The organism is Pseudarthrobacter sp. P1, from assembly GCF_050156935.1.
In the GTDB taxonomy this organism is placed as follows: Bacteria; Actinomycetota; Actinomycetes; order Actinomycetales; family Micrococcaceae; genus Specibacter.
Window position 1 is genome coordinate 1477469 of the sequence record NZ_CP189584.1, and the last position, 115343, is coordinate 1592811.

The following is a 115343-nucleotide window of genomic DNA, read 5'->3' on the forward strand; positions in this document are numbered from 1 at the left end:
CATGATGGACGGGCCCAGCAGGGCGCCCTCCTCGCCACCGGAGACGCCGATGCCCACGAAGTGCAGGTCCTTGGCGGCCAGGGCGGCCTCGCGGCGGCGGGTGTCCTCGTAGTGCGAGTTGCCGGCGTCGATGACGATGTCGCCCGGCTCCAGCAGGGGTTCCAGCTGCTCAATGACGGAGTCCACGGGGGCTCCGGCCTTGACCATGATCAGCACGCGGCGGGGCTTCTCCAGCGAGCCGACCAGTTCCGCCAGGGTTTCCGTACGGACGAAGCTGCCTTCGTGTCCGTAGTTTTCCAGCAGGGAATCGGTTTTGGCGGCCGAGCGGTTGTGCAGGGCCACGGTGAAGCCATTGCGGGCCAGGTTGCGGGCCAGGTTTGCACCCATGACGGCCAAGCCGGTTACGCCGATTTGCGCGGACATACTACCTCCATAGTTGATTCAATCGGTTGCCACCAGCTTATCGGCGGCACACACCCATCCCCCAGCCGAGTCCACCCAATGGGACTAAAGTGACGTAACACGCCTTGTCACTTTGGTCCGGGGCTGGCCGGCGGAATAATACCCGAACAATCGTTCAGAAATCCTGTCAGCGGTCCTATGATGGGACTTGTTATGAGCTGCTATACCTCGGCAACGGAGCTGTTCAGCATCGGAATCGGCCCCTCAAGTTCGCATACCGTGGGTCCGATGCGGGCTGGCCGCGCCTTTGCGGGCGAGCTCGCGGACAAGGGACTGTTGGGGTCGACGGCGTCCATCACCGTCCACCTCTACGGCTCCCTGGGCGCCACGGGCATGGGCCACGGCACGCCGTCGGCCATTCTGGCCGGTCTGGCCGGCCACGAGCCCGAGACGGTGGACCCCGCCGTTCCCGGCGAGTTGGCGGCACAGATTTCCGCCGAGGGGCGGCTGACCCTGCTGGGTGGACGCTCCGTGGCCATGGCCCCGGCCAGCATCATCTTTTCCCCGCGCACGGTGCTGCCGCGGCACACCAACGGCATGACGATCGTTGCCACCTCCGCAGCCGGCGCGACGGTGCACCAGGAGACGTACTACTCCATCGGCGGCGGCTTCGTGGAGACCGAGTCCGCCCTGGCCGCCGATGCCGGGGAGGACGTAACGCCGTCGGCCCCCGCCGCCGCGCTCCCCTACCCGTACCAGTACTCCGTTGAGCTGATGAAGATCTGCGCCGCGGAGAACCTCTCCGTCTCCGACGTGGCCTGGGCCAACGAGTGCGCGCTGCGCCCGGCGGCGGAGGTGGAGGCAAAACTCGATGCCATCTGGGCCGCCATGCACGCCTCCATCGAGGCGGGGCTGGGAGCCGGCGGCATCCTGCCCGGCGTGCTGCATGCACGCCGCCGGGCCGCAGCCATTGCCGCCCGCCTGGAGCTGGACAGCGCCGAGCGGGAGACCTCGCACGAATGGATGCAGGCCTTCGCCATTGCCGTCAATGAGGAAAATGCCGCCGGCGGCCGCGTGGTCACGGCACCCACCAACGGCGCCGCGGGCATCATCCCCTCGGTGATGGAGTACTTCCTGCGGTTCATTCCCCATGACCCGGCACAGGAGCGCAGCATCATCCACCGCTACCTGCTGGTGGCAGCGGCCATCGGTTCCCTCTACAAGGGCAATGCCTCCATCTCCGGCGCGGAGGCGGGCTGCCAGGGCGAGGTGGGATCCGCCTGTTCGATGGCGGCCGGGGCCGTGTGCGAGATCCTCGGCGGCACGCCGGAGCAGGTGGAGAACGCCGCGGAGATCGGCATGGAACACAACCTTGGGCTGACCTGCGACCCCGTGGCCGGGCTGGTCCAGCTGCCCTGCATCGAGCGCAACGCCATTGCCGCGGGCAAGGCCGTGGCCTCGGCCCGGATGGCCCTCTACGGCGACGGCAAGCACATCGTGTCCCTGGACACCGTGATCGAGACCATGCGCCAGACCGGCCGGGACATGTCCAGCAAGTACAAGGAAACCTCCGAGGGCGGCCTGGCCGTCAACGTGATCGAATGCTAGGCGCGGCCTCGGCCGCGCCGGAAAGCGGCGGCGGCGAGGGAGCCCCGCCGCCGCCCGTTGCTGCCCACCCCGCGCTGAGGCACCGGCACCTTTCCTAGGAGGGCGCTGAACAAGGGGCAATTCGGGGCCGCGGGTTTGGCTGTCGCACCTTTCCGGGGCCTTTGGCGGCCCGCTGGGGGTCTCCTTTCTGATCGCCGGAGATCTGGTTCGTGATTTTTGCGGGCCTTGTACCTCCGTTCGTGGCTCCCCGCGGCTGGGATTTGGCCCAGGACCGGGGTGGGGGCCCTTTCCGGGTCTTATCCCAGGGCCCAGGCCCCGTTGTGGCGGGTGAGGCCCAGTTTCAGGAGTCGCCGGAGGTTCAGCGCGGCGGTGCGGACCTGCAGCCAGGCGTTGTTCTTTTCAACTCCCCGGTATCTCAGGGCCCGGTTGCCTCCGGCGACCAGCCAGCCGATGGACCGTTCCACCAGGGGCCGGTGGGCCCGGTAGTCGTGCCGGAACCCGGGCTCGAGGGCGGCGGCCCGGTGGGCGCGCTGGCGGGCGTGGTGGACGGTGATGACGACCTTGCGCCCGCCCTTGGCCGTGGTGCATTTCTCCCGCAGCGGGCAGGCCTTGCAGGCGGTGCCGAAGTTCACGTTGCCTCTGGCGCTGATGGTGCGCACCTCACCTTTGGGGCAGGTGAGCGTGTTCTTTGCTTCGTCGTGGGTGAAGTCGTCCAGGTCGTAGCCGCCGGGCACTGCCGGGCGCAGCGGCCTGGGCTTGACCAGCCCCTGGTGCCCGGCCCCGTCGAGGTGTTCGAGCATGGGCCCGGAGCCGTAGGCCGAATCGCCAAGCATTTGGTAGTCAACCTCCGTATCCTTCATGGTCGGATCGGCGGCGGCCAGCCCGATTCCGGCCTCCGCGTCGCTGGAACCGGGGCCGGCGGCCCGGGTCATCACGGCGCTGGTGTAGAGCCCGGTTTCCGGTTCGGCAATGATGTGTCCCTTGAACCCGTCCATCATCACCGAGCGGGACTTGTGCGCGTGCCTGGCCTCGGGATCCACGATGGAGACCATCCGGTCCCGGGCGACCTTCCGGGCGATCCGCCACCGCCCGTCGGTGCCGTCGGAACCCTCGGCCGGCTCCACGTCCTGGCCCGAAACCAACGCCAGCAGCACGTAGGCCTGCGCCTGCGGCGAGTCTTCTTCCAGGGTGTCGGGATCCACCGCGCCAAGCAGGGCCAGGGCGTCGGTGACCAGCCCCGAGACCAGGGCGTCCTTCGCTTCCTTGTCGTCCCAGGCGATGTCCGGCTTGCCCACGTGCGAGTAATCGTAGGAGGTGGCATGGACCGCCATGAGCGTGGCCCCGTGCTCCATGGCCCTGCCGAAACGGCGGATCACGGCAATCAGCTGGGTGATGTGTCCTGCCGGGCCACCGCATCGGCGAACACGGTCGAATCCACCGCCCGGCGGTGCCGGCCGGTGAGGACACCGGTCGCGGTGATGACCTGGGCGACGGCTTCGGTGATGCGGTGCGGGTTGCTGCTGCCGCGCAGGCGGTTGCGCCAATGCACCAGCGCCGTGGGATGGAACGCGGTCTCGGTCAGCCCGTACCCGCAGGCGGCCTTCCACCGCAGGTCAAAGGTCAAGGCTTCGGCGGCGGCCCGGTCCGAGAGACCCTCCAGGGCCTGCAGGACCAGGACGGTGCCGATGACCGCGGCCGGGATCGAGGGCCTGCCCCGGGTGGAGGGAAACAGGTCCTCCATCATCGAGTCCGGGAAAAGCTCCGAGCGGTGCCCGGCCAGAAACGCGTAGGCACTCCCCGGGGCCAACAGCTCCCCGGCCAGCGCCTCCACATCCAAATACCCGCGCTGGGCCTCTTCAATTCCTTGCATGCATCCAGTCTTAAGGACCAGGACCCGAAGTCCAGCAGGCGCGCCTTAAACCACCCAAATTGTTCAGCACAGTCCTAGGGCGTGTCTCCCAATGCGGCGCTCCAGATGACGACGGCGTGCAGGACGGCCGCTGAGCGGTAGGTGAGGGCCAGTTTGTCGTAGCGGGTGGCCAGGGACCGCCATTGCTTGAGGGTGTTGAAGCTGCGCTCGACCACATTGCGCCGTTTGTAGGCGTCCCTGTCGTATCTGACGGGGCGTCCCCCGGCGGAGCCCTTGCGTTTCCGGTTGGCCTTCTGGTCGTCCTTTTCCGGGATAACGCACTCGATGCCCCGCCCGCGCAGGTACGCCCGGATTGCTTTGGAGGAATAGGCCTTGTCGGCCATGGCCCGGTCCGGGCGGGTGCGGGCCCGGCCGGGACCGGGCCTTTCTACCTTCAGGGCCTCCATGAGGTTCTCAAACATCGGCGAGTCCCCGCCCTGGCCCGGCCCCAGCAGCAGGACCAGGGGACGCATGTTGCCATCCACCAGGGCGTGGATCTTGGTGGTCAGCCCGCCGCGGGACCGGCCGATGGCATGGTCCTCAGGCTCGTCGAGCAGATTCCTGTAATTCGACAGGTCCCCCTGTGTGGCGGGGCAGGTTCGTGCCGTGCTGGTGGGCACGGTTGACCGTGGAGTCGATCGAGACCTCCCAGTTGATCAGCCCGGCCGTGTCCGCGCGGGTCAGCAACGCCGCCAGGACCTTGTCCCAGGTCCCGTTGGCGGCGTTGCGGCGGTGGTGCTTCCACACGGTCTTCCACGACCCGAAATAGGCAGGGAGATCACGCCATGGGATCCCTGCCCGGTAGCGGTAGATGATGCCCTCGGTCATCAGCCGGTGGTCGTTGAAGGGTCGGCCCGGTTTCCCCGACGAATCGGGCATCAACGGGGCAATGGACTCCCACTGGGCATCGGACAACACGGAATAGCGAGAAGGCACCCATCAATCATGCCAAACCGCAAAACCACTGATTAGGAGACACACCCTAGGGGGCAAAGCTGAGCAGCACCTTCCCCGACAGCGCGGAATTCTTGGCCACGTCAAAGGCCTCCAGCGCCTGGGCCAGCGGGAATTCGTGCGTCACCACGGGGTCGGCGTAGAGCGAGCCGTCGGCCAGGGCCGCGATGACGTCGTCGATCTCGTCATTGAAGCGGAACGATCCCACCAGCTCCAGTTCGCGGGTGATGGCCAGCGAGATGGCAACCGGCTGCGGTCCGGACGGCAACAGGCCCACCATGACCACGCGGCCGCCACGCACCGCCCCGGTGATGGCCGAGGCCAGGCCAAAGTGGTTGCCGGAGGATTCGATCACGATGTCGGCCTCGACGGCGGCAATGGCCTCGGTGTCGGTGGCCTTGAGCACCGCGTCCGCACCCACGGCCGTGGCAATCTCCAGCGGTTTCTCGTGCATGTCCACGGCCGTGATGTATGCCGCTCCGGCTCGCTTCAGCACGGCAACGGCCAGCGCCCCGATCGGACCGCAGCCCACCACGAGGGCGCTCTTGCCGCGGGCATCGCCGGCCCGGCCGACGGCATGCCAGGCCACGCTGGCGGGTTCCACCAGTGCCGCCCGCCGCAGCGGCAGGCTGTCCGGAAGAGGGCGCAGCATCCGGCTGGGCAGGTTTGCGTAGCGGATGAACGCGCCGTCGGTGTGCGGGAAGCGGGCAGCGCTGCCCAGGTACGTGCAGCCCGGGGACAGGTTGGGCCGGTCGAGGGGATACTTGGCGGCACCGGGGGCCGGGCTGGCCGGGTGGACCGCCACCCGGGTTCCCGCGGCCGGGCCGGTCCCGTCTGCCGCGGCCTGGGACACCACCCCCACCACCTCGTGGCCAAGCACCATCGGCGCCTTGAGGATTGACTCCCCCGCGGCCCCGTGGAGCCAATAGTGCAGATCGGAGCCGCAGATGCCGCCGTACTCGATCTCCACGATGGATTCATGCGGCGCCGGTGGCACCAACGGCACCTGGTCGATGCGCAGGTCATCGGCGGCGTGCGCCACCACGGCGGCGGCGTTGATTGGCAGGGCCATCGCTAGACCACCACCGTCATGCCGCCATCGATGAAGATGGTCTGGCCATTGACAAAGTTGGAGGCATCCGAGGCCAACCAGACCGCCGGCCCGACCAAATCCTCAACGGTTCCCCACCGGTTGGCCGGCGTCCTGCCTAGGATCCAGGAATTGAATTTCTCGTCATCCACCAGGTTCTGGGTCAGCTCCGTGTGGATGTAGCCGGGGGCAAGACCGTTGATCTGCAGGCCGCTGGCCGCCCACTCGGCGGTCATGGCGCGGGTGAGGTTCCGCAACCCACCCTTGGCCGCAACGTACGGGGCAATCGTGGGGCGGGCCAGATCCGTCTGCACCGAGCAGATGTTGATGATCTTGCCGCGGCCCCGCTCGATCATGCCGCGTGCGGCCTCGCGGCCCACCAGGAAGGCGCTGGTCAGGTCCGTGCTGATGACCCGGTCCCAGTCCTTGACATCCAGGTCCAGCATGGGCACCCGGTGCTGGATGCCGGCGTTGTTGACCAGGATGTCCAGCGGTCCCACATTCGCCTCGATCCAGGCCACGCTCTGCGCGGCGGCGTCGGCATCCGTGACATCGAAGGCGCGGGAGCGGATCCGGCCCGCCGGGAACTCGGCGGCCAGCGCCGCTTCGGCGGCGGCCAGGCGATCCTCGCTGATGCCGTTGAGCACCACCGTGGCACCGGCCTGGGTGAGGCCGCGGGCCAGCGCGTTGCCGATGCCCCGGCTGGATCCCGTCACCAGGGCTATCCGCCCGGTCAGGTCAAAGAGAGAGTTCATGGATCCTTCTTTCGTAGTAGGCGCCGTGGTGACTTCGGGCCGTTGCGGCATGGACGTCACGGGGCAGCGGGGATGTGGCCGAGGCGGGAAATGGTCTCCCGGACCACTGTCAGGTCCTTCTCGCCCAGGCCCTGGTCGATGAGCGTTTGGTAGATTTCACGGGCCGCCGTCGCCAGCGGTGCAGCACTGCCGGCGCGCTCGGCCGATTCCAGGACAAAGGAAAGATCCTTGGCCATGAATTTTGCGGGCCCGGTGGGTGTGTAGTCCTTGGCCACCAGCCTCGGTCCCGCCACGTCCAGGACGCGGCTGCCGGCCAGTCCGCCGGCCAGGACCTCAAACAGCGCCCCGGCGTCCATGCCGGAGCGCTCGGCGAGCTCGGCCGCCTCGGCCAGCGCCGCCGTCGTCGTGCCGACGATCAGCTGGTTGCAGGCCTTGGCCAGCGATCCGGCACCAAGTGCGCCCATCCGGCGCACGGTGGTACCCATCGCCTCGAAGAGCGGCAGCAGCCGGCCAAAGGCCTCGGGCTCCGCGCCCACCATGATGGCCAGCGTGCCCGCTTCGGCTCCCACCGTGCCACCGCTGACGGGCGCGTCGACGACGACGGCGTTGCCGCCGCTTGCCTCGGCCACGCGCTGGCCAAAGCCGCGGATGCGCTCGGGTGAGACGCTGCTCATCACCACGACGGCCGTGCCGGGGGCAGGCGGGGTGGTCCGCCAGGCGTCCAGCAAGGGCTGGGCGGCGGTCTCGATATAGCCAAGGTCCGGCAGCATGAAGACAATGGTGGGCTCATCGCGCAGCTCTGCAACTGTGGCTGCGCGCGTGGCACCGGCGTGGACCAGAGAGTCCAGGGCGGCGGTGGAGCGGTTCCATGCCGTGACCTGCCACCCGGCGCGTAGCAGGTTTGCCGCCATCGGGGCGCCCATCAGCCCCAGTCCGACAAACCCGGCCCTCGGCGCAGCAGCGGTGGTCGTATCGGATACGGCGTTGGTCACGGGCACTCCTGGCGTCATTGGCATAATTGGAACCTTTGGCATCACATGTGGCGATTCGCGGCGGAAAGCAGCGTCATTTCCGCCGGCACTGTTCAGTATTCTAACCACAATTCAGTATGATGGACACCATGACTCTTGAGAATCCCATCGTTGCGATTGCCGTCCCGCTTGAATCCGAGCATGTCGACTCGCTCCGCGCCGCCAATCCCACCGTCAGCTTTCTTTACGAAGCCGAGCTGCTGCCGCCCGAGCGCTTCCCCGCCGACCACACCGGAGATCCGGCGTTTGTCCGGACCGCGGAGCAGGAGGAACGCTACTGGGCGATGTTGAAGTCCGCGGACATCCTCTACGGCCTGCCCAACGAAAACCCCGCCGGGCTGGCCCGGATTGCCCGCGAAAACCCGCGGTTGCAGTGGATCCACGCCATGGCCGCCGGCGCCGGCGGAGCCGTCAAGGCCGCCGGGCTGGACACCGAGACCCTGCAGCGGCTCAAGGTCACCACCTCCGCCGGCGTCCATTCCCTGCCGCTGGCCGAATTTGCCGTGATGGGCATCCTCAACGGCTTCAAGCGCACCGCCGAGCTGGCCCAGGACCAGGCTGGCAAGGTGTGGCCGGAACTGCGCACGCCCACCCGCCTGGTGAACGGCTCCCACGTGGTGGTCACGGGCCTGGGCGAGATTGGCATGGAAACGGCACGCCTGGCCCGCGCCCTGGGCATGAAGGTCAGCGGCACCAAGCGCACGGTTGAGCAGCTCGAGGGCATCGAGCGGGTCACGGACACCGACGGGCTGCCTGAACTGCTGGCCGGCGCCGACGCCGTCGTGAACACCTTGCCGGGAACCCCCTACACCGAGAAGATGTTCAACCGCGAGTTGTTCGCAGCCATGAAGCCCGGCACCGTGTTCGTCAACGTTGGCCGCGGCACAGTGGTGGACGAGGACGCCCTGCTGGAGGCATTGGAGAACGGCCGCGTCTCCTACGCCTGCCTGGACGTGTTCGCCGTCGAGCCCCTCCCGGCAGAGAGCCCCCTCTGGAACCACCCCAGGGTCATGGTCTCCCCGCACACCTCCGCACTCAGTGCGGCCGAGAACCGGCTCATCGCCGAGCGCTTCGCAGACAATCTGGCGCTGTTCCTCGCCGGCGAGCCGATGCCACACGTGGTTGATCCGGTGCACTTCTACTAGGAGCGTGGGTCAGTAGTCGATTTTGCCGATTTTTTGTGTTGAGAACCCACAAGAAATGCGGCTTATTTGGCGCAAAATGGCCTCAGGTTTGGAGCATTCATCAACGAGTCTCCATTACTGACCCACGCTCCTAGGGCACCCGGAAAAGGGGAGCATCCAGTGTGGATGCTCCCCTTTTTGCGTGCGTCCTCGTTCCGGCCAGCGAACGGTGCCACGGCCAGGTGGGCAGGCCGACTGACGGACCCGGCTGACGGACCGACACCGGTTCGGGCCGGCACAAGCCCGGGCACGAGGCCGGCTCCGGATGCGCAGAAACCGGGCTCGCAGGTTTCGGGCATCCAGCGCTCGGGAATATGGCAGGCCTGCACACAGCAAATGGCCCCTGGAACTTTGGTTCCAGGGGCCATTTGCTTGCTGGAAAGCCTATGGGTTAGGCGTTCTCGATGCTCATCAGGTCACGTCCTGCGGTTTCCGGCGTGAAGAACGTTGCGATGAAGGAAATGGTGGCCAGCACCAGGGAGTAGATCCCCAGCACCAGCCAGGAGTTTCCGGTCATGCCCAGCAGCAGGGCGCCAACAAACGGTGCGATGCCACCGGCCATCACCGCGGAGAGTTCCCGGCTCATGGCCACACCGGTGAACCGGTGGCTGGAGCCGAAGAGCTCCGGCAGCAAGGCGCACTGCGGGCCAAGCATGGACTGGACACCGAGGGCGATGCCGATGGACATGACCACCCATACCAGCGTGACATTGCCCAGCGTCACCAGGTAGAACGCCGGCAGGGCAAAGAGCGCCTGGAACAAGGCGCCGTAGCGGTAGACCTTGACGCGGCCGATCCGGTCCGAGAGGGCGCCGAATGTCACCACCATGACGGCGGAGAAGCCCGCAGCGATCAGCAGGCCCGTCGGGCCGATGAACTTGTTCCCCTCAAAGACTCCCCCGGCGCTGGCCAGGAAGCCGACCAACAAGGTGGAGTAGATGGTCGAGTTGCCGTTCTCGCCCATGCGCAGGCCGATGCCGATCAGCACGTTCTTCTTGGAGGTCTTCCACAGGTGCCCGATCGGGTTGCGGGTGACGTTCTTGTGCTTCTCCAGCTCCTGGAAGACGGGGGTCTCCTTCAACCGCAAGCGGATGAAGATGGCGACGCCGATGAGCACAAAGCTGGCCAGGAAGGGAACACGCCAGAGCCATCCTTCCAGGACGTCCTTGTTGGCCAGTGCGATCAGCGCGAAGGTGCCGGCACCTAGCAAGGTGCCGATCTGGATGCCCACAAACGGCAGGGCGGCGAAGAAGCCGCGGCGCCGCGGCGGTGCAACCTCGGAGATCAGCGTGGTGGCACCCGCCTGCTCGGCACCGGCACCCAGGCCCTGGATGATGCGCAGGACCACCAACAAGATGGCGCCCAGCATGCCCGCCTGGGAGTACGTGGGCAGCAGGCCAATGGCAAAGCTTGCCGCACCCATCATGCTGATGGTGAGCAGGAGGACCGACTTCCGGCCAAACTTGTCGCCGATGTAGCCGAAGATCAATCCGCCGAACGGCCGGGCCGCAAAACCCACACCGTAGGTGGCGAAGGCGGCAATCAGTCCACCGGTCGGGCCAAGCGGCGAAAAGAACAGCGGGCTGAAGATCAGCGCCGATGCCAGTCCGTAGATGTAGAAATCGTAGTATTCCAGTGCAGAACCCACGGAGCTGGCCAGCGTTGCGCGGCGCAGCTGGTCCGGATCAACGACGGCGTCCGCGGCAGGGTTGGGCGCTACCGTACGGCGCTTGAGATGCTGAGAAATCACTTGCTCTCCCTTAGAACTCCCCAGACCCCCGTTGGCCTGGAAGCATAGCGGCAACATCTGAGATGTTGATCACTATGGTGAACAGCGTACAACATGTTGGACTCTTCGCCAATACTGTTGACCACATCACATTCCAGGGCCCCGTGGGCGATGGCCCGGGGGAACGCTTCTAGCCCATGGGATTGCCGATCGAGCGGGCCAGTTCCTTCAGTTCACCCACCATGGCGTCCCGCTGGGCATCGGAAAAGGTGGCCTTCAGCGCAGTGACCGACACACCCAGACTGGCGCCGTGGGCGCCGCGGGTGGGCACGGCGACGCCGAGGCAGACCACACCGGTGGTGGACTCCTCGTCCTCAAAGGCATAGCCCCGCTCGCGGACCTGCGCCATCTGGGCCTTCAGCTCCGCCCCCGTCCGCAGGGACCTGGGCGTCATGACCGGCAGCTGCGCATCGTCGGGGAACATTTGAGCCAGATCATGGTCATGCAGGCGCGCAATCAGGGCCTTGCCGACGGCGCAGAGCGAGACGGGCATCTTGTCGCCGATGTTGGACGTCAGGCGGACCGCGGGGTGCCCCTCATAGCGGGCAAGGTAGATGACGTGGTCCCCGTCCAGCATGGCGATCCGCACCGTCTCCCCCACCAGGGTGGGGGCCGACTCGCAGAACCTGTAGAACTCCCGCACCTCGTCCCGGCGGCTCAGGTACGCCGCACCCAGCTCCACCAGCTTTACCCCCAGCGCAAAGTCGGCACCTTGGCGGCTGATCAACTCGGCATCCTCGAGGGCCTGCAGAAGATTGGACGTGGAAGATTTGGGAATGCCCAGCTCGCGCGCCAGATCACTGAGGGTCAGCCGCCCGGACGCGGAGGCGGCCAACACGTCCAGCACAGCGGCCGCCCGTGTCACTGCAGGCGCCGGGGACGCGCTACCCAGATTTTCACTGGTTCGGACTGCGCGGGAATCGACCATTGATTGTCCTCCATTGAAAGTTCATTGCACTGAACAGCAACCATCATACTGGCCTTATATCCGCCGAATCCTTGCCCAAGGAGCCCTAATTCACCGCTGGCACAGGAGGTAGAACATCCTCTCTTGTGCGTGCGGCAAACCATGTGTATATTTATTGCAAGCCTTCCACTGCGGCGTCCCCCAATAGTCGCAGTGGAAGGCCTTCCACGTTAACAAGCGCCCTGCCTCGGGCCGTGGGCCGCCGGACATGTGTGCGACACGCCGAATTCACTCCCCGTTTGCACAGCGCCCCCGGACAGGATATATTTTTCTTACTGGCTCCCCACCGTTGCATCCCCCAATAGCAACGGCGGGGAGCCTTCCATTTAACGCCCGTTTCGGGGCAGCCTTGAGGCTGCCACACGCAGCGTCCACCCCCCGCCCAGCTGGTCCCGGAGCAGATCCATCGTGACCAGCTCGCTGCCGGGGTTCCGGCCCAATCTGGTCTGCACCCGCCACACCTCAACGTCAACCCGGCCGTTCCCCCTGGGCATGCGGGCGCCGCCCTCCCACCAATTGATGCGCTCGTACCAGCGCAGTGGCTCGGCACCGACCAACCATTCCCGGCCACCGTGTTCAACGGCCAGCGGCGCCCCTGCCGGCGTGGTGCGCACCAGTACGTGTTCCATGGCTGCACGCTACGGGCCGGCACCGACACCGGCGCGGAATGCAAAAATCCCCGCCGCTGCGAGGCACAAGGCCTGCAGCGACGGGGATCGCGTGGTGGGTCCTACCGGGATCGAACCGATGACATCCACGGTGTAAACGTGGCGCTCTACCAGCTGAGCTAAAGACCCAAACAGTTGTTTTTTGCACCGAACCCGGGGGCTTGGCGCTCCAACCAACGAGAAACAACTGTACCCGATGCACCCGCGATTGTGCCAATCGGCCGTGGCAGGCGCTAGCCCAGGGCCCGCGCCAGGTACTGCAGCGCCATGCTGGTGCCGGCGTCCAGCTTCACCGCCGCCAAGAGGTCCCCGCGGGTGGCACCGCGGTTGATGACCACCACGGGCTTGCCGGCCTTGGCCGCGTGCCGGACAAAGCGCAGCCCGCTCATGACCGTCAGGGAGGATCCGGCCACCAGCAGGGCGCCGGCGCCGTCGACCATGGCGTAGGCTCGCTCCACCCGGGTTTTGGGGACGTTCTCCCCGAAAAAGACGACGTCGGGCTTGAGCACACCGCCGCAGACCGCACAGGGTGCCACCCGGAAGGCCTCGATCAGATGTTCAGTCTCCAGCGCGGCGTCGGCGTCGGGCGCGGCGGCGGCACCGCCGTGGGCCGCCACCCGGTCCACAAAGCCGGGATTGAGTGCGTCCAGTACACCGGCAAGGTCGGCCCTGCTGCTCACCTCGCCACATTTGAGGCAGATGACCTGGTCGAAACGCCCGTGCAGATCCACCACATCCACAGCCCCGGCCCGCTGGTGCAGACGGTCCACGTTCTGGGTGATGATGCCACTGGTGCGACCGGCTCGTTCGAGCGCGGCTACGGCGAGGTGCCCGGCGTTGGGGGCGGCCTGGCGCACGGTGCGCCAGCCGAGGTGGTTGCGGGCCCAGTATCGTTGGCGCAGGGCGGCGCTGCCGGTGAACTCCTGGTAGGTCATGGGCTTGCGGGGCACCGAGTCCGGCCCCCGGTAGTCCGGGATGCCGGAATCGGTGCTCAGCCCGGCCCCCGTGAGCACCGCCAGCCGCAATCCGGCCAGCAGCTCACGGATGGACTCCAGTGCCGCCAGTTCGCCGCCGCTGGGCGCGGGCACCTGGTCCACGGCCCGATCGCGGGCGAACCCGGTGAAACCTACCCCCACGGGTGCCGCATCCGCCATGGCCGTTGTCCGCTAGAGCCCGGCCAGCGCCCGGCGGTACTCCGCCAGCGGCCGTGCCTGGCCCGACGGGCTGGAGAACTGCGCCCGCAGGATGCCCGCGGCATCGATGATGAACGTGCCCCGCTCGGCCCTGCCGCGGACCTCGTCGAACACACCGTAGCGGCGTGCCACCTCACCATGAGGCCAGAAATCGGCCAGCAGATCAAACTCCAGCCCCTCCGCGGCCGCATAGGCCCGCAGCGAGTACTTGCTGTCCACGGAGATGGCCAGCACCTTCGCGTCGGCCGTGGCAAACTCGCCCAGGTTGTCCCGGAGCTCGCACATCTCCCCCGTGCAGATGCTGGAGAAGGCAAACGGGTAGAAGACCACAACGACGGCGTGCCCACGCAGTGCGGCGAGCGAAACCGGCTCGCCAAACTGGTTGGACAGTTCAAAATCCGGCGCGGGCGCCCCGATCGCCGGCAGCTGGCCGACGGCCACCGACGCGATCACTGCTTCTTGCGGGGCACCAGACGGGTGGCGGCCCAATCGGCGGAGACGCCCGCCGTCGTCGTCAAATGCAGCCCAGCGGTCGGAGCCGCTTCCTGGATCTCTGCCGGCGGCACATAGCCGTTGCGGCCGGACTTCGGGGTGAGGATCCACACCACGCCACCCTCGTCCAGGGTGGTCAGCGCATCCACCAAGGCATCCACCAGGTCGCCGTCCTCCGAACGCCACCACAGGATGACGGCATCCGCCACCTCGTGGTCGTCCTCGTCAAGGAGGCCCGAACCCACCAGATCCTCAATGCTGTCCCGCAGATCGAAATCAACGTCCTCGTCGTACCCGAGTTCCTGGACTAGATCGCCATCCTTGAAACCCAATTTGCCTGCCACAAAAACTACCGTGCCGGCGTCGGCGTCGCTCACGTTGTTCCTCCTGCGTTCAGCGCTTTCGCACCGTTGAAATGGTCAATGTGCACTTTCGTGCACCCGGCAACACTACTGAAGCCAGCTCCTGTCCTGACCAACATTGCCAGTTGCGCGGCTCCGGGTCTACTACCGGGTCATTTGAACTACCCAATTACCCCGAAACCAGCCGCCAACCTTGGCTCAACAGGCCCGGACGGAGCGTGATCTCCATTACTACAAGCCAACACCCAAATCACGCGCGCTTCAAGCCAAGCGCTCTGCAGCCCGATGAACTGGCGCATTTCAGGGGCGGAACGGCGCGTGGACGGCACACGGCGGCGCCCCGGGGCGGCGCCGCCGAACATTATTTACCCGAGGCTTAACGCAATCGGCCCGGCTACGCGGTGGCTGCTGGCGAGGTCTAGAGTGTTGGGTACGCGCCCAAAGCCACAGCTGTGGGCCAAATTCACTGCTTTTAAGAGAGGTTGGACGTGGCCGCAGTAGACGATACTTCCCATATCCTGAGCGGGTTGACGAACCAGCTGCCTGACAGGGATCCCGAAGAGACCACCGAATGGCTTGAGTCCCTGGATGCGTTGATCCAGGAACGCGGCACCGAGCGTGCCCAATTCATCATGCGCTCGCTGCTCCAGCGCGCCGGGGCCCAGTCGGTGGGCGTTCCGATGGTCACCACCACGGACTACGTCAACACGATCCCGGCCGACCAGGAACCCCAGTTCCCCGGCAACGAGGAAATCGAACGCAAGTACCGGACCTGGCTGCGCTGGAACGCCGCGGTCATGGTCCACCGCGCCCAGGCCCCCGGCATCGGGGTCGGCGGCCACATCTCCACCTACGCCGGGGCCGCGACCCTGTACGAGGTCGGCTTCAACCACTTCTTCCGCGGCAAGGACCACCCCGGCGGCGGGGACCAGGTCTTCTTCCAGGGCCACGCGTCCCCGGGCATGTACGCCCGCGCGTTCATGGAGGGCCGCCTGTCCGAGGAGGACCTGGACGGGTTCCGGCAGGAAAAGTCGAAGGCCGGCCACGCGCTCTCCTCCTACCCGCACCCGCGCCTGATGCCCACGTTCTGGGAATTCCCGACCGTGTCGATGGGCATCGGCCCGATGAACGCGATCTACCAGGCCCAGTCCAACCGGTACCTGCACCACCGCGGCATCAAGGACACCTCCGACCAGCAGGTCTGGGCGTTTTTGGGCGACGGGGAAATGGACGAGCCCGAATCCCGCGGCCTGCTCCAGCTCGCCGCGAACGACAAGCTCGACAACCTGAACTTCGTGATCAACTGCAACCTCCAGCGCCTGGACGGGCCGGTGCGCGGCAACGGCAAGATCGTCCAGGAACTGGAGGCCTTCTTCCGCGGCGCCGGCTGGAACGTCATCAAGGTCCTCTGGGGCCGCGAATGGGACGCGCTGCTCGCCAAGGACGAGGACGGGTCGCTGGTGAAGGTCATGAACACCACCGTCGACGGGGACTACCAGACCTACAAGGCCGAGTCCGGCGGGTTCGTCCGCGAGCACTTCTTCGGCCAGACCCCGGCGACCAAGGACCTCGTCGCGGATTTGTCCGATGACCAGATCTGGAATTTGAAGCGCGGCGGGCACGACTACAACAAGGTCTACGCCGCCTACAAGGCCGCGACCGAGTTCAAGGGCAAGCCCACCGTGATCCTGGCCCACACGGTCAAGGGCTACGGCCTGGGCACCCACTTCGAGGCCCGCAACGCCACGCACCAGATGAAGAAGCTCACCTTGCAGGATTTGAAGGACTTCCGCGACCTGCTGCGCCTGCCGATCTCCGACGAGGTCCTGGAAAAGGACCCGTACCGGCCCCCGTACTACCACCCCGGCATGGACGCCCCGGAGATCAAGTACCTGATGGAGCGCCGGGCGGCGCTGGGCGGGTTCGTGCCCGAACGCCGCTCCACCCACGCCCCGGTCACGCTGCCGGCGGAGAAGTCCTACGAGATGGCCAACCGCGGCTCGGCAAGCAGCAGGCCGCCACGACCATGGCGTTCGTGCGCCTGCTCAAGGACCTGATGCGCGACAAGGACTTCGGCAACCGGATCGTGCCGATCATCCCGGACGAGGCGCGCACCTTCGGCATCGACGCGTTCTTCCCGACCGCGAAGATCTACAACCCGAACGGGCAGAACTACCTCTCCGTGGACCGGGACCTGGTCCTGGCCTACAAGGAATCCATCTCGGGGCAGATCGTGCACGCCGGCATCAACGAGGCCGGCTCGGTGGCCGCGTTCACCGCCGCGGGCACCGCCTACGCCACGCACGGGCAGCCGCTGATCCCGATCTACGTGTTCTACTCGATGTTCGGCTTCCAGCGCACCGGGGACTCGTTCTGGGCCGCCGCGGACCAGATGACCCGCGGGTTCATCATCGGCGCGACCGCCGGCCGGACCACCCTGACCGGGGAGGGGCTCCAGCACGCGGACGGGCACTCCCCGATCCTGGCCGCGACGAACCCGGCCGTGGTCTCCTACGACCCGGCGTACGGGTACGAGATCGGGGTCATCATGAAGGCCGGCCTGGAGCGCATGTACGGGCCCGACTCCACGGACCCGAACGTGATGTACTACCTCACCGTGTACAACGAGCCCATCACCCAGCCGGCCGCGCCGGCCGAGATCGACGTCGAGGGCATCACCCGCGGCATCTACCTGCTCGCCCCGGCCACGGTCGACGGGCCGCGCACCCAGCTGCTCGCCTCGGGCGTGTCGGTGCCGTGGGCGCTGGAGGCCCAGCGGATCCTGGCCGCCGACTGGGGCGTGTCCGCGGACGTGTGGTCGGTGACGTCCTGGACGGAACTGCGCCGCGACGGCCTGGCCGCCGAGGAGGACGCGTTCCTGAACCCGGGCGCCCCGGCACGGGTCCCGTACATCACCGCAAAGCTCGCCGGCGCGACCGGGCCCGTGGTCGCGGTGACCGACTACATGAAGGCCGTCCCGGACCAGGTCCGCCAGTTCGTGCCAACGAGTTCGCGACCCTGGGCGCTGACGGGTTCGGGTTCTCCGACACCCGCCAGGCCGCACGCCGGTTTTTCAAGATCGACACGCACTCCATCGTGGTCCGGGCCCTGGAAATGCTCGCCCGCCGCGGCGAGGTCGACGCGGGCGCACCCGCGGCGGCGATCGAGAAGTACCGCCTGCACGACGTGAACGCCGGCACCACCGGCTCCGCCGGCGGCGACAGCTAGCAGCCCTATGGTGCAGCAAGGACGGCGGCGGAACCACGGTTCCGCCGCCGTCCTTGCGTTTAACCGGGTTCCCCCGGGGGTTGAACGGAGCTACGAGAGGCAGCAGGGTTCCCTGGCCGAGCGAAGCGAGGCTAGGGCTGGCGAACGGGAGCCGAAACCCGGTGCGACGGGCGTGTCCCCGGCCCCCACCGCCGGGCGCGGGAGGTCCCGGCGATCGTCCCCAGCCGCTCCCACGGGCCGCCTGCGGCCGCGCGGAGATCGGCCCGACGCGCCCGCCCGGCTCTCCGCGCGCCCGTTCCTCGCTCGGTCGACCACCGAAAACCGCCGGTTGGGCCCGACGCAACCCGGGCGGTGATCGCGTCCTGCTTTTTGTGGCGAACCCACAAAATGGGTGCAGCGGGGCAAGTGGTCCTATGCTCGGTCTATGGCACTTTCCTCCACCGCCGCCGGCGCCCCCGCCGCGGGCGGATCCCCGGCCGAGGCCCAGGCCCTGACCCTGGACCGATTGCGGGCCAATGTGGGCAAGCTGTCCACCACCACGTTGAAGGAACTGGAGAACTCGCTTCCCTGGTACCGGCGGCTGAGCGCCGACGAGCGTTCAGCACTGGGGATGGTGGCCCAGAACGGCATCGCCGCGTTCGTCCAGTGGTACCAGCGCCCGTCCTCCCCGCAGTGGGTCCTCTCCGATGTGTTCGGCACCGCCCCCACCGAGCTCACCCGTTCCATCAGCCTCCAGCGCGCCCTCCAGCTGATCCGGATCGTGGTGCAGGTGGTGGAGGACCAGGTCCCCGATCTGGCGCCCAAGGCCGAGCAGGGCGCCCTGCGCGAGGCCGTGCTGCGCTACTCCCGCGAGGTGGCCTTCGCCGCCGCCGACGTCTACGCCCGCGCCGCGGAATCGCGCGGCTCCTGGGACACCCGGCTGGAGGCGCTGGTGGTGGACGGCATCCTGCGCGGGGAAAACTCCGACGCCCTGCAGTCCCGCATCGCCGCCCTGGGCTGGAAATCGCAGAGCCGGTTCACCGTCATGGTGGGCAAGTCCCCCTCCGAAACCAATGCCACCTTTGTCTCCGAACTGCGCCGCGCCGCCGGCCGCTTCGCCGAGGACGCGCTGGTGGGCATCCAGGGCGACAGGCTGATTCTGGTGCTCGGCGGCGTGGCCGACCTGGAGCTGGCCTACCTGCGCCTGAGCGAGCTCTTTGCCCCCGGCCCCGTGGTCTACGGGCCCCTCGCCGACACGCTGGCTGACACCACGCTGTCGGCCCAGGCCGCCTTTTCCGGGATGGCCGTGGCCAAGGCCTGGCCCGGCGCGCCGCGCCCCGTCTCGGCCGATGACCTCTGGCCCGAGCGGGTGATTTCCGGCGACGATTCCGCCCGGCGGGCCCTGCTGAAGAACATCTACCGCCCGCTGCTGGCCGCCTCGAACGGGTTGGCCGAAACCCTGGGCAGCTACCTCCAATTGGGCCACTCGCTGGAGGCAACGGCGCGGGAGCTTTTTGTCCATGCCAACACAGTGCGGTACCGCCTGCGCCGCGTGTGCGACGTCACCGGGTGGGATCCCCTGGTGCCCCGGGAGGCCTTCGTGCTCCAGACGGCCCTAGTGGTGGGGCGGTTGGCGACGCCGGCAAAACCCGCCGCGGACCGCCCTCCGGGCCGCCCGGCCTGATTCCGGGCAACCGCCCGATGGTGGCGGATATTGTAGACTTCCTACAAATCGACTCCGTGAGCTTGGTGTGCGCAAACACCGGTAAAACACGGTCCTCTTTGGAAAGCTGGATAGCGTGCTCGCAATAGTCTGCCCAGGTCAGGGCTCACAGACCCCCGGATTCCTCTCGCCTTGGTTGGAGCTGCCCGCAGTCGCCGGCCAGTTGGCCGCCCTCAGCGAGGTGGCGGGCATCGACCTGATCGCCCACGGCACCACCTCCGATGCCGACACCATCAAGGACACCGCCGTCGCGCAGCCGCTGATTGTGGCCGCCGGGCTGGTGGCAGCCAGCGCCCTGCTGGACGCCCCGCTGGACGCCCCGCTGGACTCCCTGGCCGTCGTCGTCGCCGGCCACTCGGTGGGCGAGATCACCGCCGCGGCACTGGCCGGAACGCTGAGCCACGAGGACGCCATGCGCTTTGTGCGTGAGCGGGCCACCACGATGGCCGCCGCCGCCGCAGCCACCCCCACCGGCATGAGCGCCGTGGTGGGCGGCGATCCCGAGGAGGTGCTGGCCGCCATTGCCGCCGCCGGCCTCACCCCTGCCAACATGAACAGCAAGGGCCAGACCGTGGCCGCCGGAACCCTGGAGCAACTGGCCGAGCTGGCCGCCAATCCCCCGGCCAAGGCCCGTGTCATCCCGCTCGCCGTCGCCGGCGCGTTCCACACCCAGCACATGGCCCCGGCCGTCAGCGCCCTGCAGGCCCTGCGCCCGTCGTTGACCGCCCACAACCCGTCGGTGCCGCTGCTCTCCAACTTCGACGGCGCCGTTGTCGCCTCCGGCGAGGACGCCCTGTCCAGCCTGATCGCCCAGGTCTCCCGCCCGGTGCGCTGGGACCTGTGCATGGACACCATGACCGCCATGGGCGTCACGGGCCTGATCGAGCTGGCCCCGGCCGGAACGCTGACCGGCCTGGCCAAGCGCGGCATGAGCGGTGTTGCTACCGTTGCAGTGAAGACTCCTGACGATCTCGCGTCAGCCAAGGAACTGCTGGCGGCCCAGACCGCCATGCGGGAAGAAGGAATGCAGTGAGCACCCCCACGCTTAAGCAGCGCCCTACGCACGAGTTCTCGCGGATCCTGGGCATTGGCGCCTACCGTCCCGAAGTCATCGTCACCAACGACGACGTCTGCCAGTGGATTGATTCCTCCGACGAGTGGATCCGCCAGCGCACGGGCATCGTGACCCGCCACCGCGCACCCAAGGACATCAGCGTCATCGATATGGCGGTCGGAGCCGGCCGCGAGGCCCTGGCCCACGCCGGCATCGACGCCTCCGAGCTGGGCGCCGTCATCGTCTCCACCGTGACGCACCCTTACGCCACGCCGTCGGCCGCCGCGCTCGTCACCGAGATGCTCGGCGCCACCCCGGCCCCGGCCTACGACATCTCCGCCGCCTGCGCGGGCTACTGCTACGGCGTGGCCCAGGGCGATGCCCTGGTCCGTTCCGGTGCGGCCAAGTACGTGCTGGTGATCGGTGCCGAGAAGCTTTCGGACGTCATCAACAACCACGAACGCACCATCTCCTTCCTGCTCGGCGACGGCGCCGGCGCCGTGGTGATCGGCCCGGCCGACGAGCCCGGGGTGGGGCCCTCGGTGTGGGGTTCGGACGGCAGCAAGTGGGATGCCATCGGCATGACCCACTCCATGCTGGACGTCCGCGATTTCAGCGAGAGCGCCATGAAGAGCGAGTCCGTGCTGGACGCTGCCGCCGCCGGCGAGATGCAGGCCTCCCTCTGGCCCACCCTGCGCCAGGACGGCCAGACCGTCTTCCGCTGGGCCGTCTGGGAAATGGCCAAGGTGGCCAAGCAGGCCCTCGAGGCCGCGGGCATCGAGGCGGCCGATCTGGGCGCCTTCGTCCCGCACCAGGCCAACATGCGCATCATCGACGAGATGGCCAAGCAGCTCAAGCTGCCCGAGTCCGTCATCGTGGGCCGCGACATCGCCGACGCCGGCAACACCTCCGCGGCGTCCATCCCGCTGGCCACGCACCGCCTGCTGCAGGAAAACCCCGAGCTCAGCGGCAAGTACTCGCTGCAGATCGGCTTCGGCGCCGGTCTGGTGTTCGGCGCGCAGGTGGTCCGCCTCCCGTAAGCCAAATAGCGACTCAACCCACAACCGTGGTTTGATCAACACTGCCTCATACGATCACCGATCGAAGCAGAAACACAGTAGAAAAGGAGCCATCCCATGGCGAGCAACGAAGAAATCCTGGCCGGCCTGGCAGAAATCGTCAACGAAGAGACCGGCCTGGCCCCCGAGGCCGTCGAGCTGGACAAGTCCTTCACGGACGACCTGGACATCGACTCCATCTCGATGATGACCATCGTGGTCAACGCCGAGGAGAAGTTCGGCGTGCGCATTCCGGACGAAGAGGTCAAGAACCTCAAGACCGTTGGCGACGCAGTCTCCTTCATCGCCGGCGCACAGGCCTAGCCACCAGCGCACGCCCTACCGCCTGCGCGGTACAGGGCACCGCGGATGGCCGGCGCACACCGCCGGCCATCCGCGCAGCACTTTTGTCCTGCACCCCTGAATTTTTTTCTAGAGAGATGAACCATGGCCCGCAAAGTTGTCATCACCGGACTCGGAGCGACCACGCCCATTGGCGGTGACGTTCCCACCATGTGGAAGAACGCCCTCAAGGGTGTCTCCGGCACCCACACCTTGACCGAGGAATGGGTGGCCAAGTACGAGCTTCCCGTCCACTTTGCCGCGCATGTGACAGTTCCCGCCAGCGAGGTCCTCACCCGCGTCGAGGCCAAGCGCCTGGACCCCTCCAGCCAGTTTGCCGTCATCGCCGCCCGCGAGGCCTGGAAGGACTCAGGCCTTGGGGAGATCGACAACGACCGCTTCGCCGTTGCCTTCGCCACCGGCATCGGCGGCGTCTGGACCCTGCTGGACGCCTGGGACACCCTGCGCGAAAAGGGCCCCCGCCGCGTCCTGCCGATGACGGTGCCGATGCTGATGCCCAACGGCGCCGCAGCGGCCGTGAGCCTGGACCTCGGCGCCCGCGCCGGTGCCCACACGCCCGTCTCCGCCTGCGCCTCCGGCACCGAGGCCCTGCACCAGGGCCTCGAGCTGATCCGCTCCGGCAAGGCCGACATCGTGATGTGCGGTGGCGCCGAGGCTGCCATCCACCCGCTGCCGATCGCCGCGTTCTCCTCCATGCAGGCGCTCTCGCGCCGCAACGACGACCCCGAGCACGCCTCGCGCCCCTACGACATCAGCCGCGACGGCTTTGTCATGGGTGAAGGCGCCGGTGCCCTGGTGCTGGAGGCCGAGGAGCACGCCCTGGCCCGCGGCGCCCGCATCTACGGCGAACTCGCCGGCACCTCCGTCACGGCGGATGCGTACCACATCACCGCCCCGGACCCCGAAGGTCTGGGCGCCACCCGCGCGCTCAAGGCCGCACTGTTCGACGCGCGCGCCCAGCTGGAGGACGTGGTGCATGTGAACGCGCACGCCACCTCCACCCCCGTCGGCGACCGCCCGGAGTACACCGCCCTGCGCGCCACCTTCGGTGACCACGTGGACAACCTGGCAGTCTCGGCCACCAAGTCCCAGACGGGCCACCTGCTGGGTGCCTCCGGCGCCGTCGAGGCTGTCATGACGGTGCTCGCCGTCTACGAACGCAAGGCCCCGGTGACCATCAACCTGGAAAACCAGGACCCGGAGATCCCGTTGGACGTTGTCCAGGGCACCCCCCGCCTGCTGCCCGCCGGCGACATCGTGGCGCTGAGCAACTCGTTCGGCTTCGGCGGCCACAACGCCGTCGTCGTGGTCCGCAACCACTAGGACCGTCGGCTTAAAGCGAATGGCCGGCTCCCTCTAAGGGAGCCGGCCATTCGCTTTAAGGCTCTGGAACCGGTGGGGGCGTGTGCCCTAGCCGACGCGGTGCAGCCAGCGCACGGGGGCACCCTCGGCGGCGTGCCGGAAGGGCTCCAGCTCCTCGTCCCAGGCCTCGCCCAGGGCGAGCGAGAGCTCATGGTAGACGGCGGCGGGGTCCCCGGCACCGGACTCATAGGCGTAGCGGATGCGGTCCTCGGAGACCATGATGTTCCCGTGCGCGTCGGTCACGGCATGGAAGATCCCCAGATCGGGCGTGTGGGACCAGCGGCCGCCGTCGACGCCGGGGCTGGGCTCCTCGGTGACCTCGTAGCGCAGATGGACCCAGCCACGGAGCACAGAGGCCAGGGCCGCACCGGTGCCCTGCTTGCCGGTCCAGGCGAGTTCGGCACGCACCATGGAGGGCGCCGCGGGCTGCTCGATCCACTGCAGGTCCGTGCGCCGGTCCACGACCGAGCCAATGGCCCACTCGATATGAGGGCATAGCGCAGTAGGGGCTGAGTGCACAAACAAAACACCGCGCGTCATCACAACGTCCATTCCATCCTCCATAGCTGTAGGTGCGTCTTCCCCAACGACCTTCAGGCAATGCTGTGGGTGTGTCCGTTTCTGGCGCGGGTGCTGCTGGTGGCAGTCCCGTTCTTGGTGGAATGGCCGGGAATTATTCATTCCGGGAGCCATTCCCCTCACATTGTGCCGTAGCCGCGCACGAAATGCCAGTGCCGCCCGGACAACGGCGGCGCTGGGGCTTCACCGTCCGCACGGCACCGTGGTTGGCGGCCCGGGAGGGCGGGTTCCGGACGAGGTGCGGGCCCGTCCCAGGCACGTTTCAGGCCCGTTTCAAGCCCTTTTCAGGCCCGCGGGTGGGCCTGGCTGTAGCTTTGGCGCAGCCGCTCCACCGAGACGTGCGTGTAGATCTGGGTGGTCGCCAGCGAACTGTGGCCCAGGATTTCCTGCACCGCGCGCAGGTCCGCTCCCCCGTCCAGCAGGTGGGTTGCGGCGCTGTGCCGCAGCGCGTGCGGGCTGGTGGCAGCGGTGTCGCCCAGCGCCTTGAGCAGGTCCCCCACGACGGCGCGCACCTGCCGCTGGTCCAGCCGGTGGCCGCGCCGGCCCAGGAACAGGGCCGGGCCGCTGCCTCCCTGCACCAGGAGGGGACGGCCGGCGCGCAGCCAGGCCTCAACGGCGCGTGCCGCGGGCAACCCGTACGGCACGGTGCGCTCCTTGTTGCCCTTGCCGAGCACCGTCAACGTGCGGCGCTCCGGGAACAGATCGTCGATGTCCAGGGCCGCGAGCTCCCCCACGCGCACCCCCGTCGCATAGAGCAGCTCCACCATGGCCAGGTTCCGCAGCGCCACCGGGTCCCCGCTGGCGGCGGCCTCCACCAGGGAATCCAGCACGCGGGTGACCTGGTTTTGGGCCAGTACGCCGGGGAGCGTCTTGTCCTTCTTGGGGGCCTTGAGCCGCAGGGCCGGATCCGTCTCCAGCAGCTCCTCCCGGGTGGCCCAGGCCGTGAAGCTGCGGGCCGTGGCCGACCGCCGGGCCAGCGTGGACCGGCCCAGTCCGGCCGCGCTCTGCTCGCCGAGCCAGCGGCGCAGGGTTCCGAGTTCCAGACCCGCCAACGTCGTGGTCCCCTCCACCACGGCAAAAATCAGCAGGCTGTCCAGATCACCCATGTAGGCCCTGACGGTGTGGGCGGACCGGGCCTTTTCGGCCACGAGGTAGCGCTCGAATGCGGCCGCCGCACTCGCGAGTTCCTGGGGCAATTGGGCACGTTCGCTCTGGTCCACTCCTCCACTCTGGGGCCTCGCCCGCCGCCGGGCAAGCTGCCCCGCCGCGGGCGGGGCATTCCCCAAGCGGATGGGCCGCCCCGCCAGCTGCAGCGCGAGCCGGCGGCGCAATGGGTGGGTGGGCAGCACATCCCTAGTGCTTGCCCGGAATGACGAACTGGGAGTGGAACTGCGTGGTGAAGCGTGGCGCGTCCGCGAGCGCGACGAGTCCTTCAACCTCGACAATCGAGCCGGGAAGAATGGATTCCACAATGGCGCACGTTTCCGCAACGCTGGAAATGGACGTGTTCTGCAGCTTGGTGAGCAGCATTCCGACTTCGATCCCTGCATTGCTGGCCCCTGCGCCGGGGGTGACGGCCTTGACGTAGAGACCGCTCTCGATGCCCTTGTGGTAGAGCTCCAGGTCGCGTGCCAGGCCCTTTTTGCTGTCCAGGTCCGCAAAGAATCCCGGGTAGTACTCCTCCACCACCCATCCCATGTCGTTTTGCGACTCGCCCTTGAGCAGCTTGTCGACGAGCTCACGCTTGGCCGAGTCGATCGCGATGGAATAGAACTGGCCCTGCGCCGGCTGGTCCGCCGAGCCGGGGTTGACCAAGGTGTTGATGCCCACTACACGGCCGTGGTCGTCGAGCAACGGGCCGCCTGAATTCCCATGGTTGATGGTTGCCGCGTGCTGGATCGTGTCATTGAACTCGGGCAGCCCGGGCGGCTGTGCAACCACCTTGGTCGCGCTGACGAGGCCGGAAGTGATGAGCAGCTTCTGCTCAGACGCGTCATGGGTCAGGGTCAGCGGGTAGCCGAGCACGGTGACCGAGTCTCCCGGACTGACCTGGCCCGAGTTGCCGATGATGAGGGACTGGGTCGAGTCCGGCAGCGCAGAGGAGAAGTGGACCACTGCAAGATCGGTGCAGGGGTCCCATGCAAGCACGTGAAGGGCCACCTTTTCGCCGCTGTTGAAGCGGCCCGTGATCGCTGCGAGGCCCGCGACGACGTGCGCATTGGTGACTCCCATCCCCCGTCCTTGTCCACGATAAAGCCCGTGCCAAAACCCGTGAAGTCGTCGGAACGGCGCCCCTGGATCGAGAACACGGACTTCTCGGCCAACGTGTGCACCTGTCGCGGCGTTATGTCGGCCGGATGCTCATCACCATGGGGCAGGTCGTCAGCCAAGCTGAGGCCGCTATCTATGTGGTGGGGAATCTCGGTGGAACCCATTGAGGGGGTGGGTGAGTCTGTTCGGATGGATGAAGTGGTTGACTGGCACCCAGTGACGAAGAGCGCCGTGACAGCAAACGCAGCAACGTATCTACGTCGCGATCGGCCGTACCTGCATGTTTCCATGGTTTCCTCCTGGCGGCCGCCAATTAGCGGTGATTCACTATCACGTATGGAGGTTGGTCCGCAATATAGCTGCGCGTGGAAATGCCAATCTATTTGGATGCCACCCAGATGCCCCTATGCGGACGGAATTTAATTAAATGGGTTCCCAATATTCAGCAGAATGAAGAATGACCATTTCTGCACATGTCCCTGCACAGAATTTCGTCGATTTCCGCGGCCAACAGGGGCCTATGCCGTGCGGTTGCGGAAGGCCTGCTCCATGTCCGCGCTGAAGGCGACGAGGAGAACCGTTGCGGGGCCGGCCGGACTGGCGCCGTCCGCCGCTGCCGCCGCGAGCGCCTCGGCCGCGGACCGTGCCACGTCCTCCGCGGACCAGCCGTACACCCCGCCGCCGATCGCTGGGAACGCGATCGATGCGGCGCCCAGCCCCCGGGCCACCTCGTAGCTGCGGGCAAAGCACGAGCGCAGGATGGCTCTGTCCGTTTGGCCCGCGTACCGGTTCGGTCCCACCGTGTGGATGACCCAGCGCGCGTGCAGTTTGCCTGCGCCGGTGGCCACGGCGTCGCCAGCGGGCAGCCCGTCGGGGTAGCGCGCCCGGCGCAGCTCACGGCACTCGGCCAGCAGGGCCGGCCCGGCTGCGGCGTGGATGGCTCCGTCGACGCCCCCACCGCCAAGCAGGGACGAATTGGCTGCATTCACGATGGCGTCGACGTCGAGTGCCGTGATGTCGCCCCGCACCACCCTGACGTCCATGCCCAGACCTCCCAGGTCCACTGTGCCGTTTGCCCACATCCTAGTCCGCCGTCGGGATCCGGGCACCGGACTACCGGCGGCGCTTCCACAAACCATTGCCACGCTGGGCCAGGGCCATGAGTTCCAGCCGGCCCAGCCCCGCCAGGACGGCGGCGGGCGCCAACCCCGCCACCGTGCTGAGCTTCTCCACGGTGGTGCCGGCGGCCAGCGGCAGGGCGTCAAAGAGCAGCAGGTCCTCCACGCTGAGCCCATCGTGGATGGCGGCCGGCTGCTCCGGCTCGGGCACCAGCGCGGTGCCGCTTGCCCCGGTAAGCTCCGCCACGTCCCCGGCATCGGTGACGCAGACGGCAGCGCCCTCGCGGAGCAGCCGGTGGCAGCCGGCGGAGTTGGCGGAGAAGACCGAGCCGGGCACGGCCGCGACCACCCGGCCCAGCGCCTCGGCATGGTGGGCGGTGTTCAGTGCACCCGAGCGCCAGCGGGCCTCGACCACCACCGTTGCCGCCGACAGGGCCGCGATAAGCCTGTTGCGTTGCAGGAACCTGTACCGGGTGGAACTGGTGCCCGGCGGCACCTCCGCCACCAGCGCCCCCTGGTGGGCAATGGCCCGCAGCAGCTCCTCGTTCCCGGCCGGGTAGTACCTGTCCAGCCCGCCGGCCATCACGGCGATGGTGGGCAGTGTCCCGGGCTCGGCACTCATCAGCGCCGCGCGGTGCGCCTGCGCGTCGATGCCAAACGCTCCCCCACTGACGATGGTGATGCCACGCTGGGCCAGCGCATAGGCCATTTCGGCGGTGACGGTGGCACCGTAGCTGGTGGAATCGCGGGAACCGACGATGGCGACGCAGCTCGCCAACGGCGGCAGCGAGGCCGTGGCACTGCGGACCCACAGGGCGATGGGCTCGGCCAGGTCCAGATCCGCCAGCGCCGGCGGCCATTGCGGATGTTCGGGGAAGAGCAGCCCACCACCGAGCGTGGCAATGACCGCCAGATCCCGCTCCGGGGCAAGGTCCTTCAGCCGCGGCCGCCACCGGCCCAGGGCGTCGGCCAGGCCCGGCCAGCCGCTGCCGGCCGCACCGGCGTCGACCATGATCCCTGTGATGGTGCGTTCAAGCCCCTTCGGCACCCCAATGTCCGCCCGGACAATGCCCAGCGCATCCACCGGGCCAACGGCCCTGATCAGGGCCAAGCCGGCCAGATCGGAGGGCTCCATCAGCCGGGTCAGGGCGGCCCGGGCCACCCTGAGCTGTTCCAGCGCCGGATCCTGGGCCCCTCCGGTGCCCGTGCCGGTGTTCTCTGCGCTCATGATCCCATTCCCCTCTGCCTCATGGTCAGGGCCAGCCCGACGTCGTCCCGGGTGGGGCGGTCGTGGCCGCCCAGATCGGCAACCGTCCACGCCAGCCGCAGCACGCGGTCATAGCCGCGGGCGGTCAGGGCCCCGATGTCCAGCGCCCTGTCCAGCAGGGCCGTGTCCGCCGCGGCGAGCCTGAAGGCCCCGCGCAGCAGCCGCCCGCTCACCTCGGCATTGTTCGACATGCCGTGGCCCGCCAGCCGGTCGAGCTGGCGCGCCCTGGCCTGCGCCACCCGGACGGCCACCTGCGCCGTGGACTCCCGCACGCCCGTCCCGGAAAGTTCGGCCAGCGACACCCGGTTGACATGCAATTGGATGTCAACCCGGTCCAGCAGCGGGCCCGACAGTCTGCCAAAGTAGCGGCGCCGGGCCATGGCCGTGCAGGTGCACTCCGTGCCCTTGCCGGCTGACTTCCCGCACGGGCAGGGGTTGGCCGCCAGCACCAATTGGAACCGGGCTGGATAGGACGCCGTGCCGGCGGAGCGGTGCAGCACCAGTTCACCGCTTTCCAGCGGCTGGCGCAGGGCGTCGAGCACCCGGCGGTCGTACTCCGGCGCCTCGTCCAGGAACAGCACGCCGCGGTGGGCGCGCGACGCGGCGCCGGGACGGGGAATGCCGCTGCCGCCGCCGATGATCGAGACGGCGCTGGCCGAGTGGTGGGGCCGTTCGTACGGCGGGCGCCGGATGAGTCCGCCGACGGCGGTGGCCCCGCCGTCGAGGGAATGGATGGCCGTGACCTCCATGGCCTCGGCATCGCCCAGGTCCGGCAGCAGCCCCGGCAGCCGCTCCGCCAGCATGGTCTTGCCGGCCCCCGGCGGGCCCACCATCATCAGGTGGTGGCCGCCGGCAGCCGCGATCTCCAGGGCGAGCCGGGCCTCCGGCTGGCCGGCGACATCGGCCAGGTCCGGCGGCGGGGCCCCAGGACCCGGTGGACCCGGATCGGGCGGGGCCGCGTCCCGGTCCGGGAGGTCGAGCACCAGCTCGTGCGGATCGGCGTCGAAGTCCACCGCCACCTCGGCGAGCGAGGCGTAGCCGCGCACCTTGGCACCCGGGACCAGCGTGGCCTCCCGGGCATTCGCGGCCGCCACCACAAACTCCTCGAAGCCCGCCCTGACACCGGCCATCACGGCCGGCAGCACGCCCCGGACCGGGCGCAGCCGCCCGTCCAGGCCCAACTCGGCAATGAACACCGTCCGGCCCGTGCGCCGGACATCGCCGGCCGCCTCCAGGGCGGCCATGACAATTGCGAGGTCAAACGCCGAGCCGCGTTTGGGCAGCGAGGCGGGCACCAGGTTGACGGTGATCTTGCGCCGGCTCAGCGGGATGCCGGAGTTCTGCGCGGCGGCCTTGATGCGCTCCGTGGCCTCCTTCAGCGAGGCATCGGGCAGGCCCAGGAGCACAAAGTTGGGCAGCGTCTGGCCGATGTCGGCCTCCACCTCCACGATGTGGCCGTTCAGCCCCACCATCGCCACGGCCAGCGCCCGGCCCATGCCCACTCAGCCCACCCCCTTGAGGTGTTCCACGGTGGGTTCGCGGCGGCCGGAGTCGATCACGGCCAGGGCGTCGATGCGCAGGGCCGGCAGGAACAGCGCATGCTCCCGCGACCAGAGCACGGCCAGGGTGCGCAGCCGGGCCATCTTGGCGGGCGTGATGGACTCGAACGGGTGGCCGTAGCGCAGGGACCGGCGGGTCTTCACCTCGGCGATGACCAAGGTGTCCCCGTCCACCGCCACGAGGTCGATCTCGCCGTTGCGGCAGCGCCAATTGTGGTCGATGACGCGGATGCCGCGGTCTTCCAAGTAGTCCGCCGCCAGGATTTCGCCCCGGCGGCCCAACACATCCTTCGCTTTCATGGCTACCTCCACCCCCAGCATCCCGGCGGCGGGTGCCGGCCGGGAGGGCGGTGGCAGGGAATGTGGGCCAAGGGGCCGCAACACCCGCCTGTGCAGGGCGCCGCGGCAGGGAATTCGGCGGCGGAAGGGTGTTAGCCCAGCGGCCCGAGCGGCCCGTCCTTGGGCAGCTGGAGGTCGTCGTTCTTGACCAGTTCCTCGACGTTGACATCCTTGAACGTGATGACGCGGACGTTCTTCACAAACCGGGCGGAGCGGTAGACATCCCAGACCCAGGCGTCCTGCAGCGTGAGGTCGAAATAGACCTCGCCGTCGGCGGAACGGGCCTGCAGATCCACGTGGTTGGCCAGATAGAAGCGCCGCTCGGTTTCGACCACATAGCTGAACAGGTTCACCACATCGCGGTACTCGCGGTAGAGCTGCAGCTCCATGTCGGTCTCGTAATTTTCAAGATCCTCGGCACTCATATGTCCATCATCCCTTACGTTGCCCCGGCGTGCTTACGCCGTAAGCCGCCAGCTCTTGCGGTGGTAGTCGGTAGGCCCATGCGCAGCAATGGCGGCGCGGTGCGCACCTGTGGCATACCCCTTGTTGAGGCCCCAGCCAAACTGCGGGTTCTCGGCGTCCAGGGCGGCCATGATGCCGTCGCGCTCCACCTTGGCCAGCACGGAGGCCGCGGCCACGCTCAGGCAGGTCATGTCGGCCTTGATCTTCGTGACCACGGGCATGGCCGCGCCAAAAGCCGGTACGGCATCCCCGCCAAAGCCGTCGAAGCCGTCGAAGAGCAGCGCGGGCTGGGTCGGGATGGAGAGCCAGTCGTGGTTGCCGTCCAGCACCACCAGCGACGGCGCCATGCCGGCCGCGGCAATGGTGTCCAGCGCCCGCGACCCGGCCAGCCGGAGCGCCTCCATCAGCCCGACGGCGTCGATCTCCGTGGCGGAGGCGTGGCCGACGGCGCTGGCCAGGGCCCAGTCGGTGATCTGGGGAACCAGCTCCTGGCGCACGGCCTCGCTGAGCAGTTTGCTGTCGCGCACACGCGCCAGCAGCGGGGCCGAGGCGGGGTCGATGACCACGATGCCGACGCTGACGGGCCCCGCCAGGGCCCCGCGCCCCACCTCGTCGCAGCCTGCCACCAGGAGGTGGCCCCGCTGCGCAAAGGTCTGCTCGAAGTCCAGCGTGGGTGGCGTGCTTGCCGCCACTACTGTCCGGCCGGGACGGCCGACGGCGAGGGGGCGGGCTTTGCCGTCGGGTCCGGGACGTTCCGGAACACATCGGGGTAGTTGCCCAGGATGGTGAAGCGGTTCAGCGGCCAGGCGATCACCGTGGCGCGGCCCTCGACGTCGTCGATGTTGATGAATCCACCACCGGGCTCGTTCATGTGCATGCGTGAATCCGAGGAGTCGTCGCGGTGGTCGCCCATGACCCACAGCTTGCCCGCGGGAACGGTGACGGTAAAAGTCTTGTCCGAGGGACTGGCCCCCGGGTACAGATAGGGCTCGTCCAGCGGTGCGCCGTTCACCGTGACGCGGCCGCTGGCATCGCAGCACGCCACCGTGTCACCGGGCAGGCCGATCACGCGCTTGACCAGGTGCTGCTGGGACTCGTCGGGCACCAGTCCGATGAAGATCATGGCATCCTTGGCCCAGGAGAAGGGGCCGTTCTTGGCCACAGGTGCCGGGCCAAGCCAGTTCTGCGTGTCCTTGAAGACCACCACGTCCCCGCGCTCCAATGCGAAGGGCTTGGGGACCAGCAGGTTGACGAAGATGCGGTCGTCCAACTCGAGGGTGTTCTCCATGGAGCCGGAGGGAATGTAGTAGGCCCGGAACAGGAACGTCTTGATCAGGAAGGAGAGCACCAGCGCGATGGCGATGATGGTGCCGACTTCCTTGGCGAAGGACAGAATGCCGCCGCGCAGGCGATCCCCCGGGCCGGCATGGTCCTCGCCGTCGGCCGGGTCGTCCGGAAACGCCTCGGCCGGGATCTGGTCCTGGTGCTCGGCATCGCCGGGGGTTCCGGGCGTGTTCTGCGGCATCTAGTGTGCGTCCTTCGGGGTAGGGATGGCGGTGGGGGCCGCCGTAGACAGCGGGCCAAACCTGTCAAAGGGCCACAGAACGATGATGGGGCGGCCGATGACCTTGTCCGTGGACACCATTCCGCCCCCGGGGGCGCCCAGCAGCGACCGCGAATCCAAGGACACGGAACGGTGGTCGCCCATGAGCCACAACCTACCCGCTGGAACGACGGCATCGAAAGGCCCCGCGCTGGGCAGGTCACCGGGATGGAGGTAGCTCTCGGCCACCGGCTTCCCGTTGATCTCCAACGCTCCATTGGCGCTGCAGCAGCGTATATGGTCCCCGGCCACGCCAATGACACGCTTGACGTACACGGTGTCCGACCCCGCCACGCCCAGCCACTCGCCCACCGTCTGGGCGGCGTCGGCCAGGGCACCCTTGCCGCTGTGCAGCGGGGCAAAGGATCCGCGCCCGTCAAAGACCACCACGTCGCCGCGCTGGATGGGCGTGGCGGCAAAATCGGTCCGGGACACCAGCACACGGTCGCCCGTGAGCAGATAGGGCTCCATGGAGGCGGAGGGGATGTAGAAAACATCCAACCAGGTGCCACGGACCACCGCTGAGACGGCGACCATGGCCACGATGGCCAGAACAACAAAACGCCAGCCCAGTTTCCCGGGCCGGCGTTTCGAGTGGAGCAAAGTGCGGAACCCTTACTTAGAAGGCAGGGCGTCGCGCTTTTCCTTGATCTTTGCAGCCTTGCCGCGCAGGTCGCGCATGTAGTACAGCTTGGCGCGGCGGACGTCACCCTTGGTCACGACCTCGATCTTTTCGATGACCGGGGAGTGCACCGGGAAGGTACGCTCCACGCCAACACCGAAGGAGACCTTGCGGATCGTGAACGTCTCGCGGATGCCATCGCCCTGGCGGCCAAGGACGAAGCCCTTGAACACCTGGACACGGGAGCGGCTGCCTTCAATGATGTTCACGTGAACGTTGAGGGTGTCGCCGGCGCGGAACGCGGGGATGTCGGAACGCAGGCTGGCTGCGTCGACAGAATCGAGAAGATGCATTTTCTCACTCCTGGTAAACGCCACAGGTCATTTACTTTCGGTCACGGCAGTCCAGCTCCCGGCCGGTGAAGGCTGGCGGGCATGGCTGCCGAAGTGTGGTTGACCGGCCGTTCCGCTGATGGATGGCCGGTGCGCCCCTCTGTTGACTCCGCTCCCCCTGTGGCAGGCGCGGGTCCAGTAGACACAATTACCCATTTTGCCACACCTGTGGCGCGGGGCGCCAATCCCCGGCCCAACGCGGCGACTTAGTGGGGGTCAGTCGGTGCGCTTGGCCACCTTGCCGTCGACGACGGCGTAGCCCAGCTCCCAGAGCGTGTTGCGTTCGGCCTTGCTCAGCGTCGCGCCGTCGAGCGCGGCAATCAGGTCCGGGCGGCGGGCCGCGGTGCGGCGCAGCTGCTCGTCGCGGCGGAACTTGGCGATCTTGGCGTGGTTGCCGCTGAGCAGCACCTCCGGGATGTCCCGTTCGCGCCAGCTCGAGGGCTTGGTGTAGACGGGGTATTCCAGCAGCCCGTCGGAGTGCGATTCCTCAATGAGGGACTCCGGATTGCCGACGACGCCGGGCACCAGGCGGCCGATGGCCTCCACCATGGCCAGCACGGCCACCTCGCCGCCGTTGAGCACGTAGTCGCCCAGGCTGACCGGGCGCACCGTGTAGTGCTCCTCGGCCCATTCGAGCACCCGCTCGTCGATGCCCTCGTAGCGGCCGCAGGCGAAGACCAGATGATCCTCCTCCGCGAGCTCGTAGGCCAGCTTCTGGTTGAAGACCTCCCCGGCCGGGGACGGCACGATCAGCACGGGGCGCTTGGCCGCCGGCGCCTCGGTGTCCAGCATGGCCGCCAGCGCGGTGGCCCACGGCTCGGGCTTCATCACCATGCCGGCGCCGCCGCCGTAGGGGGTGTCGTCCACGGTGCGGTGCTTGTCCGTGGTGAAGTCGCGCAGGTCGTGCACGCCCACTTGGAGCAGGCCGTCCTGGCGGGCCTTGCCGATCAGGCTCAGCTCCAGCGCGGCCAGGTACTCGGGGAAGATGCTGACGACGTCGAAACGCATTTAGGCATCTCCGCCATCGGCGTTGCCAGCCTCCGCGGCAGCCTCACCCGGGCCGGCGGCGTCGTCATTGTTGATGTCAAACAGGCCCGGCGGCGGGGTCAGCAGGATGTAGCCGCCCTCGATGTTGACCTCGGGGACGATCTCCTCGACGAACGGAACCAGGATCTCCTCGCCGTCGGCGTTTTCAATGATGAGCAGGTCCTGGACGGGCATGGTCCGCAATGCTGCCACCTTGCCCACCACCTCGGTGCCAACGCGGGCGGCCAGGCCGACGAGCTCGTGCTCGTACCAGGCATCGTCGCCGTCGTCCTCGACGTCGTCGGACTCCACGAACAAGGTAGCGCCGCGCAGGGTCTCGGCCTCGTTGCGGGTGCTGAACCGTTCAAAGCCCAGCAGCAGGATGTCTTTGTTCCAGCGGGCGCTGCGCACCGTGAGCGGACCGAGCGTGGCCGGCTTGACCACGAGCTCGACGCCGGGCACAAAACGGTCCTCGGGTGCATCCGTCAGCACCTGGACGGTCACTTCGCCGCGGATTCCGTGCGGCTTGCCAATCCGGGCAATCTGAACCTGCATGAAAACTCCTCCTGCTGCGGGGCAGCATGTTGTGCCGGCGCACCTGCGCCTGGCCTTGTGGAACTAAGCCGTAAAACAAAATTGGCCCCGGCACCATTATGGTGCCGGGGCCAATTCCTAAGCTATCTGGTGCTGAAATGCTGTGCCGTTCAAACCGTTCCCGAGGGAGGGTTCTAGCGGCGGCGGTCCGTGTCCACTACATCCACGCGGACCGGCTCACCGTTTGCCAGAGCGGCAATGACGGTGCGCAGCGCGCGGGCGGTACGTCCCTGGCGGCCAATGACCCGGCCAAGATCATCCTGATGAACGCGCACTTCGAGGGATTCCCCGCGGCGGTTGTTCTTCACACTGACCTTGACGTCCTCGGGAGAGTCAACAATCCCGCGGACCAGGTGCTCCAGCGCCTCAGCCAGCAACCTACTCAGCCTCGGTGGTCTCTGCGGACTCGGTTGCCTCTTCAGCCTTCTTGGCCTTGGGCGTGATGGCTTCCTTGACGATGACCGAAGCGGTCTCCGGAGCAACGAAAGCTGCCTTCGGAGCCTTGGTCTTCAGGGTGCCCTCGGCGCCCGGGAGACCCTTGAACTTCTGCCAGTCACCGGTGATCTTCAGGATGGCGGCAACCTGCTCGGTCGGCTGGGCGCCAACGGAGAGCCAGTGCTGCGCGCGGTCGGTGTCGACCTCGATGAACGAGGGCTCTTCCGTCGGGTGGTACTTGCCGATCTCTTCGATCGCACGGCCATCGCGCTTGGCGCGGGAGTCCATGACGACGATGCGGTAGTACGGGGCGCGCATCTTGCCGAAGCGCTTCAGGCGAATCTTAACGGCCACTTTTGTGGTCACTCCTTGTTTTGTACGAGGGCGAATCCCTTGTCACGCTCCCGTGGGGCGGGCCGATCATTGGGATTCTACAGACACGATCATCACACGGAGAGAGGGGCCACGCGGATCGAGTACCTGTCCATTATGCCAGATCATCCAGCATCCGCGCGACGCATGCTCCCCGCGTGTCACGGACGGGGTTAGGCGGCCGAGTAGAAGTACAGATGCGTGCGGGCGCCCTCGTCCACGGTCCCGGCCAGGGCGGCCAGGGCGCGCACCAGCGGCTCGGTGACCTCCGGCGTGGACTCCATTTCCTCGGCCGCGGCCCAGGCGGCGGCCAGCTCGGGCAGCTCCTCCGGATCCTCAAGGTCCACCAGCTCGGCGAAGATCTCGGCCAGTGCCTCGGGCACCACAAAGAGGGAATCGAGCTCGATGTCCACCATGCCCAGCTCCGCGCTGATGCCGGTGGCGTGCACCGTCTTGGCGGCCAGCTCCCCCAGCACCTCGATCTCAAAGTCGGACAGGCCCGGGACAGGCAGCACCGGCACGTCCGCCGACGGCGCCTTGCCGGCATCCAGGGACTTGGCGCGGGCCACCGCGGTGTGGTGGTCGGTGACAAAGAATTCCGAGAAAGCGGTCAAGACCGTAGCCTCCAGTGTTGTGCGAAATATGGCTGCCGCCGGCACATCCCTACGATGCTGCCGGTGCGCTCTCAACACTAACGCGAATCCGGTTCTTCCACGGGTCCGCGAAGACAAGTTCCGCGCCGCTGTTAGCGACGGCAATCTTGTGGTGGGCCAGGCGCTCGGCCAGCGCCCCGGCGTCGTCGGCCGCGGGCAGCTTGATCAGCACCTCGCCCAGGCCCAGCGTGTCCTTGCGGGGGCCGGCGCCGCGGCTGTTCCAGACGTTCATGGCCATGTGGTGGTGGTAGCCGCCGGCGGAGACGAACAGTGCCTGGCCGTGCCAGCCGGCCGTGCGCTCAAAGCCGAGCGTGTCCACGTAGAAGTCCTGGGCCGTGGCGACGTCGCCCACCTGCAGGTGGACGTGCCCGATGGCCGCGGCCGCCTGGCGCTGGCCACTGACGGCGGCCTCGGTCAGGTGGCTGCCGAGGTACTGCTGCGGCGGCAAGGACAGGGAGTCCATGACCACAGTGCTCCCGTCCCACTGCCACTGGGTGCGCGGGCGGTCCCAGTAGAGCTCGATGCCATTTCCCTCGGGGTCGGTGAAGTAGAAGGCCTCGCTCACCAGGTGGTCCGCGCTGCCGGCGAAGGCTTTCGGCTCGTACTGGGCGGCGGAGGCCACCGTGGCGGCGAGGGCGGCCTGGTCGTCAAAGAGCAGGGCGGTGTGGAAGAGCCCGGCCTCGCCGCGGCCGGGCACGTGCAGCCCGGGGGCGGGCGCCAGGTGCACCAGCGCCGTCGTGCCGCGGCCCAGGTAGAGGCCGCCGTCGGCCTCGGTGACGATGTCCATGCCGAGGGCATGCTGGTAGTAGTGGCTCATGGCGGCCATGTCCCCCACCTTGAGCATCACGGTGCCCATGGCGAGGTCGGCGGACAGCAGGTCCTGGCTGGCGGGGGTGGTCACGGTGCGCTCCTTGGTGCTTGGCTGGGTGGTGCTGGGCATTTCGCCCTTACACACCATATCAATTGATTGAAGCTTCAATTTATTCCAGCCGTCCGCCGGGATGGCATGCGTCCATCCCGGCGGCGGACCAGCACTAGCGGCCGGCGCCTCGGACGAGCGCCGCGGGTCAGCGCCGGCGGAAGGGGTCCGCCGGGTACACGCCCATGATGCGGACCTCGGTGGTGAAGAAGCGCAGCTCCTCGAAGGCGTGCACCATCGGTGCCTCCTCCGGGTGGCCTTCAACGTCCACCATGAACATGGTGGCGGCGAATTCCCCACCCACCATGTAGCTCTCCAGCCGGGTCATGTTGATGCCGTTGGTGGCAAAGCCGCCCAGGGCCTTGTAGAGCGCGGAGGGCACGTTCCGGACCCGGAAGACGAAGCTGGTGACGGCGTCGCCGGCCAGTTCGTCACGGGAGCGCAGCGGTGCCTTGTCCGCCAGGATCACAAAGCGCGTGGTGTTGGTGGGATCGTCCTCGACGTCCACGGCGAGGGTGTCCAGGCCGTAGAGCTCAGCCGCGCCGGGAGGGGCCAGCGAGACCTTGGTGGGATCGTTCCAGCGGGCGACGTCGCGGGCCGACCCGGCGGTGTCCCCGGCGATGACGGGCTTGAGCCCGAATTCGCGGATCAGCTTGCGGCACTGGCCGAGCGCATGGACGTGGCTGTGGACCTCGGTGGCCTGCTCGATGGTGCCGCCGGGGATGGCCAGCAGGTTGAAGCGGATGCGCAGGTAGTGCTCGCCGATGATCTGCAGGGAGGTCTCCGGCAGCAGCGTGTGGATGTCCGCCACGCGGCCGGCCAGGGTGTTTTCGATCGGGATCATGGCCAGCTGCGCGCGGCCGCTGGTCACCTCGGCAAACGCATCCTCAAAGCTGGCACACGGGATGGACTCAAAGTCCGGGTATTTCTCGGCGCAGGCGAGATGGGAATTGGAACCGGGTTCACCCTGGTATGCGATTGCGTTAGCCATACCTTGGATTTTCCCATGGTTGCGGAGCAGTTGTGTCCAGGCCCCGTTGCCCTCAGGCTCCGTTGAGGTCCAGACCCATGGCCACGCGCGGGCCCAGGGCATCGAGCCCCAGCCGCTGTTCCGCCGCCCGGACCTCGGCGAGCTCCGGGCCCAGCTCCGCCAGCACGGTGAACCCGCAGCTGCGGTAGAACGGCACGTTGAAGGCAATCTCGCCGAAGGTGGTCAGCGTCATCGTGTGGTAGCCCGATTCCCGCGCCCAGGCCTTGGCCGCCTCCACCAACGCGCGGCCGATCCCCTGCCCCGACCACTCGGGCAGCACGGCGAGCTGCTCCAGGTGCGCGGCGCCGTCGAGCTCTTCCAGCCGGGCAAAGCCCACCGGCGGCCGGCCGGCCACCATGATGTGCAGGGCCTGGGCGAATTCGGCAACCGTTGCCGCCGGCGGCAGGTCCGCGGCACAAATGCCCGTGCTGCCGGGGCCGAAAGCGGCGTCGGCCCCGGCCTCGATGGCCGGCAGCTGCGAGAGCTCGCTCAGTGCCGCGGGGCGGATTTCCAACATGGCTTGATCCTATGGGTTGGCACCGACACCCGTTGACAGTGTATGTTCGAGAACGACCACACGGGAGCCCCATTGCAGGGGCTGAGAAAAGGGCTGATGCAGCCTGCGACCGTTGAACCTGTCCGGGTAATGCCGGCGAAGGAAGTGAGTAACACCTGTGGACATTTCACAGCAAAGCCCTGCCCATTCTCTGCACCACCTCCACGACCCGGCCACGGGGCTGCGGATTCCCGTGACGCGGATCCAGCTGGAGGCGTCCCCCTCCGGGGAGGCCAATCCGCCGTTTGATGTCTACCGGACGGCGGGTCCGGGCAGCGATCCGGTGCACGGTCTGGCGCCGTTGCGGGAGCAATGGATTGCCGGGCGCGGCGACACGGAAATCTACGCGGGCCGGCGGCGCGAGCTGCTCGACGACGGGCGCAGCGCCGCCCGCCGGGGCGCAGCCTCGGCCGAATGGCGCGGGGCCCAGCGGCCGCCGCTCCGGTCCCTGGACGGGCGGACGGTGACCCAGATGCACTACGCCCGGGCCGGCGTCGTGACCCAGGAGATGCGCTATGTGGCGCTGCGCGAATCCTGCGATGTGGAGCTGGTGCGCTCCGAGCTGGCCGCCGGCCGGGCCATCATCCCGGCCAACATCAACCACCCCGAATCCGAGCCGATGATCATCGGCAAGGCGTTCCTGGTGAAGATCAACGCCAACATCGGCAATTCCGCCGTCACCAGCTCCATTGCCGAGGAGGTGGACAAGCTGCAGTGGGCCACGCTGTGGGGTGCGGACACCGTCATGGACCTCTCCACCGGGGACGACATCCACACCACCCGGGAATGGCTCATCCGCAACTCCCCCGTCCCGATTGGCACAGTGCCGATCTACCAGGCGCTGGAAAAGGTCAATGGCGAGGCCGACAAGCTCACCTGGGAGATCTTCCGCGACACGGTGATCGAGCAGTGCGAGCAGGGCGTGGACTACATGACCATCCACGCCGGCGTGCTGCTGCGCTACGTGCCGCTGACGGCGGACCGGGTGACGGGCATTGTCTCCCGCGGCGGGTCCATCATGGCCGGCTGGTGCCTGGCCCACCACCAGGAGAACTTCCTCTACACGCATTTCGATGAGCTATGCGAGATCTTTGCCCGCTACGATGTGTCGTTCTCCCTGGGCGACGGGCTGCGCCCGGGCTCGACGGCGGACGCCAACGACGCCGCCCAGTTTGCCGAGCTGGACACGTTGGCCGAGCTGACCAAGCGCGCCTGGCAGTATGACGTCCAGGTGATGGTGGAGGGGCCCGGACACGTGCCGTTCCACCTGGTGCGCGAGAACGTCGAACGCCAGCAGGAGCTCTGCGACGGCGCCCCGTTCTACACGCTGGGGCCGCTGGTGACGGACATTGCGCCGGGCTACGACCACATCACGAGTGCGATCGGCGCGACGGAGATCGCCCGCTACGGCACGGCCATGCTCTGCTACGTCACGCCTAAGGAGCACCTGGGCCTGCCGGACAAGGACGACGTCAAGACGGGCGTCATCACCTACAAGATCGCCGCCCATGCCGCGGACCTGGCCAAGGGACATCCGGGCGCCCACGAACGCGACGACGCCCTGTCCAAGGCACGCTTCGAGTTCCGCTGGCGGGACCAGTTTGCGCTCTCGCTGGACCCGGCGACGGCGCAGGCGTTCCACGATGAGACGCTGCCGGCGGAACCGGCCAAGACGGCGCACTTCTGTTCCATGTGCGGGCCCAAGTTCTGCTCCATGCGGATCAGCGCCGACATCCGGGCCGAGTTTGGCTCGGCGGCCAACCAGAAGCTGATCGTGGCGGGCATGGACGCCAAGAGCGCCGAGTTCCGCGCGTCGGGCTCCAAGGTGTACCTGCCCGAACCCGTCATGCCCGTGGGCTAATGCCTAATCTGTGCGACAGTAGTTGTCGCTCTGGGGCCCCAGAGCGACAACTACTGTCGCACAGTTGCAGGGTTTTAGCCCGAGTGGGCCTCGATGAACTCCCGGATGAGCGCGGCACCCTCGGCGGTGTCCTGCGGGCGGTGGCCTCCCGCCGTCGTCCGGTGGACGGCGCCGGTGCCCACCAGATAGCCGGCGATCTCCTCATACAGCGGCTCCCAGCCGCCGGTGAGCACCAGTGTGGGGACGCCGGGCACGATGTGCAGCGGCGCCTCCCACGGCGGGGCCTGCAGCCGCAGGCGGCGCGCGGCACGGGCGGCCGACTCATTGTTCAACGCGCCGGGCGCCATCACACCCGGGCCGGTCTGGACCTCGCCGCTGGCCGAGGCCATCCGGGCATACGCGACGGCGAATTCGACGTCGGCCATCTCGGCGCGCCGGGCGTAGAGCGGTTCCAGCAGCTCGCGGTAGGCATGGGTGGCGGGCAGCTCCGCCGTCAGGGAGAGGCAGGCCGGCTCCACGAGGGTGAGCGAGCGGACCAGGGAGCCCTGCTCCACGGCTGCCATCATCGCCGCGATGGCACCCTGGGCATGCGCCACCAGGTGTGCTCCGCTCTCTAGATGGCCCAGCACGATCTCAGCGTCCACCGCGAAATCGGAGACCAGCGGATCGGCGGACACGTCAAAGCCGTGCCGCTTGATGAACAGGGCATCGTAGTCCCTGGCCAGGGGATGCTGGGCGGGCCAGGCCGCGGCGCCAAAGGCACCGGCTCCGTGGATGAAGACAATCCGTTCGCCGCTCACAATGCACCTCTCAGAAAAACAACAGACAAAAATCGCGCCCGCTCATATCTTTCACGCCGGATCATCCGGCGTGAAAGATATGAGCGGGCGCGATTTTGGCACAACTGGCTGGCTACTTGCCCAGGAACTTGTCGAAGCCCTTGGGCAGGTTCAGCGCGGAGGGATCGAAGCCGTCCATGTCCTGGCCGCCGAACGCGTTGCCGCTGGGCAGCGCCTTGGCGGCGTTCGCCCGCCGCTCCTCGGCCTCGCGCAGCTCCTGTGCCGCCTTGGCCGGGTTGCCGGAGCGGGCCTTCTTCTTCGGTGCGGTCTTGCCCTTGCGGGAGCCGCCCATCCCGGGCATGCCCGGCATGCCGGGGATGCCGCCACCCTGGGCCATCTTCTTCATCATCTTCTGGGCCTGGCCAAAGCGCTCGAGCAGGCCGTTGACCTCCGAGACGGTGACGCCCGAACCCTTGGCGATGCGGGCGCGGCGGGAGCCGTTGATGATCTTCGGGGCCACGCGCTCGTGCGGCGTCATGGAGCGCACAATGGCCTCCACGCGGTCGATCTCGCGCTCGTCGAAGTTCTCCAGCTGCTGGCGGATGTTCTGCGCACCCGGCATCATCATGAGCATCTTCTTCATGGAGCCCATGTTGCGGATCTGCTGCATCTGGGACAGGAAGTCGTCCAGGGTGAAGTCTTCCTGGTCGGCGAACTTCTTCGCCATCCGGGCCGCTTCATCCTTGTCCCAGCTCTTCTCCGCCTGCTCGATCAGCGTGAGGATGTCGCCCATGTCCAAGATGCGGCTGGCCATGCGGTCCGGGTGGAAGAGCTCGAAGTCCTCCAGGCCCTCGCCCGTGGAAGCGAACATGACGGGCTTGCCCGTCACGGAGGCCACGGACAGCGCCGCACCACCGCGGGCATCGCCGTCGAGCTTGGTCAGCACGACGCCGGTGAAGTTGACGCCGTCGTTGAAGGCCTGGGCCGTGTTGACGGCATCCTGGCCGATCATGGCGTCGATGACGAAGAGGACCTCGTCGGGGTTGATGGCGGCGCGGATGTTGGCGGCCTGCGCCATCATCTCCGCATCAATGCCCAAGCGTCCGGCGGTGTCGACGATGACGACGTCGTGCAGCTTGGCGCGGGCCTCGGCCACACCGGCCTGGGCCACGGCCACGGGATCGCCGGTGGCGTGCTCAAACTCGCTGCTGACGCCCGGGTGCGGGGCAAACACGGGCACGCCGGCGCGCTCACCGTTGATCTGGAGCTGCTTGACAGCATTGGGGCGCTGAAGGTCGGCGGCCACCAGCAGCGGGCTGTGGCCCTGGCTCTTGAGCCACTTGGACAGCTTTCCGGCCAGGGTGGTCTTGCCGGCACCCTGCAGACCGGCCAGCATGATAACCGTCGGCGGGTTCTTGGCCAGGCGGATCCGGCGGGTCTCCCCGCCAAGAATGGTCACGAGTTCCTCGTTGACGATCTTGACGATCTGCTGCGCCGGGTTCAGTGCGCCGTTGACCTCGGCGCCGAGCGCCCGCTCGCGGACCTTGGCGGTGAACTCGCGCACCACGGGGACGGCAACATCCGCGTCCAGCAGGGCGCGGCGGATCTCCCGCACGGTGGCGTCGACGTCGGCCTCGGACAGCCGGCCCTTGCCACGAAGATTCTTGAAGGTTGCTGTCAGCCGGTCAGATAGGGAGTTGAACACGCGCCGTCTACTTCTTTCGTCAGGATGGGTTCGTAGGTGTCCGCACTCATTGCGCGGATTCCCGGGGACTCAACTACCAAGGGTACCAAGTTGCACGGCCCCCGGTCCGCTCTGGCCGCTGCGCCGGACGCCCGGGCGTGGCATGCTGGCGGTGTGAGCGAGACCATAAAGACTCCAGTACAGGCCGACGACGGCGCCGGCACCGAAGCGGGACGGATCGGGACACTGTTGATCCTGGGCGCCTCCGGGGACCTGACCGGGCGGCTGCTGCTGCCCGGGGTGGCCGGATTGGTTGCCCGCGGCCGCGCCCCGGGATTGGCCCTGGTGGGGGCCGGCAGCGACGATTGGACGCCGGAGCAATGGTCCGAACGCCTCAAGACCTCCTTTGCCAAGGCCCGCTCCACCGCCGATGCCGCCGGCGCGGCCGCACTGGACGCCGTCGCTGCGGGCAGCTCCTACCACCAGGTGGACGTCACGGCCCCGGGGGCGCTGGCCGCCCTGCTCAAGGAGGTGGCGGGGCCGGTGGCCGTCTACTTCGCACTCCCGCCGGCCGTCAGCCAAAAGGCCTGCGAGGTGCTCACCGCGGACCAGCTCCCCGCGGGCACCCGTCTGGTGATGGAAAAGCCGTTCGGCTCCTCGGCCGCGAGCGCGCACTCGCTCAACCTGACCCTGGCCGCGCTGGTTCCCGAGGACCACATCCACCGAGTGGACCATTTCCTGGGCAAATCCACCGTGTTCAACATTTTGGGGCTGCGCTTCGCCAACCGGCTGCTGGAACCGCTGTGGAACAGCGACCACATCGAAAAGGTGGAGATCGTCTTTGACGAGGACCTGGCATTGGAGAACCGGGCCCGGTACTACGACACCGCCGGCGCCGCCCGGGACATGATCCAGAGCCACCTGCTGCAGATCATGGCCATCATCGCCATGGAGGCGCCTGCCACGTTGGGCGAACGCGACGTGCGCGATGGCATCGCCACCGTGCTGCGCGCCAGCTCGATCTCGACCGACTACCCCCGGAGCACCCGCCGGGCCCGGTACACGGCAGGGAGCATCGGCGGCCGCAGCATCCCGGACTACACGGCGGAGGCTGGCGTGGATCCGGCGCACGGGACGGAGACGCTCGCCGAGGTGGCGGTGCGGATCAACAACTGGCGCTGGGCCAATGTCCCGTTCATCCTGCGCTCGGGGAAGGCCCTGGGGACGGCCCGCAAGGAGGCTGTCATCACCTACCGGCCGGTCCCCCACCTGCCCACCGGATTCCGCGGCGTGGACAGCCCCACCCGCCTGCACATCGGTTTCGGCCCGGATTCCCTCGAGCTGGATCTGGACGTCAACGGCCCCGGGGACCTGTTCACGCTCAACCGGGTGAAATTGGAGACGCTGCTCTCCTCCGATCCGCTGCTGCCCTACGGCGAGGTCCTGGACGGCGTGCTCAACGCCGATCCCCTGCTCTCCGTCCGGGACGACACGGCCGAGGAATGCTGGCGCATCGTCGAGGGGACACTGGCTGCCTGGGCCGCCGGTGGGGTGCCGCTTGAGGAATATCCGGCCGGGTCCAACGGCCCGGCGCACTGGGCCACCTCGCAGCGATAGGCAGCCGCCGCCGCCGTCCATCCCCGGGCGGGCACTGGCCACGGTTGCATGCGGAAAGCGCGGGCCCCCCAGGGACCCGCGCTTTCCGTGCCTCCACCCCCGTCTAGACGGCGGCCGCTCCGCGTTCGCCGGTGCGGACGCGGACCGCTTCGTAGACCTCCACGGTCCAGACCTTGCCGTCGCCGGCCTGTCCGGTGTTGGAGGTGGAGATGATGACGTCGACAATGTCATCCACCTGCTCATCCGTGGCAAGGACCTCGATGCGGATCTTGGGGTGCAGGTCCACCGTGTACTCCGCCCCCCGGTAGACCTCGGTGTGGCCGCGCTGGCGGCCGTAGCCGTGGGCCCCGCTGACCGTCAGGCCCTGGACGCCGTAGCTCTCCAGGCCGCCGCGGACATCGTCGAGCTTGTCCGGGCGAATGATTGCCGTAATGAGTTTCATGCTTCCACCTTGGTCTTGGAGCCGGAGTTGCTGGACACGTCCTCGCCGTCCGATGCGCGGACCAGTTCGGGCATCGGCTGGAAGCTGCCTCCCACCCGTCCCCCGAAATCGTACGCGGACTCGGCGTGGACGCTGACGTCGACGCCCTCGGCCTCGTGCTCCTCGGAGACCCGGAAGCCCATGGTCTTGTTGATGACCCAGCCGATGATGAAGGCGACGATGAAGGAGTAGAGCAGGACCGCCACCGAACCGATGGCCTGCTTGCCCAGCAGTTCCAGGCCGCCGCCGTAGAAGAGGCCGGTGCCGGCCGCCGGGGACTCCGGGTTGGCGGCGAGGCCGATGAAGAGGGTGCCGAAGAGGCCACCGACCAGGTGCACACCCACCACGTCCAGGGAATCGTCGTAGCCCAGCTTGTACTTCAGGCCCACGGCCATGGCGCAGACGACACCGGCCAACAGGCCCAGGGCCAGTGACCACATGGGGGTCAGCGCGGAACAGGCGGGGGTGATGGCGACCAGGCCGGCCACGGCACCGGAGGCGGCACCGAGGGAGGTGGCGTGTCCATCGCGCAGCTTCTCCACGATCAGCCAGCCCAGGGTTGCGGCGGCCGGAGCGGCCAGGGTGTTGATCCAGGCGTAGCCGGCGACGGCGTTGGCGCCCAAGGCGGAACCGGCGTTGAAGCCGAACCAGCCGAACCAGAGCAGACCGGCGCCAAGCATCACGAACGGGAGGTTGTGCGGGCGGTGGCTCGGATCCTTGCCGAAGCCCTTCCGCTTGCCCAGCACCAGGGCCAGGGCCAGGGCCGCGGCACCGGCGTTGACGTGCACGGCGGTGCCACCGGCGAAGTCAATGACGCCCAGCCCCTGGCCGATCCAACCGCCGATCGGGTTGCCGTTGGCATCCTTGTTGAAGTCAAAGACCCAGTGCGCGACCGGGAAGTACACCAGGGTGACCCAGACGGCCGCAAAAACCATCCATGCGCCGAACTTGGCACGGTCCGCGATGGACCCGGAGATCAGCGCCACGGTGATGATGGCAAAGACCGCCTGGAAGCCGACAAAGGCGATCTCCGGGATGGTCCCCACCAGCGGCATGTTCTCGCCGGTGGCGAGCACGCCCTCAAGGCCAAACTTTTGGAACGGGTTGCCCAGCAGCCCGCCGCCGATGTCGGTGCCGAAGGTGGCCGAGTAGCCGAAGAGCACCCAGATTACTCCGACCACCGCAATGGCACCGAAGCTCATCATCATCATGTTCAGCACGCCCTTGGCCCGGGTCATGCCGCCATAGAAAAACGCCAGTCCGGGGGTCATCAAGAGGACCAGAGCGGCGGAGGTGAGGACCCACGCTGTGTCGCCAGTGTTCATGGTCTCCATACCTTTCTGTCTAGAAGAGAGGGGGCTCGGTGCCGCCACCGCCCGGTGACTGCCCTGAGTTCTCTTCTAGATTGCCGAGCGCGTGTTTCCGCTGATCCGAGACTTCATTGCCGCCCGGTTACAGAAATGCGCCGCAGGTAAAGACTGCGTGGCAGGAATGTTTCGGCCATGTTTCGCGGGTCTGGCGGCCACGGCCACACGTGCCGGAAAGATCGGATATCTGCGGCCCCCACCACCCCGAACAATGGCCAATGGCATGGCCAACATCGCCATTTTGGTTGACTTCCGTCCGCCAGACGTCGGACAATGGCCACGGATCCGGCGGAATCATTGCGATGACCGTGCGGGTCCATTCCACAAGGGGGATGTGGACGTGGCCCGACGGCCTCCGCTCCGCTTCCATCAGACAGGCGTCAGGACCGGAGACAGGCCACGGCACCGTGGCACGGAGCCGGAACGGCCGCCGGAAATGCGAGCAACCAGCACCATGAAACCACTCACGCGCAACCTCTGGGCGGGGGCAGCCGCCGTCGCCCTCCTGGCCGGCACGGCCGCCCTCCCCGCCACCGCCGCACCCGGCGACCCGACAGCCACGACTTCGGCGACAGCCACGGCTTCGGCGACAGCCACGGCTTCGGCCGCAGCCACGGTTTCTGCCGCAGCCGCCACCACGGCATCGGCTACGGCGTCGGCGTCGGCTTCGGCTTCGGCCAGCGCCACAGCCACGGCCACGGCCACCACCACGCCGAGCCCCACCGCCACCACGCCCGAACCAACCAGCACCACGGCCCTGGACGGCGCGTACCGCCCGGTCTTGGAGACCACCACGCCGACAGTTGCACAGGGCGGAGTGGCCAAGCTGAGCGGAACAGGATTCGCGCCCGGCGAATCCGTCACGCTGGCCCTGTACCCGGCGGTGGCCTTCGACGGAGGCAACTCGTCAGTGATCATTGACGGCAGCCGGTATCCGAGCTCGACCGTGACCATCAGGGCGACGGCGGCGGGCACCCTCAGTGCCGATCTCGCCATCCCCGGAAGCTACCCGGTGGGTGCGGTGGTGATCGCCGCCCTGGGTGGCGTCTCCAAGCTGACGGCCACGGCAAGGGCCACAGTGGTGGCACCGGCCATCACCGTGGATCCGGCCGAGTTGGCCGCCACCGGCACCGATGGCACCCTGCCCGTGGCCCTGGCGGGCCTCGCGGCCCTGCTGCTCGGAACCGGCGCCCTGGCCGTGCGCCGGAAATGCGAGCAGCCAGCACCATGAGAGCATTCACGCGCAACCTCTGGGCGGGGGCCGCCGCCGTCATCCTGGCCGGCGCGGCCGTCCTCCCCGCCACCGCCGCACCCGAAGACCCGACAGCCACGGCTTCGGCCACCGCTTCGTCCACGGCCTCGGCCAGCGACACGGCTCCGGCCACCACCACTCCCGCACCGACCGCCAAGGCAACGGCACCGGCCAGTGCCACCGCCACCGCGTCGGCAACGGCAACGGCCACCGCCACCGAAAGTCCCTTGGCAGCGGCAGCCGAGGCTCCGACCGCCACCCGGGAAATCCGAATCACCCCCGATGTGGTGGAGCAGTACGGCATCGTGCACGTCGTTGGCTCGGGGTTCGCCAGATTCACCGACGTCTATGTCTCCAGCCCCTGTATGCCAGTAAGGTTTTCGGGGTATGCCGTTACCAGTGACGGCGGAGACTTCAGTTTTGATTTCCCCTTGACGGTGGACTGTCCGCCAGGAGAGGTAGCTGTCACCGCCGATGCTCTTATTACCGGTTTTGCAACAGCCGTTTTTCGGGTGGTTCCGGTGGCCCATGCTTCAGTCGTAGCGACTACGCCGTACCTCGAGGTTGGCGGCAGCGCCACCATTGCCGGCTACGATTTCGCACCCAATGAAGATGTGGTGGTCTCCATCCCGCCAGCGGGACCGGCACCGGCGAGCAGCGTCCCGGCCACCGCCGATGCCAGCGGCAACTTTTCCGTGGACCTGCCCATTCCTGCCACCCACTGGCCGGAAGCCGGCGTGGTGGTGACCGCCGCGGGAACCACGTCCAGTGCCTCCGGGCGCCTTACGGTCAACGCCGCGGCCGGCGCCTACGACGCTTCACAATTGGCAACCTCCACGCCAATAGTCGCCCAGGGTGGCTCGGCCACGTTGACAGGCACAGGGTTTGCACCCTTCGAATCCGTCTCGCTGATTCTGAGGAACTGGGACCGTGTCCATGCCGGCAGTTCGTCGGCTCAAATTGGCCCTCCCGATGCCCCCTCTGCAGTGACGGTCGCAGCCTCCATTGAAGGAAACTTCAGCACACTGTTGCCGATTCCGGCCGGCAATCGCCCCGCTTTGTACTCCATAACTGTCCAGGCCCAGTTCAGCGGTGGGGCCCGTTCCATTTCTTACGTCGACATTACGGTTGTGGGCACCAGAATCATCACCGTGGCCCCCGCGCAGGTTTCACCCGGCGACTGCACGATGGTGGCCGGCATCGGCTTCACCCAAACTGAAACGGTGACCGTCTCCATCCCCAACGCACCGGCGGTCACGGCCGTTGTCCCCCGCGCCAGTGAGCAGTCCGCGGCTGATCCCGCCCCGGGAGGTTTTGGGACGTCGGGCTTCAGTGTCTGTTTGCCGATTCCGGCCGGCTACCCGGCCGGTGAGACCACCGTGACCGCTGTTGGCTCCTTCGCCAATACGCACTCGTCCACGTCCCTCACGGTTCTTCCCGGAGGTGCCGTGCTGGCCGCCACCGGTGCAGGCGGCACCCTGCCCCTGGCCCTGGCGGGCCTCGCGGCCCTGCTGCTCGGAACCGGCGCCCTGGCCGTCCGCCGCCGCAGGACGCCAGCCTGACAGCAATCCCGTGAAACGCCGGCGGCCCGGCACCTCCGCCAGGGAGGTGCCGGGCCGCCGGCGTTTGGACCCGCTGCCGCAGGCTAGTTCAGCAGCGCGTCCACAAAGTTCTCGGCGTCGAACGGGGCCAGATCGTCGGCACCCTCGCCCAGGCCCACCAGCTTCACCGGAACACCCAGCGCCTTCTGGATGGCCACGACAATGCCGCCCTTGGCCGTGCCGTCCAGCTTGGTCAGCACGATGCCGGTGATGTTGACCACCTCGGCGAACACCTTCGCCTGGGTGAGGCCGTTCTGGCCGGTGGTGGCGTCCAGCACCAGCAGGATCTCGTCCACGGTGCCCTGCTTTTCGATGACGCGTTTGACCTTGCCGAGCTCGTCCATCAGGCCCACCTTGTTCTGCAGGCGGCCGGCGGTGTCGATCATGACCACGTCCACCTCCTGCTCAATGCCGGCCTTGACCGCCTCGAAGGCGACGGACGCCGGGTCCGCGCCGTCGACGTCGGACTTCACCGTCGGCACGCCCACCCGGGCGCCCCAGGTGGCCAGCTGCTCGGCGGCCGCAGCCCGGAACGTGTCGGCGGCGCCCAGCAGGACGTCCTTGTCCTCGGCCACCAGCACGCGCGCCAGCTTGCCGACGGTGGTGGTCTTGCCCACACCGTTCACGCCCACCACCATCAAGATGGCCGGACGGTCCTCGTGCCGGGAGATGTTCAGCGAGCGGTCCATGGTGGGGTCAACGAGCTTGATGAGCTCCTCGCGCAGCAGGGCCCGGACGTGCTCGGGGTCGCGGGTGCCCAGCACCTTCACGCGCTCGCGCAAGATGTCCACCAACTCCATGGTGGGCGCGGTGCCAATGTCCGCCAGCAGCAGGGTCTCCTCGACCTCTTCCCACACGGATTCGTCAATGGTGTCGCGGGAGAGCAATGCCAGCAAGCCCTTGCCCAAGGCGTTGTTGCTCTTGGCCAGGCGCGAACGCAGGCGGACCAGGCGGCCCTCGACCGGCTGCGGGGTTTCCAGGGCCGGCGCGACCTCGGCTTCCGCGGCCCGGAGCTCGGCGGCCTCCTCGACGGCGGCGGTGTCCGCCGGGGCGGACGGCGACGGTGCCGAGGTTACCCCTGGCGCGGCGGGGCGGTCCTCGACGAGGGTGCCGGACGCGGATGCGCCGGCGGCGGGATCGTTGGCATCGCGCGGGCCGGTGTAGTTTGCACCGCTCTTGCGTGCCTTCAGGAAAACGGGGATCAGGGCGCCAATGATGGCAAGCCCGACGACGATGTACACAATGGTGGCAAGGGTCTGGTTCACCCTTCTAGCTTCTCACGCGGCCACAGCCGCACCCCTGAGCCCGCCATGTGCCGCGCAGGGTATGGCAAACTCTAAAGCGATGTCCAAACCCAGCCTTGCCCCAAAAGTGCACCTGCCCCGGGAAATCAAAGTCCTGGTTGCCGGTGCTTTTCTCATTGCCATCGGCTTCGGGATCGTGGCCCCGGTCCTGCCCCAATTTGCCCGCAGCTTTGACGTCTCCGTCAGCGCCGCCGCCATCATCGTCAGCGTCTTTGGCCTGACCCGGCTGCTCTTTGCCCCGCTCAGCGGCGTGCTGGTGGAGCGGATGGGCGAACGCCGCACCTACATTGCCGGCATCCTGATCGTGGCCGCCTCCTCCGCCGCCTGCGCCGTGGCCCACGACTACTGGCAGCTGCTGCTCTACCGCGGCCTGGGCGGCATCGGCTCCACCATGTTCACTGTGGCAGCCATGGGGCTGCTCATCCGGCTCTCCCCGCCCGAGGCCCGAGGCCGGGTCTCGAGCATCTACTCCGGCGCGTTCCTGCTGGGCAGCATTGCCGGACCCGTGGTGGGTGGGCTGCTGGCCGGCTTTGGCCTGGCGCTGCCGTTCCTGGTCTACGCCGTCGCGCTGGTGCTGGTAGCCGTGCTGGTGGCCACGCAATTGCACGAGCCCGCCGGGGCCAGATCCGACGCTGGCTCCCCCACCGTCGGCTCCGCACCGACCACCGCCGCCACCGCAACGGCTGTGGCCGCGACAGTTGTCGCCGACGCCGTCCAGACGCCGGTGCGGGCGGTGCTGACGCTGCGTGCGGCCCTGGACCAATCCAGCTACCGGGCCGCACTGGTCTCCGGCTTTGCCAATGGCTGGTCGGCGCTGGGCATCCGGATGGCCCTCGTGCCGTTGTTCGCCACGGCGGTGCTGGGCGCGGGCCCGGCGGTGGCGGGCATCTCGCTGGCCGTCTTTGCCGGCGGCACCGCCGTCGCCCTGGCGTTTTCCGGCCAGCTGGCGGATTCCTGGGGGCGGAAGCCCATGGTCATCCTGGGCCTGGTGGTCAATGGTGCGGCCATGGCGGCGCTGGGGCTGAGCAGCAACGAGGCCATCTTCTTCGCCGTTTCCGCCATCGCGGGCATCGGCAGCGGTCTGATGGGGCCGGCCCAGCAGGCCACCATGGCCGACGTCATTGGCACCGGACGCTCGGGCGGACGGCCGCTGGCGGTGTTCCAGATGAGCCAGGACCTGGGCACCATCGTGGGTCCCATCGCGGCCGGCGTACTAGTGGATGCCTTTTCGTACGAGGCGGCGTTCGCCATGGCGGCGGTTGTCTCCGTGCTCGCCGTCGTCCTCTGGTTGGGCGCCAAGGACACGCACACGGTTTAGGCGGCGTCGTGTTCCGACGGCTCCGTCGCGCCGGCATGCGTCCGCAGGTGTTCCTCGACCGCCAGTTCCTCCCACCGGCGCAGTTTGCCGGCGCCCACCATGAAGAAGACCACCACGGCGGCAACAACCGCCCAGACGACGACCACGGCGCCCACAACTATCAGCCAAGCCGGCATGGTTTCCCTTTTCTTCCAAATCGTGTCCGACACATCGGTTCGGGAACGTGCCCGCCGCCCTCCCGGCGGGAAAACCGGCGGGAAAACCGGCGGAGCATGGACGCAAGCCTCGATGCCCACCATTCTAATTCCATGGCCCCGCTTCTTCCATGCCCCGCGGCCCACCATGTCCGTGGCGTTGGCACCCCGCGCCTTATTCCGCCAGCCGCTGGCTGATCACGGTGGAGACGCCGTCGCCGCGCATGGTGACGCCGTAGAGGGCGTCGGCCACCTCCATGGTGCGCTTCTGGTGCGTAATGATGATCAGCTGGCTGGACTCGCGCAGCTCCCGGAAAATGGTGAGGAGCCGGCCCAGGTTGGTGTCGTCCAGCGCGGCCTCCACCTCGTCCATCACGTAGAAGGGTGACGGGCGGGCCTTGAAGATGGCCACCAGCAGTGCGACGGCGGTCAGCGAGCGTTCCCCGCCGGACAGCAGGGAGAGCCGCTTGATTTTCTTGCCCGCCGGACGCGCCTCCACCTCAATGCCGGTGGTGAGCATGTTTGCGGGATCCGTCAGCACCAGCCGGCCCTCGCCGCCCGGGAACAGGGTGGCAAAGACCCGTTCAAACTGCACCGCGGTGTCGGCGAAGGCTGCGCGGAAGACCTGCTCCACCCGCGCGTCCACCTCCTTGATGATGGCCAGCAAATCCCGGCGGCTGGACCGCAGGTCCTCCAGCTGGCTGCTGAGGAAGAGGTGGCGCTCCTCCAGTGCGGCAAATTCCTCCAACGCCAGCGGATTGACCTTGCCCAGCGCGGCGAGGTCACGCTGGGCCTGCTTGAGCCGGGCCTCCTGCTCGGCGCGGACAAACACGGTGCCCTCGCGCAGCTCCTCGCCGTCGCCGTCCACCGGTACGCGCAGGGCAGCCCACTTGTCCCCCGGCCCGGCCGACGCGGCCGGCACCGGGACGTCGGGCCCGTACTCGGCCACCAGATGGTCAGCGGTCAGGCCCAGGTCCTCCAAGGCCTTGGCCTCGAGGGCCTCGATCCGCGAGCGCGTGGCGGCGCGCGCCAGTTCGTCGCGGTGCACGGAATCGGTGAGGATGGACAGCTCCTGCTCCAGCCCGGCAGCCTCGATGCGCAGGCCAGCCAGCTCGGCGTCGCGGTGGGTGCGGGCCTCCTCCGCCGCATCGCGGTCCCGGCCGGCCACCGCCAGCGAGAGGTCCACGCAGCGCAGCAGGTGCTCGGCGGCGGTGGCCACCGCGGCGGCCTTGCGGGCCGCGAAGGCGCGGCGGCGCGCACGCTCGGCGGCCTGCTCGCGGGCAAGGCGCTCCGTGGCGGCGGTCCGCTCCAGCGCCCCCGCGCGGTTGCCCACGGCTGTGTGCTGCTCCTGGGCCGAGCGCAGGCCCAGCCGGGCCTCCATCTCGGCGGCGCGCGCGGCCGTGGCCGCCAGCGCCAGCCCATCGCGGCGGTCGGTGGATGGTTCCTCCTCCACCGGGGCCGCCTGGGCCGCGGCCAGCCGTGCGGCGGCTTCGGCGACGGCGGACTCGGCAGCGGTCAGGTTCAGCACTGCGGCGGCCTGTGCTGCGCCCGCCCGCCCACTCTCCCCCTCGGCCGAACGCAGGGTGGCGCCGAGCTGGCCAAGCCTCCCGGCGGCATCGGCATACCTGGCCTGGGCAGCGCGCAGGCGTGCCTGGGCGCCGTCGGCCGCACTCTGCGCCTCGGCGCGCCGGGCCATGGCACCGGACTGTGCCGCGCGGATCCGGTCGGACTCCACCGACACCTCGGCCAGTGCGGCAGCGGCCTCGTCGACGCTGGCGGCCAGCTCCAGCAGGGACGGTGCGCCGGCCGAGCCGCCGCTGGCCTTCCACGCACCCAGGACATCGCCGTCGGCTGTCACGGCGGTCAGCTGCGGATGCCGGGCCACCAGCCGGGCGGCCTGGGCCAGATCCTGCACCAGCACCACTTCGTCCAGCAGCGCGCCCACGCTCGCGGCCAGGGCTGCCGGGCAGCGGACGACGGCGGCCGCCGGCAGGGAGCCGTCCTCGCCGGCCAGCGCGGCGGCCACGCTGGAGGGCACGGGCAGGGGCTGGAGTTCCCCCACCGTGCTGGTGCCGGACAAAACCGTACCCGCGGTGGCGGTGCCGGCCACCAGCAGGGACAACCTGCCGCCGTCGTGCGCCTTCACCAGGTCCAGGGCGGCCACGGCCGCGGCCACATCCACCACTGCCACCGCGCCGGCTGCCGCGCCCAGGGCGGCGGCAATCGCGCTCTCGTGGCCGGCGTCGACGCCCAGCAGGTCCGACACGGCACTGAGCACCCCAGGCTGGCCGGCCGCCAGCAGTGCGGCCGTCCCGTCCTTGCGCCGCAGCCCCGCGGACAGGGCCTCGACCCGGGCGGTGAGGGCAGCATGCCGGCGCTCGGCGTCATGCTGGCGCTCGGTGAGCCCTGCGACCTCCGCGAGCACCGCGGCCAGCGCGGCGTCGGCGGACGCGCACTCCACCCCGAGGGCATCCCTGGCCTCCACCGCGCCCGCCAGTTGCGCGTCAAGCACCTCGACCTGGGCCGCGGCGGCCCGGCGGCGTTCCTCGCCCGCCCCGGCGGCCTGTGCCAGCCGGCCGATCTCCGCCTGGGCCGATTCGGCGCGCGATTGGGCCGAGCCCAGCACGCCCGCCAGCTTGGCCAGTCCTTCTCGCCGGTCGGCCGTGGCGCGCAACAGGGCCGTCAGCCGGGCATCCTCGGCACGGGCGGCGTCCTCCGTGGCGGCCTTTGCGGTCACTGCCTCGGCCAGGGCGGTTCCCCGGGCGGCGATATCGGCGGCCAGCGCGGCCGCCTCGGCCCGGAGCCGTCCGGCCTGCTGAGCCAGCCTGTCAGGATCGCGGCTGGGGTCCGGCTGTGGCGCGGCCGCCGCCAGCAGCCGGCGCCGCTCGGTGGCCAGCACGCCCAGGGCGCGCAGCCGCTCCTTCGCCGCGGCAAGCTGGTACCAATTGTCCCGGGCAGCATTGAGCACCGGGACGGCGGCGGCCGCAGCCTCCTCAAGCTCCGCCTGCCGCCGGCGCCGGGAGGACAGGCTCACGTCCACCGCGGCGCGGCGTTCCTTGACGGCTGTCTCGTCCGCCTCCTCGCGGGCGACGGTGCGCACCAGCTGCACCAGATCGTCGGCCAGCAGCCGGGCCCGGGCATCGCGGACGTCAAACTGTACGGTCTGGGCGCGCCGGGCCACCTCGGCCTGTTTGCCCAGCGGCGTCAGTTGGCGGCGGATCTCAGCGCTCAGGTCGCCCAGCCGGGCCAGATTAGCCGCCATGCCCTCCAACTTGCGCAGCGTCTTTTCCTTGCGCCGACGGTGCTTGAGGATGCCGGCGGCCTCCTCAATGAAGCCCCGCCGATCCTCCGGGGTGGCGTGCAGGATCTTGTCCAGCTGCCCCTGGCCGACAATGACGTGCATCTCGCGGCCCAGGCCGGAGTCGGAGAGCAGTTCCTGGATGTCCAGCAGCCGGGCCGGGCTGGAGTTGATGGCGTATTCGGAGCCGCCGGTGCGGAACAGGGTCCGCGAGATGGTGACCTCGTTGTAGTCGATCGGCAGCGCGCCGTCGGAGTTGTCGATGGTGAGCGAGACGTGGGCGCGGCCCAGCGGCGGGCGTGCGGCCGTCCCGGCGAAGATGATGTCCTCCATCTTGCCCCCGCGCAGGGTCTTGGCGCCCTGCTCGCCCATGACCCAGGCCAGGGCATCCACCACATTGGATTTTCCCGAGCCGTTGGGGCCGACGACGGCTGTCACTCCGGGCTCGAAATCGAAGGTGGTGGCGGAGGCAAATGACTTGAATCCACGGACGGTGAGACTCTTCAAATGCACTGTGGTTCGGCTCCTGGGTGGGTGGGTGTCCCTCAAATCTACTGCGTCCGCCGGCCATCCTTGCCGATTTTGTCCCGAATGTGGGCCAAAGTATGCCTCGGCGCGCATGTGCGGGAACCACGGCCGGGGGTGCATAGTTAAGATTTCGGGCCAGACGCACCACTTTTGCCCCAACGCATGCACCACGGCACCCACGACAGACGGATAAAGGCACGCTATTGACCGGCAATGCAACGTTCAGGCACCACACCGCGGCTTTGTTGGCCGTGACAAGCATTGAGGCGCCGCTGGTGGTCACCTCGGCCGACTTTGACGAAAGGCTGGCGCCGAGCCTCAAACGGCTGCGCCTGTCCAAACGGATGCTTGAACGAGTTGCCGGCGTGCACGAACGCCGCTGGTGGTCTCCGGGCACGGAATTCGACGACGCCGCGACCGAAGCCGGTGCCAAGGCGCTGGCCGAAGCCGGCATCGAGCCGGGGCAGATCGGCCTGCTGATCAACACCTCCGTGACGCGCCGGAACCTGGAGCCGTCCGTGGCCGTGAAGATCCACAACGGGCTGGGGCTGCCGTCGTCGGCGATGAACTTTGACCTGGCCAACGCGTGCCTCGGCTTCGTCAACGGGATCACTCTGGCCGCCAGCATGATCGACTCCGGGCAGATCAAGTACGCCCTGATCGTGGCCGGCGAGGACGCCCAGGCCACCCAGGAAACCACCTTCCGCCGGCTCAATGATGCCTCCTCCACCCGGGCGGACTATCTGCGCGAATTCGCCACGCTGACCCTGGGCTCCGGCGCCGCCGCCGCCGTCATCGGCCCGGCCGACCTCCACCCGCGATCGCACCGGATCATCGGCGGGGTCTCGCGCGCCGGCACCGAACACCACGAGCTGTGCGTGGGCGGTCCCGATGGCATGTTCACCGACACCAAGGGGCTGCTGGACAACGGCCTGGAGCTGGTGCTCAACGCCTGGCACGGGGCCCACCGCGATGGCTGGGACTGGAAGTCCATGGACCGCTACGTCACCCACCAGGTCTCCAACTCCTACACCAATGCCATCATCAAGGCCGTGAACCTGGCCAAGGACAAGGTCCCTATCACGTTCCCCAAGTGGGGCAATGTGGGACCTGCCTCGCTGCCCATGACGCTGGCCCAGGAGGCGCAGACGCTCAACCCCGGCGATCGGGTGCTGTGCATGGGCGTTGGCTCCGGGCTGAACACCGCCATGCTGGAGATCGCGTGGTAGCGGCGCCCTGGCCCGGCGTGGACGCCGCGTGGTCCCGGTTTGTCCAGGTGCCCTCCACCGCTGGCGTCGACCCGGCCGGAACCGTGCACAAGTGGCATGTTCTGGACAATGCCGGCGAACTGGCCGCCGCGGGGCTGGCGCCGGTGGGCACGCTGCTGTGCGTGCACGGCAATCCCACCTGGTCGTACCTGTGGCGGTCCCTGCTGGCCGGAGCCGCCGCCGCATCGGGCGGGCCCTGGCGCGTGGTGGCCGTGGACCAGCTGGACATGGGCTTCTCCGCCCGCACGGGCACCTTCCGCCGGCTGGCGGACCGCGTCACCGACCTGTCCGACCTGTCCGCCGCGCTGGGCCTGAAGGGCCCCGTGGTCACGGTGGGCCATGACTGGGGCGGCCTCATCTCCCTGGGGTGGGCGCTGGCCCACCCGGGCCTGCTGGCCGGCGTCGTGCTGACCAACACAGCCGTCCACCCCGCGGGCTTTTCGCTGCCGCCCTCGCTCCGGCTGGCACTGCACCCTGCCGTCCACCGCTGGGGCACGACGACGTCGGCCGCCTTCCTGCGCGTCACCCACGCCCTGGCCCAGCCTGCCCTGGCCCCGGCCGTGCGGGATGCCTTTATGGCCCCGTACCGCACCGCGCGGCGCCGCGCAGGGGTGGGCAACTTTGTCGCCGACATCCCGGCCACCGAGGAGCACCCGAGCTGGCCGGCCCTGGCCGCGGTGTCGGAGGGGATCCGCGCCCTGGCGGTGCCGGCCCTGTTGATGTGGGGCCCCAAGGACCCGGTGTTCTCCGACAGGTACCTGCGCGACCTGGTGGAGAGGCTGCCGCACGCCGATGTGCACCGCTTTGAGGGCGCCAGCCATCTGCTGCCCGAGGACCGGGACATCGCGACACCTGCCTTCGACTGGCTGGCCGCACATGTCCTGGCGTCCGACGGCGGCCTGACCGCCGGCCGCGCAGCTGCCCCGTCCGGTGCCGCCGCCGGCCCCGCCGGCTACACACCCATGCTGGCCGAGCTGGACGCCCGCACCGGCGACGACTCGGTGGCGGTGGTCGACATGGCCCCCGCCGGCGGCGCATCCTCCGGGGCGGACCGCTCGCTGTCCTGGGCCGGATTGGCCGCCCGCGTGGACGATCTGGCCGCCGGGCTGGCCTCGATCGGCGTGTCCGCCGGCGACCGCGTCAGCCTGCTGGTGCCCCCGGGCATCGAGCTGACCACGCTGATCTACGCCTGCCTGCGCCTGGGCGCCGTGATTGTCGTGGCCGACGCCGGTCTGGGCACCGCAGGCCTCAGCCGTGCCGTCAAGGGCGCCGGGCCCGGATACCTGGTCGGCATCGACCGCGCCCTGGCCGGCGCGAGGCTGTACAACTGGCCGGGCGTGAAGATTTCCGCCGGGGCACCGGCCGGCCGCACCGGGCTGGCCACGCACCGCGCCGGGCTGGCCACGCACCGCGCCCTGGGCGTGGCCGCAACAGTCCCCGAACTGCTCGAGAAGGGCCGCCGGCTCCGCCATACGGGGACGGCAGCGGTATTCGCGGCAGCGGCGCCCGACGCCGACGCCGCCGTGCTGTTCACCTCCGGGTCCACCGGTCCGGCCAAGGGTGTCGTCTACACGCACCGCCAGCTCGCGGCCATGCGCGACACCCTGCGGGCCACGTACAACCTCAAGGCCGGTTCCGCCCTGGTGGCAGGGTTCGCACCGTTCGCGCTGCTCGGCCCGGCCCTGGGCGCCACCTCCGTCACCCCCGACATGGACGTCACGGCCCCGCGCACGCTGACGGCGGCGGCGCTGGCCGACGCCGCGGCCGCCGTCGGCGCCACCACCGTGTTTGCCTCCCCCGCCGCCCTGGACAACGTGCTGGCCACCGCCGCAATGCTCACCGGCGGCCAACGGCAGGCGCTGGCCGCCGTCGAGCTGGTGCTCTCCGCCGGCGCTCCCATTCCGGAGCCGCTGCTGGCAAGGGTGCAGGATCTGCTGCCCCAGGCGGGCGTGCACACGCCCTACGGCATGACGGAGGCCCTGCCCGTCACGGACATCGACCTGCCCGGCATCCGCGCCGCGGGGACCGGCAACGGCGTCTGTGTCGGGACCGCGGTCGCCGGTGCCACCGTGGCCATCGCCCCGCTCGGCGCGGATGGGGTGCCCGGCAACACGCCGGAGACCACGCCCGGCGCCACCGGGGAAATCCTGGTCAGCGCCCCGCACGTCAAGGACCGCTACGACCGGTTGTGGATCACCCAGGCCCAGAGCGCCTCGATCCCCGGCTGGCACCGCACCGGCGATGTTGGCCATCTGGACGCGGCCGGACGGCTGTGGGTGGAGGGCCGTCTCGGGCATGTGCTGGCCACCGCCGAGGGTGTGCGCACCCCGGTGGCCGCCGAACACGCCGCCGCCACGGTTGGCGCGGTGGCCCGCGCCGCCGTCGTTGGCGTGGGCCCGGCCGGCGCACAGGTGGCAGTGGCCGTCGTTGAGACGGCGCCGCCCGCGGCCAAGGCCGGCCCTGCCCCCGCGGAGGTGTCCGCAGCGGTGCGCGCGGCCGTGGCGGAGCGCACCGGGCTGGAACTGGCCGCCGTCGTCACCATCCCGCGGCTGCCCACGGACATCCGGCACAACTCGAAGGTTGACCGCACCGCACTGGCGGCCTGGGCCGCACGTCTGCTCTCCGGGGCCAGGGCCGGGAAGCCGTGAGCCGCAGGGTTCTGGTCACGGGCGCCAGCGGCCTGCTCGGCGGTGCCGTGGCCAGCCTCCTGGCGGCCAAGGGCCACTCGGTGCGCACCTTCCAGCGCGGCCCGCTGGCGCTCCCGGGCCACGGGGCGCCCATCGAATCCGTCCGCGCCTCCGTGGCGGATCCGGCGGCCGTGGCGCGGGCCGTGGACGGCGTCGACGCCGTTCTCCACCTGGCGGCCAAGGTCTCCATCACTGGGGACTGGAGCGAGTTCGAAGCCACCAACATTGGCGGCACCCGCACCCTGCTCGCGGCCGCGCGGGCCGCCGGAGTGCGCGATTTCGTCTTCGTGTCCTCCCCCTCCGTGGCGCATTTTGGCGCCTCCATCGCGGGCGAGGGCGCCGGGCCGGCGGATCCGGACCGCGCGCATGGACACTATGCCCGGTCCAAGGCCGCCGCCGAGCTGCTGGCCCTGGCCGAGGACTCCCCGGCCTTCCGGGTCACTGCCATTCGCCCGCATGTGGTCTGGGGTCCCGGCGACACCCAGCTGGTGGAACGCGTCCTCGAACGAGCCCGGGCCGGGAGACTGCCACTGCTCAGCCACGGGGCCGCGCTGATCGACACCACCTACATCGACAATGCCGCCGCCGCGATCGTGCGCGGACTGGAGCGGATGGACCACGCCCACGGCCAGGCCCTGGTGGTCACCAACGGCCAGCCCCGGCCGGTGGGCGAGCTGATCGCCGGCATCTGCACCGCCGCGGGCGTGGCACCGCCGTCGCGCTCGGTCCCCGGCTGGCTGGCCCGGAACGCGGGCTCGGCCATCGAGCGGCTCTGGGACGCCGCCGGACGGCATGGCTGGGTGCACGACGAGCCGCCGATGACCCGGTTCCTGGCCGAGCAGCTTTCCACGGCGCACTGGTTCGACCAACGGCACACCCGGGCCGTGCTGGACTGGCGCCCCGAGGTCACCATCGAGGAAGGCCTCCAACGCCTCGCCGCCCACTACCGCGCCGGTTGACCCCCGCGGGTTGAGCGTCTCCGCTGGTTGAGCCCATCGAAACCCCATGTGCTGAACGTCTGAGGCCTCGGCTTCGCTCGATCAACGAGACCACCGGCCCAATATGTGTTTTCTCACGTCCGCGACGGCGTGTGACCGCGCTGGCTTGGAGGTAGGACCTACCGAACGATAAGTTCGCTCAATGCCTGTTTCACAAAATATTCCACCCACCACTGCCCCCAAAACGGCCGGCTCGGTAGTCATTCGTCGGCCAAGGACGTGGCCAACGCCCTGGCCTACCAGCAGGGACCGCAGAAGGGTGCCTTTGCCGTCGTCGTCCTGGCGTTGGGCGGCATCTTCATGGATGCCTACGATTTCTCCTCGCTGGCCTTCGGCATCACGCAGATCAAGACGCAGTTCGGCCTGGATCCGTTCACCACGGGTCTGGTCAACGCCTCCATCTTCGTCGGCGCCGTCATTGGCGCCCTGGGCGGCGGCTACCTCGTGGACCGCTTCGGCCGCTACCGCCTGTTCATGGCGGACATGGTGTTCTTCGTGGTCGCTGCCCTGGGCTGTGCACTGTCCCCCAACGAGTGGTGGCTGATCTTCTTCCGCGTCATTATGGGCATCGGCGTGGGCCTTGACCTGCCCGTCGCCATGGCCTTCCTGGCCGAGTTCTCCCGGCTGCGCGGCAAGGGCAACCGGAACCAGCGCGTGAACTCCTGGTCGCCGGCCTGGTACGGTGCCACCGGTGTCGGGTACGTCATCGTGCTGATCCTCTTCCTTTCCCTGCCCGCCGCCCAGTACGACCACCTGTGGCGCTTTGTGGTGGGCTTTGGCGCCGTGCCGGCCCTCGTGGTGCTGGTGGTCCGCCGCAGCTACCTGGCCGAATCCCCGCAGTGGCTGGCCAACCAGGGCGACCTCACCGGCGCCGTGGACATCCTGCGCAGCAAGCACAACATCGACGCCGTGCTGGCCGAGAAGTCCGAGCTGGACCTGGCCCGCCCGCCCAAGACCTCGGCCAAGAGCTTCGGCGTGCTGTTCTCCCCGCGCTACCGGATGCGCACCATTGCCGCGATCTGCGTGAGCGTGTTCTCCACGTTCGGCTACAACGCCGTCGCCTATGGCACGCCGCTGATCATCTCCACCATGTTCAAGCAGGGCCCGCTGGTGACCATCCTGTCCTCGCTGGTGATCAACTTCGGCTTCGGCGTCGGTGGTGGCCTGTTGGGCGTTGCTCTGGTCTCCCGCACCGGTGCCCGCAACCTGGCCATCATCGGCTTTGCCGTCCAGACGGCCTCGCTGCTGGTGCTGGCCCTCCTGGGCCTGCCGCAGGGCGTGCTGGTGGTCTTCGCGGTGCTGATGCTGGCGACGTTCATCTTCTTCCAGGCCATGGGCCCGGGTGCACAGCTGATGGCGTACTCCACGCTGAGCTACCCCACGTCCCTGCGCGGGGTGGGCATCGGCTTCACCAGGCCGTGCAGCGCTCGTTCAGCATCGTGTCGCTGATCGCCTTCCCGGTGCTGGCGACGGCCCTGCAGACAAATGTCTTCTGGATCATCGCCCTGGCGCCGCTGCTGGGCACCCTCGCCGTCGTGCTGATCAAGTGGGACCCCACCGGCAAGGACGTCGACGCCGAGGAGACGTACATAACCGCGTAAAACCCTTCATCTGTGCGACAGTAAACGCTCCCATGGACGTCCATGGGAGCGTTTGCTGTTGCACAGTTGAACGACGACGGCGGCGGGCGGGCTACCAGCGTCCGTTGCGGGGCTTGGGCTGGCAGACCGGGCAGCTGTAGGCCGAGCGGTTCATGAAGGAATCGCGCCGGATCCTCGTGTCCAGCCCCAGCTCCGCGCAGCGCGGGCAGGGTTCCCCCTCGCGGCCATAGGCGTTCAGCGAGCGGGCAAAGTAGCCCGAGGCCCCATTGACGTTGACATAGAGCGAGTCGAAGCTGGTGCCGCCGGCGGCCAGGGCGCGCAGCATCACGTCCCGGCTGGCTTGGATCACCTGCTCCGTTTCACTGCGGCGCAGCGTATCGGTGGCGCGGGCGTAGTGGAGCTTGGCCGCCCAGAGGGCCTCGTCCGCATAGATGTTGCCGATGCCCGAGACCATCCCCTGGTCCAGCAGCGCCCGCTTCAGGCCGGTCTTGCGGGCGCGCAGCCGCGCATGCACGGCGTCCACGGAAAAGGCGGGGTCCAGCGGGTCGCGGGCAATGTGCGCCGCCTCGTCGGGGATCAGCGGCCAATCGGAGGTGCCTGTGCCGCCGGGCAGTCCATCGGCGGTGGGCACCAGGGAGGTGATGAAGAGCCCGCCAAAGATCCGCTGGTCCACAAAGCGCAGCTGCTCCGGTTCGCCGTCGCGGGCGGACAGCCGGAGGCGGACCTTGAGGTGTTTTTCATCGGGCTGGGCGGCATCCTGCATCAGCAGCTGCCCGCTCATGCCCAGATGGGCCACCAGCGCGGTGTGCGGCACGGTGGGTTCGCCGCTGTCGGACTGGGGCATGTCGGACAGAGGCATCCAGAGGAACTTGCCGCGGCGGACGACATCCAAAACTGTGGCGCCGGCCAGATTGCCGGTGAAGTCTTCGCTCCCGAGCCCGTGGCGCCGGATGGAGCGGGCGTCCACGACGTCGACGCCGGTGACGGTGCGCCCGGCGACCCAGCGGGCCAGGCCGCGGCGGACCACCTCAACCTCGGGAAGTTCAGGCATTGCCGGCCGGGGCCGCGGCACCTTCGTCGCTGGTGTCGCGGGCGGCCAGGGCCTTCCACGCATCGGCGGCGGCCTCCTGCTCGGCTTCCTTCTTGGAGTTGCCGTTGCCGGTGCCCCAGGCGTTGCCGCCGATCATCAGCGTGGCGGTGAAGCTGCGGGCGTGGTCCGGGCCGGCCCCGTCCACCACGTATTGGATCTGGCCCAGGTTCTCGGCCGCGGAGATCTCCTGGATGTTGGTCTTCCAGTCCGTGCCGGCGCCCAGGGCGGTGGCGTCGGCCAGCAGTGGGCCGACCAGGCGCATCACGAGGTCGCGCGCGGTGAAAATGTCATTGCTGAGGTAGGTGGCGCCGATGAGCGCTTCCATGGTGTCCGCCAGGATGGATGACTTGTTCTTGCCATTGGTCAGGCGTTCGCCCTGGCCCAGGTAGATGAAGTCCCCCACGCCCAGGCCGCGCGCAATGCCGGCCAGGGCGCGGGTGCTCACGACGGCGGAGCGGCGCTTGGCCAGATCGCCCTCGGGCAGGTCCGGGTGGTCCCGGTACAGCGCATCGGTCACGGAGAAGCCCAGGATGGAGTCGCCCAGGAATTCAAGGCGCTCATTGGTGGGGATCCCGCCGTTTTCATAGGCGTAGGACCGGTGCGTCAGGGCAAGACGAAGCGTCCCGGCATCAATAGTGACGCCGAGACGCTTCAACAGCAGTTGATGCCTGTCCCCGGACTTCGGTTGGTCCGTCATCTGGGGCACAGCGGCATCTCCTGCAGAAATATTCAATCCAGTACTACTGAAACCGGACGTCTTTAGACGTCGGCTACCTTGCGGCCCTTGTATTCAAGGAACAGTGCGGTACCGGCGGAGTCGGTGACGACCTTGGCCTGGTGCGGCATGCTGTATTCAACCTCACCGTTTACGATGGTCTTGACCAGGGCGGGCGCGGTGGCCTTCCACTGGGCCCGGCGTGCGCGCGTATTGGCACGGGACATCTTCCGCTTGGGAACAGCCACGGCTAACTCTTTTCTCTCGATGACCCCGGGCAAGTTACCCGAGCTCTAACTTCAGCTCTTTGCTAGTTGTCTTTGCCGGTTAAGCCCTGCAGGGCGGCCCACCGAGGATCCAGGACCTCATGGTGGTGCCCCGGCTCATCCGCCAGGTGCACTCCACATTCGGAGCACAGACCCTGGCAGTCTTCCCGGCACACCGGCTGGAACGGCAGGGCGGTTACCACTGCGTCCCGCAACACCGGTTCAAGATCGATGAAATCGCGCTCGACCCAACGTTGCTCTTGCTCGTCCTCTTCCGCGGGGGTGGTGTCTTTCGACCCGTCCTCGTAGAAGAAAAGCTCTTGCACATCAACCTCAAGGTCATACGCAAGGGGATCCAGGCATCTGGCACACTCACCCGTGACATCCACGAGTACGCTGCCGGAAACCAAAATTCCTTCGTGTACGGCCTCAAACCTCAGTTCCAGGTCCATATCGGACCCTTCCTGAACGCCAATGAGCGCCACACCAAAATCCTTTGGTGCTGGCACATGTTCGTTCAGGGTTTTCATGCTGCCTGGGCTGCGCCCAAGATCCTTGACACTAATGGCCAAAGGCGAGCCCGGGTTGGAACTGTTGCCCAACGTGGTTGCGCTAATGAGAACTCCTGTAGAACATATGACCGACGTACCATCTTAGCCCGATAATCCCGCCATCGACAAAACGTCAACGTGGATCCGGAACTGGACGGCCCGGCATGAAGACGGCGGTTCGCCGGCCCTGAAGCACCACGGGGTGCAGGCGGCCGGTTTTCCGCCTTCCCTAGCTTAGTGCCCCGGACCCCGATCCGGCGACGGCGCGCCAGCGGAGAGTTTGCGCATCACGGCGCGCGGCACAAAATCGGAGACATCTCCGCCCAGATCGGACACTTCCTTGATCAGGGTCGAGGACAGGTGCAGGTAGCGGCTCTCCCCCGGAAGGAAGACGGTTTCGACGCCGCTGAGCTGGCGGTTCATCGTGGCCATCGGCAGCTCGTAGTCAAAGTCCGAGGAGGAACGCAGCCCCTTGACGATGGCCGAGGCGCCCTTGTCGTGGCAGAAGTCCGACAGCAGACCGTCACCCATCGGTTCGACAATGATGCCGCTGAGCGCGGAGAACGTGGCGCGGGCCATCTCCAGCCGCTGCTCCAGCGGAAAACGGTACTTCTTGGCGTAATTGGTGGAGACGGCCACGATGACCTCGTCAAAGAGGCCCGACGCCCGCGCAATCACCTCCAGGTGTCCGTTGTGGATCGGGTCAAAGGAGCCAGGGCATACCGCACGTCGCATACGAGCAATGTAGTCCATCAGCGCCTGCCCGCCCCGGCACGCAACGGTGCGGGCCGCCAATTGGTGAAAGAATCGGCACGGGGACTGCCCGCAGCCCTCTTCCATTGCCGATTCCAAGGAGAACCCATGACCAGTCCCTGGCAGCGCAGTGCACGCGGAGCCAACCTCTTGGGCGCCGACGGCACCCTGGGCGTGACCATCTTTGAAGAGATGACCACGCTGGCCCTGGCGCACGGTGCCATCAACCTGGGCCAGGGTTTTCCGGACGAGGACGGCCCCGCCGTCGTCCGCGAGGCGGCCCAGGCGGCCATTGCCGCCGGGGCCAACCAGTACGCCCCGGGCAAGGGCATTGCCGATCTGCGCCTGGCCGTGGCCGAGCACCAGGAACGCTTCTACGGCCTCACCCCGGATCCGGAGGATGAGATCATCATCACCACCGGCGCCACGGAGGCCATCGCCGCCACCTTGCTGGCGCTCGTCGGGCCCGGGGACGAGGTCCTGACCTTTGAGCCTTTCTACGATTCCTACGGCGCCATCATCGCCCTGGCCGGCGCCACCCACACCACCGCTCCCCTGCTGGCCCCGGACTTCCAGCCGGACCTGGCCGCGCTGGAGACCGCCTTCACCGACCGCACCAAGGTGGTGCTGGTGAACAACCCGCACAACCCCACCGGCGCCGTCTTCGGCACGGCCGTGCTCGGCGAGATCGTCCGGCTGGCCCGCAAGCACGACGCCGTGATCGTCACCGATGAGGTGTACGAGCACCTGACCTTCGGTGTTGCCCACATTCCCGTGGCCACGCTGCCCGGTGCCGCCGAGCGGACGCTCACCATCTCCTCGGCCGGCAAGACCTTCTCCTTCACCGGTTGGAAGATCGGCTGGCTCAGCGGCCCCGCGGAGCTGGTGGCGGCGGTGCGCACGGTCAAGCAATTCCTCACCTACAGCTCCGGCACGCCGTTCCAGGGCGCCATCGCCACCGGCCTGCGGCTGGGCGACGAGTTCTACGCGGAGATCGCCGCCACACTGGCGCATAAGCGCGACATCCTCAGTGCGGGCCTGCGGGCCGCGGGACTGGACGTCTACACCCCGGCCGGAACCTACTTCGTCAATGCCGACACCGCCCCGCTGGGCATCACCGATTCCCTGGACCTGGCCCGACGCCTGCCCGAGCTGGTGGGCGTGGCGGCCATCCCGGTCCCGGTCTTCTGCCACCCGGAGGGCGCCGAGCGCACCCGGACCCTGCTGCGCTTCGCCTTCTGCAAGAAGGTGCCGCTGCTCGAGCAGGCGGCGGCGCAGCTGGCCACCCTGCGGGACCGGCTCTAGTGGCCGCTTCGTCGCGGTTTCTGCGCACCAGCGGCGTCCACGCCACCATCGAGCCGGACCGGTGGCGCGAGGGTGCCTGGGTGCTGAGCATTGACGGCGCCGAGCAATCGCATGTGAACCTGGCGGCGCCGGAGGATGTCTTCTATGAGTACCTGCGCCGGATCGCCAATGTTGTGGACCTGGCCGCACCGGCCGGGGAACCGATCCGGGCCCTGCACCTCGGCGCGGGTGCCCTGACCCTGGCCCGCTACATCCAGGCCACCCGGCCCGGATCCGTGCAGCACGCCGTCGAACTCGAGCGCGAGCTCCTGGACTTTGTACTGGCCCAGCTGCCTCTGCCCGAGGGTTCGGTGCTGGCCACCCACATCGGCGACGCGCGGGAGGCCCTGGCCGGGTTCAACGGCGGCCCGGGCTTTGACGTGATCATCCTGGACATCTTCTCCGGGCCCGAGGCGCCGGAGCACATCGCCTGCGAGGACTTCTACCGCGAGGCCGCGGCGCTGCTGGCCGACGACGGCGTGCTGCTGGTCAATGTGGGCGACGAGCCCGGCTTCACCCTGGTCCGCAGCCAGACGGCCGCCCTGCGCCGCGTGCTGGATGGGGTGGCCGCCTACGGCGAATCCTCCCTGTTCAGCGGCCGCTACCCCGGGAACATCATTCTTGCCGGTGTGCAGCGCCCCTGGCCGGCGGCGTGGAGCACCCAGCTGACCGCCCGCGGCCCGCACCCCGCCACGGTCCTTGCCGGCGTCGATCTGGACCAGCTGGCGGACCCGCCGCAGGGCCGCCGTCCGTAGCCGCGGGGAGTTCTCTTGTAGACTCAGCGCCGGTAGACACCCCCGGTTCCGGTGTGCGCGGAGACTGCGCAGCGGACAGTGGTAGGACATCGAATATTTGCAGCACTGGGGCCGGCACCGACCGGACTGGCCAGTGCTGCGGCACGCAACCTTGGAGAAGAATGACTGACGATTTTCACGCGCCCGAGCCAGCCCAGACGACTCATGGCGTTGACAATGTCGGTGGTGGCACCCGGGCCGCCGCCACCCGGAAAAGGCGGCGTATCCTTGGCTCCGGCGCGGGCGCCGCAGTGCTGGCCATCGCGCTCCTGGGGGCTGCCGCCCTCAGTGGCTGCAGCGCTCCGGCCGCCCCCGAAAGCACCAAGTCGTTCCCGGCTTTTGACAAGGCCGAATACGCCCAGATCGGTGCGGCCGCCACCGCCGTTAAGCCCGTGGACGCGACCACCATCAAGGTCGAGGACAAGGGCGTGGGGGAATCGCTCCCGGATTGGCTGATGGGCCTGTCGATTGACACGGATTTCCTCAACGACAATCGGCTGGACCCCACCGGTTCGGACCTCGCGGCAATGCTCAAGCGGCTGGACAAGCCCGTCATCAGGTTTGGTGGGCAGTCGGTCGACAGGCGCTTCTTCTGGACCTCCACGGATGAGCCCATCCCCAACTGGACCCTGAACCCCGCCTACAAGGGTGACAAGCGTCCCATCGTGAAGGTCCAGCCCGCGGACTTGGAGCGTCTGAAGCGGCTCCTGGATGCCTCCGACGGCAAGGTGGTGCTCTCCGCCGACATGGGCCATTTCGACCCCGCCCGCAATGCGGATCTGGCCGCGAACGCCGAGAAGATCCTGGGCGATCGGCTGTTGGGCATCAGCCTGGGCAACGAGCCCAACGGCTACAACCGGACCATGAGCCCCTACTACACGCTGCGCGGCCCCTCCTGGAGCTTTGAGGACTGGGCCAAGGAGGCCGCCCAAGTCGCCGATGCCATGGTCAAGGCGGCGCCCGGCGTGAAGATCGTCGGCCCCGAAGTGTACTCCAATGAATGGTGGAAGAAGTTCGCTGACGCGAAACTGCCCAACATCGGCGCGATGTCGTACCACCACTATCCGTTGAACATTTGCCCCAAGGACGGCGATCCGCTGACGCCATCCATCGAACGGGCCATGTCCCGCTCGCTCGCGGACTCCAGCACCGCCTACAGCGAAGCCGCCGTGAAGGTGGGCAAGTCGGCCAACATTCCCACCTGGCTGACCGAAACGGGCATCTCCACCTGCGCCGGCGCCAATGAGACCACCCGCAAGCATGTTTCGGGCCTGTCGATCGTGAACTATTCCTTGAGCGCGGCCCAGGCTGGCGTTTCCCAGATCGATCTGCACAGCACCCTGGACGCGTGCAAGGGCGGCGCCCCGCTGTCCCCCGTGTGCGACGCGGGCACCTTGAAGGACCCTGCCGGCCAGTTCCACATGCAGCCCGTGTACTACGGCATGATGCTGGTTGGGAATATCGGATCGGGTGAGTTCCAGAAGGTGGACACCGCCGGCGATGAGGACATCTATGGCTACGCCGTCAAGCACGCCGATGGCAGCATGAGTGTGGCCATCGTCAACCAGAATGATCCCACCACCAGCGCCCAGGCGCCCATCACCATCACCCTGCCCCAGGCGGCCGCCACGGGAACCATGACCCAAATGACAGGTCCGGCGTTCGACGCCGCAGACCAGACGCGCATTGATGGTCTTGAGTCCGGCGGCGTCGCCAAGGCTGACCGGGCCCGCATCCCCGGATTCACCGCCGGGTCCTCCACCATTACCTTGCCCCTCACCTCGGGCACCGCAACGGTGCTGACCTTCACGTTCTAACCGCACGGGCCCACGGGCCGTTTTGGGCCGCTCAGGCCTGGAACACCAAGGGGAGGCAGTCCATCCGGACTGCCTCCCCTTGGTGTTCCTAGCGACCGCTGCTATTTGGCGGCAACGGCCTTCGTCGCCACGCTCGTCTTGGACGCCGTCACGTACCCGGCCTTGGATCCTGTGACCGTGACGGTGATCGCCTTGCCGACGTCGGTGGACGTGAGCGTGTACGTGGCCGCGGTTGCCCCTGCGATGGCGACACCGGCCCGCTTCCACTGGTACGCCAACGCCACCGGAGCCGGCGACCACACCCCCGTAGTGGCGGTGAGCTTCAACCCCGAGACCGCGGACCCGGAGATCGTCGGCACCGGTGCCGCCGTCAACGCCTTCGGCGCCGTGACCGCCGCCGTCGCCACGCTGGTCTTGGATGTTGTGGCGTACCCGGCCTTCGAACCGGTCACCGTGACGGTGATCGTCTTGCCGACGTCGGTGGACGTGAGCGTGTACGTGGCCGCGGTTGCCCCTGCGATGGCGACACCGGCCCGCTTCCACTGGTACGCCAACGCCACCGGAGCCGGCGACCACACCCCCGTAGTGGCGGTGAGCTTCAACCCCGAGACCGCGGACCCGGAGATCGTCGGCACCGGTGCCGCCGTCAACGCCTTCGGCGCCGTGACCGCCGCCGTCGCCACGCTGGTCTTGGATGTTGTGGCGTACCCGGCCTTCGAACCGGTCACCGTGACGGTGATCGTCTTGCCGACGTCGGCGGACGTGAGCGTGTAGGTGCTGGCGGTTGCCCCGGCGATGGCGACGCCGGCACGCTTCCACTGGTATGCCAACGCCACCGGAGCCGGCGACCACACACCCGCCGTCGCTGTCAGCTTCAACCCCGACACCGCAGACCCGGAGATCGTCGGCACCGGAGCCGCCGTCAACGCCTTCGGCGCCGCCACCGCCGCGTACGACATCACACCCAGGGCGGTCGCCTTGCCCACGGTGGTGCTCACCAGTGTTGCAGCGGCCTCGGTGGTGGCATTCCCGGAATAGAGCTTCCCCAAGCTGGCTTGGGGTCCGTAGCCTGTGGAATTGGCAACCAAAACATATTTGCCGGTGGTGAGCCCGCTGATCGTGAACTTTCCAGCACTGTCAGTCTGGGTAGATCGAGCAATCAGGCTGCGGTCCTTGGTGTAGGCCGTGACATTTGTGTCAGCGATCGGTTTCCCTGCTTTGTCCACCAACGTCCCCGTGATCGATCCACCCGTGGCCAGGGTTGCGGAGATGTTGGACAGCGTCTGCCCCACCGCGACGGTGAGTGGCTTGGCTGCGCCCACGCCCAGGGACTCGCTCTTGTTTTGGTAGTACTGGGCCTCCGCGAGGGACGAACCGCTGGCACGGTTGAAGGCGACCTTGTAGGACCCTGCAGCCAGGCCAGTGATGCTGTAGGCGCCCGTGGATGAATCAGTGTAGCCGGATTTTACAACCACTCCGGATTGGTCCATGACCGCCACGGGGTACCACTCGCCCGCGCTGACAGGAGTGATCGATCCACTGATCGTTGCGCCCTTGACGAGCGTGTCATTGATGCCGGTGGCGTTCTGACCGCTCGCAACGGTCACCACTGTGGCCGTGTCAAAGGACTTCGCGTTCTTGTACCACTGGTCCGCCGTGTCTGGACTGTTCGTCACGAATTGCAGCTTGTAGGAACCGGCGGGCAGGCCCACCACCTTGTACGTACCGTCCGAACCAACCCATCCAATCTGGGAAGGTTGCTGTTTGTCGGCTGTATAGACAGAGACCCTGGAATTTGCGAAGCTGCTGCCGGCCGGAGCCGTGAACTTTCCACTGATCGTTGCGCCCTTGACGAGCGTGTCATTGATGCCGGTAAGGTCCTGCGCGCTCTTGAGCGTCACCACGGTGGCCGTCTCATAGGACTTGGCGTTCTTGTACCACTGGTCCGGGGCGCCGGACTGGTTACCGACAAAAATCATCTTGTAGGAACCGGCCGGCAGGTTCGGGACCTTGTACGTCCCGTCCACGTTGAGATAGCTGTAACCCACGTAATTTTGGCTGTCAGCGGTGTAGACGCTGACGCTTGTCTGGGCAAGGTTCACGCCGACAGGCGCCGTGAACTTTCCACTGATGGACGAGCTCTTCACCAGCGTGTCGTTGAGGCCCGTAACGTCCTGCCCGCTGTTGAGCGTCACAACGGTGGCCACGTCAAAGGACTTGGCATTCTTATACCACTGGTCCCGGGCGCCGGACAGCTGCCGGTAATTGACAAACAGCAGCTTGTAGGAACCGGCAGGCAGGCCGACGACCTTGTACGTGCCGTCGGCGCCCACCGATGCCGCACCAACTGCTTGTTGCCGGTCAGCAGCGTAGACATCGACTTGTGTCTGGGCGAGGTCCACCCCGGCCGGCGCAGTGAGCTTTCCGCTGATCGTCGCCCCCTTGGCCAGCGTGTCGTTAATGCCTGTGGCGTTCTGACCACTCGCAACGGTCACCGCGGTGGCCGCATCAAAGGTCTTGGTGTTCTTGTACCACTGGTCCACGGCGCCCGACTGTGACGCGGAAAATTGCACCTTGTAGGACCCCGCCCACAGGCCGGGGACAGTGTACGCGCCGTCCACACCAACCGAACCGCTGGCTACGTAATAGCCCGGACCAGTGGTGGGGTAGACATTAACGTTCACCTGCGAAAGATCGGTCCCAGCCGGGGCCGTGAGCTTTCCACTGATCGAGGAACTCTTGATAAGCGTGTCGTTGATACCAGTAATGGCCTGCCCACCCGCAACGGTCACCACGGTGGCCGCGTCAAAGGACTGGGCGTTCTTGTACCACGAGTACAACACTCCCGTCTGGAAGCCTGAAAATTGGAGTTTGTAGGAACCGGCAGGCAGACCTGAGAGCTTATATGCACCCACCGAGTCAACCCAGCCCATACGGACGCTGCTTTGCCGGTCAGCGGTGTAGGCAGTGACGGTTGTCTGGAATGACGACACACCGGCCGGTGCCGTGAGCTTTCCGCTGATCGTCGCGCCCTTGACCAGCGTGTCATTGATGCCGGTAAGGTCCTGCCCGGTCGTAATTGTGACGGTAGCGGCCGTCGCAAAGGACTGGGCATTCTTGTACCACTGGTCCAAGACCCCGGATGCTGACCCCGTGAATTGCAGCTTGTAGGCACCGGCTGCCAGGCCCGAGACTTTGTACGTGCCGTCGGCGTTGGCGTAGCCATAACCCACACTGGACTGCTGACCAGCGGTATACACAGTGACGGACGTATTGAGGAGGTTTACACCGGCCGGTGCCGTGAGCTTTCCACTGATCGTGGCGCCCTTGACTAGGGTGTCGTTGATGCCTGTGACGTTCTGGCCGTTCGCAACGGTGACGACAGTGGCCGCACCAAAGGAAGTGGCATTCTTGTACCACTGCTCTATGCCCCCGGACTGGGAAGCGGAGAAGTGCACCTTGTAGGATCCAGCGGGCAGGTCCGGGATCTTGTACGTATTGTCCGCTCCAAGAGTGGTAAGACCAACGTGTTGTTGCTGGTCAGCGGTATACACGTGGATAAACATATTGGTGAGGCTCATGCCCGCAGGCGCCGTGAGCTTGCCGCTGATCGACCCCGTGGCCGTCGCGGCAGCGGCCGGAACAACCCCGGCCATGCACAGTGCTGTCAATAGCAACCCGATGACCATTATTGGCCTTAATCTGGTCCATCTTCGAAACATGTATTCCCCCAATAATTCCAGTGGCGACGAAAGCCGCCACACCCAATAAAACGCGTTAGCGTAACGGAATGAGGCTACCGGACGGGATATGGTTTCTGTTGGCGGATTCCACGGCGAAAACCGCCCCTCATCAAGCGCGCCATTCACTACGGCTATCCATGCCCGCGGCGTCCGGTAACAATGAATTATTTATGCGTAACATTCCCCAGGAGCGGTGTGAATCAAACGTCGAAGGCTGGTATGGCGGGCACAGCCGGCGCCGTGTCCCTGTGCCTCATCGCAGCGTCCCTCGTGGCCTACCAGCCCGGAGGGCTTTTTAGGTTTACCTGGATCAAAATCGTTGTCCTCCTTGTTGCCTTGGGCTTTGGGCTATTTGCCGCCCGGAAGGCACGGCTGCCCGGCGCTGCAATTGCAGTTTTATGGATCGGATCCGGTGTCCTATTCGTGGCGATAGCCCGCTCGGTCGATCCTCTGGCCAGCTTTGTGGGCAGGTGGCCGCGCTACGAGGGTGCTGCCACCTTGGGCCTCTACCTGGCCATGCTCGCGCTGGGGGCCAGATTGTTGGGCGGGGGCGGTTCCGTCGCGGCCTGGGCGTTGCTGCACCGAGTGCTGGCAGTGGCATCCCTGGCGCTGGCCACCATCAGTCTTTTGGAGGCGGTCGGGCTGCGGCCGCTGGGTGGGGCTGCAGACCTTCGGCCCGGAGCGACGCTGGGGAATGCCACCGACCAGGGACTGGTTGGCGTCATGATCGCTGGACTTCTCTCGCGTCCTGCCCTGATGCGGGGCGGCACCTGGCGGTGGCTGCTGCGCTCGGGCTTGGCCGCCGCCGTGCTCACGGCGGTCCTGTCCGGGTCCCGCGCGGCCCTTCTTGGATTAGTGCTGGTGGCTGCCACGGGGGCGCTTTTCGGGTTCGGGGACAAGAAGGCAAGGCTCTTTCCGAGGGCGGGCATCGCCATTGGCAGCATTCTCGCCCTCACGCTTCTGGTGGTCTTCAGTGCCGGCACGCGTGAACGCCTCTTCAGCCCCGACACGGTCTCGGGGCGTTGGCTCCTGTGGCAGCAAAGTTTGATGCTCATCAAAGACCATTGGCTGGCTGGACTTGGCCCCAGCGGTTTTGTGGACGCCATACCCGGCTACGAAACCCGCCAATGGGCCCAGCAATTTGGGGATTCCTTTCCGCCGGATTCCCCGCATATGTGGATCCTCCAGGCCCTGGTGGCGGGAGGTGTGCCGCTTCTGGTGTCCGCCTGTGCACTGGGGATTCTGGTGCTCCGATATGCCGTGGAGCAAATTAGAAATGCGCCGGACAAACAGTCGCGGGCAAATCTGGTGGGAGCATTTGCCGCCGTCATCGCATATGGGGCCGGATTGTTGACGCACTTCAGTTCGCCGGGCACCACACCATTGGCACTGCTGGTGTGCGGCGGGCTGATCGCGACGACGACGGCGCCGTCGGGCCGCTTGATTCCGGACAGGCTACGGACGCTCATGTCCGCCAAACGATTCGCGGCGGCCCGCACGATTGGCGCAGCCACGGCCCTCGCGGCCGCCCTGGCGGTTGCCGTACCCGCCACCATCGCCGAATGGCCCATGGCTGCCGGTGCCAGGGCGGTGGGGACCGGGGACACGGCACTGGCAGAGCAGCACTTCCAACTGGCCTACCAACTCAGGCCATGGGACAGCGATACCGCGTTGCTGGCCGCCCAGGCGTTCGCGGGAGATGCCACCAACGGCGACCAGGCGGCGGCCACCCACGCCGTCGAGTGGGCCAGCATCTCAACCGCCCGGACTCCGGACTCCGTGGAGGCAGGGCTCGCCCTGGCCATCGGGCACATCTACAGCGGCGACCTCGCTGCGGGGCGCGACGTCCTTGACGCCCTGATCATCAAGGCACCCAACTCATCGGGGCTGTACACCCAGCGCGGGGTGGCCGAATTTGGTCTGGGCGAGCCGGAACGGAGCATCAGCGATCTCAAGACGGCGGCATCACTGTCTCCAGATTCACCAACGCCGCTGAGGATCCTGGCCCAGGTCTACGAGCGCCTCGGTGAGGTGGACAACGCCACCGAGGCAGCAGCCAGGGCGGACCAGCTCGGCGGATAGCGAGGTCTCGACAAGCTCGACCACCGGGCACCGCTGGTTGAGCGGAGCTTGCGGAGCCGAAACCTGGGGGGCCGGGCGCGTCCCCGGCCACCGCCGTCGGGTGCGGGGGGCCCTCGACGGCGAGGGACCCAAAGTGAGCTTGCGAACTTTGGGAGCCTGCGGGGAGGTCTCGGCTTCGCTCGACCACCGAAACCAACGAGCAGCCGGAGCTACTCCCCTGCGGGCTGGGCGAACCAGATCATCGTTTCGCCGTACTTCTTCTGCGCGAACAGCTCCAGCGCATCGGGCCACACCGGCTGCGGGGACCGTGAGGAGCGCTCCACGACCACCACGGCCTCGGGGTTGAGCGACGGCGCCAGTGCCACCAGCACGGCCGCGAGCGAGTCCTCATCCAGCGGGTAGGGCGGGTCCAGGAACACCAGGTCCCAGCGGTCCACCCCGGCCAGTGAGACCCGCTGCAGGAACGATTCCACCTTGGAGCGTTGCACGCCCACCACGCGGCGGCGCAGGGCCTGGTTCATGGCCTCCGCGTTGCGCTGGCAGACGGCCGCAGCCTTGGCATCGAACTCCACCAGCTCCACCGAGGCGGCGCCGCGGCTGGCGCTTTCCACGCCCAGCGCTCCGGACCCCGCATACAGGTCAAGGACCCGGGCGTCCAGAATGACGTCCAGGGATTCCAGCCGGGAGAACAAGGCCTCCTTGACGCGGTCCGTCGTCGGCCGAGTGGCGTTGCCCGGCACCGAGACCAGGGGCGTGCCGCCGGACACTCCGGCAATGATCCGGCTCATCGGTGCGCTCCGGCGTCTGCCGCACTATCCGCGTTCAAGGAACGCCTCCTTCTCGGGGTTCAAATATGCTTCCATCGCGCTGCGCAGGGCCTGGTGGCCGTCCAGCGCGGGATCCTCGGCCACAATCTCCCACGCATCCTTGCGTGCGGCGGCGATCGTCGTCTCGTCGTGGGCCACGCGCAGGAACCGCAGGGCCGACCGTCCGCCGGACTGTGATGATCCCAGAATATCGCCCTCGCGGCGCAGTGCGAGGTCCTCCTGGGCCAGGACAAAACCGTCGGTGGTGGCGGCGACGGCGTCCAGCCGGCGCCGGCTCGGATGGACCGGTTCCAGCGTGGTCACCAGCAGGCAGGTCCCGGGCAGTCCGCCACGGCCCACCCGTCCACGCAGCTGGTGCAGTTGGGAAATGCCGAACCTGTCCGCATCCACGATGACCATCAGGGTGGCGTTGGGCACGTCCACGCCCACCTCGATGACGGTGGTGGAGACCATCAGATCCAGTGAGCCGGAGGCAAACGCCGCCATGGTTTCGGCCTTGACGGCGGGGTCAAGCTTGCCGTGCAGGATGCCGATCCGGGTGCCCGCCAACACGGGCTCGTTGCGCAGGAGCTCGGCGACGGTGGCCACCTCGGCCAGCGCCCGCTTCTCGCCGTTCTCGGGCGGCGGCCCCGAGCCGTCGCCATCTCCGTCACCCTCCTCGTCGGTGCCGATCTTGGGGCAGACCACAAACACCTGGTGTCCGGCGTCGATCTCCTCCCGGGAGCGGCTCCACAGCCGCGCCACCCAGCCGGGGTGCTCGGCCAGGCCCACCACGTGGGTGCCAATGGGAGCGCGCCCGGCGGGCAGCTCGGTGAGCTCGGAAACCTCAAGGTCGCCGAAGATGGTCATCGCCACGGTGCGCGGGATGGGGGTGGCCGTCATGACCAGCACATGCGGCGGCTTGGCGGCCTTGGCGCGCAGGGCATCGCGCTGCTCCACGCCAAAGCGGTGCTGCTCGTCCACCACTATCAAGCCCAGGTCGGCGAATTGGACATTGTCCGAGAGCAGGGCATGCGTGCCGATCACAATGCCGGCGCTGCCGGCGGCCGCGTCCAGCAGGGCCCGTTTCCGGGCGGCGGTGGGCATCGAGCCGGTCAGCAGCGTCACCTGGGTGCCGCCGTCGGCCCCGCCCAGCATGCCGCCCTCGGCCAGCGGGCCCATCATGGCCCGGATGGAGGCAAAGTGCTGGGCCGCGAGGACCTCGGTGGGGGCCAGCAGCGCGGCCTGGCCGCCGGAATCGATCACCTGCAACATCGCGCGCAGGGCCACCACCGTCTTGCCCGAACCCACCTCGCCCTGGAGCAGGCGGTGCATGGGGTGGGGCTTGGAGAGCTCGGTGGCCACCAGGTTGCCGATCTCCCGCTGCCCGGTGGTCAGCGTGAACGGCAGCCGGGCGTCAAAGGCGTCCAGCAGGCCGCCCACCGTCCCCGGACGCGAGGTCGCGGGCAGGGCCTCGGTCTGCGCGCGCCGGCGGGCCAGCGCCGTCTGCAGCACCAGCGCCTCCTGGTACCTGAACCGCTTGCGGGCCTGTTGCCACTCGCGTTCGGTCGAGGGGGTGTGGATGTGCCGGTAGGAGTGTTCCAGCGGCAGCAACCGCTCGCGGCCTGCCACGGCGGCGGGGATGGGATCGCCCACGGCGGCCAGGTCCACCACGGCCAGCAGGGCCGCCACGGACTTGGCAATGGCAAAGCTGGTCAGCTTCGCGGTGGCCGGGTACACCGGGATGGGCCGGCTGGCCATGAACTCGGCCTCGGCCGGCGCGAGCTCGTCGTCGGGCAGGAATTCAAAGCTGGGGTTGGTCAGGGTTGCGGCACCCTGGTAGCTGTTGACCTTCCCGGAGAACAACGCCAGCTTGCCCACGGCCAGCTGGGTCTTGGCGTTCCAGCCGTTGAAGAAGCTCATGCTCAGCGTGGAGCCCTGGGCGGAATCATCGGTGATCACCACCTCGGTGATGGAACCCTTGCGGCTGCGCATGGACCGGGTGCTGTTGGACGTGACCCGGCCCAGCACCGTGACATCCTCGTTGAGCGGCAGCTTGCCCAGCTCGGTGAGCTCGCCGCGGTTGATGTAGCGGCGCGGGAAATGGTTGAGCAGGTCCCCCACCGTGGCCAGCCCGAGTTGCTTCTCCAGCTTGGTGCCCGTGGGCGCGCCCAGGAGCCGGCCCAGCGGCAGGTCGAAGTCGTCGGGCGTGTGTGCGGGCTTAGGGGATTCCATGGGCATCTGCCGTGGCCGCGTTGAGGGCCGTAATGCTGACATTGGAGGGGTCTCCGGCAGTCCGGATCAGATCCAGCGCCAGCTCGGATTCGGGCACATGGACGTGCACCCGCCACGGGTAGCCGCCGGTGTCGTCGGCCTGCTCGGAGACGGCGCTCATGATCACCGAGTCCCCCAGCTCGTCGAGCTGCATGCGCAGCCCGGCGGCGGCCAGCGGGGTCAGCGAGATGGTGCACATGACCTCCACGCCGGTGTCCGCGGGCAAGGTGGCGGCCAGGTGCGGATCCTGGACGTCGTAGCCGGAGAGCGAGTCAAGCAGGGCTTCCTCGAGTTCCGTGCCGAGGATCGCCGAGCGCAGGCAGTCCAGCACCAGCAGCAGTCCGACGCCGCCGGCATCCACCACGTGGGCCGCTGTCAGCGGGCCAAGCTGGCTTTCGGTCAGCACGACGGCCTCGCGGGCACTGTCGACGGCGGCGTCCAGGGTCAGCGCCAGGGCATGGTTGCTGTCATCGCCGTTCTGGGCCGACTCGGCCGTCGCGGCGCCGCGCGCACTGGCCTCCAGCACGGAGAGCATGGTGCCGGGCATCGGATCGCTGAGCGCGGACCAGCAGCGGATGGAGCCGCGGTGCAGGGAGGCGGCCAAGAGCGGTCCGCTCAGGCGCTGCTGGCCGGCCAGGGGCTCGGCAAAGGCGGCGAGGAAGACGGAGAACAGCGTGCCGGAGTTGCCGCGGGCCTGTTCCATGGCGGCACGGGCGGCAGCGGCCATGACTGCGCCGGCGTCGGCGCCCTCGTGCGCCGCGGCGGCAGCGGAGGCAGCCCGGACGGTGAGGTAGAGGTTGGTACCGGTGTCGCCGTCGGCCACGGGGAAGATGTTGATGGCGTTGAGCCGGTCGCTGTGGTTGCCCAAGGTCTCCTCGGCCTTGGCCAGCCAGCGCCTCAACGCGTGCGCATTGGCGGCAATCCTAGACTGCAAAGTGATCCCATCCCGCTGTACCTACGCCAAAGCCGGAGGCGTCGCCGCCGGCCACTGTGACCGAGGGCAGCGAGCCGTCCCCGGGCATGATAGAGCCTATCGCAGTGAACCCCGCGGGCAGCTGTGCGACGTCGGCGAATGTGGCCAACAGGCCGTGGTCCTCGCCGCCGGAGAGCACCCAGGCCCACGGATTGGCGCCCACGACGGCGGCAATCGGCGCCATCTTGTCCACGAAGGCGCCCAGGGCCGCCGGGTCCAGGTCCACCCGCACACCGCTGGCCGCGGCGATCCTGGCGGCGTCGCGCAACAGCCCGTCGGAGACGTCCATCATGGCCGTGGCCCCGGCCAGCGCGGCGGCGGGTCCGGCGGCGAGCGGTGGCCGCGGGTGGCAAAAGTCCCGGGCGGCGTCGGCCATGGCCGGCGTGAACTTCGACGACGGCGTCGGGCCCTCCAGCAGCGCCCAGCCGGCGGCTGCAACTCCGGCGGAACCGGCGAGCGCCAGCACATCCCCCACCCGGGCCCCGGAACGCAGCACCGGCGCCCGGCCCTCAAGCGAGCCCATCACAGCCACCGTCACCACGATCTCGGCCCCGGCGGAGAGGTCTCCCCCGGCCACCGAGCAGTCCGTGGCGCCCAGCTCTTCGATGGCGGCGACCAGCCCCTCGGCCAGCCCCTCCACCCAGGCCACCTCGGTGGTGCCGGGCAGGGTCAGGCTCACCACCAGTGAGGTGGGCACGGCGCCCATGGCGTTGATGTCGCTGAGGTTCTGCGCGGCGGCCTTGAAGCCGACGTCGTAGCCGGTGGTCCGGTAGCCGTTGGGCCACTGGAGCCGGAAGTCCTTGTCCTGCACCTGGGTGTCGATGGAGACCACCATGCGCCCGTCCGGGGCGGCCAGCACGGCGGCGTCGTCGCCGGGGCCCAGCAGCACCGACTCACTGCCCTTCAGGCGCGGGAAGATCCGGGCCAGCAGGGCGGATTCGGAGAGTTCTGCCACAGTCAACGTCATGCTTCAACCGTATATGGCGGCACGGACAAGCGCCCAAGCAAGGGGTGCCCGGGCCGGTGCCGGCTGAATGGGGGCAGTTCCCAGCCAGTAGCATGGACAGGTGCCCCGACTCCTCCCGCAGACCGCCAGGCGACCTCTTGTCCAAGGCACCATTGCCGTCGCCGCGCTGTTGTCCCTGTGGCTGGTGGCGGCCATCGTGCTCTTCGCGAATCCGCCGCAGTCGGCTCCCCAGCACGCCGACGCCGTCATCATGCTGGGCGGTGCCAGCCGGGAACGCCTGCCGGTGGCCCTGGGCCTGGCGGAGAACTCTCTGGCACCAACCCTGGCCATCTCGCACACCAACAGCGCCGGCAACGTCAGTGCCGATGCACTGTGCAACTACGCGGGGGTCATCAATGTGAAGCTGGAATGTTTCAAGGCCGGCACCCTGGACACCCGGGGCGAGGCCGCGGCCATCGCGGACCTCATTGCTGCGAAGGGGTGGCATTCGGTGGTTGTGGTGACATCGCGGTACCACGCCACACGGGCCCAAACCCTGATCTCGCAATGCACCTCCGCACATGTCCAAATGATCGTTTCGGAGCCAAAGATTTCCATCGCCCAATGGCTGCGCCGATTTGTCATTGAGACCGGTGGCCTCTTGGATGCGTGGCTGTCGCCCCAATGCAAGGCACCCCGGTAACCTCCCGCCCCCATCCCGGGGCACCCTGCCAAATGTGAATAGTCGCTGGCATAGTGTAAGAATTTAAACGGCAGCATCTGCTGCACTACGCCAAATTCAGGGGACATCGTGGGACAACCTCCATCGCGCTCCGGCCCCTACCCCGCTGGCCGGCATATGCGCCAGCCAAGGATGCGAAGCGTTTCGGCGCGGCCCGCTGCCGGCCGGACGAGGCCTGTGTTCCTGACGGAGCTGTGGGATGCCAAAGCTGAGGCGAAGGTGGAGGCACCTCTGCCGGTTCCCGCTCCAGCCGGCACCGACGAACGCCAATTGCGTTTGAAAAAGAAGATTGCGTTGCTTATGGTCATCGCGGTTTCACTGGCCATACCGGCGCTCATTGCCGCCCTCGTTTTCCTGCACTGACCGGCCAGCAGAATTCTTGCAGGCCGGCACCCATTTCCGGCGTACACCGCATCGGACACGGCTTCGATTGGCCCAGCCCCGAGCGCTCCGGCGAAAGCATTGCTTTTTGTCCGGCAGCGGCCCACCCTATGGCTAGGGGGAATGAGGATTCTGGTCTCTTGGCCAAGGATCTGCCATGAAATCAAGGCCCCGCACGCACCCCGTCCTGGCTTTCATTGCCAGCTTGGCCTTCGTGGCCACGGCCGCCTCGGTTTCGGCCGCCGCACCTTCGGATCCGCCGGCCAACCCGATCAGTGGCTTTTTCATTACCCTCAGCACCACTGATGCGGCCAACATCCAAAAACTCACGGACATCAAAGCCGTGGGCGGCGATACCGTCATCGCCTTCGGGAACACACTCAGGCCTGCATCCTTGGCCACGGTGCCCGCGGACTGCCTGATCGGCGGTGTCAACTGTGCACAGGCTGCTGCCACCGGCGTGGCCATCGGCCGGATCTTTACCTATTCGGACGGCAGTCATTGGGGAACCGTTGCGCTCAAATGCCCGCGGGACATGAGCATCACCAGCAACGGCAAATTGTTCACCATCTTGGTTTTTGCCGCCCAAGGTGGAGCCTGCAATTCACCCAACGGAATCTACGACGTTGTCGTGGTCAGCGGTGGAAACCCTGCGGCTGCCGACGCGGCAGTCTCCATGGCTGCGGCTGCCACCACACTGGGAATGCATTTTTACGCCGGGATGCCCGACCCCATCAAGAGGACCGACCTGAACAACCTGCCGGATCTTTCCTACCTCGATACCTTCAACCAGTTCACCATCCGCTTCCTGCAGTTCCAAGCGGCCGTGAACAATGTCGCCGGGTTGGCGGGTTTCTACCATCACATGGAAATGCCACTAAGCGACAGCACCTATTTCGACCCGGTGCTCACGCTGTACACCGTGCAGAACCAGGCGATAGCCCGGATCCTGCCCACCCGTGCCGCCGTCGTCAGCCCCTACATCGACTCGCGCATTTCATCGGGAGGCCACATCACTCCGGCCCAGGCGGGCAACGCGGCCAGACGAATCGCACTGACCCGAAGTGGCATCGCCCTGTACATTGCCGTCCAGGACGGGATGGGAACATCCTTGGGTGGTTCCTATTTTGGCGACGAGGCGGCCCTGCCGGTGGACCAATATGCCGCGGCCTACGTAGGAGCGGGGGCATGGGGCAGCAAATATGTGGCCCCCAACCGTGACTTCTATCTGGCAGCTGCCCAGGGCGTAGCCGGCACAGGTGCAACCCTGTGGGCCAATATGGAAGGAATGGCTCCGCCCGTAGGCACCAACACCTGCGACACCAACACGCGGGGACAGACGACGAAGGCACGCATCGACCGCCAGCTCCAGCAAATGGCCAACGCTCCGGCGAAGGTCATCTCGTTCATGTGGGACTCGTACTACACCTGCACCGTCAACGGCCAGACGCTGGCCCAACAGATCAAGGCCGGAAACACCACGCCCGTGATTACCGACGCATTCTTCAATGCGGCCACAGGTGCTGTCCAAGTGACGGGGTTCAACCTGAGCGGTGCCACTGTTGCGGTGAAATGGACCGACGCTGCGGGGCAGGTCCGGGGAGCCACCGTCGCTGGCAGCGGCTACAACGCCGCCTACGGGCAACAGCAGGGATTGAACCCCCGGCTGCAAACCATCACGGCACTCGTGGGCCCAACCACCGTGGGGCCAGGGAAGTACTACATGGTGAACGTCACCAACGGCTGGGGACAGACGAACGACGCATACTTTTCGAAACTCGGCTAGCCACTCGGATTCCTTGCCGACAACGATCCGTGCGAACATTGGATATCTCTGTTCCAGCCGTTCCTGTCCCGTTAACCAGCGCACTCACTCGCGTTAACCCCGGGCAGCTAGGCTCCAACGGATCAATACACCTATCGCTGGGGGAAAAGCTATGCCCGTCGTCATGCCGATTTTCGGTACCCGTCCGGAGGCCATTAAGATGGCTCCCATCGTGGCCGCCCTCGAACAGTCGGAGCTCTTCGACTGCGTGGTCACCGTGACCGGACAGCACCGCGAAATGCTGGACCAGGTCAACCAGCTCTTTGGCATCGTCCCGGACCACGATCTGGACATCCTGCAGCCCGGCCAGTCCCTCTCGGCCATCATGACCCGCACCATCGACGGGCTGGACACGTTGTTCAAGGCGGGCAAGCCCGACGCCGTCATCGTCCAGGGCGACACCACCACCTCCACCGCCGGAGCCATCGCCGCGTTCTACCACGGCATCCCGGTCATCCACGTCGAGGCGGGCCTGCGCAGCGGCAACCTCCACTCCCCCTTCCCGGAGGAGGCCAACCGCAAGATCACCAGCCAGATCGCCAGCCTGCACCTGGCCCCCACCAGCACCAGCCGGGCCAATCTGCTGGCCGAGGGCATCAACGCCGACGACGTCGTGGTCACCGGCAACACCGTCATCGACGCCCTGCTGGCCACCGTGGACAAGAACATCCCCTTCACCGACCCGCAGCTGGAGGAACTGGCCGCCAGCGGGCGCAAGATCCTGCTGGTCACCACGCACCGCCGCGAGAACCAAGGCGATGCCATGCGCGGCATGGGCCGGGCCCTGGCCCGCATCGCCGACGCCGAACCGGACCTGGTGATCGTGCTGCCGGCGCACAAGAATCCGGTGGTCCGCGAGGCCGTCCTGCCCGCACTGGAGGGCAAGACCAACGTGATCGTCACCGAGCCGCTGGCCTACGGTGAATTCACCCGGATGCTGTCGCTGGCCCACATCGTCCTCACCGACTCCGGCGGCGTCCAGGAGGAGGCCCCCAGCCTGGGCAAGCCGGTGCTGGTGATGCGGGAGAACACCGAGCGCCCCGAGGCCGTCACCGCCGGCACCGTGAAACTGATCGGCACCGGCGAGGAGAAGATCGTCGCCGAGGTCCACCGCCTGCTCCACGACCGGGACCACTTCGCCTCCATGGCCAACGCCGTGAACCCCTACGGCGACGGCCGGGCCGCGGCCCGCACCCTCGCCGCCATCGCCCAGCTCCTGGGCACCGGCACCCGCATCGACGAGTTCGGCACCGCCTGCGTCTAGCCACCACGGCGTCCAAGCAAAAGAACGCAAGGGGCGCAGCACAATCCTGTGCTGCGCCCCTTGCGTCTTGCCTTGCTAGAGGATCTCCGCCAGCCACTGGGGTGCCACCGCTGCGGTGTCGAACCGGGCGGCATAGTCCCGCGCGGCATCCACCTCGTGCCGCATCCCTGCGGCGTCGTTGCTCAGTTTGAACACCGTGTTGGCCCCATCGTTGGTGTCTTGGACCAGCCAGCGAGATCCGAAGATGCCTTCCACACCGGGCCGCGGCCAAAAGACCGGCACGGCCCCACTGGCCATTCCCTCAGCCGGGGCCAGATGGAAGCTTTCATCGGAACTGGGCGAAAGAACAAATCCGATCTTGCGCAGCCACGAGCCCATGTCGGCACCGAAGGGCTCGAAGACAATGGCATTCCGCAGCCTTTCGTCGGCTCCAATGCGGGCAAACAATTCCGTGTAGGCCTCGCGCTGGAAAGGCTTCTTCCACTCGTAGTCGTATTCCCAGGGCATCCGGCCGCGAACGTGGAGCGTGTACCGCTCGTCGAGCTCCAACAACTGCTCCATCAGGTCAACCGCCCGGTCCAGGCGCTTTCGGATCGGGACAATCCCGACCATTCCCAGCCTGAATTCGCTGCCATCGAGTTTCGGCCGTGCCAGGTCCCCGGCATCGACGGCGTTGGGGATGACTTTGATGTTGACCGATTCCCAGCCCTCGACGGCGCGGACCCGCTCGACATACAGGTCGGAAACGCAGACCAGGGTATCAATTTCCGTGGTGTCGATGGCAGGCAGCCAGAGGCCGTTCAACTCGAACATGTGCAGGCGGACAATGAGCTTTTGACGCCGGCGTTTGTTGTTTGAGTACCACACGGCGTTGGGACCGGCCCATTCGCAGACAATGACGTCGGCCCATTCCAGCAATGCCTCGGATTCCTTCACATTGTGGGTGTGAAGCGTCGGCCACCTGTCGAACTTCAGTTCAATGTCGGCCCGCTGCATCAGCAGATCCACCAACTCGCCGGCAAATTTGAAATCGTGGCCCGCCAGGAGGACACGCGTTGGTTTCCTTCGGCGGGGAATCAATGCATAGTCCACTTCCGTGCACTGGAAATGTCCCTCCAAGCGCTGTGCCGATGCCGTTACCGAATACTCGGCCACGGCGTGTGAAACGCGGGCGCGCAGCTCTTCCGTCACTGTGCCCAGGCCGGCCAGCACTCCCACCACGCTTTCGGGTGAGTCATCGTCGATGAAGAGCGGATAGTCGGCCCCCAGCAGCCGTTCATGCGCAGCTGTCCTGTTCAGCAGCGGAGGAATGCCCATGGCGGCTGCCTCAAGGACCTTGGTGGAAATCTCGAAACTGTCGTTCATCGATCCTGAACGCCAGCTCAGTGCCACATCCTGGTGCGCCAGAACCCCCGCTGCCGCATCGCGGCTCAGACCCCCCAGCCAACGGATGGAATCTGAAACGATGGCCTCCCGCATGGTCCCGGCCCAGTCGGGACTCTTTGGATCCTCCTGGAATTTGTCACCGATCATTGTCAGCGTCGCGCGCAGTCCAGCGGCCTCGAGCTGTTCGGGCAATCCACACATTTCCAGGGTCCGCCAGCTCTGCGCAAACTTTCCGGAATATGCAAGCCTCAGGCCAGCGCTGCCACCGACGGGCCGTGCAGGGTGGAAATACTCATCCGGAACCATGGGATTGAGCAGCAAGGTCTTTCCGCAGGCCTCGGGCGCGATCGATTCCAAATAGGCCCGGGCGTCGGGGGTCTGGGCGAACATCCGATGGGCACGTGCCGCCATTTTCCGGATGTCCTGCAGTTTCTTGTGCCCAAGTTTGGAGATGGGGTGTGGAATGTCGGTGATGTACAGCCAGGACTTCGGACCCAGCCTGGCCGAATTCGCCACGTGGGTGGACACGGCGAATCCACGGGAAATCACGACATCGAAATCTTGTTCACTGTCCAAGGCGGCCATGCGTTGGGCCGCCAGGCGCGCAGTCAACTCCCCCGGCGTGGAATCGTCGCGCTCGGCCCACGGATCCACAATGTGGACATTCTCCAGGTGGGCAATCCGTTCCATCGTTCCGGGGCGCTCCACCGCAGCCTTGAGCAAGACGGTGACAGTTGAGTTTGTCCGGGACAGCGTCTCGGCCATGGACAAGAGCCAGATGGCGGAGCCGTCGATGATGTTGAGGTTTACATCCCCATACAGCAGGATCTTGCGGGTTCCGGCTCTCGGATCGCTGAGCAAATGACTGTCCAATCTACCTAATACCCCCGCGGGAATAGTCAATGAGTTCTGAGAGCATGCCCAGATGAATGTCTTCGGTCCAGGCCGGATCATCGGCCTCCGGACCAACCACCACGTCCGCGCTCCCCGCCAGCTCGCCCGTGTAGCAGTCAGGGACTGCACCGGAGGCTATGTAGCACACCAGGATGCCGCGCCGCCGGGCGACGGCGAGCGCGGCCTGGAGCTCGGCGAACAGTGCCGATCCACCGGCGGATTCCGTGCCGAACCACGGCCCCGAGGCGAAAGCCAGCTGGTCGATGATCAGTGTCCCTGCACTGGTCTTTTCCAGCTGGTCCCGGGCCGTGCTGGGCGACAGGCATTCCAAGGACCGCTGTGAGCGCATCAGTTCCCGCAATACCGGGGTGGCAATGCCTATCAGCCGCCGGCCTTCCCCGGGGCTCGACGACGGGGCGGCGGCGCCGAGCATCTGGTTTAGGCGTGCCTGCCGTTCGAGGGCCGGCGCGACGTCGGCCGCCATGCGGCCCACCACGGGGGTGCCGTCCCGGGAAACCACGGGCGCGGTCGACGCCGTCGCCCCGTCCACGCCCGCGGCCCCGGGAGCCGCGGTCTTGCCGTCCTGGAGGGCTTTCACAACATTTTCAAGGCTCTTCTGCGCCACGGCCGATTGGCTCTGCACATCAAGCAGTCTGTCTTTGGTGGACCGCGACGTGGTCGCTTGACTCCACTCGAGCAGTATCAGCCGGTAGGCGGCATACAACACCGCCAACAGCACCAGCACGATGGAGACCAACACGTAGCCGGGCCAGCCGGTGGCGGCGAACAGGACCACGGACGCAAGGCCCAGAACGGCCAGGACCGCGATGAACTGCACCACCCTGCTTTTGAAGACTTTGCGCATGTTCCGCCCCGTGCCCTTTGCCATCACGCAGCACCACCCGACGGGCCGCCGGCCAGCGCCAGATCGAGGGCTCCGCGGGTGTCGACCACAATCTTGCCCGCCAGGAGTCCGCGGTCCAGGTTCCGCACCTCGTCGTGGTCAACCAGCACCACCACCACTGCGGAACGCAGGATGGCCTCCTCAATGCCTGCCAGGTGGGCATTGCTTTGCCCCGACAGGCCGTGCGGCAGCTCGTCCACGTGCGGTTCGGCAATGTTGATGCGGCGCCCTGGCAATCCTTCGGCCAGGCCGGTGGCAATCTCGACGGCGGGCGACTCGCGCAAGTCGTCAATGTTCGCCTTGAATGACAACCCCAGGACGGCGAGCTCGGCGTCCGCCGGCAGACCGGCCAGGGCCTCGACAACCTTGCCATGGACCCAGCCAGGCTTTGCATCGTTGACCGTCCGTGCTGTGCGGATCAACTGCGCTTCCTGAGGTGCGGCGGCCACAATGAACCACGGGTCGACGGCGATGCAGTGGCCGCCCACGCCCGGGCCCGGCTGGAGGATGTTCACCCGTGGATGGTGGTTCGCCAGGCGGATCAGTTCCCAGACATCAATGCCCAGCTTGTCGCTGATGACCGAGAGCTCGTTGGCAAAGGCGATGTTGACATCGCGATAGGAATTCTCCACCAGTTTGGCCATCTCCGCGGTGACGGCATCGGTCAGCAGGATCTCGCCCTGGCAGAAGGTGGCGTACAACGCCTTTGCCAGTACCGCGGCCTCGGGGGTGATTCCACCAACAATCCGGTCATTGGTGACCAGTTCAATCATGACCCTCCCGGGCAGGACCCGTTCCGGGCAGTGGGCCAGGAGGATCGCCGGCTTGCCGTTGGCGCCGTCCAAACTGAGGTCCGGACGCAGGGCCAGCAGATAGTCGGCCAGGTGCCGGGTTGCGCCCGGCGGCGACGTCGATTCGAGAATGACCAGCTCGCCGCCCTGCAGCTGCGGGGCGATCCCCCGCGCTGCGGCTTCAATGTAGCTCAAGTCCGCGCTGCGGTCCGCCAGGAACGGGGTGGGTACGGCCACGATGTACGCCTGCGCTGCCGGCGTCGACGTCGTGGCCTTCAGGCTTCCGTTGCTGACGGCACCTGCAACATGGATGCCCAGGTCCGGTTCCACGAAGGGCACGCGGCCCGCGTTGACCGCATCCACGGTGCGCTGGTTGACGTCGACGCCGATGACGTCCAGGCCGTTGGAGGCCAGGATGGCGGCCGTCGGCAGCCCGATGTACCCGAGGCCGATCACGGCCACGGTAGTGATGTTCTGCATTACTGTTTCCCCCTCATATGGTGATGTGCTCCCGCGGGCTGCCAAAGAAGGCCACCGCGCCGGTCGCTAGAAGCTCCCTGTCCGCGGCGGACCAGCTGTGGCGCGCACCCGGGGTTTGCTGGAAGTAGTTGTACTTGTCTGCCGAATAGATGGAGCCGCCAGCCGCGGCCAGAGCCGCCAGGAACGGTGCGGACGCATCGCGTGCCACGTCCTCAAACGGATGCTCGCGAAAAACCGACCTCGCACCGAGAATCGTTGACCCCGTGACCGTGTCCGTGAAGCGGTGCTCGTGGCGCTCGGCTCGGAACACGGATGCATTTGCCCCGGGAAAGTACGTGAAATGCGCCTGCTTGCCCACCACCGCTGCCCGCGAATACGCCAGCGCCTGCAGCTGGTCGTTGAGATAGTGGGGCCCGTAGTAGTCGGTGCAGTCCATCAAGGCCAGGACATCGCCGTCGGCGGCCCCCACACCGAGGTTCAGGACTCCCCCAAGGCCCAGTCTCTGCGGCAGCTGGACTGCCTTCACCGGGCCCACCCCATACTCGGCCTGGAGCATTTGCCGCTGCTGGCCCGTCAGGAAGAAGTCCTCGGTCAGCAGCACCAGTTCGGCCTCAACACCGCGCTGGGCAGCAAACGTGCTGAAGATATGGTCCAGTTGCTGCGGGCTGCTGGCGCTGACAAGGGCCGTGACCGAGGGCAACCGGACGGGCCGGGACCGTTCGGGCAGCACCAATGCCACCACGGCTTCCGCGCGGTGGGCATACGAGTGCGCCGCCCAAATCCGGCGCTGCGCTTGATGGACGCTCCGGCTGCCAAGCTCCGGATTGCGCACCATGGCGGCGGTCAGATTTGCCGCGGCAGTTCTGGTGCCGGCAACCGGAATCTCACCCCCGGGAAAGAACTCCGGCAGGGCCGCGCTGGGTGCCGATATGACAGGAGTCCCCGAGGCCGTGATTTCGAATATCCGCCGCGCGCACATGCTGGGCGACTCGGTCACGGAATTCACGTTCAGAAACACCTTGTAGGCCTTGTAGGCGGTGAGCATTTGGTCGTAGCCCAGGGAACCAACAACCCGCTTGCCGAAGGGGGCGGGGAATTGGTAGTTCGCGTCCCCGTCCAGCTCCCGCGAAAAAATCTCCAACCCATGGGTCATGGCCTGGCCCGCGTCCAGTGCTCCACCCAGCAGATCCTGCATCTGCTGGCGGCGCTCGGGGAACTTGTGGGCAAAGTACATTCCGGCAAAGGCCACATCCCGTGCATGCCAGCCGTGCGGGGGCCGGACGGGATTGTGGATGGCGGGTTGGGCGGCGAAGGGCAAAACCGCAACTCTAGCGTGGCCCAGATCGCGGTGGTAGTCCGGGATCCTGTTCTCATCGGAGGTCAGGACGACGTCGAAGAGCCTGGCCGCGGGAAGAAAGTCAGCATAGTGGGGCGGATCCTCTTTGTTCCAGAACACGGAGGGAATGCCGTGCCCACGGCACCAGGAGAGCAGTTCCTGGAATTCGGCCTTGGGGCCGCTGCTGCCTGTGAGCTGGTACTTCCAGCTTCCGGAGTTTCCACTCCACGCAGATTCAACAAAGAGGAAATCAATGGTGCCCTCCCCCAGCTGGGTGCGCCATGAATCCCGTGTGAGGAACACCAGGTCCCACTCATGGTCAAAGGCCCGGGCGGAAAAATCGTCGAGGATCACACCGACCCTAAGGTCCGCCCTCCTGGGTGCGGGCCGGGGCTCGGCGGCTGGAACGAACACCAGGCGACGGTTCCGGCCCCGCCCTGACCAGCCACCCTCGGCGCCGCTGATGTCCGACGGCAGCAGGCTCCCGCGCTTTAATGGCCGTTTCCTGTGCCACGCCATGAGCTGGGACAGCCCGCCTCGCCGAAGGTGCCACCCGGCCTCCCGCAGGTTGCCAGCGCCGACGCGTCGTTTTGCTGCCGGAATTTCGGCTTCTGGCGACGCGGGCAGCGGGCCACCATGGACCTCAATCGATTCGATTGGTACAACTGCCATCGCTCGTCCCCCAGGGCCTCTTCCCCCGGCGTCCCCGGAGTGAATCTAGAGTATGCCTTGGCGAAGCATCCGGAGCGTGAACAGGCGGTGAAGGCGCCGGAAAGACTTGCTGGCCTGCACCCCATCCGCCACATGGACCGCCGGTGAACGGCAGGCAAACAGTTTCACCATCAATGGGCTAAAATGGCATGGGGGATGCTTCTTTCATTGAAGCCCGGCACCGCTGCACCAAGGGACCGACAAGGTCCGGTCACGCGTGTCCTCCACCGCATCGAGGCACACGGGGATAGGAAATAAAAACATGACGGTTCAGGCTGTAATTTTGGCTGCAGGTATGGGCACCCGGCTGGCACGGCCACACCCGAAGTCCATGACCGAGCTCAACGATGGCCGCACCATCATGCACCAGCAGCTCCACAACCTGCAGTCTGCCTTTGCAAAGAAGCTTCGCCTCACCGTTGTGGTGGGCTACAAGCTGGAGCAAATCATGGAGCATGTCCCGCACGCCTCGTTTGTCTACAACGAGAACTTTGACCAGACCAACACCTCCAAGAGCCTCCTGAAGGCGCTGCGCAACGCCGGCAAGGGCGGCGTGCTCTGGATGAATGGCGATGTGGTGTTTGACCCCCAGATCCTGGAGCAGCTCCATCCCCTGATCAAGGCCGACCAGTCATTTGTCACTGTCGACGTGTCCTCCGTCGCTGACGAGGAAGTGAAGTACACCGTAGACGCCGACGGCTTCATCAGCATGCTCTCCAAGCAGGTGCCCCAGGACGTCGCCCTGGGCGAGGCAGTAGGCATCAACTTCGTCTCCAAGAAGGACAAGAAGAAGTTGATCCAACGCCTGGAAGAGGTTGAGGAACAGGACTACTTCGAACGCGGCATCGAGCTCACCATCGAGGACGACGGCGTCCAGTGGCTTCCCGTGGACATCAGCCAGTTCTACGCCGTTGAGATTGACTTCCCCGAAGATCTGGTCCGGGCCAACGCCAGCATCTAACCGCCTAGCGGCCTGCCGTCAAACATATGGACGGCAACCCGTGTTTCATCATCAGATGTTGAAACACGCCCGCCCAGTCGCCGAAATCTCAACCTGTTGGTACCAAAGGTCCTATGGAGAAGAATTGGATAACACACCAAAATCCCTGCCCAGCCGTCTCGCCCATGGTGTCTCATGGCGTGTGAAGAAATACAATAAAAAGCGCATTCAGAGGAAAAATCCCCTTGAATCACAAAAGAGCGCTCCGCAGCCCAAACAGGACTTCCGAACGCTTTGGGGCGAACACTGGTATGACCACCCTGTAAATGAATCAGATGTCTTTTATGAATCATTCTCAGGCAACGGCGCTCTTTGTAATCCGGAAGCAATCTTTAGCGATCTCCTGGAAGCATCCGACCTGGGTCATTTGAATCACGTCTGGTCGATGGCAAACGTTGATCTAAAAGAAAAATTCGACAAAGAATTCAGCCATCATAAAAATGTCGAATCGGTTCTATATCAGTCCGCTGAGTACTATCGGCGCCTATCCACAGCCAAGTACCTTATAAACAACGCCACCTTCCAGCCATCATTCGCAAAGCGTCCCGAACAGATCTATCTGAACACATGGCATGGCACGCCTCTCAAGAAGATGGGCTACGATCTCGATGAAGGCGCAGTCGGGGCCAAGAACATCATTCGTAACTTTTGTGCAGCCGACTACTTGGTCTCCCCCAACAGATTCACAACCGATACGATGTACAGTGGCGCTTATCGGCTGAACGGTGTTTTCCGCGGAAAGATTATCGAAGAGGGATACCCTCGCATCGATCATCAATTTGGCGGATCAACACAGAAAAATGAGACGATCAAGCAGCTTCGGCGTCTTGGGGTGAATATCGATGAAAAACCCATCGTCCTCTACGCACCCACGTGGAAAGGCTCCTCTTTCTACCGGCCCGAGAACGAAGCTGCAGAACTCCTCACGCGCATCAAGAACCTTGAAGCAATCGACACCAGTGGAAGCCAGTTCTTCCTAAAAGTTCATCAACTAGTGTACGCAAAGGCCCTAGAGCTTCCTGAAATCATCCCCTATTTGATTCCGAACGATGTTCCAACCAATAAAGTCTTGGGCATCACGGATGTTCTGGTGACGGACTATTCGAGCATTTTCTTTGATTTCCTCACCACAGGACGCCCGATCCTCTTTCACACACCAGACCGGGCCAACTACGATGAGGTTCGCGGACTGTATCGGGACGCAGAAACACTTCCCGGTCCCTACTCAGAGACCATAGAAGAACTGTCGCATCTGATAAATGCAGTTGGTACCGGGAATGACTTTGACCCCTGCGTCTCTCATCGTGAAAAGTACGACGCTGCACGTCGCGACTACTGCGCCAACGAAGACGGACAGGCGGCCGCGCGAATAATCGACATAGTATTCCGCGGAGTCGAGCAGAACTATAATGTATATTCATTGCCGCACCAGGCCAAGGAATCTCTCCTCATATTTTTGGGAGGCATGAAGCAGAACGGCATTACCACCTCGGCGCTGAATCTCCTCAAAAACCTCAACTATGAGAGATTCGATGTCTCGGTCCTGGTTCCCGAAATAACTGAAGACTCACATCCACACATCTATGGCGAAATAGATCCCCGTGCACGCCAGTTCTTCCGGTTGGGAAGATTTCCTGCCACAAGTGAGCGAATCAAGCTTCACGCTGATTTCCTGCGGGACGGTGTAGAGCCGGGGGGAACAGTTCCAGAAAAGGTTCAGCAAGTTTTGACAGCTGAATGGGGTAGACTATTCGGTAATGCAACGTTCGACTATATTATCGATTTTAGTGGCTATTCTGGATTTTGGTCATACATTCTGCTGCAAGGCAATGCTAAACAGAGGTCCGTGTGGCTCCACAACGACCTAAGTGCCGACCAGGCTCGAGAGATCAACGGCAAGCGGCCAAACAAGATTCCTTTGGGCGGAACTTTTACGTCATACCAGTTCTTTGACAATCTCGTATCCGTGTCTGATTCACTCCAGGGCATAAACTCTCGATCCCTGAGTAAGTATGCAGATCCCCAGAAGTTTTCTGCAGCTCATAACACGATTGACATTAATAAGATATTGTCAATGGCCCGACCTGCTTCTTTAGTTCCGACGGATGTACAATTGTCGGAAACTATTTCTGTTGATAGCCTCGAAGCAGCCGTTTCTCAGCTGCGAGCGATATTCCCATCAAAGGATGTGAAGGCTGAACTTAATAGGTTTGATACACTGGACCGTATTCTGCCAAACGAGCTAGACGTTACCACATTTATAACGGCCGGCAGACTGTCGCCTGAAAAGAATCACGAACGTCTGATCCGGGCATTTTCGATTGTTTATCGCGAAAATTCAAATATTCGCCTAATTATCATGGGTGATGGGCCGCTAAAGTCCCGCCTCAAATCACTTGTTAGCGAGCTCGGCCTATCAGATAGCGTTTTTCTTGCGGGACAAATTCGAAACCCTTATGAGATCATGGCAAGGGCCGACTGCTTTATTCTGTCGAGCGATTACGAAGGTCAACCAATGGTCATTCTAGAAGCTATGACGCTTGGATTGCCCGTAATTACTGTCGAATTCGGCGCTGCGCGGAGTTCAGTTAACGCTGACCAAGGGGTAGTTGTCTCCCGTTCCGTTTATGGATTGGTAGAAGGAATTCGCAGTTTTCTCAGTGGCGACATTGGCGCACCGATCTTCGACCCGGTTGCCTACAACGCTTCGGCGATTCGTGAATTCGAGAAGGCAATCGGTGCGGGAGTTAGAGTCCACCAACAACCGGCCCTGACGTGACCCAAACGCCAAAAGGGCTATCCGAATGACGGCAGTAATCTTTTCGTATGGGATGGATCAAGCCGGTGGCCGGGGTGGACTACCCCGGTGATCTGGCGGTAGTGCGCTCGTGGTTCCCTGACGATGCGGCGTGTTTGGACTACTTGGACTGGCTGAGGTGGCCCGATGGCTTCCTTTGTCCGCATTGCCGGGCCAGTAAGGGCTGGCGTTTGCCCGCCGGCGGGTGGTCTTGCGGAGGGTGCCGCAAGCGGGTGAGAGTGCTGGCGGGAACCATTTTCCAAGACACAAGGACCCCGCTGACCGTGTGGTTCGAGGCCGCCTGGCTGATGTCGGTGACGAAGAACGGGGTCAGCGCCGCATCCCTGAAGCCCCTGCTCGGTCTGGGCCCGTACGAGACCGCGTGGGCAATGTGCCACAAGCTGCGCACCGCGATGGGCCGTACCTCGTCGGACCTGCTTTCGGGCGATGTCGAGGTCGACGAAACCTTCATCGGCGGGGTCAAGACAGGCAGCAAGCGGGCTCTTCGCGGTTCGTGGTGAAAACCGCTATTGCGATGCATGATCCGCCGCTGTTTTGGCGGCGCTTGGCGAGCATGATGCGTGTCGTGTAATTGGCACCATTGACGAAGCCCCTGCCGGTCCGTTTGATGTTTTTGATGCTGGTGTTGTTGGCTTCGACCTTTCCGGGCTCTCCGTCATTCACCACGAAACGTGAAGAGCCGGTGAAGTCGTGGGCGAAGCGCAGGACATCGTCCTCGTAGGTGTCCAGGCGTTTGAGCAGGGAACGCACCGGGCCCATCGCGGGCCGGCCGCGCTTCCCGGTCGGTGGCGGGAGCGGATTCAGTCCCACCCCGCGGGCAATCAGGCGCCGGTACCGGCGCCGGTATCCGCGCAGCACCCACTTGTTCAGGCTGGTCTTGCCTGCCGCTTTGGCCCCGTCCACGGCCACGAGCATCTCCACCAACAAATCGGCCATCCGCAGCGGCCAGTCCTGCCCGCCGGCCTCGGCGATCCCGGCCAGTTCCCGGAGGTGGTGCGCGTTGCACAACCCATGCCGGACCGGGTAGCGGCGGTAGGCCGGAAGCCCGGCGTGCACCGCCACCCCGTTGAAGCCGTGCCCCAGGATCCCGCCGGCTTCAATGGACCCGCCGCTGCGTGCCGGGGCCAGATGCAAGAGCGTCACCGCCCCGGTGGAGGCCACATGCACCCAGGCCAGCTTCCCCTGAACCCGGGCCCCGGTCTCATCAAAGTGCGCCACCCCTGCGTGGCGCACCCGGGCCCTGGCCGCTTCCAGGAACGGTTCGAGCAGCTTCTTCGCCCGCGGTTGCAGGGAGGCCAGCCACCCGGTGGAGACCGGGGCACCGAAGGCGTCGGCCATCAGCTCGGCGGTGCGGGCCACCGGCAGGTGGTGCCGGCCCATCAGCTAGGCGCCCAGCCCCTGGATCCTTGGCCCGTAGCAGGTGGTGGCGGTGGCCTCGGCCGGGAAGGGCGCTTCGCACTGGTGCCCGCAGGAGCATTGGCGGGTGCGTGCCCGGTGCTCGGTGATGTGCAGCCGGATCGCGGGCAGGTCGAAGACCTGCCGGAACCGCTCTCCGGTCACCGGTCCCTGGGAAACATCCAGCCCGCAGCGCCCGCAGCGGTCCGGTTCGTGGATCGGCACCACATCGGGGGTATCGACCGGTTCCGGGCGCATCCCCGGATCCCCGGACTGCTTGCCCGGGGAACGGCCCGAGGGCCGGCGCAGGGACCGTGGCGGCGGTTTGGTGAACGCGTCGGTGCTCGGTGGTTTGGAGGAGTTCTGCGAGTTCTTTTTCAGGCGGCCGTCGAGGGTGGCGACCGTCGAGCGCAGGGAGCCGACCCCGGTTTTCAGGGCCGTGATCAGCGCGTCGGATTCTTCCAGCCGGGCCAGCAACGACCCGACCGTGGGAACAGCGGATGAATCGGACATGTGAACCAGCCAACCCGGGAAGGTGCCTACCTGCCTGCGAACCTCTTCAGAATCCACCCGGCGGACGCCTAAACCGCGTCAACACGCCACACGCCCCCTGGAATTCGCCCCTTGAATTCGCCGTCAACGCAAACTGCAGCCACCGGTCAGTTCAAAGTTGCAGTTGACAGTCTGGCGGTGCGCGGACTCCGATTGCCCGTCCGGCACGTTCACCGAGACCCACGCGGTGGCGCCGGCGAAAGCGAAATTGACCACCCGCGCCGTCAGCTGGGCCACGGACGCGCTTGTCCCGCTGCGACACGTCCGTTTCGGCCCTGGCGCACCAGCTCGGCGTCTCCTGGCACACGCTCTGGAAACCCGTCAATTGACGGGTCGACCAACAACACCAAGGACGGGCCGGCGTCAACTTGACAGGCAATTTCAGGATGCCCCTGGAACGACGGCCGCACCAGTGCCCGCCGCGACCAGCGCACATCTTTCGACCACCACGGCGCGCAGCAACGCTGGACCGCTAATTACGAAGAGCCGCCATAGCCGAGCTGTGCGAGCACCTCACCGGCACGCAAACCCGCTACCCCGGCACCGGCCTGATCCTCCGCTACGCCATCAAGGAGCACGGCTAACACCCCACAGCAATTACCTCACCGTCGGGAGTCATGATCCCAGAATTGGGAGATAACTTTTCGTGAGACGTCGCCGTCAAAGGATGCAAATCTGGCGGCCAAACTATCAGTGACCGTTGGGTTCTCGTTGTCGAGATCCATGCTGAGTCGGATCCGCTCTACGAGGTCTTCGGTGCGAAAGAGGGCGCCGTCCGCCAGCGGCCCTACGTCATCCAGATAGAACCCCCTTGTCTTGTTCTGATACGTGTCTAAGTCCGGGGCCAGGAAGAACGTGGGTTTGCCGGTGACGCAGTAGTCAAACATGATCGACGAGTAGTCGGTCACCAGCATGTCCGATGCCAGAATCAGATCGTTGATCTCCGGGTAGGTTGTCACATCGATCACGGTGCTTTGGAGGGCCAAGGCAGAGTCCGTCGTTACGTTATGGTGGCCCCGAAGCATGAAGACGATGTCATCGCCGAGCCCCCTTCTGGCTTCGGCAAAGTCCAAATGGCTCACCAGCTTGTGGCCACTAGACGCCGACTTGGCATCGTCCCGCCAGGTTGGCGCATAGAGGACAGTTTTTTGATCCGCCCGGATGCCAAGGAGCTGCCGAATACGGGCCGCCCGTTCCTCCCGGTCCGGAGCCAGAAGCGCGTCATTGCGGGGATACCCGAGGGTCAGCACCGTCCCGGTGTAGCCGAACGCTTTGGGCAGCACCTCTTCGGCAAAGGCGTTCTGGGCGAGCAGGATGTCCCAGGATGCGGCCTCGCGCTCCATCAGTTTCCTATAGGAGGCGGACAGATTGGCGATGGGGGCATCCAAGCCAATCTTTTTCAGCGGTGTCCCATGCCAGGTCTGGACGTACCGCTGCCCGGGTTGTTTCCGGAAATAGGAGGGGAAATTGTTGTTGTTCACCAATGTCCCGGCCGTTTGAACCACCTCAAACCACTGCGAGGTGCCTCGTACGAGGGGGGTCGCATAAGGCGGATAGGGGACGGAATAGTCCTGGATGGACCAGTACAGGGGAAGATCCGGTCTTTGCTCCGCCAAAAGGTCAGAGATTGCTCGCGGACTGTCCGTGCAGGCCTTTCCACCGAAACTCTCAAAGAACACAATCGGGGCAGCCAGTTGGGTCTGTGGCAGGCCAAACGTCGCCGCAAGCCGCCGCTGGTGGAACTTGCCCCGCTCGTCCAATGCCAGCGGAGCGCCGATGCTAACGGCAAAGTGCCCGCTCTGGGTTTCCCACCCGGTGACACTTGCATATCGAGTTAGGCGGTCGGCAGGGAGATTACGGCACAGATCCTGATCAACGCCTAGCGGCTTCCTGGGCCCGTTGTCGCCGGAAGCATTGATGGCAAAGTATCTCAACGTGTAGGCGCCGGCAGGTGGTGCCGCAAGCGAGCTACCCCATCGCTGGTTCTCCAGCTCGAATACAAACCGTACAACGCTTCCGCCGATTGTCTCTTTCCGGACAGGCAGGATCTGGCTCTGCTGGGTAGAGAGGACCACTCCGTAGGCTTCGGCGTCCATGGAACCCCACGCGACATCAACTTTTACTTGGCCGTTGGACTCATCAACCTCAAACCCTGCAACACGCGGATTAGAGGTCGTCGGTGTGCGCGAAGGCCGACGTACCGTGTGCACCCGGTGAAACCTGTGCCCGCCCGCCACCAGTTCAATGGTCAGGGCTATGTTTTCGCCGCTGGCTTCATCCAGGACCCCTTGCGGCAGTTCGGCAGCAAACGCAGATTGGCGATGCTCGGCAAAAGCATCACCCGACCGGACATCCATATACGGTTCGTCGATGTTCTGCAGTATCAGCGGTTCCAGGCCCTGTGCGTTGCCGTGGAACAAATTGATGGACAAACCAGGGTGGTCTGAATCAAGTCCGGCAATGAACGCGTGCCCTGATAGCTTCACGGATCCGTCGTCTGCAAAGCCGCGAACCCGCACATCAGAAACAAAGCTGAGGGTCTCGGGCGGGCATTCCATGGAGATGTCCCGTAGCTGGCTATTTAGGGCGTGCCAATAGCCGGGCCGGGCCAAGAACTTGCCGTTGTTCAGCTCAACCCCATAGCCCGTGCCGGACTCTGCCCGGTCAATGAGAATCAGCTCCACCGAGGAATAGTCACCCTGCGCCGCCGCAGCAAGAAGCAACCGCTCGTGGGGTCCTAGCTCTAGGCCGGATACACCACCAACCGTTCCAGCTTCATCGAGGATCGAGCGGAGATTGCGAACACCGGACTGCAACCTGTCCCAATATGAGGACTCCGAATACGGTATCTGCTCGTAATACGGGACTAGGTCCGATCCAAACAACCTGCGAAACCACGCCGCACCAACGGCGTCGTCGGCCTCGGCCAAGAACAGCTGGCTGACACTGGCTGCCACGCTGAGACGGTCGTCAAGGTCCCTGAACGATCGTTTTCCTTGGGTGATTGACGAACCGTCTTGCCGCAGTCGCCAGCTGTAGACGATTTGCCGAACCACATCAAAGGACTTCGCACGCAAGTAGGCGCGTGCCGAAGCCTCCTGGTCCTCGTAGAGGATGCCCTCGGGAATGGGGCCAACGCAGCTATTCCAAAACACGCGGCGGAAAACCTTATTCCACAGGAAGACATCGTCAATGATTCCGGGGAAAGAACTCGCGGTGATGCCCAATCTCTGCATCTCATGGAGCCTGCTGGAGAGCTTCGTGGGGCTCCGCTTGTTCCGGATGAGGCGGTCCGACGATCCAACGAGAAAGTCGGACCCAGAGCCAGCCAGCGTCCCAACCATCAGGGCATACGCACCCGCAGCCACCACATCATCCGAGTCTGCGAATGCGAGGAAATCCCCGGTGGCCGCCGCGATGCCCACGTTACGGGCACGACCATTGCCGCCATGCGGCAAATTGATGATGGAAATCCGCTTGTCCCACTTGGCAAACTCCCTGGCAATCCGCACAGACCCATCCGTGCAACCGTCATCAACCAGAATGATCTCAAGGTACGGGTAGCTCTGGCTGACCACGCTCACCAAGCATTCGGCCAGGTACTCTTCCACGTTGTACATCGGAACCACCACGGACAGGAGCCCATGGTTCGTAGTCTTCCGATTCAGTATGCGGCGAACGCTGTGCTGCAAGGAAGGTGGAACTGACCCGCGAAGCTTGGCCTTCATTCCTGTCGGCAGACGCCGTGCGGCCTGCGTGAGTGCTCTTTTCACGATAGGCGCGCGCATGCCGCTATCCCGCCGCAACGGTGTGACGCCAGAAACCTCTGGTGTCCACCACCTTCTTGCCAGCCAAAGCAGTGGGGTCAATCTCCCGGAAGGCGTCGTGGTCCACAAGCAGGACCACCGCATCCGCCGCACCGACCGCGGCATGGGTTTCCGTGTGGACAATGTTTGCCAGGCCGGCAAGCTCCCGCGGCAGTGCATCGGCGTGCGGGGCAGCCACAAGGATCCTGGCATCCGGATTGGCCAGGGCCAGCCGGCGCACGATGTCCACCGCCGGCGATTCGCGCATGTCATCGATGTTGGCCTTGAAGGCCAGGCCCAGCGCCGCAATGACCGGCCGGTCGATGTCCTTGACTGCGTTGAGGACATCCGCAACCACGTGGGCAGGCTTGGAGTCGTTGACTTCGCGTGCGGCGCGGATGAGAGTGGAATTCGTCGGATCCGCGGCAACGATGAACCACGGGTCCACGGCAATGCAGTGGCCGCCGACGCCGGGTCCGGGCTGGAGGATGTCGACGCGCGGGTGGTGGTTGGCCAGCTCAATCAGGTCCCAGACATTGATGCCCAGATTGCCGCTGATCACGGACAGTTCATTGGCGAAGGCGATGTTGACGTCCCGGTAGGCGTTCTCCACCAGCTTCGCCATCTCTGCGGTGGCCGCGTCCGTCAGGTGCATGTTGCCCTGGCAGAACGTGCCGTACAAGGCTGCGGCCGCCACGGCTGCCTCATGCGTGAGCCCACCCACGATCCTGTCGTTGGAGACCATCTCGATCATGATCCGGCCGGGCAGCACACGCTCGGGGCAGTGGGCAAACATCAGCTGGGGCCGCCCCTGGGAACCGTCCAGGCTTAGGTCCGGCCGCTGCGCCAGGACCACGTTCGCCATGAACTCAGTGGTTCCGGGAGGAGACGTGGATTCAAGAATGATCAGCTCGCCGCCCACCAGCTGGGGTGCAAGGGCCTCGGCCGCAGCCTTGATGTAGGAGAGGTCAGCCGTCTTGTCGGCGTTGAAGGGCGTCGGCACGGCCACAATGTAGGCGTCGGCCGCGGGCGGCGTGCTTTGTGCGCTGAGCAGCCCCTGGCTGACGGCGCCGGAGACGTGGATGCCCAGATCCGGCTCCACGAAGGGAACCTTGCCCTGGTTCACGGCCGCGACCACGGCCGGGTTCAGGTCAACCCCCGTGACAGCGATCCCGTTGCCGGCCAGAATGGCGGCCGTCGGCAGGCCGATGTACCCCAATCCGATCACTGCAACTTGCTTGACGGTCGAGACTGCCTCGCCCGGCTTAAACGTCAACGTGCTCATATGGCCCCCCATAGAATTTGAGGTCGCCGGACGCAAGAAGTTCAGCGTCGTCGACCTGCCAGGTGTGTCCGGATCCGGTGCGGACCTGGAAGTAGTTGAAACGGTCTGCGGAGTAGATGCTCATACCGGCCTCTACCGCAGAGCGCAGGAATCCGGTGTCCTCGCCCAGGCCCAGGGACGGGAACGGGTTGGCCAGCATGGATTCCTTGCGGGCCATGATGGTGGGCCCCATGACAAAGTTGGTGTACCGGTGCTCCTTGTGGGCGAAACGGAGGATGTTGGCCCCGGAACTCTGCAGGTGCATGTAGTGTGCCTGCTTGCCCACGATGTCCGCCGCGGAGTAGTCGAGGGCAAACAGCTGGTCGCTCAGGTAGTTGGGGCCGTAGTGGTCATCGTCGTCCATTTTGGTCAGGACATCGCCGTCGGCCGCCTGGACGCACCGGTTGAGGCACTCCCCCAGCGACACGTCGCGGCCCGCGGACAGCAGGACGACGTCGTCGATCCCAAAGCGGGCCTTCAGGTCCGCCAGCACAGCGGCCTCCAGCTCGAAGCCGTGCGTCAGCAGCACCAGCTGGACATTGGCGTCCCGCTGGGCACTGAGGGTGCCAAAGACCTGCTCCAGCTGGTGCGGCCTGATGGTGGGAACCAGCGCCGTGACCGTTGGCCGGAGCAGTGCGGACGCGCGGTGGGGCATGGCCTCTTTGAGGACGGCCTCGGCCCGGTGCGCATACGTGTGGTTCTGCCAGATCTTCCGCTGCGCCAGGTGCACGGTCCTGTCGTTGAGCTCGGGGTTGTCCACCAGGGCCCTGACCAACCGGCCGGCCTCTTCACGGCTTTGCGCAATGGGCACTTCCAGCTCGTTGAAGGAGTGGCGGATGGCGGCGCTCTCCGCGGTCACCACGGGTGTGCCTGCCGCGGTGATTTCAAAGATGCGGCGGGCACACATGCTGGGCGAGTCGACCACGGAGTTGACGTTCAGGAACACTTTGTAGGCTTTGTAGGCCGAGAGCATTTGCCCATAGGTCAACGAGCCAACAACGCGCCCGTCCAACGGAGCCGGGAATTGATAGTTGGGGTCCCCGCCCAGCTTCCGTGAGAAGATTTCCAGCCCAAGCTTCATTTTGGCCGAGACGTCCTGCACTCCACCCAGCAACATGTCCATCTGCGCGCGGCGCTCGGGGTATTTGTGCGCAAAGTACATGCCGGCGAACGCCACGTCCCGCTCGTGCCGCCCATTCGCTGGGCGGGAGGGGTTGTGGATCACCGGTTGCGCGGCGAATGGCAGCGCGGCCACCCGCGTGTGTCCCAGATCCTGGTGGTAGCTGGCTATCCGGCCACTGTCCGAGGTGAAGACATGGTCAAACAGCTTGGCCGCGGGCAGGAAATCGCCATAGTGTGGCGGATCTTCCTTGTTCCAGAAGACCGTGGGGATCCCCTGGCTCCGGCACCACTCGAGCAGGTCCGTAAAGCTCTGGCTGGGTCCGCCGGCACCGGCAATCTTGCCCCGCCACAGGCCGCCGTTTCCGGCCCAGGCGGATTCCACGAAGAGCAGGTCGATGGGGTCCTTGGCCAGGTCTTCGCGCCAGGTGTGCGAGTGCACCGGGACGGTGTCCCACTCGTAGCGGAACGCCAGGGCGGAAAAGTCGTCGAGGATGACGCCCGCGCGGACGTCCGCCTGCCGGGGCGCACGCTCCGGCAGGGATGCTTCGGCAAAGGACAGCCGACGGCGCTGGCCGCGTCCGGTCCAGCCGGCCTGGGCACCCTGGACGCCTCCGGGGGAGGCAAAGCCGCGCTCTATCCGCTGGCGGGACCGCCAATCCTTGAACTGCGGCACGCCCCCCTGGCGCAGATGCCACAGGGCGTTCCGGACATCGTTTACTGCGGCCATCAGTGCTTGCCCTGGCGGCGGGACGCACGCTGCGGCATCACGGTGGTGGCAACCAGCTTGCCCCGGGCCTCATCGAGGATCTTGGCAGCGGAAATGTTGTTTCCCTTCGACAGCTGGCCGGTGAAGGCCTGGTAGGCCTTCACCGTTTCAGCGGGTGCGCCATCCATGATCAGGTCCCCCTTGTCCAGCCAGACCACTCGGTCGGTCATTTCCAGAATGGTCTCCAGGCTGTGGCTGACCAGGAAGACGCAGCCGGCCTGGTCACGGAGCTCGTCCATGCGGCTCTTGCTGCGTGCGGCAAACTGCGCGTCACCGGTGTTCAGGGCCTCGTCCACCAGGAGGATCTCCGGATCGATGCTGGCAGCGATGGCAAACCGCAGCCTGGACGCCATGCCCGACGAGTAGGACTTCATGGGCAGGTAGATGGAGTCCCCCAGTCCCGACAGGTCAACAATGGTGCTGAAACGCTCGCTCACCTGCGCCCGGGTCATGCCCATGGCCAGGCAGCCCAAAACCACGTTCTGGTCCCCGGAGAGCGTGGGCACCAGGGCGGCGTTGACACCCAGCATGACAGGCGTGCTGGACGCATACACGGCCCCCGTGGTGGGCCGGATCTGGCCGCTGACCAGTTTCATCAGGGTGCTCTTGCCGGATCCGTTGCGGCCAATGATGCCCACGGATTCCCCACGCGAGACCACAAGTGAAAGGGTCTTCAGGGCCTGGACCGTGACCATGTTGGGGCGCGGATTCATCCGGCGCAGGAAGCGGCCCGAACCTTCATCCGAGGATCCTGCACCCGCTTGGTTGGAGACCACGCGGTAGGTCATGGCCACCTTGTCCACCACCACACAGGGTTGCCCCTCAACGTAGACCGTCCGTTCAGTTTCGGCCATAGGACTCCTCCCCCTTCCAGAAGAACACGAGACCAAATGCCAATGCACCCAACGCCCAGACAGCCAACGTCGCCCACGACTGCCAGGACGGCACCTTTGCATAGAGCACCGAGTCGCGCACAATGTCGATCACGCAGAACAGTGGGTTGGCCTTCACCAGCGCCAGCAGAAAGGGGTGGGTGATGAACCGGTCGTAGGAGTAGAAGATGGCGGACCCGTACATCCATACGCGCAGGGCAAAGGGAATGAGGTGGGTGATGTCGTGGACCTTGGCGATGACCCTGGCCAGGATCATGCCGATGCCAAGGTTGAAGATCCACTGGAGCCCGACGGCGGGAATCAGCAACAGCCACAGCCACGTAATTTTTTCGGTGGGCGGCAGCACCACGATGATCAGCAGCATGCCCAGGAGGAGCGGAACATTGGCCATCAGCTCGCGGATGTTTGCCCCGATGGGCAAGGTGGCGCGCGGGAAGTTGAAAGCCTGGATCACCGAGATGTTGTTGCGGATGGACCGGGCACCGTTGGTGATGGCCCCGGAACTGAGCTGGAACATGAAGATTCCAATGACCAGATAGCCAACGTAGTTCTTGATGCCGTTGCTGGTGTGCAGCAGCAAGCCGAAGATGAGGAAGTACGTGAGCCCGTTGAAGACCGGGTTCAGCAGCAGCCAGGCGCTGCCCAGCTTGTCCCGCCGGGTGCCGCTTTGCACGCGGGCACGGGAGTCGTAGAGGATGAATTCCCGGAAGTCCCACAATTGGACCAGATAGTCCAGAAACCCGGGCCGTGCACCCACGCGTGTCAGCTTGCGCATGTCCACAGCATGCGGCTGGACCGCCGCTGGTTGCGGCAAGGTTGTCTGCTTCAGTGGCACTAGCCAGCCCTTCTCAGCCGTTGGTAAGCATTGTCCAGGACGGCAGCATTCGCCGCCCATGTGCGGGTGCGCAACACCGAGGCCCGGCCCCGCGATCCCAAGTCGATTCGCTGCGCCGGGTCATCGAGCAGCTCCCCCAGCACCCGCGCCAGGGCATCCGGGTCTTCGGCTGGAACCAGCCGGCCGGTGCCGCCGTCGTTAACCAATTCTCGCAGAGCGGGCAGATCACTTGCCACGACCGGCCGCCCGGAGGCTGCTGCCTCCACAGGTTTGAGCGGTGTGACGGACCGGGTCACGTCCAGATCCTTGCGCGGCACCACAAAGACATCCAAGGCCTGGTGGTACAGCGGAGTCAGCTGCTTGGGGACGCGGCCGGTGAAGATGGCCCGGTCGGCCAGCCCCAGCACGCGGACCTGTTCCTGCAGCGCGGCACGCTCGGTTCCGTCGCCCACAATGAGCAGCCGCAGACCGGGATGGTTCGGGGCCAGCAGGGCGAACGCGGCCACCAGATCGTCGAGCCCTTCGTAGCCCACCAGGCTGCTGACGGTGCCAATGTACTGGCCATCCGCCGGCAATCCCAGGGCTTCGCGGGCTTGCGTTGTGGTGCCGGGCTCCACCAGGAAATCGCCGCCGACGGCGTTGGGCGAGATCAGGATGTTCGCTTCCGGAACACCGGCTGCCACAATGTTGTCCTTCATGGCCTGGCCCAGCGTGACCACCAGGTCCGCGCCACGCATGAGCTCGGCCTCGCGCGCCTGGAACAGGCGGTAGTACTCGCTGCTGCGTGCGTCCGGCCCGCGCTTGGCGGCCCAGGTGTCGGCAAGCTGGCCGCGGACCTCATAGACCCAAGGAATGTCCAGTGCCGCGGCAACCTCGCGGGCCACCAGGCCGTTCACAAAATGGGTGGTGGTGTGCAAAACGTCCGGGCGGAACTCCCGGGCGATCGCCAGCAGTTCCTCGGCCTGCTGCTGCAGCCGGCCATCGGCCGTGGCGCTGAGCCGGCCGGGCAGCAGCCGCCGGTAGGTGACGCCGTCGACCTCGTCCTGCGGCCTGGCCAGAAGCTTGCCGACCTGGACGGGGTAGCCCAGGCGCGTCACGGCGAGGGTGTCCCAGCCAGCCTGCTGCTGGGCGGCCAGGATGGAATGCGTCCGCTGCGCGTATCCGCTGGCCGTGTGCGGCAGCGAATTGGTCAGCAGGTGCAGGACCCGCTTGGAGTCCCGCGGCACTTCCGGCACAGCGGCGGACGACGGCCGTCCAGCCATGCCGCCGTGCTGCAGTTGCGGTGCCCATCCTTGAAAAATGCGCAATTCGCCGGCCAGCCGGTTCCGCTGGCGGGCCATTCCCGCCCCGGCGGCAGTCTCCAGCCCGGCCACCGCTTTCGCCATGTGGCCGCCGTACCGCTGGTTGCGTGCCTGCGTGGCGGGCAGCTTCCGGGGCGGCCGCGCAGTGTTGGACGCCAGTTCCAGGAACGTGGCGGCCCGCTCGGGGTCGTTGGCGGCAAGGGCGACGTCGGCGGCTGCCCGGGCACGATCGCCGTCGATGCCGGCGTCCAGGGCGGCCGCAAAGCGGCGCTGCAGCCCCGCGGTGTCGCCGCTGGCATGGCAGGCCAGCAGCACGGGCACGCCAAATGAATTTTTCGGCACAACGGCCCGGACCAGGCGGGCGGCAGGCTGGACCACCGAGGACGGCAAGCGGCGCGATACCTGCAGGGCCAGCACCAGCGGATCATCCGCCCAACGCTCCGCCACGGTTGCCACTGCCAACTGCATATTACGGACTAGCGGAATCACGCGGTGGACGCCCCAGTGTTCCGGACCAATTCAGAAATCAACTCCATGTACTTAGTGGACAGCTGGCCATAATCCGCGTTCTCCTTGACCCACTGGCGTCCGCTGTCGCCGGTGACCAGGCGTCCGCGGTCGGCGGCCAGCTGGCCCCACAGCTCGGCAATTGCCTCGGGGCTGCTGGGCACCACGTCGCCGACGCCCGCATCACGGACGATGCGGGCCGCTTCACCGCGCACGACGGCGGTGATGTGGCGCCCGATGGCCAGCACCTCATAGGTCTTGGACGGCACCGTTGTCTCAAACGACTTCCAGTCATCGCGCAAGGACACCACACAGGTGTCGGCGTGCTTGTATTTCTCCCGCACGGCCGGGCCGTACAGGGAGGGGTAGAACGTGACGGGGGCCTTGAGGCTGGCCGCCAGTTCCATGAGTTCGGGACGCTTGGTTCCGTGCCCCACGAGGCGCAGATGCATGGAGTCCCCCAGCAATGCGCTGGCTTTAATCAGCACGTCCAGGCGCTGGCTCTCGCCGTGGTTGCCAAGGTACAGCGCCTCAAACGTGTCCCGTTCCAGCGCCGGAGCCTCCAGCATGGCCACCGATTCCACGTCCAGGCCATTGCTGATGGTGGCAACGTTGGCAACGCCGCGGGCCCGCAGGGTGTCCGCGAACCCTTCGGTGACGGTGACGACCAGATCGGCTTTGCGCTGGACATGCTCCACAACGCGTTCCACGACGCTCTTGACGCTGCCCTGGACCAGACGCGCATCCCTGGCCAGGTCCGGCCAGGCATCGCGCATCTCGACAATCACCGGCACGCGGCGCAGCCGGGCTAGAATGTAGCCCGCGACCAGAATGGGCAGGCTGGGGGCGGTGACAATGATGACGTCCGGCCGGACGCCCACAAGCCCCACGGGGATGGACATCGCAGCGGTGAAGACCTGGTCCACCAGACGGGCCAGGTGGGAGTGTCCGCTGTGCCGCAGGTACGGCACGCGCCGGACCCGCTCCCCCAGCTTTCCGCGCTGGAAGTGGAACGGAATGCCCGCCTCGCCCCGGGACAGCTCACGGCGGCCCACGGGGAAATGCGCCACGGGGGCGACGACGTCGACCTTCCACCCCGCGCGGCAAAACTCGCGGATGAACGTGGTCCACCGCCGCTGCGGCGGGCTGTGCTCCGGCCAGTAGGAATGTGTCAGCACCATGACGCGCAAGCGGTTGCCATTACGGCGTTTTTCCTTGGAAAAGGTGGGGAAAGACCGGAAACGTGAAGTATCCACAGTCCCTACTTGCCAGTTGCGCGAGGAGCGCGAACGCCCTTGGAACGCAATGCCCGGAAGTAGAAATAGCCCAGGCCAAGCAGCAGTCCAACCATCAGGATCTGCGGCATCGACGAAGCCACTGCGCTGCTTGCCAGCGAGAAGGCACCGGGTCCCCGGACGTTGTCGGCGGGAACGGCCAGCGCGGGCGCCGATGCTGTGGCCGATGCGGTGGCCGTCGGCACGCTGGTGGCATGGCTTGCTGCGGTGGTGGGAGCGGCCGAGGGGGATGCCGTTGGCGTTGCCTCGGCCGCAGGGGCCGTGATCTCTTCCTCGGGAACCGTCGGCGCGGGTTCGACGATGGCCGGCGGGTTGTTTACCACCGGCGGCGCGACAACGGTGGGCGCAGGAGCGGGTGCAGGCGCGGGTGCGGGGGCAGGCGCGGGCTCAGGTGCGGGCGCGGGTGCGGGTTCAGGCGCGGGCCCAGGCGAGGGCTCCGGAGCAGGCTCGGTAGGTACCGGACTGGGGTCGACGGGCGACGGATCAACGGGGGTTTCCGGGCTCGGCTGCGGAGAAATATCAATGAGTGGCGAAGGCGTAGTCTCGTCCGCAATTGCCGGCGCACCAGCAAACAACGCTCCGCCAGCCACCAAGGCCACGGATAATCCGACCCTGGCACCAGTGAGCATCTGGCCCTTCCAACGACTCATACGAAGTCCCCCTACCTTTTCATCCAGCCGCGCAATACCACACAAAGCCCTCGCCGATGCAGTCACCGTCGAGGGCAAAAATCGTCAATCGAATGGAGTATTTGGAGGAGCGTGAACCCGTCCGAGTAACCGGGCGTCGCGCAATCCACTGGGCATAGTTCCCCCACCAAACCGTTAAACAACTACTACGAGTAGACCATCTACTCCCGTAAAAGTCACACCGGACATGCGGGTTTTACACATCATGGGATGGTAAACATGCGCGAAGGCGGTGCCCGTCCGGCCACGAGGCAGTGCCTCTTGGCCTATCGCCCCGTGCGCGCTGGGCACAGGCGGAGCGGCTACGCTGGATGGATGCGTTCCCGCTCCATAAGCCATCACCGTGCCACCGTCCGCCCCGCCGCAGCGACTCTGCTTGCAGCCGCAGCAGCTGCCGCCCTCGCACTGACAGGCTGCACGCCGTCGGTGGAGGTCAGCGCCGCCGCCGGATCGGCGGATCCCGCCTGTGCCCCCATGATGGTGGCCCTGCCGGACAGCCTGGGCGACGCCGCCAAGAGATCCACCACCAGCCAAGGCACGGCCGCGTGGGGCGATCCGTCGCTGGTGATCCTGCGCTGCGGCGTCAACGCCCCGGGCCCGACGACGGACCGCTGCGTGGGCGTGAACGGCGTGGATTGGGTGCTCAAGGAGGGCGATCCCGCGTGGACGCTGACCACCTATGGCCGCACACCGGCCACCGAGGTGGTCTTCGACCCCAACAAGATCCCCTCCAGCACCGTGCTGGCCCAGCTGGCCAATGCGGCCGCCAAGATCCCGGCCACGCGCCACTGCGTCAGCCCCGCGGACGCCGAGACGGTCCCCGCGACGTAGGCGCGCCAGCGGGTCTCGGCAAGCTCGGCCAGCGACTCCCCCGGTGACCGTCCCCATCCGCTCCCACGGCTCGCAGGCTCGCCGCGGGTCCCTCGCGGCCGTGGGCCCAAGCCGTCCGCGGCCGCGCGGAGATCCGGCCGCACCGGACCGCGCTAGGCCGCCCAGGCGAAGTCCCTGTAGTGTCCGTTCTTGCCCGTGTTGTCGAAGGACAGACCGTAGTCCGGGTCGTTGAAGGTGCCGACGCTGCTTTGCGCGATCGGAAGGTCGCTGCCCATCGGATGGAAGATGTGGAACAGCCGCATCACCGCATTCGAACCCGTTGCACGGATCCCCGTCACCTCGAAGTCCATGATGCCCGGCACCGTCACCCGGCGCGTGTCCTCGTGGGACTCGAAGGAGATCGGGACAAACTTGACACCCAGCTGCTCGGAGATCAGCCCCGCCAGCATGGCCGGCGGTCCGCCGAGCGCTCCGGAGAGGATCTCGCCCAGGGCCTGCCGCTGGCCGTCGTCGGCCCGCTCGTCCACGTAGACGGCCACCCGCCAGCCACCGGACCCCATGATGGCCGGTGAGTCCACCACCAGGACGGCACCGAGGCCGTCCAGGCGCACGCCGTCGTTGTGGCCGCTGGTGATGTTCATTGCGAGCGGGACATAGCACCGCTCATTGTCCGCGGATCCCTGCAGTGACGATGTGACGCACGGGCAGAGCACGTCGCAATTGCAGTTTTCCAGATATTCGCCCGCTAGTTCCCAGGCCATGCTGATCACTCTGGTTTCATTTGTGGAACAGATGGGTGGTGCTTGTGCGCCGCCAGGGATGTCCATCGGCCCCATCGCAACGGTTCGTCCCGCTGCAATTTTACTCGCCCGCCGGTGGAATGGCGCCCCCGGGACTCGGCTTCGCTCGACCAGCGAGGCCAGCGGGTGGGCGTTAACGCAGGCCGGTCTTGCGGTTCAGGGCCAGCTGCAGGAGCTCGTCGATCAGCTCGGCATAGCCGATGCCCGATGCCGCCCACATCTGCGGGTACATGGACGACGGCGTGAAGCCGGGCATGGTGTTGATCTCGTTGACCAGGATCTCGCCGTCGGCCGTGTAGAAGAAGTCCACGCGGGAGAGCCCCTCCCCGCCCACCGCCTCGAACGCCAGGGCGGCCTGCTCGCGGATGCGCTCGGCGGCCTCCGCCGGGAGGTCGGCCGGGCAGCTGAGGTTGACGGCGTCGTTCTGGACATACTTGGCGGTGAAATCGTAGAAGGCATGCGTGGCGTCGGCCATGGCGATCTCGCCGGGCATGGACGTGCGCGGCGCCTCGGTGCCGCGGCCCTGGAGCACGGCGCACTCGATCTCGCGGCCCACGATCCCGGCCTCGACCACCAGTTTGAGGTCGTGTACGCGGGCCTCGGACATGGCTGCGTCCAGGTCCTCGGGGCGGTCCACCTTGGAAATGCCCATGGAGGAGCCGGCGCGGGCGGGCTTGACGAACACCGGAAAGCCGAGCTTGGCCACCCGCGCGCGGACGGCCTGCGGATCGGTGCTCCACTGCCGGTCGGTGACGGCAATGTAGGGCCCCACGGCCAGCCCGGCGGCCTCAAAGACCACCTTCATGTAGTGCTTGTCCATGCCCACGGCGGAGGCCAGCACGCCGGCGCCCACATAGCGGGTGTCGGAGAGTTCCAGCAGCCCCTGGACGGTGCCGTCCTCGCCGAACGGGCCGTGCAGCAGTGGGAAGACCACGTCCACCGTGCCCAGCTCCAGGGGGACCTGGTTGGGGGCCGCCACGACCAATTGGTGGCCGGCACCGGTCTCCGTCAGCATCACGGTTGCCTCGGACGGCTCCACCTGCGGCAGCATGTCGCCGCGCAGCGACCACGCGGACGGATCTGCGGAGGCCTGCACCCACTGGCCGGACTTGGTGATGCCGATCGGGACCACGTCGTAGCGGTCGCGGTCGATGTGGCCCAGGACGCCGGCGGCGGTGACGCAGCTGACGGCATGCTCGCTGGAGCGCCCGCCGAAGAGCACGGCGACGCGCGGGCGGCCTCCGTTGCCCGTGGCGGCGGCCTTCGTGGATTCGGCCAGCACGGGCTCGGTGGAGGCCGGCGCGGTGGACATGGGTGATTTGGTCTCGGTCTGCTGGTTCACGCTCAGTTTTCGCCTTCGGCCTTCAACTCGCGGGACAGCAGGACGCGCCCCAGGTCATCAACTCTCAAAGTGCCGTCCAGCACGGCCACCACGGCGTCCGTGATGGGCATCTCCACACCCAGTTTGCGGGCCAGGTCCGCCACGGCGCGCCCGGACTTGATGCCCTCGGCGGTCTGCGTCATCTTCGCGTTGACCTCCTCGAGCGTCAGGCCCTCGCCCAGCAGCCGGCCCGCGGTGTGGTTGCGGCTCAGCGGGGAGGAGCAGGTGGCCACGAGGTCGCCCAGCCCGGCCAGCCCGGCCATGGTCTCGGTGACGCCGCCCAGGGCCAGCGCGAGGCGGGTGGTCTCGGCCAGTCCGCGGGTGATGACGGAGGCCTTGGTGTTGTCCCCCATCCGCTTGCCCTCGCAGATGCCCACGGCCAGGGCGATCACGTTCTTCACGATGCCGCCGATCTCCACGCCCACCACATCGGTGTTGGTGTACGGGCGGAAGTATGGGGGCGTGCAGACGGAAGCCACCCAGGCGGCCACGCTTTCATCCGCGCAGGCCACCACGGAGGCGGTGGGCTCGCGGCGGGCAATCTCCATGGCCAGGTTGGGACCGGAGATGACAGCAATCCGGTCCGCACCCAGGCCCAGCTCCTCGGCGATGACCTCGCTCATCCGGGCATCCGTGCCCAGTTCCAGCCCCTTCATCAGGGAGACGACGACGGCGTCCGGGGCCAGGTGGGGGGCCCAGGCGTGCAGCTGCGGCCGCAGCGACTGGGCCGGCACCGCCAGCACCACCAGCGCGGCACCCGCCAGCACCTTGGCCGGGTCGGTGGAAGCGGTGATGTTGGCCGGCAGCTCGATGTCGGGCAGGTAGGCGCCGTTGCGGTGGGAGGTGTTGATCTGCTCCACCACCTCCTCGCGGCGGCCCCAGACCATCACGGTGCGGTCTGTGCCCAGGGCGGCCTCGCCGACAACCTTGGCAAAGGTGGTGCCCCAGCTGCCGGCGCCCAGGATGGCGACCTTGGCCGGTGCCGGACGTACCGTCGTCGTGCTCATTTGGTGCCAGCCTCTCCGCCGCGTTCCATATTGCGCCCATGCTGTGTCTGATTGTGCGCCGAAGGGTCCCAGACTGTGGCCGGCGGTTCCTCGCCGCGCAACTGGGCCAAAAGCTTGGTGACATCGGCCATGATGACGGCCGTCATTTCTTCAAGGGTTGCCTTGTCCCCCGTGCGGCCGGCGAAGCGGCTCAGGTCCACGGGATCGCCCACCAGAACGCGGACCTTCTTGCGCGGGAACAGCTTGACGGATTTGGCATACCGGGGGAAGACCTCCTGGGCCCCCCAGTGTGCCATGGGAATCACCGGGGCGCCTGTGACAAGTGCCAGCCGGGCTGCACCGGTGCGGCCCTTCATCGGCCACAGGTCCGGGTCCCGGGTGAGCGTGCCCTCGGGGTAGACCACCACGGCGCCGCCGTCGTCCAGGACTTCCTGGGCGACAATCAACGACCGGCCTGCACCGGCACCGCTGCGCTCCACGGGAATCTGCTGGGCGCCACGCAGGATGGGCCCCACCACCGGGGTGCGGAAGAGCGATTCCTTGGCCAGGAAGTGCGGCATCCGCTTCTGGTTGTACAGCATGTGGCCGATCACGATGGGGTCGATTTCGGTGCAGTGGTTGGGGCAGGCAATAAAGCCCTGGCCCTGGGGCAGTTTTTCCAGGCCCAGCCATTCCTTGCCCATCAGGAGGTTGTTGAGCGACCTCCCCCCGGCAGCGGCCAGGGCAAAGAACATCCGTGTTTTCTTCGAAATTGCCATGATTCCCTTAGCCCCGTGCCCGGTCAATGATGTCGAAGTCCGCGCCGAGGCCCTCAAGCTTCTCGGTGAACTTCTCATAGCCGCGCTTGATGATGTCGATGCCCGTCACCCGCGAGGTGCCGGTGGCGGCCAGGGCCGCGATCAGGTGGCTGAAGCCCCCGCGCAGGTCAGGGATGTCGATCTCGGTGCCCTTGAGCTGGGTGGGCCCGGAGATGACGGCGGAGTGCAGGAAGTTGCGCTGGCCAAAGCGGCACGGGACGCTGCCGAGGCATTCGCGGTGCAGCTGGATGCCGGCGCCCATGCGCATCAGGGCGTCGGTGAAGCCGAAGCGGTTCTCGTACACGGTCTCGTGGACGATGGAGACGCCGTCGGCCTGGGTCAGCGCCACCACCAGGGGCTGCTGCCAGTCCGTCATGAAGCCCGGGTGCACGTCAGTCTCCAGCACCAGCGGGCTCAGCTTGCCGCCTGGGTGGTAGAACCGGATGCCGTCGTCGTCGATGTCCATCCCGCCGCCCACCTTCCGGTAGGTGTTCAGGAAGGTCATCATGTCCCGCTGGCTGGCGCCCTCGACGTAGATGTCGCCCTT

Annotated in this window: 96 protein-coding genes, 1 tRNA gene, 3 pseudogenes and 1 riboswitch (2 of these 101 running past the window's edge); of the genes and pseudogenes, 30 read left to right on the forward strand and 70 right to left on the reverse strand. The window is 66.8% G+C overall.

Translation table 11 applies throughout. The annotated features are described in order from the left end of the window. Positions 1–423, reverse strand: the beginning of a protein-coding gene (gene gndA / locus ACQCSX_RS07065) for an NADP-dependent phosphogluconate dehydrogenase (RefSeq protein ID WP_427018313.1). Its footprint begins 1014 nt before the window's first position; 423 of the gene's 1437 nt are visible here — the first part of the coding sequence; the start codon lies at positions 421–423; its stop codon lies off the left edge, out of view. Positions 424–615: 192 nt separating this feature from the next. On the opposite strand from gndA, the gene ACQCSX_RS07070 reads away from it, so the two are divergent. Then, the gene (locus ACQCSX_RS07070) at positions 616–2010 is read left to right on the forward strand and encodes an L-serine ammonia-lyase (RefSeq protein WP_427018314.1); all 1395 of its coding nucleotides are present in this window, start codon (positions 616–618) and stop codon (positions 2008–2010) included. A gap of 296 nt (positions 2011–2306) precedes the next feature. On the opposite strand, the pseudogene ACQCSX_RS07075 reads toward ACQCSX_RS07070, so the two are convergent. From ACQCSX_RS07075 to ACQCSX_RS07095, 5 genes and pseudogenes are all read right to left on the reverse strand, one after another. Beyond that, positions 2307–3880 (reverse strand): annotated as a pseudogene (locus ACQCSX_RS07075) (IS1182 family transposase). A gap of 74 nt (positions 3881–3954) precedes the next feature. After that, a protein-coding gene (locus tag ACQCSX_RS07080) for an IS5 family transposase (protein WP_427018933.1) occupies positions 3955–4798 on the reverse strand; the annotation gives its coding sequence in 2 pieces (ribosomal slippage) (positions 3955–4491 and positions 4493–4798; 843 coding nt in all). A 103-nt stretch (positions 4799–4901) separates the two neighbouring features. Further along, positions 4902–5945 (reverse strand): L-idonate 5-dehydrogenase, encoded by a 1044-nt coding sequence (locus ACQCSX_RS07085; protein ID WP_427018315.1) that lies wholly within the window; start codon positions 5943–5945, stop codon positions 4902–4904. 2 nt (positions 5946–5947) lie between these two features. Continuing rightward, positions 5948–6718: an SDR family oxidoreductase gene (locus tag ACQCSX_RS07090; RefSeq protein ID WP_427018316.1), complete on the reverse strand. Its 771-nt coding sequence runs from the start codon at positions 6716–6718 to the stop codon at positions 5948–5950. 56 nt (positions 6719–6774) lie between these two features. Then, the gene (locus ACQCSX_RS07095) at positions 6775–7710 is read right to left on the reverse strand and encodes an NAD(P)-dependent oxidoreductase (RefSeq protein WP_427018317.1); all 936 of its coding nucleotides are present in this window, start codon (positions 7708–7710) and stop codon (positions 6775–6777) included. 116 nt (positions 7711–7826) lie between these two features. Between ACQCSX_RS07095 and ACQCSX_RS07100 the strand changes: the two genes are divergently transcribed. Next, positions 7827–8894, forward strand: a complete 1068-nt coding sequence (locus ACQCSX_RS07100; RefSeq protein WP_427018318.1) for a D-2-hydroxyacid dehydrogenase — start codon at positions 7827–7829, stop codon at positions 8892–8894. A gap of 430 nt (positions 8895–9324) precedes the next feature. Here ACQCSX_RS07100 and ACQCSX_RS07105 read toward each other — a convergent pair whose 3' ends face one another. From ACQCSX_RS07105 to ACQCSX_RS07135, 7 genes are all read right to left on the reverse strand, one after another. Beyond that, complete coding sequence (locus ACQCSX_RS07105) at positions 9325–10680, reverse strand: MFS transporter (RefSeq protein WP_427018993.1); 1356 nt, start codon at positions 10678–10680, stop codon at positions 9325–9327. Positions 10681–10852: 172 nt separating this feature from the next. Next, positions 10853–11650: an IclR family transcriptional regulator gene (locus ACQCSX_RS07110; protein WP_427018319.1), complete on the reverse strand. Its 798-nt coding sequence runs from the start codon at positions 11648–11650 to the stop codon at positions 10853–10855. A gap of 365 nt (positions 11651–12015) precedes the next feature. Continuing rightward, positions 12016–12318 (reverse strand): hypothetical protein, encoded by a 303-nt coding sequence (locus tag ACQCSX_RS07115; protein ID WP_427018320.1) that lies wholly within the window; start codon positions 12316–12318, stop codon positions 12016–12018. 92 nt (positions 12319–12410) lie between these two features. Further along, positions 12411–12486 (reverse strand) — tRNA-Val (locus tag ACQCSX_RS07120). Between the two features lie 104 nt (positions 12487–12590). Next, the gene (locus tag ACQCSX_RS07125) at positions 12591–13511 is read right to left on the reverse strand and encodes an NAD-dependent protein deacetylase (RefSeq protein ID WP_427018321.1); all 921 of its coding nucleotides are present in this window, start codon (positions 13509–13511) and stop codon (positions 12591–12593) included. Between the two features lie 12 nt (positions 13512–13523). Beyond that, entirely contained in the window at positions 13524–14003 is a 480-nt protein-coding gene (locus ACQCSX_RS07130; protein WP_427018322.1) for a peroxiredoxin, read from the reverse strand. After that, positions 14000–14419, reverse strand: a complete 420-nt coding sequence (locus ACQCSX_RS07135) for a DUF3052 domain-containing protein (protein WP_427018323.1) — start codon at positions 14417–14419, stop codon at positions 14000–14002. The genes ACQCSX_RS07130 and ACQCSX_RS07135 overlap by 4 nt, the downstream gene beginning before the upstream one ends. A gap of 473 nt (positions 14420–14892) precedes the next feature. Between ACQCSX_RS07135 and aceE the strand changes: the two are divergent. The 6 genes and pseudogenes from aceE to fabF all read left to right on the forward strand — a co-directional run bounded on the left by aceE (position 14893) and on the right by fabF (position 23132). Continuing rightward, a pseudogene (aceE, locus tag ACQCSX_RS07140) lies at positions 14893–17632 on the forward strand (pyruvate dehydrogenase (acetyl-transferring), homodimeric type). Between the two features lie 424 nt (positions 17633–18056). After that, a complete protein-coding gene (locus tag ACQCSX_RS07145; protein ID WP_427018324.1) occupies positions 18057–19295 on the forward strand; it encodes a PucR family transcriptional regulator in 1239 nt (412 codons plus the stop codon). A gap of 115 nt (positions 19296–19410) precedes the next feature. After that, positions 19411–20367 carry an ACP S-malonyltransferase gene (locus tag ACQCSX_RS07150; protein ID WP_427018325.1) on the forward strand — a complete coding sequence of 319 codons (957 nt, stop codon included), beginning with the start codon at positions 19411–19413 and terminating at the stop codon, positions 20365–20367. After that, the gene (locus ACQCSX_RS07155) at positions 20364–21428 is read left to right on the forward strand and encodes a beta-ketoacyl-ACP synthase III (protein WP_427018326.1); all 1065 of its coding nucleotides are present in this window, start codon (positions 20364–20366) and stop codon (positions 21426–21428) included. Before ACQCSX_RS07150 ends, ACQCSX_RS07155 begins: the two co-directional genes overlap by 4 nt. Before the next feature lie 96 nt (positions 21429–21524). After that, positions 21525–21770 (forward strand): acyl carrier protein, encoded by a 246-nt coding sequence (locus tag ACQCSX_RS07160; protein ID WP_026555236.1) that lies wholly within the window; start codon positions 21525–21527, stop codon positions 21768–21770. Positions 21771–21893: 123 nt separating this feature from the next. Continuing rightward, entirely contained in the window at positions 21894–23132 is a 1239-nt protein-coding gene (fabF, locus tag ACQCSX_RS07165; RefSeq protein WP_427018327.1) for a beta-ketoacyl-ACP synthase II, read from the forward strand. A gap of 87 nt (positions 23133–23219) precedes the next feature. Here the strand turns inward: fabF and ACQCSX_RS07170 are convergent, their stop codons facing one another. The 20 genes from ACQCSX_RS07170 to ACQCSX_RS07265 all read right to left on the reverse strand — a co-directional run bounded on the left by ACQCSX_RS07170 (position 23220) and on the right by ACQCSX_RS07265 (position 38932). Continuing rightward, positions 23220–23723, reverse strand: coding sequence for a DUF3145 domain-containing protein (locus ACQCSX_RS07170; protein ID WP_427018328.1), 504 nt, complete (start codon positions 23721–23723; stop codon positions 23220–23222). A gap of 311 nt (positions 23724–24034) precedes the next feature. Then, on the reverse strand, positions 24035–24970 hold the full coding sequence (locus tag ACQCSX_RS07175) for a tyrosine recombinase XerC (RefSeq protein ID WP_427018329.1): 936 nt from the start codon (positions 24968–24970) through the stop codon (positions 24035–24037). A gap of 133 nt (positions 24971–25103) precedes the next feature. Continuing rightward, on the reverse strand, positions 25104–25982 hold the full coding sequence (locus ACQCSX_RS07180; RefSeq protein ID WP_427018330.1) for a S1C family serine protease: 879 nt from the start codon (positions 25980–25982) through the stop codon (positions 25104–25106). Positions 25983–26539: 557 nt separating this feature from the next. Further along, positions 26540–27064 (reverse strand): O-acetyl-ADP-ribose deacetylase, encoded by a 525-nt coding sequence (locus tag ACQCSX_RS07185; RefSeq protein ID WP_427018994.1) that lies wholly within the window; start codon positions 27062–27064, stop codon positions 26540–26542. Positions 27065–27134: 70 nt separating this feature from the next. After that, positions 27135–28367, reverse strand: a complete 1233-nt coding sequence (dprA, locus tag ACQCSX_RS07190) for a DNA-processing protein DprA (protein ID WP_427018331.1) — start codon at positions 28365–28367, stop codon at positions 27135–27137. Beyond that, on the reverse strand, positions 28364–29908 hold the full coding sequence (locus ACQCSX_RS07195; protein WP_427018332.1) for a YifB family Mg chelatase-like AAA ATPase: 1545 nt from the start codon (positions 29906–29908) through the stop codon (positions 28364–28366). The genes dprA and ACQCSX_RS07195 overlap by 4 nt, the downstream gene beginning before the upstream one ends. Beyond that, positions 29909–30265, reverse strand: a complete 357-nt coding sequence (locus ACQCSX_RS07200; RefSeq protein ID WP_427018333.1) for a YraN family protein — start codon at positions 30263–30265, stop codon at positions 29909–29911. Between the two features lie 131 nt (positions 30266–30396). Then, positions 30397–30729, reverse strand: a complete 333-nt coding sequence (locus tag ACQCSX_RS07205; RefSeq protein WP_427018334.1) for a DUF2469 domain-containing protein — start codon at positions 30727–30729, stop codon at positions 30397–30399. A 33-nt stretch (positions 30730–30762) separates the two neighbouring features. After that, complete coding sequence (locus ACQCSX_RS07210) at positions 30763–31461, reverse strand: ribonuclease HII (protein ID WP_427018335.1); 699 nt, start codon at positions 31459–31461, stop codon at positions 30763–30765. Then, entirely contained in the window at positions 31461–32294 is an 834-nt protein-coding gene (gene lepB, locus ACQCSX_RS07215) for a signal peptidase I (RefSeq protein ID WP_427018336.1), read from the reverse strand. The genes ACQCSX_RS07210 and lepB (ACQCSX_RS07215) overlap by 1 nt, the downstream gene beginning before the upstream one ends. Beyond that, the gene (lepB, locus tag ACQCSX_RS07220; RefSeq protein WP_427018337.1) at positions 32295–32975 is read right to left on the reverse strand and encodes a signal peptidase I; all 681 of its coding nucleotides are present in this window, start codon (positions 32973–32975) and stop codon (positions 32295–32297) included. A gap of 12 nt (positions 32976–32987) precedes the next feature. After that, positions 32988–33347 carry a 50S ribosomal protein L19 gene (gene rplS, locus ACQCSX_RS07225; RefSeq protein ID WP_427018338.1) on the reverse strand — a complete coding sequence of 120 codons (360 nt, stop codon included), beginning with the start codon at positions 33345–33347 and terminating at the stop codon, positions 32988–32990. A 255-nt stretch (positions 33348–33602) separates the two neighbouring features. Beyond that, complete coding sequence (gene trmD / locus ACQCSX_RS07230; RefSeq protein WP_427018339.1) at positions 33603–34394, reverse strand: tRNA (guanosine(37)-N1)-methyltransferase TrmD; 792 nt, start codon at positions 34392–34394, stop codon at positions 33603–33605. Then, positions 34395–34967, reverse strand: a complete 573-nt coding sequence (gene rimM, locus ACQCSX_RS07235) for a ribosome maturation factor RimM (RefSeq protein ID WP_427018340.1) — start codon at positions 34965–34967, stop codon at positions 34395–34397. It lies immediately after the preceding gene. A gap of 173 nt (positions 34968–35140) precedes the next feature. Next, complete coding sequence (locus ACQCSX_RS07240; protein WP_427018341.1) at positions 35141–35383, reverse strand: RNA-binding protein; 243 nt, start codon at positions 35381–35383, stop codon at positions 35141–35143. Position 35384: 1 nt separating this feature from the next. Further along, the gene (gene rpsP / locus ACQCSX_RS07245) at positions 35385–35795 is read right to left on the reverse strand and encodes a 30S ribosomal protein S16 (RefSeq protein WP_427018342.1); all 411 of its coding nucleotides are present in this window, start codon (positions 35793–35795) and stop codon (positions 35385–35387) included. Between the two features lie 191 nt (positions 35796–35986). After that, positions 35987–36427 carry a hypothetical protein gene (locus ACQCSX_RS07250; RefSeq protein WP_427018343.1) on the reverse strand — a complete coding sequence of 147 codons (441 nt, stop codon included), beginning with the start codon at positions 36425–36427 and terminating at the stop codon, positions 35987–35989. 49 nt (positions 36428–36476) lie between these two features. Continuing rightward, positions 36477–37367, reverse strand: a complete 891-nt coding sequence (locus ACQCSX_RS07255; RefSeq protein WP_427018995.1) for a VOC family protein — start codon at positions 37365–37367, stop codon at positions 36477–36479. Between the two features lie 166 nt (positions 37368–37533). Beyond that, a complete protein-coding gene (locus ACQCSX_RS07260; protein ID WP_427018344.1) occupies positions 37534–38376 on the reverse strand; it encodes a prephenate dehydratase in 843 nt (280 codons plus the stop codon). Positions 38377–38428: 52 nt separating this feature from the next. Next, positions 38429–38932, reverse strand: a complete 504-nt coding sequence (locus tag ACQCSX_RS07265) for a GNAT family N-acetyltransferase (protein ID WP_427018345.1) — start codon at positions 38930–38932, stop codon at positions 38429–38431. Between the two features lie 50 nt (positions 38933–38982). After that, a riboswitch (TPP riboswitch) is annotated at positions 38983–39093 on the forward strand. Here ACQCSX_RS07265 and thiC point away from each other — a divergent pair. Continuing rightward, the gene (thiC, locus tag ACQCSX_RS07270; protein ID WP_427018346.1) at positions 39090–40832 is read left to right on the forward strand and encodes a phosphomethylpyrimidine synthase ThiC; all 1743 of its coding nucleotides are present in this window, start codon (positions 39090–39092) and stop codon (positions 40830–40832) included. (Overlaps the previous riboswitch by 4 nt.) 74 nt (positions 40833–40906) lie before the next feature. Here the strand turns inward: thiC and ACQCSX_RS07275 are convergent, their stop codons facing one another. Continuing rightward, positions 40907–41632, reverse strand: a complete 726-nt coding sequence (locus tag ACQCSX_RS07275) for an alpha/beta fold hydrolase (RefSeq protein ID WP_427018347.1) — start codon at positions 41630–41632, stop codon at positions 40907–40909. Positions 41633–41744: 112 nt separating this feature from the next. Then, entirely contained in the window at positions 41745–43316 is a 1572-nt protein-coding gene (gene ffh / locus ACQCSX_RS07280) for a signal recognition particle protein (RefSeq protein WP_427018348.1), read from the reverse strand. A 216-nt stretch (positions 43317–43532) separates the two neighbouring features. Between ffh and ACQCSX_RS07285 the strand changes: the two genes are divergently transcribed. Beyond that, positions 43533–44912 (forward strand): glucose-6-phosphate dehydrogenase, encoded by a 1380-nt coding sequence (locus ACQCSX_RS07285; protein ID WP_427018996.1) that lies wholly within the window; start codon positions 43533–43535, stop codon positions 44910–44912. Between the two features lie 103 nt (positions 44913–45015). Here ACQCSX_RS07285 and ACQCSX_RS07290 read toward each other — a convergent pair whose 3' ends face one another. Then, positions 45016–45354 carry a P-II family nitrogen regulator gene (locus ACQCSX_RS07290; protein WP_427018349.1) on the reverse strand — a complete coding sequence of 113 codons (339 nt, stop codon included), beginning with the start codon at positions 45352–45354 and terminating at the stop codon, positions 45016–45018. Then, a complete protein-coding gene (locus ACQCSX_RS07295; protein ID WP_427018350.1) occupies positions 45351–46718 on the reverse strand; it encodes an ammonium transporter in 1368 nt (455 codons plus the stop codon). Before ACQCSX_RS07295 ends, ACQCSX_RS07290 begins: the two co-directional genes overlap by 4 nt. Before the next feature lie 496 nt (positions 46719–47214). Between ACQCSX_RS07295 and ACQCSX_RS07300 the strand changes: the two genes are divergently transcribed. Further along, positions 47215–47991, forward strand: a complete 777-nt coding sequence (locus ACQCSX_RS07300) for an LPXTG cell wall anchor domain-containing protein (RefSeq protein WP_427018351.1) — start codon at positions 47215–47217, stop codon at positions 47989–47991. Then, complete coding sequence (locus tag ACQCSX_RS07305; RefSeq protein WP_427018352.1) at positions 47988–49574, forward strand: hypothetical protein; 1587 nt, start codon at positions 47988–47990, stop codon at positions 49572–49574. The genes ACQCSX_RS07300 and ACQCSX_RS07305 overlap by 4 nt, the downstream gene beginning before the upstream one ends. An 83-nt stretch (positions 49575–49657) precedes the next feature. Here ACQCSX_RS07305 and ftsY read toward each other — a convergent pair whose 3' ends face one another. Beyond that, on the reverse strand, positions 49658–50878 hold the full coding sequence (gene ftsY / locus ACQCSX_RS07310) for a signal recognition particle-docking protein FtsY (protein WP_427018353.1): 1221 nt from the start codon (positions 50876–50878) through the stop codon (positions 49658–49660). A gap of 79 nt (positions 50879–50957) precedes the next feature. Between ftsY and ACQCSX_RS07315 the strand changes: the two genes are divergently transcribed. After that, complete coding sequence (locus tag ACQCSX_RS07315) at positions 50958–52235, forward strand: MFS transporter (protein WP_427018354.1); 1278 nt, start codon at positions 50958–50960, stop codon at positions 52233–52235. Here the strand turns inward: ACQCSX_RS07315 and ACQCSX_RS07320 are convergent. Together ACQCSX_RS07320 and smc are read right to left on the reverse strand one after the other, a co-directional pair. After that, on the reverse strand, positions 52232–52411 hold the full coding sequence (locus ACQCSX_RS07320; protein WP_427018355.1) for a hypothetical protein: 180 nt from the start codon (positions 52409–52411) through the stop codon (positions 52232–52234). The genes ACQCSX_RS07315 and ACQCSX_RS07320 overlap by 4 nt on opposite strands. A gap of 193 nt (positions 52412–52604) precedes the next feature. Continuing rightward, positions 52605–56240: a chromosome segregation protein SMC gene (gene smc / locus ACQCSX_RS07325; RefSeq protein WP_427018356.1), complete on the reverse strand. Its 3636-nt coding sequence runs from the start codon at positions 56238–56240 to the stop codon at positions 52605–52607. 218 nt (positions 56241–56458) lie between these two features. On the opposite strand from smc, the gene ACQCSX_RS07330 reads away from it, so the two are divergent. The 5 genes from ACQCSX_RS07330 to ACQCSX_RS07350 all read left to right on the forward strand — a co-directional run bounded on the left by ACQCSX_RS07330 (position 56459) and on the right by ACQCSX_RS07350 (position 62809). Further along, the gene (locus ACQCSX_RS07330; protein ID WP_427018357.1) at positions 56459–57484 is read left to right on the forward strand and encodes a 3-oxoacyl-ACP synthase III; all 1026 of its coding nucleotides are present in this window, start codon (positions 56459–56461) and stop codon (positions 57482–57484) included. Continuing rightward, entirely contained in the window at positions 57478–60171 is a 2694-nt protein-coding gene (locus tag ACQCSX_RS07335) for an alpha/beta fold hydrolase (RefSeq protein ID WP_427018358.1), read from the forward strand. The genes ACQCSX_RS07330 and ACQCSX_RS07335 overlap by 7 nt, the downstream gene beginning before the upstream one ends. Continuing rightward, positions 60168–61169, forward strand: a complete 1002-nt coding sequence (locus tag ACQCSX_RS07340) for an NAD-dependent epimerase/dehydratase family protein (RefSeq protein WP_427018359.1) — start codon at positions 60168–60170, stop codon at positions 61167–61169. Before ACQCSX_RS07335 ends, ACQCSX_RS07340 begins: the two co-directional genes overlap by 4 nt. Positions 61170–61427: 258 nt before the next feature. Then, positions 61428–62657, forward strand: a complete 1230-nt coding sequence (locus ACQCSX_RS07345) for an MFS transporter (protein ID WP_427018360.1) — start codon at positions 61428–61430, stop codon at positions 62655–62657. After that, positions 62627–62809 (forward strand): hypothetical protein, encoded by a 183-nt coding sequence (locus tag ACQCSX_RS07350; protein ID WP_427018361.1) that lies wholly within the window; start codon positions 62627–62629, stop codon positions 62807–62809. Before ACQCSX_RS07345 ends, ACQCSX_RS07350 begins: the two co-directional genes overlap by 31 nt. Before the next feature lie 91 nt (positions 62810–62900). On the opposite strand, the gene mutM is transcribed toward ACQCSX_RS07350, so the two are convergent. The 5 genes from mutM to coaD form a co-directional block, all read right to left on the reverse strand. After that, entirely contained in the window at positions 62901–63860 is a 960-nt protein-coding gene (gene mutM / locus ACQCSX_RS07355; protein ID WP_427018362.1) for a bifunctional DNA-formamidopyrimidine glycosylase/DNA-(apurinic or apyrimidinic site) lyase, read from the reverse strand. Beyond that, positions 63853–64596 (reverse strand): ribonuclease III, encoded by a 744-nt coding sequence (gene rnc, locus ACQCSX_RS07360; RefSeq protein ID WP_427018997.1) that lies wholly within the window; start codon positions 64594–64596, stop codon positions 63853–63855. Before rnc ends, mutM begins: the two co-directional genes overlap by 8 nt. 62 nt (positions 64597–64658) lie before the next feature. Continuing rightward, positions 64659–64862 carry a 50S ribosomal protein L32 gene (gene rpmF, locus ACQCSX_RS07365; RefSeq protein ID WP_427018363.1) on the reverse strand — a complete coding sequence of 68 codons (204 nt, stop codon included), beginning with the start codon at positions 64860–64862 and terminating at the stop codon, positions 64659–64661. A 62-nt stretch (positions 64863–64924) separates the two neighbouring features. Further along, positions 64925–65452 carry a YceD family protein gene (locus tag ACQCSX_RS07370; RefSeq protein WP_427018998.1) on the reverse strand — a complete coding sequence of 176 codons (528 nt, stop codon included), beginning with the start codon at positions 65450–65452 and terminating at the stop codon, positions 64925–64927. 213 nt (positions 65453–65665) lie between these two features. Further along, positions 65666–66166 (reverse strand): pantetheine-phosphate adenylyltransferase, encoded by a 501-nt coding sequence (coaD, locus tag ACQCSX_RS07375; RefSeq protein ID WP_427018364.1) that lies wholly within the window; start codon positions 66164–66166, stop codon positions 65666–65668. 126 nt (positions 66167–66292) lie between these two features. Here coaD and ACQCSX_RS07380 point away from each other — a divergent pair, with 126 nt between their 5' ends. The 3 genes from ACQCSX_RS07380 to ACQCSX_RS07390 all read left to right on the forward strand — a co-directional run bounded on the left by ACQCSX_RS07380 (position 66293) and on the right by ACQCSX_RS07390 (position 70139). Further along, positions 66293–67489: an aminotransferase class I/II-fold pyridoxal phosphate-dependent enzyme gene (locus ACQCSX_RS07380; protein WP_427018365.1), complete on the forward strand. Its 1197-nt coding sequence runs from the start codon at positions 66293–66295 to the stop codon at positions 67487–67489. Continuing rightward, positions 67489–68283: a spermidine synthase gene (locus ACQCSX_RS07385; RefSeq protein WP_427018366.1), complete on the forward strand. Its 795-nt coding sequence runs from the start codon at positions 67489–67491 to the stop codon at positions 68281–68283. Before ACQCSX_RS07380 ends, ACQCSX_RS07385 begins: the two co-directional genes overlap by 1 nt. A 161-nt stretch (positions 68284–68444) precedes the next feature. Next, positions 68445–70139 carry a hypothetical protein gene (locus ACQCSX_RS07390; protein WP_427018367.1) on the forward strand — a complete coding sequence of 565 codons (1695 nt, stop codon included), beginning with the start codon at positions 68445–68447 and terminating at the stop codon, positions 70137–70139. 101 nt (positions 70140–70240) lie between these two features. Here ACQCSX_RS07390 and ACQCSX_RS07395 read toward each other — a convergent pair whose 3' ends face one another. Then, positions 70241–74008: a carboxypeptidase regulatory-like domain-containing protein gene (locus ACQCSX_RS07395; protein WP_427018368.1), complete on the reverse strand. Its 3768-nt coding sequence runs from the start codon at positions 74006–74008 to the stop codon at positions 70241–70243. 69 nt (positions 74009–74077) lie between these two features. On the opposite strand from ACQCSX_RS07395, the gene ACQCSX_RS07400 reads away from it, so the two are divergent. Then, the gene (locus ACQCSX_RS07400) at positions 74078–75964 is read left to right on the forward strand and encodes an O-antigen ligase family protein (protein ID WP_427018369.1); all 1887 of its coding nucleotides are present in this window, start codon (positions 74078–74080) and stop codon (positions 75962–75964) included. A 209-nt stretch (positions 75965–76173) separates the two neighbouring features. Here the strand turns inward: ACQCSX_RS07400 and rsmD are convergent, their stop codons facing one another. Genes rsmD through ACQCSX_RS07420 form a run of 4 tightly spaced genes read right to left on the reverse strand, consistent with a single transcriptional unit; the run spans position 76174 to position 80984 of the window. Next, positions 76174–76752 carry a 16S rRNA (guanine(966)-N(2))-methyltransferase RsmD gene (gene rsmD, locus ACQCSX_RS07405; RefSeq protein WP_427018370.1) on the reverse strand — a complete coding sequence of 193 codons (579 nt, stop codon included), beginning with the start codon at positions 76750–76752 and terminating at the stop codon, positions 76174–76176. A 24-nt stretch (positions 76753–76776) separates the two neighbouring features. Then, entirely contained in the window at positions 76777–79005 is a 2229-nt protein-coding gene (locus ACQCSX_RS07410) for an ATP-dependent DNA helicase RecG (protein ID WP_427018371.1), read from the reverse strand. Further along, positions 78992–79978: a DAK2 domain-containing protein gene (locus ACQCSX_RS07415; protein ID WP_427018372.1), complete on the reverse strand. Its 987-nt coding sequence runs from the start codon at positions 79976–79978 to the stop codon at positions 78992–78994. The genes ACQCSX_RS07410 and ACQCSX_RS07415 overlap by 14 nt, the downstream gene beginning before the upstream one ends. Further along, positions 79968–80984 (reverse strand): thiamine-phosphate kinase, encoded by a 1017-nt coding sequence (locus ACQCSX_RS07420; protein WP_427018373.1) that lies wholly within the window; start codon positions 80982–80984, stop codon positions 79968–79970. Before ACQCSX_RS07420 ends, ACQCSX_RS07415 begins: the two co-directional genes overlap by 11 nt. Before the next feature lie 100 nt (positions 80985–81084). Between ACQCSX_RS07420 and ACQCSX_RS07425 the strand changes: the two genes are divergently transcribed. From ACQCSX_RS07425 to wecB, 4 genes are all read left to right on the forward strand, one after another. Further along, positions 81085–81666 (forward strand): YdcF family protein, encoded by a 582-nt coding sequence (locus ACQCSX_RS07425; RefSeq protein ID WP_427018374.1) that lies wholly within the window; start codon positions 81085–81087, stop codon positions 81664–81666. Positions 81667–81882: 216 nt separating this feature from the next. Next, positions 81883–82068 (forward strand): hypothetical protein, encoded by a 186-nt coding sequence (locus tag ACQCSX_RS07430; protein ID WP_427018375.1) that lies wholly within the window; start codon positions 81883–81885, stop codon positions 82066–82068. Positions 82069–82243: 175 nt separating this feature from the next. Then, positions 82244–83872, forward strand: coding sequence for a hypothetical protein (locus tag ACQCSX_RS07435; protein WP_427018376.1), 1629 nt, complete (start codon positions 82244–82246; stop codon positions 83870–83872). A gap of 151 nt (positions 83873–84023) precedes the next feature. Beyond that, the gene (gene wecB / locus ACQCSX_RS07440; RefSeq protein ID WP_427018377.1) at positions 84024–85175 is read left to right on the forward strand and encodes a non-hydrolyzing UDP-N-acetylglucosamine 2-epimerase; all 1152 of its coding nucleotides are present in this window, start codon (positions 84024–84026) and stop codon (positions 85173–85175) included. Positions 85176–85250: 75 nt separating this feature from the next. On the opposite strand, the gene ACQCSX_RS07445 is transcribed toward wecB, so the two are convergent. The 4 genes from ACQCSX_RS07445 to ACQCSX_RS07460 are packed head-to-tail and all read right to left on the reverse strand — an operon-like array spanning position 85251 to position 91320. Next, entirely contained in the window at positions 85251–87422 is a 2172-nt protein-coding gene (locus tag ACQCSX_RS07445; RefSeq protein ID WP_427018378.1) for a glycosyltransferase, read from the reverse strand. Between the two features lie 13 nt (positions 87423–87435). Then, positions 87436–88344, reverse strand: a complete 909-nt coding sequence (locus tag ACQCSX_RS07450; protein WP_427018379.1) for a hypothetical protein — start codon at positions 88342–88344, stop codon at positions 87436–87438. Then, positions 88344–89630: a UDP-N-acetyl-D-mannosamine dehydrogenase gene (wecC, locus tag ACQCSX_RS07455; protein ID WP_427018380.1), complete on the reverse strand. Its 1287-nt coding sequence runs from the start codon at positions 89628–89630 to the stop codon at positions 88344–88346. The genes ACQCSX_RS07450 and wecC (ACQCSX_RS07455) overlap by 1 nt, the downstream gene beginning before the upstream one ends. Positions 89631–89643: 13 nt before the next feature. After that, positions 89644–91320 (reverse strand): glycosyltransferase family protein, encoded by a 1677-nt coding sequence (locus ACQCSX_RS07460; protein ID WP_427018381.1) that lies wholly within the window; start codon positions 91318–91320, stop codon positions 89644–89646. A gap of 619 nt (positions 91321–91939) precedes the next feature. On the opposite strand from ACQCSX_RS07460, the gene ACQCSX_RS07465 reads away from it, so the two are divergent. From ACQCSX_RS07465 to ACQCSX_RS07475, 3 genes and pseudogenes are all read left to right on the forward strand, one after another. After that, complete coding sequence (locus ACQCSX_RS07465) at positions 91940–92638, forward strand: NTP transferase domain-containing protein (protein WP_427018382.1); 699 nt, start codon at positions 91940–91942, stop codon at positions 92636–92638. A gap of 124 nt (positions 92639–92762) precedes the next feature. Then, positions 92763–95456, forward strand: a complete 2694-nt coding sequence (locus ACQCSX_RS07470) for a CDP-glycerol glycerophosphotransferase family protein (protein WP_427018383.1) — start codon at positions 92763–92765, stop codon at positions 95454–95456. Positions 95457–95521: 65 nt separating this feature from the next. Further along, a pseudogene (locus ACQCSX_RS07475) lies at positions 95522–95965 on the forward strand (IS1595 family transposase); the annotation flags it as partial. On the opposite strand, the gene ACQCSX_RS07480 reads toward ACQCSX_RS07475, so the two are convergent. The 11 genes from ACQCSX_RS07480 to ACQCSX_RS07530 form a co-directional block, all read right to left on the reverse strand. Then, complete coding sequence (locus tag ACQCSX_RS07480) at positions 95955–96875, reverse strand: IS66 family transposase (RefSeq protein ID WP_427018384.1); 921 nt, start codon at positions 96873–96875, stop codon at positions 95955–95957. The pseudogene ACQCSX_RS07475 and the gene ACQCSX_RS07480 overlap by 11 nt on opposite strands. 3 nt (positions 96876–96878) lie before the next feature. After that, positions 96879–97403, reverse strand: a complete 525-nt coding sequence (locus ACQCSX_RS07485; RefSeq protein WP_427018385.1) for a DUF6444 domain-containing protein — start codon at positions 97401–97403, stop codon at positions 96879–96881. 123 nt (positions 97404–97526) lie between these two features. Further along, the gene (locus tag ACQCSX_RS07490; RefSeq protein ID WP_427018386.1) at positions 97527–97679 is read right to left on the reverse strand and encodes a hypothetical protein; all 153 of its coding nucleotides are present in this window, start codon (positions 97677–97679) and stop codon (positions 97527–97529) included. Between the two features lie 365 nt (positions 97680–98044). Next, the gene (locus ACQCSX_RS07495) at positions 98045–101353 is read right to left on the reverse strand and encodes a bifunctional glycosyltransferase/CDP-glycerol:glycerophosphate glycerophosphotransferase (RefSeq protein WP_427018999.1); all 3309 of its coding nucleotides are present in this window, start codon (positions 101351–101353) and stop codon (positions 98045–98047) included. Beyond that, entirely contained in the window at positions 101235–102533 is a 1299-nt protein-coding gene (gene wecC / locus ACQCSX_RS07500) for a UDP-N-acetyl-D-mannosamine dehydrogenase (protein WP_427018387.1), read from the reverse strand. Before wecC (ACQCSX_RS07500) ends, ACQCSX_RS07495 begins: the two co-directional genes overlap by 119 nt. Then, complete coding sequence (locus ACQCSX_RS07505) at positions 102514–104421, reverse strand: glycosyltransferase family protein (protein ID WP_427018388.1); 1908 nt, start codon at positions 104419–104421, stop codon at positions 102514–102516. Before ACQCSX_RS07505 ends, wecC (ACQCSX_RS07500) begins: the two co-directional genes overlap by 20 nt. Further along, a complete protein-coding gene (locus tag ACQCSX_RS07510; RefSeq protein WP_427018389.1) occupies positions 104421–105314 on the reverse strand; it encodes an ABC transporter ATP-binding protein in 894 nt (297 codons plus the stop codon). Before ACQCSX_RS07510 ends, ACQCSX_RS07505 begins: the two co-directional genes overlap by 1 nt. Continuing rightward, a complete protein-coding gene (locus tag ACQCSX_RS07515; RefSeq protein ID WP_427018390.1) occupies positions 105301–106128 on the reverse strand; it encodes an ABC transporter permease in 828 nt (275 codons plus the stop codon). The genes ACQCSX_RS07510 and ACQCSX_RS07515 overlap by 14 nt, the downstream gene beginning before the upstream one ends. Positions 106129–106187: 59 nt before the next feature. Then, positions 106188–107945, reverse strand: a complete 1758-nt coding sequence (locus ACQCSX_RS07520; RefSeq protein ID WP_427018391.1) for a glycosyltransferase family 4 protein — start codon at positions 107943–107945, stop codon at positions 106188–106190. 29 nt (positions 107946–107974) lie between these two features. Next, positions 107975–109177: a glycosyltransferase family 4 protein gene (locus tag ACQCSX_RS07525; protein WP_427018392.1), complete on the reverse strand. Its 1203-nt coding sequence runs from the start codon at positions 109175–109177 to the stop codon at positions 107975–107977. Positions 109178–109257: 80 nt separating this feature from the next. Next, complete coding sequence (locus tag ACQCSX_RS07530) at positions 109258–109614, reverse strand: hypothetical protein (protein WP_427018393.1); 357 nt, start codon at positions 109612–109614, stop codon at positions 109258–109260. Between the two features lie 681 nt (positions 109615–110295). Here ACQCSX_RS07530 and ACQCSX_RS07535 point away from each other — a divergent pair. Then, positions 110296–110811, forward strand: coding sequence for a DUF3515 family protein (locus ACQCSX_RS07535; protein WP_427018394.1), 516 nt, complete (start codon positions 110296–110298; stop codon positions 110809–110811). A 152-nt stretch (positions 110812–110963) separates the two neighbouring features. On the opposite strand, the gene ACQCSX_RS07540 is transcribed toward ACQCSX_RS07535, so the two are convergent. The 5 genes from ACQCSX_RS07540 to murA all read right to left on the reverse strand — a co-directional run. After that, a complete protein-coding gene (locus tag ACQCSX_RS07540; protein ID WP_427018395.1) occupies positions 110964–111647 on the reverse strand; it encodes a DUF1326 domain-containing protein in 684 nt (227 codons plus the stop codon). A 97-nt stretch (positions 111648–111744) separates the two neighbouring features. Continuing rightward, the gene (locus ACQCSX_RS07545; protein WP_427019000.1) at positions 111745–112923 is read right to left on the reverse strand and encodes a D-alanine--D-alanine ligase family protein; all 1179 of its coding nucleotides are present in this window, start codon (positions 112921–112923) and stop codon (positions 111745–111747) included. A 32-nt stretch (positions 112924–112955) separates the two neighbouring features. Beyond that, positions 112956–113999, reverse strand: coding sequence for an NAD(P)H-dependent glycerol-3-phosphate dehydrogenase (locus ACQCSX_RS07550; protein WP_427018396.1), 1044 nt, complete (start codon positions 113997–113999; stop codon positions 112956–112958). Beyond that, positions 113996–114757, reverse strand: coding sequence for a lysophospholipid acyltransferase family protein (locus ACQCSX_RS07555; protein ID WP_427018397.1), 762 nt, complete (start codon positions 114755–114757; stop codon positions 113996–113998). Before ACQCSX_RS07555 ends, ACQCSX_RS07550 begins: the two co-directional genes overlap by 4 nt. A gap of 7 nt (positions 114758–114764) precedes the next feature. Further along, positions 114765–115343, reverse strand: partial view of a UDP-N-acetylglucosamine 1-carboxyvinyltransferase gene (murA, locus tag ACQCSX_RS07560; protein ID WP_427018398.1) — the 3' portion only. It continues 753 nt past the right edge of the window; 579 of the gene's 1332 nt are visible here — the last part of the coding sequence; the start codon falls outside the window, past its right edge; its stop codon occupies positions 114765–114767.

Coding starts and splice junctions, on each gene's coding strand:
- ACQCSX_RS07070 (WP_427018314.1), top strand. CDS start 616: ATGAGCTGCTATACCTCGGCAACGGAGCTGTTCAGCATCGGAATCGGC.
- ACQCSX_RS07085 (WP_427018315.1), bottom strand. CDS start 5,945: ATGGCCCTGCCAATCAACGCCGCCGCCGTGGTGGCGCACGCCGCCGAT.
- ACQCSX_RS07090 (WP_427018316.1), bottom strand. CDS start 6,718: ATGAACTCTCTCTTTGACCTGACCGGGCGGATAGCCCTGGTGACGGGA.
- ACQCSX_RS07100 (WP_427018318.1), top strand. CDS start 7,827: ATGATGGACACCATGACTCTTGAGAATCCCATCGTTGCGATTGCCGTC.
- ACQCSX_RS07110 (WP_427018319.1), bottom strand. CDS start 11,650: ATGGTCGATTCCCGCGCAGTCCGAACCAGTGAAAATCTGGGTAGCGCG.
- ACQCSX_RS07115 (WP_427018320.1), bottom strand. CDS start 12,318: ATGGAACACGTACTGGTGCGCACCACGCCGGCAGGGGCGCCGCTGGCC.
- ACQCSX_RS07125 (WP_427018321.1), bottom strand. CDS start 13,511: ATGGCGGATGCGGCACCCGTGGGGGTAGGTTTCACCGGGTTCGCCCGC.
- ACQCSX_RS07145 (WP_427018324.1), top strand. CDS start 18,057: ATGGCACTTTCCTCCACCGCCGCCGGCGCCCCCGCCGCGGGCGGATCC.
- ACQCSX_RS07160 (WP_026555236.1), top strand. CDS start 21,525: ATGGCGAGCAACGAAGAAATCCTGGCCGGCCTGGCAGAAATCGTCAAC.
- fabF (WP_427018327.1), top strand. CDS start 21,894: ATGGCCCGCAAAGTTGTCATCACCGGACTCGGAGCGACCACGCCCATT.
- ACQCSX_RS07170 (WP_427018328.1), bottom strand. CDS start 23,723: ATGGACGTTGTGATGACGCGCGGTGTTTTGTTTGTGCACTCAGCCCCT.
- ACQCSX_RS07180 (WP_427018330.1), bottom strand. CDS start 25,982: ATGGGAGTCACCAATGCGCACGTCGTCGCGGGCCTCGCAGCGATCACG.
- ACQCSX_RS07185 (WP_427018994.1), bottom strand. CDS start 27,064: ATGGACGTCAGGGTGGTGCGGGGCGACATCACGGCACTCGACGTCGAC.
- dprA (WP_427018331.1), bottom strand. CDS start 28,367: ATGAGCGCAGAGAACACCGGCACGGGCACCGGAGGGGCCCAGGATCCG.
- ACQCSX_RS07200 (WP_427018333.1), bottom strand. CDS start 30,265: ATGAAAGCGAAGGATGTGTTGGGCCGCCGGGGCGAAATCCTGGCGGCG.
- ACQCSX_RS07205 (WP_427018334.1), bottom strand. CDS start 30,729: ATGAGTGCCGAGGATCTTGAAAATTACGAGACCGACATGGAGCTGCAG.
- lepB (WP_427018336.1), bottom strand. CDS start 32,294: ATGCCGCAGAACACGCCCGGAACCCCCGGCGATGCCGAGCACCAGGAC.
- rplS (WP_427018338.1), bottom strand. CDS start 33,347: ATGCATCTTCTCGATTCTGTCGACGCAGCCAGCCTGCGTTCCGACATC.
- trmD (WP_427018339.1), bottom strand. CDS start 34,394: ATGCGTTTCGACGTCGTCAGCATCTTCCCCGAGTACCTGGCCGCGCTG.
- rimM (WP_427018340.1), bottom strand. CDS start 34,967: ATGCAGGTTCAGATTGCCCGGATTGGCAAGCCGCACGGAATCCGCGGC.
- ACQCSX_RS07260 (WP_427018344.1), bottom strand. CDS start 38,376: ATGGCTAACGCAATCGCATACCAGGGTGAACCCGGTTCCAATTCCCAT.
- ACQCSX_RS07265 (WP_427018345.1), bottom strand. CDS start 38,932: ATGTTGGAAATCCGCCCCGCGGCACTGAGCGAGCTCTCGCAGCTGCCG.
- ACQCSX_RS07290 (WP_427018349.1), bottom strand. CDS start 45,354: ATGAAACTCATTACGGCAATCATTCGCCCGGACAAGCTCGACGATGTC.
- ACQCSX_RS07295 (WP_427018350.1), bottom strand. CDS start 46,718: ATGAACACTGGCGACACAGCGTGGGTCCTCACCTCCGCCGCTCTGGTC.
- ACQCSX_RS07300 (WP_427018351.1), top strand. CDS start 47,215: ATGAAACCACTCACGCGCAACCTCTGGGCGGGGGCAGCCGCCGTCGCC.
- ACQCSX_RS07305 (WP_427018352.1), top strand. CDS start 47,988: ATGAGAGCATTCACGCGCAACCTCTGGGCGGGGGCCGCCGCCGTCATC.
- ACQCSX_RS07315 (WP_427018354.1), top strand. CDS start 50,958: ATGTCCAAACCCAGCCTTGCCCCAAAAGTGCACCTGCCCCGGGAAATC.
- ACQCSX_RS07320 (WP_427018355.1), bottom strand. CDS start 52,411: ATGCCGGCTTGGCTGATAGTTGTGGGCGCCGTGGTCGTCGTCTGGGCG.
- mutM (WP_427018362.1), bottom strand. CDS start 63,860: ATGCCTGAACTTCCCGAGGTTGAGGTGGTCCGCCGCGGCCTGGCCCGC.
- rnc (WP_427018997.1), bottom strand. CDS start 64,596: ATGACGGACCAACCGAAGTCCGGGGACAGGCATCAACTGCTGTTGAAG.
- coaD (WP_427018364.1), bottom strand. CDS start 66,166: ATGCGACGTGCGGTATGCCCTGGCTCCTTTGACCCGATCCACAACGGA.
- ACQCSX_RS07380 (WP_427018365.1), top strand. CDS start 66,293: ATGACCAGTCCCTGGCAGCGCAGTGCACGCGGAGCCAACCTCTTGGGC.
- ACQCSX_RS07390 (WP_427018367.1), top strand. CDS start 68,445: ATGACTGACGATTTTCACGCGCCCGAGCCAGCCCAGACGACTCATGGC.
- rsmD (WP_427018370.1), bottom strand. CDS start 76,752: ATGAGCCGGATCATTGCCGGAGTGTCCGGCGGCACGCCCCTGGTCTCG.
- ACQCSX_RS07410 (WP_427018371.1), bottom strand. CDS start 79,005: ATGGAATCCCCTAAGCCCGCACACACGCCCGACGACTTCGACCTGCCG.
- ACQCSX_RS07420 (WP_427018373.1), bottom strand. CDS start 80,984: ATGACGTTGACTGTGGCAGAACTCTCCGAATCCGCCCTGCTGGCCCGG.
- ACQCSX_RS07435 (WP_427018376.1), top strand. CDS start 82,244: ATGAAATCAAGGCCCCGCACGCACCCCGTCCTGGCTTTCATTGCCAGC.
- wecB (WP_427018377.1), top strand. CDS start 84,024: ATGCCCGTCGTCATGCCGATTTTCGGTACCCGTCCGGAGGCCATTAAG.
- ACQCSX_RS07450 (WP_427018379.1), bottom strand. CDS start 88,344: ATGGCAAAGGGCACGGGGCGGAACATGCGCAAAGTCTTCAAAAGCAGG.
- wecC (WP_427018380.1), bottom strand. CDS start 89,630: ATGCAGAACATCACTACCGTGGCCGTGATCGGCCTCGGGTACATCGGG.
- ACQCSX_RS07465 (WP_427018382.1), top strand. CDS start 91,940: ATGACGGTTCAGGCTGTAATTTTGGCTGCAGGTATGGGCACCCGGCTG.
- ACQCSX_RS07480 (WP_427018384.1), bottom strand. CDS start 96,875: ATGGGCCGGCACCACCTGCCGGTGGCCCGCACCGCCGAGCTGATGGCC.
- ACQCSX_RS07485 (WP_427018385.1), bottom strand. CDS start 97,403: ATGTCCGATTCATCCGCTGTTCCCACGGTCGGGTCGTTGCTGGCCCGG.
- ACQCSX_RS07495 (WP_427018999.1), bottom strand. CDS start 101,353: ATGCGGTGGTCCTGCTTGTGGACCACGACGCCTTCCGGGAGATTGACC.
- wecC (WP_427018387.1), bottom strand. CDS start 102,533: ATGAGCACGTTGACGTTTAAGCCGGGCGAGGCAGTCTCGACCGTCAAG.
- ACQCSX_RS07505 (WP_427018388.1), bottom strand. CDS start 104,421: ATGGCCGCAGTAAACGATGTCCGGAACGCCCTGTGGCATCTGCGCCAG.
- ACQCSX_RS07510 (WP_427018389.1), bottom strand. CDS start 105,314: ATGGCCGAAACTGAACGGACGGTCTACGTTGAGGGGCAACCCTGTGTG.
- ACQCSX_RS07515 (WP_427018390.1), bottom strand. CDS start 106,128: ATGCGCAAGCTGACACGCGTGGGTGCACGGCCCGGGTTTCTGGACTAT.
- ACQCSX_RS07525 (WP_427018392.1), bottom strand. CDS start 109,177: ATGGTGCTGACACATTCCTACTGGCCGGAGCACAGCCCGCCGCAGCGG.
- ACQCSX_RS07535 (WP_427018394.1), top strand. CDS start 110,296: ATGCGTTCCCGCTCCATAAGCCATCACCGTGCCACCGTCCGCCCCGCC.
- ACQCSX_RS07540 (WP_427018395.1), bottom strand. CDS start 111,647: ATGGGGCCGATGGACATCCCTGGCGGCGCACAAGCACCACCCATCTGT.
- ACQCSX_RS07545 (WP_427019000.1), bottom strand. CDS start 112,923: ATGTCCACCGCGCCGGCCTCCACCGAGCCCGTGCTGGCCGAATCCACG.
- ACQCSX_RS07550 (WP_427018396.1), bottom strand. CDS start 113,999: ATGAGCACGACGACGGTACGTCCGGCACCGGCCAAGGTCGCCATCCTG.
- ACQCSX_RS07555 (WP_427018397.1), bottom strand. CDS start 114,757: ATGGCAATTTCGAAGAAAACACGGATGTTCTTTGCCCTGGCCGCTGCC.